The 114,678-nt window shown below is 57.8% G+C and carries 106 protein-coding genes (2 of these 106 running past the window's edge); 36 read left to right on the forward strand and 70 right to left on the reverse strand.

Annotated features, from left to right (window positions below):
- Together ACP4QI_RS20365 and fkpA are read right to left on the reverse strand one after the other, a co-directional pair.
- Positions 1-330, reverse strand: the 5' end (the start) of a protein-coding gene (locus tag ACP4QI_RS20365) for a helix-turn-helix transcriptional regulator (RefSeq protein ID WP_032614730.1). Its footprint begins 393 nt before the window's first position; 330 of the gene's 723 nt are visible here — the first part of the coding sequence; it begins with the start codon at positions 328-330; its stop codon lies beyond the left edge, outside the window.
- 164 nt (positions 331-494) lie between these two features.
- On the reverse strand, positions 495-1,313 hold the full coding sequence (gene fkpA, locus ACP4QI_RS20370; RefSeq protein ID WP_142487337.1) for an FKBP-type peptidyl-prolyl cis-trans isomerase: 819 nt from the start codon (positions 1,311-1,313) through the stop codon (positions 495-497).
- A gap of 236 nt (positions 1,314-1,549) precedes the next feature.
- On the opposite strand from fkpA, the gene ACP4QI_RS20375 reads away from it, so the two are divergent.
- Positions 1,550-1,768 (forward strand): protein SlyX, encoded by a 219-nt coding sequence (locus ACP4QI_RS20375; protein ID WP_106995168.1) that lies wholly within the window; start codon positions 1,550-1,552, stop codon positions 1,766-1,768.
- A gap of 45 nt (positions 1,769-1,813) precedes the next feature.
- Here the strand turns inward: ACP4QI_RS20375 and slyD are convergent, their stop codons facing one another.
- The 4 genes from slyD to kefG all read right to left on the reverse strand — a co-directional run bounded on the left by slyD (position 1,814) and on the right by kefG (position 5,067).
- Positions 1,814-2,404, reverse strand: coding sequence for a peptidylprolyl isomerase (gene slyD, locus ACP4QI_RS20380; protein ID WP_142487339.1), 591 nt, complete (start codon positions 2,402-2,404; stop codon positions 1,814-1,816).
- Between the two features lie 94 nt (positions 2,405-2,498).
- Positions 2,499-2,699: a YheV family putative zinc ribbon protein gene (locus tag ACP4QI_RS20385; protein WP_039031545.1), complete on the reverse strand. Its 201-nt coding sequence runs from the start codon at positions 2,697-2,699 to the stop codon at positions 2,499-2,501.
- Positions 2,700-2,710: 11 nt separating this feature from the next.
- Complete coding sequence (gene kefB, locus ACP4QI_RS20390) at positions 2,711-4,516, reverse strand: glutathione-regulated potassium-efflux system protein KefB (protein ID WP_426495852.1); 1,806 nt, start codon at positions 4,514-4,516, stop codon at positions 2,711-2,713.
- A complete protein-coding gene (gene kefG / locus ACP4QI_RS20395; RefSeq protein ID WP_426495889.1) occupies positions 4,516-5,067 on the reverse strand; it encodes a glutathione-regulated potassium-efflux system ancillary protein KefG in 552 nt (183 codons plus the stop codon). Before kefG ends, kefB begins: the two co-directional genes overlap by 1 nt.
- 124 nt (positions 5,068-5,191) lie before the next feature.
- Here kefG and ACP4QI_RS20400 point away from each other — a divergent pair, with 124 nt between their 5' ends.
- Both ACP4QI_RS20400 and ACP4QI_RS20405 read left to right on the forward strand, forming a co-directional pair.
- Positions 5,192-7,096 (forward strand): ABC transporter ATP-binding protein, encoded by a 1,905-nt coding sequence (locus ACP4QI_RS20400; RefSeq protein WP_426495853.1) that lies wholly within the window; start codon positions 5,192-5,194, stop codon positions 7,094-7,096.
- A gap of 15 nt (positions 7,097-7,111) precedes the next feature.
- Positions 7,112-8,050 carry a LysR family transcriptional regulator gene (locus ACP4QI_RS20405; protein WP_426495854.1) on the forward strand — a complete coding sequence of 313 codons (939 nt, stop codon included), beginning with the start codon at positions 7,112-7,114 and terminating at the stop codon, positions 8,048-8,050.
- On the opposite strand, the gene mdcH is transcribed toward ACP4QI_RS20405, so the two are convergent.
- The 8 genes from mdcH to mdcA form a co-directional block, all read right to left on the reverse strand.
- Positions 8,040-8,939 (reverse strand): malonate decarboxylase subunit epsilon, encoded by a 900-nt coding sequence (gene mdcH / locus ACP4QI_RS20410; protein WP_426495855.1) that lies wholly within the window; start codon positions 8,937-8,939, stop codon positions 8,040-8,042. The two genes, ACP4QI_RS20405 and mdcH, sit on opposite strands and share 11 nt — an antisense overlap.
- Positions 8,936-9,556 carry a malonate decarboxylase holo-ACP synthase gene (locus ACP4QI_RS20415; protein WP_156264767.1) on the reverse strand — a complete coding sequence of 207 codons (621 nt, stop codon included), beginning with the start codon at positions 9,554-9,556 and terminating at the stop codon, positions 8,936-8,938. The genes mdcH and ACP4QI_RS20415 overlap by 4 nt, the downstream gene beginning before the upstream one ends.
- Before the next feature lie 2 nt (positions 9,557-9,558).
- Entirely contained in the window at positions 9,559-10,518 is a 960-nt protein-coding gene (locus tag ACP4QI_RS20420; protein WP_285129075.1) for an AEC family transporter, read from the reverse strand.
- Between the two features lie 128 nt (positions 10,519-10,646).
- Positions 10,647-11,447: a biotin-independent malonate decarboxylase subunit gamma gene (gene mdcE / locus ACP4QI_RS20425; RefSeq protein ID WP_156264769.1), complete on the reverse strand. Its 801-nt coding sequence runs from the start codon at positions 11,445-11,447 to the stop codon at positions 10,647-10,649.
- Positions 11,447-12,280 carry a biotin-independent malonate decarboxylase subunit beta gene (locus tag ACP4QI_RS20430; RefSeq protein ID WP_142487348.1) on the reverse strand — a complete coding sequence of 278 codons (834 nt, stop codon included), beginning with the start codon at positions 12,278-12,280 and terminating at the stop codon, positions 11,447-11,449. Before ACP4QI_RS20430 ends, mdcE begins: the two co-directional genes overlap by 1 nt.
- Positions 12,273-12,572, reverse strand: a complete 300-nt coding sequence (gene mdcC / locus ACP4QI_RS20435) for a malonate decarboxylase acyl carrier protein (RefSeq protein WP_142487349.1) — start codon at positions 12,570-12,572, stop codon at positions 12,273-12,275. Before mdcC ends, ACP4QI_RS20430 begins: the two co-directional genes overlap by 8 nt.
- Positions 12,573-12,581: 9 nt before the next feature.
- Positions 12,582-13,439 (reverse strand): triphosphoribosyl-dephospho-CoA synthase, encoded by an 858-nt coding sequence (locus tag ACP4QI_RS20440; protein ID WP_426495856.1) that lies wholly within the window; start codon positions 13,437-13,439, stop codon positions 12,582-12,584.
- Positions 13,439-15,094, reverse strand: a complete 1,656-nt coding sequence (gene mdcA, locus ACP4QI_RS20445; RefSeq protein WP_285129073.1) for a malonate decarboxylase subunit alpha — start codon at positions 15,092-15,094, stop codon at positions 13,439-13,441. The genes ACP4QI_RS20440 and mdcA overlap by 1 nt, the downstream gene beginning before the upstream one ends.
- A gap of 227 nt (positions 15,095-15,321) precedes the next feature.
- Between mdcA and ACP4QI_RS20450 the strand changes: the two genes are divergently transcribed.
- The 3 genes from ACP4QI_RS20450 to ACP4QI_RS20460 are packed head-to-tail and all read left to right on the forward strand — an operon-like array spanning position 15,322 to position 17,459.
- On the forward strand, positions 15,322-16,344 hold the full coding sequence (locus ACP4QI_RS20450; RefSeq protein WP_156264772.1) for a hydrolase: 1,023 nt from the start codon (positions 15,322-15,324) through the stop codon (positions 16,342-16,344).
- Positions 16,341-16,559: a YheU family protein gene (locus ACP4QI_RS20455; protein ID WP_106995183.1), complete on the forward strand. Its 219-nt coding sequence runs from the start codon at positions 16,341-16,343 to the stop codon at positions 16,557-16,559. The genes ACP4QI_RS20450 and ACP4QI_RS20455 overlap by 4 nt, the downstream gene beginning before the upstream one ends.
- 30 nt (positions 16,560-16,589) lie before the next feature.
- Positions 16,590-17,459 (forward strand): phosphoribulokinase, encoded by an 870-nt coding sequence (locus tag ACP4QI_RS20460; protein WP_142487353.1) that lies wholly within the window; start codon positions 16,590-16,592, stop codon positions 17,457-17,459.
- An 89-nt stretch (positions 17,460-17,548) separates the two neighbouring features.
- Here ACP4QI_RS20460 and ACP4QI_RS20465 read toward each other — a convergent pair whose 3' ends face one another.
- Positions 17,549-17,953, reverse strand: a complete 405-nt coding sequence (locus ACP4QI_RS20465) for an OsmC family protein (RefSeq protein ID WP_142487354.1) — start codon at positions 17,951-17,953, stop codon at positions 17,549-17,551.
- Positions 17,954-18,262: 309 nt separating this feature from the next.
- On the opposite strand from ACP4QI_RS20465, the gene crp reads away from it, so the two are divergent.
- Both crp and ACP4QI_RS20475 read left to right on the forward strand, forming a co-directional pair.
- Entirely contained in the window at positions 18,263-18,895 is a 633-nt protein-coding gene (gene crp, locus ACP4QI_RS20470) for a cAMP-activated global transcriptional regulator CRP (protein ID WP_000242758.1), read from the forward strand.
- 56 nt (positions 18,896-18,951) lie between these two features.
- A complete protein-coding gene (locus ACP4QI_RS20475; RefSeq protein WP_426495857.1) occupies positions 18,952-21,039 on the forward strand; it encodes a YccS/YhfK family putative transporter in 2,088 nt (695 codons plus the stop codon).
- 76 nt (positions 21,040-21,115) lie between these two features.
- On the opposite strand, the gene argD is transcribed toward ACP4QI_RS20475, so the two are convergent.
- The 5 genes from argD to ppiA all read right to left on the reverse strand — a co-directional run bounded on the left by argD (position 21,116) and on the right by ppiA (position 24,458).
- Complete coding sequence (argD, locus tag ACP4QI_RS20480; RefSeq protein ID WP_426495858.1) at positions 21,116-22,336, reverse strand: bifunctional acetylornithine/succinyldiaminopimelate transaminase; 1,221 nt, start codon at positions 22,334-22,336, stop codon at positions 21,116-21,118.
- Between the two features lie 87 nt (positions 22,337-22,423).
- Complete coding sequence (gene pabA, locus ACP4QI_RS20485) at positions 22,424-22,987, reverse strand: aminodeoxychorismate synthase component 2 (protein ID WP_156264774.1); 564 nt, start codon at positions 22,985-22,987, stop codon at positions 22,424-22,426.
- Between the two features lie 30 nt (positions 22,988-23,017).
- Positions 23,018-23,620, reverse strand: coding sequence for a putative adenosine monophosphate-protein transferase Fic (locus ACP4QI_RS20490; RefSeq protein ID WP_285129069.1), 603 nt, complete (start codon positions 23,618-23,620; stop codon positions 23,018-23,020).
- Complete coding sequence (locus ACP4QI_RS20495; protein WP_142487359.1) at positions 23,610-23,777, reverse strand: YhfG family protein; 168 nt, start codon at positions 23,775-23,777, stop codon at positions 23,610-23,612. Before ACP4QI_RS20495 ends, ACP4QI_RS20490 begins: the two co-directional genes overlap by 11 nt.
- Before the next feature lie 108 nt (positions 23,778-23,885).
- A complete protein-coding gene (ppiA, locus tag ACP4QI_RS20500) occupies positions 23,886-24,458 on the reverse strand; it encodes a peptidylprolyl isomerase A (protein WP_142487360.1) in 573 nt (190 codons plus the stop codon).
- A gap of 278 nt (positions 24,459-24,736) precedes the next feature.
- Between ppiA and tsgA the strand changes: the two genes are divergently transcribed.
- Positions 24,737-25,921, forward strand: coding sequence for an MFS transporter TsgA (gene tsgA / locus ACP4QI_RS20505; RefSeq protein WP_142487361.1), 1,185 nt, complete (start codon positions 24,737-24,739; stop codon positions 25,919-25,921).
- Between the two features lie 4 nt (positions 25,922-25,925).
- Here tsgA and ACP4QI_RS20510 read toward each other — a convergent pair whose 3' ends face one another.
- On the reverse strand, positions 25,926-27,242 hold the full coding sequence (locus ACP4QI_RS20510) for a cytosine deaminase (protein WP_285129068.1): 1,317 nt from the start codon (positions 27,240-27,242) through the stop codon (positions 25,926-25,928).
- A gap of 240 nt (positions 27,243-27,482) precedes the next feature.
- Here ACP4QI_RS20510 and nirB point away from each other — a divergent pair, with 240 nt between their 5' ends.
- The 5 genes from nirB (at position 27,483) to ACP4QI_RS20535 (ending at position 33,008) form a co-directional block, all read left to right on the forward strand.
- Positions 27,483-30,026 (forward strand): nitrite reductase large subunit NirB, encoded by a 2,544-nt coding sequence (gene nirB, locus ACP4QI_RS20515; protein WP_156264776.1) that lies wholly within the window; start codon positions 27,483-27,485, stop codon positions 30,024-30,026.
- Positions 30,023-30,349: a nitrite reductase small subunit NirD gene (gene nirD / locus ACP4QI_RS20520; protein WP_039031530.1), complete on the forward strand. Its 327-nt coding sequence runs from the start codon at positions 30,023-30,025 to the stop codon at positions 30,347-30,349. The genes nirB and nirD overlap by 4 nt, the downstream gene beginning before the upstream one ends.
- A gap of 156 nt (positions 30,350-30,505) precedes the next feature.
- The gene (gene nirC, locus ACP4QI_RS20525) at positions 30,506-31,315 is read left to right on the forward strand and encodes a nitrite transporter NirC (RefSeq protein ID WP_285112700.1); all 810 of its coding nucleotides are present in this window, start codon (positions 30,506-30,508) and stop codon (positions 31,313-31,315) included.
- A gap of 14 nt (positions 31,316-31,329) precedes the next feature.
- Positions 31,330-32,703 carry a siroheme synthase CysG gene (gene cysG, locus ACP4QI_RS20530; protein ID WP_142487365.1) on the forward strand — a complete coding sequence of 458 codons (1,374 nt, stop codon included), beginning with the start codon at positions 31,330-31,332 and terminating at the stop codon, positions 32,701-32,703.
- Positions 32,704-32,837: 134 nt separating this feature from the next.
- Positions 32,838-33,008 carry a YhfL family protein gene (locus tag ACP4QI_RS20535; protein ID WP_032614785.1) on the forward strand — a complete coding sequence of 57 codons (171 nt, stop codon included), beginning with the start codon at positions 32,838-32,840 and terminating at the stop codon, positions 33,006-33,008.
- Positions 33,009-33,149: 141 nt separating this feature from the next.
- Here ACP4QI_RS20535 and trpS read toward each other — a convergent pair whose 3' ends face one another.
- From trpS to pilM, 12 genes are all read right to left on the reverse strand, one after another.
- Entirely contained in the window at positions 33,150-34,154 is a 1,005-nt protein-coding gene (trpS, locus tag ACP4QI_RS20540; protein ID WP_156264777.1) for a tryptophan--tRNA ligase, read from the reverse strand.
- Positions 34,147-34,908, reverse strand: coding sequence for a phosphoglycolate phosphatase (gene gph / locus ACP4QI_RS20545; RefSeq protein ID WP_285129067.1), 762 nt, complete (start codon positions 34,906-34,908; stop codon positions 34,147-34,149). The genes trpS and gph overlap by 8 nt, the downstream gene beginning before the upstream one ends.
- The gene (gene rpe / locus ACP4QI_RS20550; RefSeq protein WP_142487368.1) at positions 34,901-35,578 is read right to left on the reverse strand and encodes a ribulose-phosphate 3-epimerase; all 678 of its coding nucleotides are present in this window, start codon (positions 35,576-35,578) and stop codon (positions 34,901-34,903) included. The genes gph and rpe overlap by 8 nt, the downstream gene beginning before the upstream one ends.
- A gap of 41 nt (positions 35,579-35,619) precedes the next feature.
- Positions 35,620-36,432 (reverse strand): adenine-specific DNA-methyltransferase, encoded by an 813-nt coding sequence (gene dam, locus ACP4QI_RS20555; RefSeq protein WP_231313534.1) that lies wholly within the window; start codon positions 36,430-36,432, stop codon positions 35,620-35,622.
- Positions 36,433-36,499: 67 nt separating this feature from the next.
- Positions 36,500-37,786, reverse strand: a complete 1,287-nt coding sequence (damX, locus tag ACP4QI_RS20560) for a cell division protein DamX (RefSeq protein ID WP_285129066.1) — start codon at positions 37,784-37,786, stop codon at positions 36,500-36,502.
- 92 nt (positions 37,787-37,878) lie between these two features.
- A complete protein-coding gene (gene aroB / locus ACP4QI_RS20565; RefSeq protein ID WP_426495859.1) occupies positions 37,879-38,967 on the reverse strand; it encodes a 3-dehydroquinate synthase in 1,089 nt (362 codons plus the stop codon).
- A gap of 57 nt (positions 38,968-39,024) precedes the next feature.
- On the reverse strand, positions 39,025-39,546 hold the full coding sequence (gene aroK / locus ACP4QI_RS20570) for a shikimate kinase AroK (protein ID WP_010436374.1): 522 nt from the start codon (positions 39,544-39,546) through the stop codon (positions 39,025-39,027).
- Positions 39,547-39,842: 296 nt separating this feature from the next.
- Positions 39,843-41,078: a DNA uptake porin HofQ gene (gene hofQ / locus ACP4QI_RS20575; protein ID WP_285129065.1), complete on the reverse strand. Its 1,236-nt coding sequence runs from the start codon at positions 41,076-41,078 to the stop codon at positions 39,843-39,845.
- A complete protein-coding gene (locus ACP4QI_RS20580; RefSeq protein ID WP_426495860.1) occupies positions 40,993-41,388 on the reverse strand; it encodes a HofP DNA utilization family protein in 396 nt (131 codons plus the stop codon). The genes hofQ and ACP4QI_RS20580 overlap by 86 nt, the downstream gene beginning before the upstream one ends.
- Complete coding sequence (locus ACP4QI_RS20585; protein ID WP_156264779.1) at positions 41,378-41,839, reverse strand: HofO family protein; 462 nt, start codon at positions 41,837-41,839, stop codon at positions 41,378-41,380. Before ACP4QI_RS20585 ends, ACP4QI_RS20580 begins: the two co-directional genes overlap by 11 nt.
- Positions 41,823-42,362, reverse strand: coding sequence for a PilN domain-containing protein (locus ACP4QI_RS20590; protein WP_285129063.1), 540 nt, complete (start codon positions 42,360-42,362; stop codon positions 41,823-41,825). Before ACP4QI_RS20590 ends, ACP4QI_RS20585 begins: the two co-directional genes overlap by 17 nt.
- Positions 42,359-43,141, reverse strand: a complete 783-nt coding sequence (gene pilM / locus ACP4QI_RS20595; protein WP_156264780.1) for a pilus assembly protein PilM — start codon at positions 43,139-43,141, stop codon at positions 42,359-42,361. Before pilM ends, ACP4QI_RS20590 begins: the two co-directional genes overlap by 4 nt.
- Positions 43,142-43,261: 120 nt before the next feature.
- Between pilM and mrcA the strand changes: the two genes are divergently transcribed.
- Positions 43,262-45,814 carry a peptidoglycan glycosyltransferase/peptidoglycan DD-transpeptidase MrcA gene (mrcA, locus tag ACP4QI_RS20600; RefSeq protein WP_142487376.1) on the forward strand — a complete coding sequence of 851 codons (2,553 nt, stop codon included), beginning with the start codon at positions 43,262-43,264 and terminating at the stop codon, positions 45,812-45,814.
- Positions 45,815-45,855: 41 nt separating this feature from the next.
- Here mrcA and nudE read toward each other — a convergent pair whose 3' ends face one another.
- The gene (gene nudE, locus ACP4QI_RS20605; RefSeq protein ID WP_142487377.1) at positions 45,856-46,416 is read right to left on the reverse strand and encodes an ADP compounds hydrolase NudE; all 561 of its coding nucleotides are present in this window, start codon (positions 46,414-46,416) and stop codon (positions 45,856-45,858) included.
- Positions 46,417-46,742: 326 nt separating this feature from the next.
- Here nudE and ACP4QI_RS20610 point away from each other — a divergent pair, with 326 nt between their 5' ends.
- From ACP4QI_RS20610 to pckA, 5 genes are all read left to right on the forward strand, one after another.
- On the forward strand, positions 46,743-48,878 hold the full coding sequence (locus ACP4QI_RS20610) for an intracellular growth attenuator family protein (protein ID WP_426495861.1): 2,136 nt from the start codon (positions 46,743-46,745) through the stop codon (positions 48,876-48,878).
- 64 nt (positions 48,879-48,942) lie between these two features.
- The gene (gene yrfG / locus ACP4QI_RS20615) at positions 48,943-49,626 is read left to right on the forward strand and encodes a GMP/IMP nucleotidase (RefSeq protein WP_142487379.1); all 684 of its coding nucleotides are present in this window, start codon (positions 48,943-48,945) and stop codon (positions 49,624-49,626) included.
- Entirely contained in the window at positions 49,623-50,024 is a 402-nt protein-coding gene (hslR, locus tag ACP4QI_RS20620; protein WP_142487380.1) for a ribosome-associated heat shock protein Hsp15, read from the forward strand. The genes yrfG and hslR overlap by 4 nt, the downstream gene beginning before the upstream one ends.
- Before the next feature lie 23 nt (positions 50,025-50,047).
- On the forward strand, positions 50,048-50,926 hold the full coding sequence (gene hslO / locus ACP4QI_RS20625) for an Hsp33 family molecular chaperone HslO (protein ID WP_156264782.1): 879 nt from the start codon (positions 50,048-50,050) through the stop codon (positions 50,924-50,926).
- 380 nt (positions 50,927-51,306) lie between these two features.
- Entirely contained in the window at positions 51,307-52,926 is a 1,620-nt protein-coding gene (gene pckA / locus ACP4QI_RS20630) for a phosphoenolpyruvate carboxykinase (ATP) (RefSeq protein ID WP_142487382.1), read from the forward strand.
- Positions 52,927-52,964: 38 nt separating this feature from the next.
- Here pckA and envZ read toward each other — a convergent pair whose 3' ends face one another.
- Both envZ and ompR read right to left on the reverse strand, forming a co-directional pair.
- Positions 52,965-54,311 carry a two-component system sensor histidine kinase EnvZ gene (gene envZ / locus ACP4QI_RS20635; protein WP_142487383.1) on the reverse strand — a complete coding sequence of 449 codons (1,347 nt, stop codon included), beginning with the start codon at positions 54,309-54,311 and terminating at the stop codon, positions 52,965-52,967.
- Positions 54,308-55,027 carry an osmolarity response regulator transcription factor OmpR gene (gene ompR / locus ACP4QI_RS20640; protein WP_001157751.1) on the reverse strand — a complete coding sequence of 240 codons (720 nt, stop codon included), beginning with the start codon at positions 55,025-55,027 and terminating at the stop codon, positions 54,308-54,310. Before ompR ends, envZ begins: the two co-directional genes overlap by 4 nt.
- Positions 55,028-55,254: 227 nt before the next feature.
- Between ompR and greB the strand changes: the two genes are divergently transcribed.
- The 5 genes from greB (at position 55,255) to feoC (ending at position 61,325) form a co-directional block, all read left to right on the forward strand.
- On the forward strand, positions 55,255-55,728 hold the full coding sequence (greB, locus tag ACP4QI_RS20645; protein WP_231313526.1) for a transcription elongation factor GreB: 474 nt from the start codon (positions 55,255-55,257) through the stop codon (positions 55,726-55,728).
- A gap of 101 nt (positions 55,729-55,829) precedes the next feature.
- Positions 55,830-58,154, forward strand: coding sequence for a Tex family protein (locus ACP4QI_RS20650; protein WP_426495862.1), 2,325 nt, complete (start codon positions 55,830-55,832; stop codon positions 58,152-58,154).
- Positions 58,155-58,503: 349 nt separating this feature from the next.
- The gene (gene feoA, locus ACP4QI_RS20655) at positions 58,504-58,731 is read left to right on the forward strand and encodes a ferrous iron transporter A (RefSeq protein ID WP_426495863.1); all 228 of its coding nucleotides are present in this window, start codon (positions 58,504-58,506) and stop codon (positions 58,729-58,731) included.
- A 30-nt stretch (positions 58,732-58,761) separates the two neighbouring features.
- Positions 58,762-61,080: a Fe(2+) transporter permease subunit FeoB gene (feoB, locus tag ACP4QI_RS20660; protein ID WP_426495864.1), complete on the forward strand. Its 2,319-nt coding sequence runs from the start codon at positions 58,762-58,764 to the stop codon at positions 61,078-61,080.
- An 8-nt stretch (positions 61,081-61,088) separates the two neighbouring features.
- On the forward strand, positions 61,089-61,325 hold the full coding sequence (feoC, locus tag ACP4QI_RS20665; protein WP_142487388.1) for a [Fe-S]-dependent transcriptional repressor FeoC: 237 nt from the start codon (positions 61,089-61,091) through the stop codon (positions 61,323-61,325).
- A 40-nt stretch (positions 61,326-61,365) separates the two neighbouring features.
- On the opposite strand, the gene ACP4QI_RS20670 is transcribed toward feoC, so the two are convergent.
- Positions 61,366-61,635 (reverse strand): YdgH/BhsA/McbA-like domain containing protein, encoded by a 270-nt coding sequence (locus tag ACP4QI_RS20670; protein ID WP_106995218.1) that lies wholly within the window; start codon positions 61,633-61,635, stop codon positions 61,366-61,368.
- A 113-nt stretch (positions 61,636-61,748) separates the two neighbouring features.
- The gene (bioH, locus tag ACP4QI_RS20675; RefSeq protein ID WP_142487390.1) at positions 61,749-62,522 is read right to left on the reverse strand and encodes a pimeloyl-ACP methyl ester esterase BioH; all 774 of its coding nucleotides are present in this window, start codon (positions 62,520-62,522) and stop codon (positions 61,749-61,751) included.
- Between the two features lie 36 nt (positions 62,523-62,558).
- Here bioH and gntX point away from each other — a divergent pair, with 36 nt between their 5' ends.
- The 3 genes from gntX (at position 62,559) to gntT (ending at position 65,497) form a co-directional block, all read left to right on the forward strand.
- A complete protein-coding gene (gntX, locus tag ACP4QI_RS20680; RefSeq protein ID WP_426495865.1) occupies positions 62,559-63,242 on the forward strand; it encodes a DNA utilization protein GntX in 684 nt (227 codons plus the stop codon).
- Positions 63,243-63,300: 58 nt separating this feature from the next.
- Positions 63,301-63,876 (forward strand): Fe-S biogenesis protein NfuA, encoded by a 576-nt coding sequence (nfuA, locus tag ACP4QI_RS20685; protein WP_142487392.1) that lies wholly within the window; start codon positions 63,301-63,303, stop codon positions 63,874-63,876.
- A 304-nt stretch (positions 63,877-64,180) separates the two neighbouring features.
- A complete protein-coding gene (gntT, locus tag ACP4QI_RS20690) occupies positions 64,181-65,497 on the forward strand; it encodes a gluconate transporter (RefSeq protein ID WP_142487393.1) in 1,317 nt (438 codons plus the stop codon).
- Between the two features lie 79 nt (positions 65,498-65,576).
- On the opposite strand, the gene malQ is transcribed toward gntT, so the two are convergent.
- Together malQ and malP are read right to left on the reverse strand one after the other, a co-directional pair.
- On the reverse strand, positions 65,577-67,664 hold the full coding sequence (malQ, locus tag ACP4QI_RS20695; protein ID WP_426495866.1) for a 4-alpha-glucanotransferase: 2,088 nt from the start codon (positions 67,662-67,664) through the stop codon (positions 65,577-65,579).
- Between the two features lie 9 nt (positions 67,665-67,673).
- On the reverse strand, positions 67,674-70,067 hold the full coding sequence (gene malP, locus ACP4QI_RS20700) for a maltodextrin phosphorylase (RefSeq protein WP_426495867.1): 2,394 nt from the start codon (positions 70,065-70,067) through the stop codon (positions 67,674-67,676).
- A gap of 585 nt (positions 70,068-70,652) precedes the next feature.
- On the opposite strand from malP, the gene malT reads away from it, so the two are divergent.
- Entirely contained in the window at positions 70,653-73,358 is a 2,706-nt protein-coding gene (malT, locus tag ACP4QI_RS20705; RefSeq protein ID WP_142487398.1) for an HTH-type transcriptional regulator MalT, read from the forward strand.
- A gap of 180 nt (positions 73,359-73,538) precedes the next feature.
- Here the strand turns inward: malT and ACP4QI_RS20710 are convergent, their stop codons facing one another.
- The 3 genes from ACP4QI_RS20710 to glpE are packed head-to-tail and all read right to left on the reverse strand — an operon-like array spanning position 73,539 to position 75,520.
- Entirely contained in the window at positions 73,539-74,297 is a 759-nt protein-coding gene (locus ACP4QI_RS20710) for a DeoR/GlpR family transcriptional regulator (RefSeq protein WP_142487399.1), read from the reverse strand.
- A gap of 18 nt (positions 74,298-74,315) precedes the next feature.
- Positions 74,316-75,146 carry a rhomboid family intramembrane serine protease GlpG gene (glpG, locus tag ACP4QI_RS20715; RefSeq protein WP_426495868.1) on the reverse strand — a complete coding sequence of 277 codons (831 nt, stop codon included), beginning with the start codon at positions 75,144-75,146 and terminating at the stop codon, positions 74,316-74,318.
- A 44-nt stretch (positions 75,147-75,190) separates the two neighbouring features.
- On the reverse strand, positions 75,191-75,520 hold the full coding sequence (glpE, locus tag ACP4QI_RS20720; protein WP_032614862.1) for a thiosulfate sulfurtransferase GlpE: 330 nt from the start codon (positions 75,518-75,520) through the stop codon (positions 75,191-75,193).
- A 207-nt stretch (positions 75,521-75,727) separates the two neighbouring features.
- On the opposite strand from glpE, the gene glpD reads away from it, so the two are divergent.
- Positions 75,728-77,236, forward strand: a complete 1,509-nt coding sequence (gene glpD, locus ACP4QI_RS20725; RefSeq protein WP_426495869.1) for a glycerol-3-phosphate dehydrogenase — start codon at positions 75,728-75,730, stop codon at positions 77,234-77,236.
- Between the two features lie 90 nt (positions 77,237-77,326).
- Here the strand turns inward: glpD and glgP are convergent, their stop codons facing one another.
- The 6 genes from glgP to asd form a co-directional block, all read right to left on the reverse strand.
- A complete protein-coding gene (gene glgP / locus ACP4QI_RS20730) occupies positions 77,327-79,774 on the reverse strand; it encodes a glycogen phosphorylase (RefSeq protein WP_156264796.1) in 2,448 nt (815 codons plus the stop codon).
- Positions 79,775-79,793: 19 nt separating this feature from the next.
- Positions 79,794-81,227 carry a glycogen synthase GlgA gene (gene glgA / locus ACP4QI_RS20735; protein ID WP_142487403.1) on the reverse strand — a complete coding sequence of 478 codons (1,434 nt, stop codon included), beginning with the start codon at positions 81,225-81,227 and terminating at the stop codon, positions 79,794-79,796.
- Positions 81,227-82,522 carry a glucose-1-phosphate adenylyltransferase gene (glgC, locus tag ACP4QI_RS20740; RefSeq protein WP_142487404.1) on the reverse strand — a complete coding sequence of 432 codons (1,296 nt, stop codon included), beginning with the start codon at positions 82,520-82,522 and terminating at the stop codon, positions 81,227-81,229. Before glgC ends, glgA begins: the two co-directional genes overlap by 1 nt.
- A gap of 18 nt (positions 82,523-82,540) precedes the next feature.
- Entirely contained in the window at positions 82,541-84,517 is a 1,977-nt protein-coding gene (gene glgX / locus ACP4QI_RS20745; RefSeq protein ID WP_285129055.1) for a glycogen debranching protein GlgX, read from the reverse strand.
- A complete protein-coding gene (glgB, locus tag ACP4QI_RS20750) occupies positions 84,514-86,700 on the reverse strand; it encodes a 1,4-alpha-glucan branching enzyme (protein ID WP_142487406.1) in 2,187 nt (728 codons plus the stop codon). Before glgB ends, glgX begins: the two co-directional genes overlap by 4 nt.
- Before the next feature lie 249 nt (positions 86,701-86,949).
- Positions 86,950-88,053: an aspartate-semialdehyde dehydrogenase gene (gene asd, locus ACP4QI_RS20755; protein ID WP_142487407.1), complete on the reverse strand. Its 1,104-nt coding sequence runs from the start codon at positions 88,051-88,053 to the stop codon at positions 86,950-86,952.
- Between the two features lie 177 nt (positions 88,054-88,230).
- On the opposite strand from asd, the gene ACP4QI_RS20760 reads away from it, so the two are divergent.
- Complete coding sequence (locus ACP4QI_RS20760) at positions 88,231-88,824, forward strand: YhgN family NAAT transporter (RefSeq protein ID WP_032614883.1); 594 nt, start codon at positions 88,231-88,233, stop codon at positions 88,822-88,824.
- Between the two features lie 91 nt (positions 88,825-88,915).
- Here the strand turns inward: ACP4QI_RS20760 and gntU are convergent, their stop codons facing one another.
- From gntU to ACP4QI_RS20785, 5 genes are all read right to left on the reverse strand, one after another.
- Positions 88,916-90,256, reverse strand: a complete 1,341-nt coding sequence (gene gntU / locus ACP4QI_RS20765; protein ID WP_426495870.1) for a gluconate transporter — start codon at positions 90,254-90,256, stop codon at positions 88,916-88,918.
- Positions 90,257-90,259: 3 nt separating this feature from the next.
- Positions 90,260-90,787: a gluconokinase gene (gene gntK, locus ACP4QI_RS20770; RefSeq protein ID WP_142487409.1), complete on the reverse strand. Its 528-nt coding sequence runs from the start codon at positions 90,785-90,787 to the stop codon at positions 90,260-90,262.
- A gap of 126 nt (positions 90,788-90,913) precedes the next feature.
- Positions 90,914-91,909, reverse strand: a complete 996-nt coding sequence (gene gntR, locus ACP4QI_RS20775; protein ID WP_142487410.1) for a gluconate operon transcriptional repressor GntR — start codon at positions 91,907-91,909, stop codon at positions 90,914-90,916.
- A 99-nt stretch (positions 91,910-92,008) separates the two neighbouring features.
- The gene (locus ACP4QI_RS20780; RefSeq protein ID WP_142487411.1) at positions 92,009-92,704 is read right to left on the reverse strand and encodes a pirin family protein; all 696 of its coding nucleotides are present in this window, start codon (positions 92,702-92,704) and stop codon (positions 92,009-92,011) included.
- Positions 92,705-92,827: 123 nt separating this feature from the next.
- On the reverse strand, positions 92,828-93,865 hold the full coding sequence (locus ACP4QI_RS20785; RefSeq protein WP_426495871.1) for an oxidoreductase: 1,038 nt from the start codon (positions 93,863-93,865) through the stop codon (positions 92,828-92,830).
- 173 nt (positions 93,866-94,038) lie between these two features.
- Here ACP4QI_RS20785 and ACP4QI_RS20790 point away from each other — a divergent pair, with 173 nt between their 5' ends.
- Complete coding sequence (locus ACP4QI_RS20790; RefSeq protein WP_285126405.1) at positions 94,039-94,689, forward strand: bactofilin family protein; 651 nt, start codon at positions 94,039-94,041, stop codon at positions 94,687-94,689.
- A 218-nt stretch (positions 94,690-94,907) separates the two neighbouring features.
- Positions 94,908-95,396, forward strand: coding sequence for an N-acetyltransferase (yhhY, locus tag ACP4QI_RS20795; protein WP_426495872.1), 489 nt, complete (start codon positions 94,908-94,910; stop codon positions 95,394-95,396).
- Between the two features lie 77 nt (positions 95,397-95,473).
- On the opposite strand, the gene ggt is transcribed toward yhhY, so the two are convergent.
- Positions 95,474-97,219, reverse strand: a complete 1,746-nt coding sequence (gene ggt, locus ACP4QI_RS20800; RefSeq protein ID WP_185902394.1) for a gamma-glutamyltransferase — start codon at positions 97,217-97,219, stop codon at positions 95,474-95,476.
- Between the two features lie 122 nt (positions 97,220-97,341).
- Here ggt and ACP4QI_RS20805 point away from each other — a divergent pair, with 122 nt between their 5' ends.
- Positions 97,342-97,719, forward strand: coding sequence for a DUF2756 family protein (locus tag ACP4QI_RS20805; protein ID WP_106995241.1), 378 nt, complete (start codon positions 97,342-97,344; stop codon positions 97,717-97,719).
- Here the strand turns inward: ACP4QI_RS20805 and ugpQ are convergent.
- The 10 genes from ugpQ to livK form a co-directional block, all read right to left on the reverse strand.
- Positions 97,716-98,456, reverse strand: a complete 741-nt coding sequence (gene ugpQ, locus ACP4QI_RS20810; RefSeq protein WP_156264800.1) for a glycerophosphodiester phosphodiesterase — start codon at positions 98,454-98,456, stop codon at positions 97,716-97,718. The genes ACP4QI_RS20805 and ugpQ overlap by 4 nt on opposite strands.
- Positions 98,453-99,523, reverse strand: coding sequence for a sn-glycerol-3-phosphate import ATP-binding protein UgpC (locus ACP4QI_RS20815; RefSeq protein ID WP_142487416.1), 1,071 nt, complete (start codon positions 99,521-99,523; stop codon positions 98,453-98,455). The genes ugpQ and ACP4QI_RS20815 overlap by 4 nt, the downstream gene beginning before the upstream one ends.
- Position 99,524: 1 nt before the next feature.
- On the reverse strand, positions 99,525-100,370 hold the full coding sequence (gene ugpE / locus ACP4QI_RS20820) for a sn-glycerol-3-phosphate ABC transporter permease UgpE (protein WP_142487417.1): 846 nt from the start codon (positions 100,368-100,370) through the stop codon (positions 99,525-99,527).
- Positions 100,367-101,254, reverse strand: coding sequence for a sn-glycerol-3-phosphate ABC transporter permease UgpA (ugpA, locus tag ACP4QI_RS20825; RefSeq protein ID WP_142487418.1), 888 nt, complete (start codon positions 101,252-101,254; stop codon positions 100,367-100,369). Before ugpA ends, ugpE begins: the two co-directional genes overlap by 4 nt.
- Positions 101,255-101,354: 100 nt before the next feature.
- A complete protein-coding gene (gene ugpB, locus ACP4QI_RS20830; RefSeq protein ID WP_285129046.1) occupies positions 101,355-102,671 on the reverse strand; it encodes a sn-glycerol-3-phosphate ABC transporter substrate-binding protein UgpB in 1,317 nt (438 codons plus the stop codon).
- Between the two features lie 253 nt (positions 102,672-102,924).
- The gene (gene livF, locus ACP4QI_RS20835; protein ID WP_156264803.1) at positions 102,925-103,638 is read right to left on the reverse strand and encodes a high-affinity branched-chain amino acid ABC transporter ATP-binding protein LivF; all 714 of its coding nucleotides are present in this window, start codon (positions 103,636-103,638) and stop codon (positions 102,925-102,927) included.
- A gap of 1 nt (position 103,639) precedes the next feature.
- A complete protein-coding gene (livG, locus tag ACP4QI_RS20840; protein ID WP_142487422.1) occupies positions 103,640-104,407 on the reverse strand; it encodes a high-affinity branched-chain amino acid ABC transporter ATP-binding protein LivG in 768 nt (255 codons plus the stop codon).
- Positions 104,404-105,681: a high-affinity branched-chain amino acid ABC transporter permease LivM gene (locus ACP4QI_RS20845; protein ID WP_231313505.1), complete on the reverse strand. Its 1,278-nt coding sequence runs from the start codon at positions 105,679-105,681 to the stop codon at positions 104,404-104,406. The genes livG and ACP4QI_RS20845 overlap by 4 nt, the downstream gene beginning before the upstream one ends.
- Entirely contained in the window at positions 105,678-106,604 is a 927-nt protein-coding gene (gene livH, locus ACP4QI_RS20850; RefSeq protein ID WP_039032510.1) for a high-affinity branched-chain amino acid ABC transporter permease LivH, read from the reverse strand. Before livH ends, ACP4QI_RS20845 begins: the two co-directional genes overlap by 4 nt.
- A gap of 50 nt (positions 106,605-106,654) precedes the next feature.
- Entirely contained in the window at positions 106,655-107,764 is a 1,110-nt protein-coding gene (livK, locus tag ACP4QI_RS20855) for a high-affinity branched-chain amino acid ABC transporter substrate-binding protein LivK (RefSeq protein ID WP_142487424.1), read from the reverse strand.
- Between the two features lie 423 nt (positions 107,765-108,187).
- Here livK and panM point away from each other — a divergent pair, with 423 nt between their 5' ends.
- A complete protein-coding gene (panM, locus tag ACP4QI_RS20860; RefSeq protein ID WP_142487425.1) occupies positions 108,188-108,571 on the forward strand; it encodes an aspartate 1-decarboxylase autocleavage activator PanM in 384 nt (127 codons plus the stop codon).
- Positions 108,572-108,658: 87 nt separating this feature from the next.
- Here the strand turns inward: panM and ACP4QI_RS20865 are convergent, their stop codons facing one another.
- From ACP4QI_RS20865 to ftsY, 5 genes are all read right to left on the reverse strand, one after another.
- Positions 108,659-109,759: a branched-chain amino acid ABC transporter substrate-binding protein gene (locus ACP4QI_RS20865; RefSeq protein ID WP_142487426.1), complete on the reverse strand. Its 1,101-nt coding sequence runs from the start codon at positions 109,757-109,759 to the stop codon at positions 108,659-108,661.
- 297 nt (positions 109,760-110,056) lie between these two features.
- Entirely contained in the window at positions 110,057-110,914 is an 858-nt protein-coding gene (rpoH, locus tag ACP4QI_RS20870) for an RNA polymerase sigma factor RpoH (RefSeq protein WP_106995256.1), read from the reverse strand.
- A gap of 254 nt (positions 110,915-111,168) precedes the next feature.
- Positions 111,169-112,227, reverse strand: coding sequence for a permease-like cell division protein FtsX (ftsX, locus tag ACP4QI_RS20875; protein WP_156264806.1), 1,059 nt, complete (start codon positions 112,225-112,227; stop codon positions 111,169-111,171).
- Entirely contained in the window at positions 112,220-112,885 is a 666-nt protein-coding gene (ftsE, locus tag ACP4QI_RS20880) for a cell division ATP-binding protein FtsE (RefSeq protein WP_106995258.1), read from the reverse strand. The genes ftsX and ftsE overlap by 8 nt, the downstream gene beginning before the upstream one ends.
- Before the next feature lie 2 nt (positions 112,886-112,887).
- Positions 112,888-114,402, reverse strand: coding sequence for a signal recognition particle-docking protein FtsY (ftsY, locus tag ACP4QI_RS20885; RefSeq protein ID WP_426495873.1), 1,515 nt, complete (start codon positions 114,400-114,402; stop codon positions 112,888-112,890).
- Positions 114,403-114,538: 136 nt separating this feature from the next.
- On the opposite strand from ftsY, the gene rsmD reads away from it, so the two are divergent.
- Positions 114,539-114,678 carry the 5' end (the start) of a 16S rRNA (guanine(966)-N(2))-methyltransferase gene (gene rsmD, locus ACP4QI_RS20890; RefSeq protein WP_142487429.1) on the forward strand. It continues 463 nt past the right edge of the window, so 140 of the gene's 603 nt are visible here — the first part of the coding sequence; it begins with the start codon at positions 114,539-114,541; the stop codon falls past the right edge of the window.

Here is a 114,678-nt window from a genome sequence, read left to right on the forward strand (position 1 = left end):
CATCAGGACACCGCTCTTCGCGCGGGTGAAATAACATTTTGAGACGCTGCTGTCCGCGCCGGTCATGTCGTGCAGCATACGCAGTGCAAGGTCGGTGATTGGCGAGCCAATTTTACGGCCAGTATGCTCACCATTGGCAATGCGGATGGCAGAACATTTCAGATCTTGCAGGGAGTGCAATACGATTTCGCAGTGGGACCCAATGAGCATCGCTAACCCGTCCACTACCGCTTCGTAGGATTTCAGAATATCGAAATCGGTCTGATCGAAAGGACGTTGATCCAGCAGATCAAGTTCGCTGGTTTCGTTGGTTAAAAGCGACCTGGTCATGAAAAAAACACTCCTTTTCAGGAGCCTGTCGGTAGGTTTTCAGGGCAGGCTCATTATTTACACGGGCAACTAAATTAATACAGCGTAGGTAGCGCTTCCAGTGTTAATTATATCTGCACCATAATAAAAAAACCGCCGCTTCAGAGGCGGCGGTTGTTACCGATTTACTTCTTGGTGGCTTCAGCAGGCGCTTCTGACTTCGCGTCCGCCTTGGCATCCGCTTTTGGCGCTGGCTTGATATCCAGCAGCTCTACGTCAAATACCAGCGTGGAGTTAGCCGGGATACCCGGGACGCCAGTTTTGCCGTAGGCCAGATCCGGTGGAATGACCAGCTTGATTTTACCGCCTTTCTTGATGTTCTTCAGGCCTTCAGTCCAGCCAGGGATAACACCGTCCAGACGGAAGGAGAGCGGCTCACCACGGGTGTAAGAGTTATCGAACTCTTTACCGTCGGTCAGCGTACCTTTGTAGTTTACGACAACGGTATCGCTGTCTTTTGGTGCGTCGCCGGTACCTTCTTTCTCTACTTTATAGACCAGGCCAGTAGAAGAGGTTTTAGCGCCTTTCTCTTTAGCGAAAGCTTCACGGTAGGTTTTACCTTTCGTTTCGTTTTCAGCCGCGTCTTTCTCCATCTTCTCCTGCGCTGCGCCTTTCACGCGCGCTTCGAAAGCCTGCAGAGTTTGCTCGATTTCCTGGTCTGACAGTTTGCTCTTATCAGCAAACGCATCCTGAACACCGGCGATCAGCTGAGTCTGATCCAGTTTGATGCCCAGTTTTTCTTGCTCTTTCAGAGAGTTTTCCATGTAACGGCCCAGAGATGCGCCCAGCGCATAGGCTGACTTCTGGTCGTCATTTTTGAACGCCGCAGAACTGTCAGCAGCCGCAGCAGGCTTCGCCGCAGTATCGGCAGCGAAAGTCAGCGGCGCATGCAGAGCGACAGCCATCGTGGTCGCCAGCAGCGTTACTTTAAACAGTGATTTCATCCATTTCTCCAGGGCCGGGGACTCTCACCCCGTATTAAGCGTAAATGAGAAGCGTACTATAAAACGTTGAGGAACAAATCTACAGGTAGACACCCCTGATTAGCACCACATTTCAGACTATTTTTGTTTAAATTAGTTTCGCAGCAATGGGATGTTTACTGCGCGCGAGGATATTCTCGGGTAAAATTCGCCGCCGCCAGCCCCGGACGGGGTAAACGAGACCAACGAGGTGAATCATGCAGGATACAGATATGGAAGCACGACTGGCTGAGCTTGAAAGCCGCCTGGCTTTTCAGGAGATCACCATCGATGAGCTGAACCAGACCGTGACGGCCCACGAGCTGGAGATGGCAAAGCTGCGGGATCTGCTGCGTCTGTTAACCGAAAAAGTAAAAGCGTCGCAGTCATCGCACATTGCGTCGCAGTCGGAAGAGACGCCACCGCCCCATTATTGAGACGTAAAAAAAGCGGGATATTCCCGCTTTTTTTGAGCCTGAAGCTTAGTGGCAACCGCAGCCGCCATTACCGCAACCACCTTTACCGTGGTCGTGACCATGGTCGTGATCGTGGCCGTGGCCGCCGCAGCAACCGTCGTGACCATGATCGTGATCGTGGTCATGACCGTGCGCACCGTGAACGTGGCCGTGAGCCAGCTCTTCTTCAGTGGCTTCGCGGATTGCAACCACTTCAACGTTGAATTTGAGGTTCTGGCCAGCCAGCATGTGGTTGCCATCAACCACAACGTGGTCGTCTTCAACTTCAGTGATTTCTACTGGAACCGGACCCTGGTCAGTTTCAGCCAGGAAACGCATGCCAACCTGCAGTTCGTCAACGCCCATGAACACGTCTTTAGGAACGCGCTGCACCAGGTTGTCATCGTACTGACCGTAAGCGTCGTTTGCGCCTACAGCAACGTCAAATTTGTCGCCAACTTCGTGACCGTCCAGCGCGTTTTCCAGACCGGAAATCAGGGAACCGTGACCGTGCAGGTAGTCCAGCGGCGCACTCACCGGAGACTCATCAACCAACACACCGTCTTCTGTACGTACCTGATAGGCCAGGCTGACCACCAGGTCTTTTGCTACTTTCATGATATCTCCTGAGCGTGGGAAAATTGCTGGCGCAGATTGTAACGGAAATCTGCACCCGTGTACCCTTTAGCTTAAAAAAACTCAGGGCATATCGCTAGTCCGGATGAAAAATCCCGATTACTTGCTCTTCCTTGCGTACATGCTCGCGAGCCTCTTTGTCCGCTTCACGCATCTGGTGTCCGCACTTAACACACTCAACAATATCGATATTGTTCTCTCGCCACATGGCCAGGGAATCCTGCGCCTGGCAGGCCGGGCATTTCGCACCGGCGATAAAGCGTTTACGTACCGCCATTCTCTACCTCGTTATTCAAATTCATCCCAGCCGTCCAGCTGTCGACGCTCCTGCTGCATCTCGCGCTGGAAGATCTCTTCCAGCTCGCGGCGCGCTTCCCGTACCCGGGAAATTTGCACCGTATCGGTATGCACCGGCATCAACTCGCGCAGCATCATCATATCCAGACGGCGAAAGTGTAACTGCGCGCGCTGGGCCTGATGCGGATGCATACCCAGCGTCACGAGTGTTTTGCGCCCCAGCTCCAGCGCACTGGAAAAAGTCTCGCGGGTAAATTGCTTCACCCCGGCCTGGAGCAGTTCATGGGCCTCTACGCGCCCGCGGGCTCGCGCCAGGATATGCAGATGCGGAAAATGCTGCTGGCAGATCTGCACCAGCTTCATGGTGTCTTCCGGCTCGTTACAGGTGATGACGATCGACTCCGCCGCCTCTGCGCCAGCAGAGCGCAGCAGTTCGACCTGGGTGGCATCACCGTAATAGACCTTGTAACCGTACTTTCGCATCAGGTTAACCGCGCTGATATCGCGCTCCAGCACCGTGACGCGCTTTTTGTTGGCCATCAGCAGGCGGCCAATCACCTGACCAAAACGTCCGAAGCCCACCACAATCACCTGCGGTTTGTCATCGTCCACCCAGGGCGCTTCATGCTCATCGTCAGCAGCATTAATACGGCGCGACAGGCGTTTATCAATCAGCTTCATCAGCAGCGGCGTGGTCATCATCGACAGCGTGACGGTCACCAGCAGCAACGCCATCTGATCATGCTGAAACAATCTCTGGGACGATGCTGTGGAGAAGAGCACAAAAGCGAACTCTCCCCCCTGACTCAGCACCCCGGCGAGCTGCGCGCGCTCCGGGTGCCGCAGGCCATATACCCGCGCCAGCCCGTACAGTACCAGCATTTTAACGGCGATCAGCACCGCAACGCCCAGCACCACGGCGAGGATATGGGTATAAAGCACGCCCAGATTCAAGGCCATACCGACCGAGATAAAGAACAGCCCTAACAGCAGTCCTTTAAACGGATCGATGGCGATCTCCAGCTCGTGTCGGTACTCACTCTCCGCCAGCAGTACGCCGGCAATAAAGGTCCCCAGCGCCATCGACAGCCCCAGCGCATCCATAAACAGCGCCGAGCCTAACACCAGCAGCAGCGTGGCGGCGGTAAACACTTCCCGCACCCCGGACGCCGCAATAAAGCGGAACACCGGGCGCAGCAGATAGCGCCCGCCCACCAGCATGCCGCCGAAGGCCAGCACCTTCATGCCGATTTTCATCCAGTCGAAATGTTCGTCGCCTGAACCAGCCAGCAGCGGAACCAGGGCCAGTGCCGGGATTACCGCCAGATCCTGAAACAGCAGCACGGAGAAACCCAGTTGCCCCGCCTCATTACGGTTCATGCCCTTATCGCGCATCAGCTGCAGGGCCATCGCGGTGGAGGACATCGCCAGCCCGATCCCGCCCACTACCGCCGCCTGCCATGAGAAATGGTCCAGCATCAGCAACCCACCAAGGATCACCGCGCTACCGATCACCTGTGCGGCGCCCACGCCGAAGATGGAGCGCCGTAGCTGCCAGAGCTTCGCCGGGTTCAGCTCCAGGCCGATAATAAACATCAGAAAGACGACGCCCAGCTCCGAGAAGTGCAGGATTTCTTCCACATCACTGATAAATCCCAGCCCCCAGGGGCCAATGGCGATACCCGCCAGCAGATAGCCGAGCACCGCGCCAATACCCAGTCGCGCAGCCAGCGGCACCGCCACCACGGCGGCGAGCAGAAACAGCACTCCCGCCAGTAACAGATCGGAACCTTCCATCAGCGGCCTCCCGTCAGATTGGGTGCAGCCAGCCAGGCGCCGTAGGCTTTGGCATGGCTGGCCAGCTCATCCTGATGCTGCCGACGCGCCCAGTAGATAACGATCGGACTCAGCCAGTGCATGCGACACATGGCCGCCGTCAGCTCGAACGGGCGCAGGATATCGTTCATTGAGTAGCGGTTAAGCCCATCGTGGCGATACGCGCTCTCCGGCTCGCCGGTAGTAATGACGTTCCGCCAGTACTTTCCCGCCAGCTGGTTTCCTCCCGGGCCACTGGCAAAGCCGCGGCTCAGCACGCGGTCCAGCCACTCTTTCAGCAGCGCCGGACAGCTGTAGGTATAAAGCGGATGCTGGAACACGATGACGTCGTGCTGGCGCAGCAGCTCCTGCTCATGAGGGATGTCGATAAAAAAATCGGGGTAGTGCGCGTAGAGATCGTGCACCGTCACATTACTGAGCTGTAATGCCGGCTGGAGCAAAACCCGGTTGGCGACCGAGTCCTGCGACTCCGGATGGGCATACAGCAGCAGCACTTTTGCTGTCTGGGACATCATTCCTCTCCCGGGTCGTCATCACTGTTATTTTGGGCTACCATGGCACACCCACGCGGCGCGTGGCGGCACATTTAACCTGATTATAATGACAACTTAACATAGTCGGAACATACGGCGCTCTATGATTGTTTTCTCCTCATTACAAATTCGTCGCGGCGTACGCGTCCTGCTGGACAACGCTACAGCCACCATTAACCCGGGCCAGAAAGTGGGCCTGGTGGGCAAAAACGGCTGCGGTAAATCCACGTTACTGTCATTGCTGAAAAACGAGATCGGTGCCGACGGCGGTAACTTTACCTACCCTGGCAACTGGCAGCTGGCCTGGGTAAACCAGGAGACGCCTGCCCTGAGCGTACCGGCGATGGACTATGTTATTGACGGCGACCGGGAGTACCGCAAGCTGGAAGCCGAACTGCACGCCGCCAACGAACGTAACGACGGCCACGCGATTGCCACCGTCCACGGCAAACTCGACGCTATCGACGCCTGGACCATCCGCTCCCGCGCCTCCACGCTTCTGCACGGGCTGGGTTTCAGCAATGAACAGCTGGAACGTCCGGTCAGCGACTTCTCCGGTGGCTGGCGTATGCGTCTCAACCTGGCCCAGGCGCTGATCTGCCGCTCCGATCTGCTCCTGCTCGATGAACCGACTAACCACCTCGATCTCGATGCCGTTATCTGGCTGGAGAAGTGGCTGAAAAGCTATCAGGGCACTCTGATTCTGATTTCGCACGACCGTGACTTCCTCGACCCGGTGGTGGACAAAATTATTCATATCGAACAGGAATCGATGTTCGAATATACCGGCAACTACAGCTCCTTTGAGCGCCAGCGCGCGGTGCGTCTCTCCCAGCAGCAGGCGATGTACGAAAGCCAGCAGCAGCGGGTGGCGCATCTGCAGAGCTTTGTCGATCGCTTCAAGGCCAAGGCCTCCAAAGCCAAACAGGCCCAGAGCCGCATCAAGATGCTGGAACGGATGGAGATGATTGCCCCGGCACACGTCGACAACCCGTTCCACTTCAGCTTCCGCGCCCCGGAAAGCCTGCCCAATCCACTGCTGAAAATGGAAAAGGTCAGCGCCGGCTATGGTGACCGCATCATTCTCGACTCGATTAAGCTCAACCTGGTCCCGGGCTCCCGTATCGGTCTGCTCGGGCGCAACGGTGCCGGTAAATCGACCCTGATTAAGCTGCTGGCGGGCGAACTGGCCCCGGTCCGCGGGGATATCGGTCTGGCGAAGGGCATCAAGCTGGGCTATTTCGCCCAGCATCAGCTGGAATTTTTACGCGCGGATGAATCGCCGCTGCAGCACCTGGCGCGTCTGGCCCCGCAGGAGATGGAGCAGAAGCTGCGGGATTACCTGGGCGGCTTCGGCTTCCAGGGCGATAAAGTGACCGAGAAGACCGAGCGCTTCTCCGGCGGTGAAAAAGCCCGTCTGGTGCTGGCGCTTATCGTCTGGCAGCGCCCGAATCTGCTGCTGCTCGATGAACCGACTAACCACCTGGATCTGGACATGCGCCAGGCGCTGACCGAAGCGCTGATTGAGTTTGAAGGCGCGCTGGTTGTCGTTTCGCACGATCGTCACCTGATCCGCTCCACCACCGACGATCTCTACCTGGTACACGACAGTAAAGTTGAGCCTTTCGACGGCGATCTGGAGGATTATCAGCAGTGGCTGACGGACGTGCAGAAGCAGGAAAACCAGCCGGAAGAGACAGCGAAAGAGAACGCCAACAGCGCCCAGGCGCGTAAAGACCAGAAGCGCCGCGACGCGGAGCTGCGTACGCAAACCCAGCCGCTGCGTAAAGAGATCACCCGTCTGGAAAAAGAGATGGAGAAGCTCAACGCCACGCTTGCCACAGTTGAAGAGAAGCTGGGCGACAGCGGGCTGTATGACCAGACGCGCAAAGCAGAGCTGACCGAATGTCTGCAGGTGCAGGCCAAAACCAAATCCAGCCTTGAGGAGTGCGAGATGGCCTGGCTGGACGCACAGGAACAGCTCGAAGGGATGCTCCAGAGCGACTAACCCGGGAGAGGGGCAATGATACCGGACCTGACCAGCGAGATTACCTTCCGCAAACTTAGCATCTTCATGACCTTTATGGAGACGGGCAATATCGCCCGTGCCGCTGAGGTACTGAACCTCAGCGGGGTCAGCGTCCATCGTGCCCTGCACACCCTGGAAGAGAACGTCCGCTGCCCGCTGTTCACCCACAAAGGCCGGAATCTGATCGCCCTGCCCGCCGCCTGGACGCTGCTGGAGTACTGCCAGGAGGTGATGCAGGTGATGGAGCGCGGGCTGGAAGAGGCACGTAAAACGGCTGGCATCGGCCAGGGCCGTCTGCGGGTGGGGACGCTCTACTCTCTGACGCTCGAAACGGTGCCGCAGTTGATTATGGGCATGAAGCTGCGTCGCCCGGATCTGGAGATGGATCTCACCATGGGATCCAACGACACCCTGCTGCATATGCTGGATGAAGGCTCGCTCGATGCCATTCTCATCTCAATCTCAGAAAGCGAAATTGACCGTAACAACCTCGAAGTGCTGCCCCTGTTCCACGATGATATTTGTCTTGCCGCCCCGGCCTCGGCGCAGCTCAATACCGACGAGCTGGCAGATCTACGCGACTATAAGGACCAGAAGTTTGTTGCTCTGGCTGAGGGCTTCGCCACCTACGCGGGCTTCCAGGAGGCGTTTCATATCGCCGGTTTCGAGCCGGAGATCGTCACCCGGGTAAACGATATTTTTTCGATGCTGAGTCTGGTGCAGGCGGGGGTGGGCTTTACGCTGATGCCGGGCAGGATGAAAAAGGTGTATGAAAACTCGGTACAGCTGTTAAAGCTGGCCCCGCCTTATCAAATGCAGCAGCTGATCGCCATCGTCTTTGCCCGCAACCGCGAGCAGGATCCGAGCCTGCGGGCGCTGGCGGCGGAAGGCCGCATGTACGCCCGCCGCCTTGAGCAGAACGCTACGCCTTAAGACGCCGTGCGAGATGCACCGCGACGTCGATGCCGCTGCGCTCCAGAGAGACAGACTCCCCGTCCCAGGCCGCCTGACGCGTCAGACAGGTGAGCACACCGCCGGGTGGCATCTCAATCGCCAGCCGCGCTTCACGCTCGTTAGCGGCAATCACCGCCTCCTGCCAGCGCACCGTCCGGGCCATGTTCATGGCCAGGTCATCAGCTATTTTCTCAGGCTGCCAGAGCACGCGCCCGGTGCTGCCGCTCAGATAAGCGCAGCAGGGACGGGAGAGCGTGACCCGGCTGAAGGCCGCGACCAGTTTTTGCGCCGGTTCAGCCAGCAGTTCGCAGTGCGAAGGGACGCTTACCGTCAGACGGCGGGCTTTATTGGCCCCTTTCGCCAGTGCGCGCGCCGCCACTTCCGCCATGCCATCATCGGCACCGGCGATCACAATCTGCGTCTCGGCATTCAGGTTGGCAATATAGGTGCCGGTGCCTTCCATCAGGGTTTCGACCTGCGCAAGGGTTAACCCCATAATCGCCGTCAGGCCGTAGCCCTGCGGATAAGCCTGCTCCATCAGATCGCCACGCAGGGCCACCAGCTTCAGGGCATCAGCAAAATCGAGCGACCCGGAGATGACCGCCGCAGGGTATGCGCCGATAGAGAGGCCGCTGACGATATCCGGCGCCACGCCGCGACGTGCCAGCTCACGCGCCCAGGCGACGCCCGCGATCAACAGCGCCAGCTGTACCGCGCGGGTGTGCTGTAGCGCCGCCGGGGAGTCCAGCGCGTCCACTTCACTGGCACCCAGCACTTCACGCGCCTGAGCCAGCTCGGTTCCCGGCAGGTTTTGCAGCATACCGGGATGCTGCGTCCCCTGACCTGGAAAGGTAAACAGGATCTTCATTGTTCCTCCCATGCCCAGGGGTTCGCCGTCAGGCGCGGCCCCCGGTCGGTTTTCAGCAACGTTTTTCCATCACGTAGCCATTCGTTGAGCGCAAAGCCGCCCAGCGGCGTCTCGACCTGGGTATCGGCCCGGCAGAGCGCCCCCTCAAGCTGTGACTGCCAGCTGAGTAACACCGTACGCGAAAGCGGCTGCGGCGCGCGGATCAGCAGATCGAGATCGCTGTCGGCGTGGATCACCGCAATGCCGGTTGCAAGCGCATAGCCGGTGCTGCCGGTGATGCCCCATGTCCAGGGCCACGAGGTGCGGGAAAGCTGTACCGCCACCTGAACCGGTGGCTGAGTGATAAAGGGCGAGCGCAGCAGACTCTCTTCTGCGCTCAGCTGTTCGGGGGAGACGATACGGGCAATCTGGTGGGGGTTAACCCAGCCCGCCGCGCGCTGATCGCGCTTAAGGCCACGTACCCCGACCGGTATACGCCCGTTACCATCAACATCACGCCGCACCACTACCGGCAGCCCGGTATGCCAGGCCGTATCCACCCAGGACTCGTGGATATCCTCCAGCGCATCACGTGTGGTCAACCAGATTAAGTCGTGCGGGCGTAATGTTGTGGTCATGATTACATTCCTGAAGTCAGCGAGATAAACAGCGGCAGCGACAGGATACACAGGACGGAGCTTAACAGCAGCACGGCTTCCGCATCCGGCGACTGTACGCCAAAGCGGTTACCAAACACCACGCCGAAGAAACCGGCAGACAGGGCAATCATCAGGATCGCGGTGATGGCCACTGAACCGTGCAGACCGAATACCAGCACGATGCCCCAGGCAATCGCTGGCTGAATCAGCAGCTTGGTGATGGTCGCGCTAATCACCATGGTGTTGATCTGCAGCTTACGGGCCGACAGGATCACGCCGGTCAGGAACAGCGCTGCCGCAGTTGCTGCCAGGCCGAGCGGTTTAATCGCTGCCAGCACCAGGTCCGGCATTTTGATGCCAATCGCGGACAAAATCACACCCAGCAGCGGGCCCATCACGATTGGTTTCTTAATTGAGCGCCACATCAGAACCGGCAGCATCGCCAGGGTAGAACCGCCGTTTGCGCCTTCCGCACGCGCTTTCTCGCGTTCCAGAATCAGCAGACAGAACGGCGTCATCAGCACGGAGCCACAGGCAATGGAAACCGCCACGGAGAGTGAAGTTGCAGAACCTTCGCCCAACACGCTGCCCAGAATCGGCAGGCCCAGCGCCGCATAGTTCGGCAGCGCCACGGTCAGGGTCAGCACGGCGGCATCCTGCGGTGACTTTTTGAAAACTTTGGTGGCGAGGAAGTAGATGGCCGCATAGGTTATCCACATCGCCAGGGTCAGGACCAGGATCAGCGGCGACTGGGCAATGATACCTGTCCAGGGCGTTTGCACCGTGGCGCTGAACAGCGCGGCGGGCAATGCAAAATCCATCACGAAGATATTAAGCAGAGACACATTTTTGTTATCCACCATTTTGGCTTTACCGGCCCAGAAGCCGAGCAGCATGATGACAAAAATGGGTGCAAGGGCATGAACAATCACATAAGTCATAAATCACCTGTAAAAAAAGAAGTTTAAGCACTGACGCGATGGTTATTATTTTCAGGATGCAGGTTCCCTCGTGGGCGCAACGGGTGCGCCCACGGGGCGTGCATCTGGCAGGTCTTTTCTTTTTGGTGTTACCAGCTGGCTCGCATACGTTCGCGTACGAGAGCCGAGCTGTGGCGATTGTCGGCACCCAGACGGCTCTTCAGCGTCGGATCCCGGCGAGCGTCATCAATGGCCTGTTGTAAGGTGGTTTTAACCAGCGCCAGATCGAGAGATGAAGGTGCGTCCGGATTGCTGATATCCAGCAGGTTTTCCAGCAGCCCCAGGGTGGCGTAGTTACTGATGTCATACGCCATTGGCGGGATGGTTGCCGCCAGTTTTTCCAGTGCCTCTACGGTACGCAGCGTGATGCGCGCGGCAGACTCTTTCCCCATCGCGTGGATTAATACGCCCTGGTCGTTGAAGGCTATCAGCCGGTTGGCCTGATAGCCGTGGGCCAGAAACGCCCCGGACATCGCTTTCCCGACGATAAGGCCAATCACCGGATGGCCCGCCAGACGCGCGTTAGCATAGGCCGCCGCAGCACCGGCCAGCGCCTGGTGAATACCAAATCCCTCTTCGCGACGGCCATAAGCCTGGCTCGGTACGTCGATCACCGCCACAATCGGGCGTTTAACCGCTTTGTCAGCATCGGCCGCGACGGTTTCACTCACCACTTTGGCCAGGGTCCAGCCTTCCAGCAGACCGACTTCGCCTCGTGCCGCACGTGGATAGTGGTTGTTGGCATCCGGTACCACCGCAACAAAGCGCACCGCTTCGCCATTCAGCTCGCCGTCCGCCGCCTGAACCGACGGGCAGAGCCCCTCCAGACGTTTGGCATTCGGCGCAAGGGTTTCCAGCCAGAGCTCACCACGGCTAATTGAAGTACTCATCATTTCACCTCCCGGGCAAAGAGCGCGTGAATCTGTTCAGTATCCGCCTGTTTGCGGGTATCGAAGTTGGTCAGGCGTTCGAGATACCAGTCGTAATTGTCGGTGCGGTGTTTTGCCGGCACGCCTTTCGCAATCGCGTCGTTCATCGCCGCTTTCACCGCGTTGACGCCATCGCCCACCAGCGCATCCACCAGCCCGCTTTGATAGCGAATCTCGCCCCCGGTCATGCTCCAGATAAACGGACGGTCGCGGGAGTCATACTCTTCAATGCCCGCTTCCTGCTCGATAACCTGCGGGCCATTGAGGCCGAGACGCGCTTCGCGGGTCACAATCAGATAGCTGCACAGCGCGGCCGCAATGGACATCCCGCCGAAGCAGCCGACGGTACCGGCGACAATGCCGATGACCGGGGTATAGCGGCGCAGATCGACAATCGCGGCGTGGATATCGGCAATCGCCGCGAGGCCGAGATTCGCCTCCTGCAAACGTACGCCGCCGGTTTCAAGGCTTAATACCGCCTGGGTTGGAATGCCGTTACGGTTATCTTCCGCCGCCAGCTCCAGCGCAGCCGCCATTTTTGCACCGGACACTTCGCCCATGCTGCCGCCCTGGAACGCGCCTTCAATTGCCACGACTACCGCGGGTTTGCCGTTGATGGTGCCTTTCGCCACCACCATGCCATCATCGGCCTGCGGCACAATGCCCTGCGGCCCCAGCCACGGAGAGATAATCCCTTCAAACGGATCCAGCAGTTCGCGATAGCTGCCCTCGTCGAGCAGGGCCTGCGCACGCTGGCGCGCTTTTAATTCGATAAAGCTGCTGTCATCACGCATGGCTCACCCCCTCAAAGACCTGTTCGATACGAATGCGTGCCACGCCCGGCGTGGCGCCAAAGTCGTGGATGGTCAGTTTGCCCGCTGGCAGGCTGCTGACGGTTTGCAGTCTGTTGAACAGCGCATCCCAACGGTTACGGCTGTTATCGACCGAGGTGGTGATCTCGATGGTTAATGACTGGCCCTGGTCGGCGGTAAATAACACCTCCATATCCCCGGAGCCAACAACGCCTGCCAGCGCTTTGCCGTTCAGGTTACGGCTGGCGGGCAGAGTTAATGTAATTTTTTCCATAACATCCTCTTAATTCGCTAAATAAGGCGTCTCTATGCGGTCAAGGAACAGCGTGGCGGCAAGCAGGTCGGCCGCGCCGCCCGGAGAGGCATTGAGCAAGAGCATCTTTTTATCTAATACGGCGAGCGCGCGTTGCCCCTCTGGCTGTGCGGTGCCGCCGGCGGCTAATACCGCCCTGGCCCCGTCCTGCATGGTGTCTAACCCCTCCATACCGGCGCGGGAGAGCACGCAGGTATCGGTTAACGAGGTCATGATCGCCATCAGCGCATCGAGCCGGGCATGGGCTTCGGTACCGCCGTTAAGCCGGCTCAGGCGAAGCTGAGGCAACGCTCGCTGCATAATGTGCGGAAATGCCTGCTGCGCCTCTTCGCGCGCGCCCGGCACCCGATAACGGTGAGTGGCGCGCAGTCCTTTACTGAACACTTTCGGCGCGGCGTCATCCGGCAGTTTCGCCAGCTGCGCGGCGGTGTCGGCTATCGTCCGGGCTGGCGCATTGCCACCGAGCATCGCCACGGCGCTGACTAACAAGCCCAGCGCCCAGATAGCGCCCCGGTGGGTATTCACCCCGCCGGTGGCGGCCATCATCTGCTGCTCGCCTTCGCGCCCCAGCCGCCCCACGGTCTGCCGTAGCGCGATATCGACCGGACGCTGCCAGCTTTGCAGCGCCAGCGCCTGAAACGTGGGGGTCAGGCTATGCGCCGAACGCTCCATCAGCGCGAGCGATAAATCGTGGTGCGCGCCGTTCCCCCGGCTGTCCACCAGACCGGGTTTCGGGCTGAGTCGCGCTTCGTCAATCAGACACTGCGTGGCGGTTTGCGCCAGCCATTCGGCACCGCCTTCAACCTGGATCCGGGGCAGAAGTTTCATTACCAGCTCCGGAATTTCGCAGGTGGGTTGTACAGACCGCCCGACCATTCAACCAGGTCAGACACGCTGCCAGCCGCCAGCAGAGAGCGGGTGGCGTCGGTGCGGCGAATGCCCATATCTTCCGGGTAGAGCACTTTGCCACTCTGGCGCAGTTCGGCGACGCGTTTGGCGTCCACACCCAGGCCGATGTCGGTAATACCCGCGACGGCTGCGACCATGGCACGACGTTCCTCAAGATCTTTGGCCCGGTAGAGGTAAGCAATCCCCTCTTCCGTCAGCACGTGGGTGACGTCATCGCCGTAGATCATGACCGGGGCCAGCGGCATACCGGAGGCTTTCGCCACCTCGACAGCATCGAGTTTTTCGACGAAGGTCGGTTTCACGCCCGCCTGGAAGGTTTCCACCATCTGCACCACCAGCTTTTTACCGCGCTGCATTGGGTCAGGTTCGGTGATCATGTTCAGCCATGCCGGGGTGGCATGACGACGACCGTGCGGGTCGTGTCCCATGTTGGGCGCGCCGCCGAAGCCGGAAAGACGGCCGCGGGTCACGGTAGAGGAGTTGGCATAGCCATCAACCTGCAGCGTGGAGCCGATAAACATATCCACCGCGTACTGCCCTGCCAGCTGGCAGAAGGCGCGGTTGGAGCGCATGGAGCCGTCGGCGCCGGTAAAGAAGATGTCAGGGCGGGCACGAATGTACTCTTCCATTCCCAGCTCACCGCCGAAGCAGTGCACGCTCTCCACCCAGCCGCTTTCAATAGCCGGGATCAGCGTTGGATGCGGGTTCAGCGTCCAGTGCTTACAGATTTTGCCTTTCAGGCCGAGCTGCTCGCCGTAGGTCGGCAGCAGGAGCTCAATAGCGGCGGTGTTGAAGCCGATACCGTGGTTCAGGGACTGAACCTGGTGTTCCGCATAGATGCCTTTGATGGCCATCATCGCCATCAGAATGTGTTCCTGTTTGATCAGGCGCGGGTCACGGGTGAACAGCGGTTCGATAAAGAACGGCTTGTCTGCCACCACCACGAAATCAATCCAGGAGCCGGGGATATCCACACGCGGCAGATCGCACTCGTCGTCCACCAGCTCGTTCACCTGAGCGATGACGATGCCGTCGTGGAAGGCGGCGGCTTCGACCAGCGCCGGGGTATCCTCGGTACTGGCACCGGTATAAAGGTTACCTTTACGGTCGGCTTTAAAACCGGCAATCAGCGCCACGTTCGGCGAGAGATCGACATACAGGCGGGAGTAGAGTTCGATGTAGGTGTGGATGGCACCGATCTCCAGCTGCCCGTCTTCCAGCAGCTGCGAAATACGCAGGCTTTGGGTACCTGAGAAAGAGAAGTCGAGTTTGCGGGCGATGCCCTTCTCAAAAATATCCAGGTGCTCGCTACGGCCGACGCTCGGCATAATCATATGCAGATCGTGAACAATTTGCGGGTTCACTTCGGCCAGCGAGCGGGAGAGGAAGTCTGCCTGTTTTTGGTTATTCCCTTCCAGTACGACTTTGTCGCCTGGGGCGATCAGTTTTTCCAGCATGGCGACAAGGTCGCCTGTTGGCAGTACCTTGCCCTGCACCGGGACGGAAGCCAGGCGGCGCGCTTTTTCAGTGCGACGCGTGTTCCAGTTCCGGGCTGGCGTTTGCCCTGATAACATTGTTAACCTCCTGATTCAGCACATCTTTAGGTTTGCTTAACGTTGAGTTAAGTGTGCACCCTGGTGATAAAGTCATCAATTAAGCGCGCAGGGGAATCATTAGCCTGAGAGTAATAATCAAGGTAAATATTTGTGATCGGGATCAGTTCATGTTTCGGAAAACCAGGCTAAACGGGGTACAATTCGGAAGGTATCGTAAATAACAGACAATAATTAGCATCACCTTTATGGCCCAAATCATTCCATCAGACTTCAACATTGCACCCGACGAGAGCGCAGAATTTGTCCCCATGCGGGGCGTGGCTAATCGCCATCTGCAGACCATGCTGCCGCGCCTCATCCGTCGTAAAGTGCTTTTCACCCCCGTCTGGCAGCGCCTTGACCTGCCGGATGATGACTTCGTTGATTTAGCATGGAGTGAAGATCCGCTTCAGGCCCGGCACAAACCCCGGCTGGTGGTCTTTCATGGCCTCGAGGGCAGCCTGCACAGCCCCTATGCCCACGGCCTGATTCAGGCAGCGAAAGCGCGCGGCTGGCTGGGGGTAGTGATGCACTTCAGGGGATGCAGCGGCGAACCCAATCGCCAGAAACGCATCTATCACTCCGGCGAAACAGAAGATGGCACCTGGTTCCTGCGCTGGTTGGCAGAGACCCACGGCCCGGCCCCCACGGCGGCGGTGGGCTATTCGCTGGGCGGAAACATGCTCGCCTGCCTGCTGGCAAAAGAGGGCGACAATATTCCTCTGGACGCCGCCGCCATCGTCTCTGCTCCGTTCATGCTGGAACACTGCAGCTATCATATGGATAAGGGCTTTTCGCGCGTTTATCAGCGTTATCTGCTTAACTTGCTCAAAGCTAATGCGGCACGCAAACTGAAGGCATACCCGGATACGCTGCCGGTCAGTCTGCGACAGCTGAAAAAAGTGCGTCGCCTGCGCGAATTTGACGATCTGATCACCGCCAAAATTCACGGTTTTGCCGATGCTATTGACTACTATCGCCAGTGCAGCGCCATGCCGTTGCTCAGCAACATCACGAAACCTGTGCTGATTATTCATGCTAAAGACGATCCCTTTATGGATCATCACTCGATACCCGCGCAGGAATTTTTGCCCGCTAACGTGCAATATCAGCTGACCGAACACGGCGGACACGTGGGTTTTGTCGGCGGCACGCTGCGTCGCCCGACGATGTGGCTGGAAACGCGTATCCCGGACTGGCTGACCACATACCTGGAACCGATAAGATGATTATTCCCTGGCAAGATCTGGCTCCCGAAACGCTGGATAATCTGATTGAAAGCTTTGTGTTACGCGAAGGCACCGATTATGGTGAACAGGAGCTTTCGCTTGAGCAGAAGGTCGCCGACGTCAGGCGCCAGCTGCAAAGCGGTGAGGTGCTGGTCGTATGGTCCGAGCTGCACGAAACCGTCAACATCATGCCTCGCAATCAATTTCGCGGTTAACCGCGACATCTTTCCATTCAGGGAGTTGCTATGTCCGCCAGACATCCGGTTATTGCCGTTACAGGGTCGAGTGGTGCGGGTACCACCACCACCAGCCTCGCCTTTCGTAAGATCTTCTCGCAGCTGCATCTGCGCGCCGCGGAAGTGGAAGGCGACAGTTTTCACCGCTTTACCCGCCCTGAAATGGATATGGCGATCCGCAAGGCCCGCGATCTCGGCAAACACATCAGCTACTTTGGCCCGGATGCCAACGACTTTGGCCTGCTGGAGCAAACCTTCGCTGAATACGGGCGAAGCGGCACCGGTCAGGCGCGCAAATACCTGCACACCTATGACGAAGCGGTCCCCTGGAACCAGGTGCCGGGCACGTTCACACCCTGGCAGCCGCTGCCGGAACCCACCGACGTGCTGTTTTATGAAGGCCTGCATGGCGGGGTGGTCACGCCGCAACACGACGTGGCGCGCCATGTCGATCTGCTGGTGGGCGTGGTGCCGATTGTTAACCTGGAGTGGATCCAGAAGCTGACGCGGGATACCAGCGAGCGCGGCCATTCCCGCGAAGCGGTGATGGACTCCGTGGTGCGCTCAATGGAAGATTACATTAACTTCCTGACGCCACAGTTTTCCCGCACCCACATTAACTTCCAGCGCGTTCCGACCGTAGACACCTCGAACCCCTTTGCCGCCAAGGCTATCCCGTCCCTGGACGAGAGCTTCGTGGTGATCCATTTCCGCAATCTGGACAATATCGATTACCCCTGGCTGCTGGCGATGCTACAGGGTTCGTTTATTTCGCATATCAATACGCTGGTGGTTCCGGGCGGGAAGATGGGGCTGGCGATGGAGTTAATCATGATGCCGCTGGTGCAGCGGTTGATGGAAGGCAAAAAAATCGATTGAAGCCTTGTTGCCCGGTGGCGCTACGCTTACCGGGCCTACGGGCTCTGTAGGCCGGGCAAACGAAGTGCCGCCCGGCGTTTTAGCAAGGCTTACGCCTCGATCACTTCATACGAGTGGGTAATATTTACCGCTTTCTCCAGCATCAGCGCCACGGAGCAATACTTCTCCGCAGAAAGATCGACCGCGCGGGATACCGCCGCGTCTTTCAGCGCTTTGCCGGTGACCACGAAGTGAAGGTTGATATGGGTGAACAGGCGCGGCGCCTCTTCACGACGCTCTGAGGTCAGTTTCACTTCACAGTCGGTCACATCGTGACGCCCTTTTTGCAGGATCGACACCACGTCGATCGCGCTGCATCCTCCTGCCGCCATCAGGACCACTTCCATCGGGCTTGGCGCTTTATCGCCGGAGTTACCGTCCATCAAAATCTGGTGCCCGGAAGCCGACTCACCGAGGAACGTTAGCCCTTCAACCCATTTCACACGTGCTTGCATTTTTATTAACTCCAGGATTGCATTTTTCCTGACAGATTACGCGCCAGTAACAATTCTGACAACGGAAGTCGACCTGCATCAAGCTGAAGCGAGACACCAGGAGACACGCGGCAAAAGCTATGCTAAAACAGTCGAGATGCTACAGTAATACATTGACGTTACACATGTATGCAGAGGACATCACACATTACAGGCTGCTAATTATTGTGCCAGCCAGACCCCAGGCAGGGGGAAGAATTCGATTGCAACCCCAGAGTACAGGTACATAGCCAGACTCTGGAGACAGCTTATAACAGAGGATAACAGCGCATGGTGCTTGGCAAACCGCAAACAGACCCGACTCTCGAATGGTTCTTGTCTCATTGCCATATTCATAAGTACCCATCGAAGAGCACGCTGATTCACCAGGGTGAAAAAGCGGAAACGTTGTACTACATCGTCAAAGGCTCAGTGGCAGTGCTGATCAAAGATGAAGAAGGCAAAGAGATGATCCTCTCTTACCTGAATCAGGGAGACTTTATCGGCGAACTGGGCCTGTTTGAAGAAGGTCAGGAGCGTAGCGCCTGGGTTCGTGCAAAAACGGCCTGTGAAGTGGCTGAGATCTCTTATAAGAAATTCCGCCAGCTGATCCAGGTGAATCCGGATATCCTGATGCGCCTCTCTTCGCAGATGGCTCGCCGTCTGCAGGTCACGTCCGAGAAAGTGGGTAACCTCGCCTTCCTCGACGTAACAGGCCGCATCGCCCAGACTCTGCTGAACCTGGCGAAACAGCCAGACGCCATGACCCACCCGGACGGTATGCAAATTAAAATTACCCGTCAGGAAATTGGTCAGATCGTCGGATGTTCTCGCGAGACAGTGGGTCGTATCCTGAAAATGCTGGAAGATCAAAACCTCATTTCTGCCCACGGTAAAACCATCGTGGTTTACGGAACGCGTTAATTCCGCTAAAACGGCGTGGCATCGCACGATGACACGCCGTTTTTGTCTCTATCCCCATGTGGCGCAGGCTCATTTATCACCCGGAAGTTAACTACGCACTGCGGCAAACCCTGGTGTTGTGTCTCCCCGTGGCTGTGGGTTTGATCCTCGGTCATCTGCAACAAGGTCTGCTTTTTTCCCTCGTTCCTGCCTGCTGCAATATTGCTGGCCTGGACACACCCCATAAACGCTTTTTTAAACGTCTGACGATTGGCGGCTGCCTGTTTGCGGGCTGTAGCCTGGCCGTACAGCTATTGCTGGCGCGGGATATTCCGCTGCCCCTCATTCTGACCGCGCTGGCGATGACGCTGGGGGTCACGGCGGAGATCAGCGCCCTGCATGCCCGACTGCTGCCCGCCTCGCTGATCGCGGCGATCTTTACTCTCAGCCTGGCGGGAAACATGCCGGTCTGGGAGCCGCTGCTGCTCTATATCCTGGGCACCCTCTGGTACGGACTGTTTAACTGGTTCTGGTTCTGGATGTGGCGCGAACAGCCGCTGCGTGAGTCGTTGAGCATGCTCTATCGGCAGCTGGCGGAATATTGCGAAGCCAAATATACCCTGCTGACGCAGCACACCGACCCTGAAAAATCGTTGCCGCCGCTGCTGGCCCGCCAGCAGAAGGTGGTGGATCTGATCAGCCTCTGTTACCAACAGCTGCATATGCTGGCGGCCAACAGGAATCATGAATACAAACGCCTGCTGCGCACCTTCCTGGTGGGGCTGGATCTACAGGAGCACATCTCCGTCAGTCTGCATCACCCGAAGGAGGTGCAGAAGCTGGTGGAGCGCAGTCACGCTGAAGCGGTGATCCGCTGGAACGCGCAGACCGTTGCGGCACGCCTGCGGGTGCTGGCAGACGACATTCTCTATCATCGCTACCCCACCCGTTTCACCATGGACAAGCAGCTCGGCGCGCTGGAGAAAATCGCCCATCAGCACCCGGACAACCCGGTAGGTCAGTTCTGCGCCTGGCACTTCAGCCGTATTGCCCGCGTGCTGCGCACGCAGCGTCCGCTCTACCCGCGCGACCTGATGGCCGACAAACAGAAACGCCTGCCGCTGATCCCGGCCCTGAGAAGCTATCTGTCCCTGAAGTCTGCCGCCTTGCGTAACGCGGCGCGCATCAGCGTGATGCTGAGTATCGCCAGCCTGATGGGCGTGGCGCTGCACCTGCCGAAACCCTACTGGATCTTAATGACAGTGCTGCTGGTGACGCAAAACGGCTATAGCGCGACGCGGGTGCGTATTCTCCACCGGGCGGCCGGCACGCTGGCGGGGCTGATTATTGCCGGCGTGACCCTGCACTTCCACGTCCCGGAAGGCTACACCCTTGCCGGGATGTTGATGGTGACGCTGGTAAGCTACCTGATCATTCGCAAGAGCTACGGCTGGGCGACGGTGGGCTTTACGGTCACGGCGGTGTACACCCTGCAGCTGCTGACCCTGAACGGCGAGCAGTTTATTGTCGCCCGGCTGGCCGATACCCTGATTGGCTGCCTGATCGCCTTCGGGGGGATGGTCTGGCTATGGCCGCAGTGGCAGAGCGGGCTTCTGCGGCAGAATGCCCACGACGCGCTGGAAGCGGATCAGGAGGCTATCCGCCTGATCCTCAGCGACGATCCGCAGCCGACGCCGCTGGCGTGGCAACGCATGAAGGTCAATCAGGCGCACAACGCGCTGTTCAACTCTCTGAACCAGGCGATGCAGGAGCCGGGCTTCAATTCGGCGTATCTGGCGGACATGAAGCTGTGGGTGACGCACAGCCAGTTTATCGTCGAGCATATCAACGCGATGACGACCCTGGCGCGGGAGCATACGATGCTGACGCCAGACCTGGCGCAGCGATATCTGCAGTCGTGTGAAATTGCGCTTCAGCGCTGCCAGCAGCGTCTGGAGTATGACGCGCCGGGCGAAAGCGGGGACAGCAATATTCTGGAAGCGCCAGAGACCCTGACGCAAGGCCCCATGAGTACGCTGGAGCAGCATCTGCAGCGCACCATTGGGCATCTGAACACCATGCACACCATTTCGTCGGTGGCATGGCGTCAACGCCCGCATCATGGGATCTGGTTGATTCGACGGCTGAAGCGGACGCCGTACTAAATGCCGGGTGGCGCTGCGCTTACCCGGCCTACAAAACCGTAGGCCCGTGCAAGCGTAGCGCCGCCGGGCAACACAGCTACTTCTGAACCACCCGCTTCACCGCGGCGGCAAAGCGGTTCATCCCTTCATCAATATCCTCGCTCTCCACCAGCAGCGACGGCGCAAAGCGCATCACGTCCGGCCCGGCGTTGAGGACCATTGCCCCTTCACCGGCGGCAGCGTAGAGGAAATCGCGCGCCCGGCCTTTGTACTGCGGCTTCAACTCGGCGCCAATCAACAGCCCCATGCCGCGGATATCGCTGAAGACATCGTATTGGGCATCGATCTGCTGGAGGTGCTTCACAAACTGCTCGCGCTTCGTGTTGACGCCGCTCAGCACCTCCGGGGTGTTGATGATATCGAACGCTGCCCCAGCCACGGCACACGCCAGCGGGTTACCGCCGTAGGTGGAGCCGTGAGAACCCACGTGGAACGCCGAAGCGATATCCTGGGTGGTCAGCACCGCACTGACCGGGAAACCGCCGCCGAGCGCTTTGGCGCTGGTGAGGATATCTGGCGTCACGCCGTAGTGCATGTAAGCAAACAGATCCCCGGTACGGCCCATGCCGCTCTGCACCTCATCAAACACCAGCAGGGCCTGGTGCTGGTCGCACAACTCGCGCAGCCCCTGCAGGAATTCCGGGGTCGCCGCCATTACGCCGCCCTCGCCCTGAATCGGCTCCACCACCACCGCGCAGGTGTGATCGTCCATCACCGCTTTCACCGCATGCAGATCGTTAAACGGGACGTGAATAATGTCGGCCGGTTTCGGGCCAAAGCCATCAGAATATTTTGGCTGTCCGCCCACGGTCACGGTAAACAGCGACCGGCCATGGAAGGCGTTGTGGAAGGCGATGATTTTGGTTTTGAACGGGCTGTGGCGGGTGGAAGCGTAGTAGCGCGCCAGCTTAAAGGCCGTTTCGTTGGCTTCGGTGCCGGAATTCATAAACAGCACGCGCTCGGCAAAGGTAGCGTCGATAATTTTACGCCCCAGACGCAGCGCCGGTTCGTTGGTAAAGACATTGCTGGTGTGCCACAGGGTTTCGCCCTGCGTTTTGAGCGCCTCGACCAGCGCCGGGTGACAGTGGCCTAACGCCGTCACCGCAATGCCACCCGCAAAATCAATGTACTCTTTACCCTGCTGATCCCAGACGCGGCTGCCTTTCCCCTTCACCGGGATAAACTCAGCCGGTGCATAAATTGGCAGGATAACTTCATCGAATGTTGCGCGCGTAATTGCAGATTGTTCAGTTGCCATGTAACCCCACCCTTTTTTAAGCAAGAAGCAGAAGTGAAAATATAATCACGAAATATGCTTAAAAAATCACTTTATGGCAACTAAAAATCAACGATGCAGAAAATTAGCCAGCAGCTGGTGGCCCTGTTCGCTAAGAATACTTTCCGGATGGAACTGCACCCCTTCCAGATCCCATTCCCGGTGGCGGATACCCATAATCTCCCGGGTCTCGCTCCAGGCGGTAACTTCAAAGCAGTCGGGTAAGGTGGGCGGGTCAATAACCAGGGAGTGATAGCGGGTCACGGTAAGAGGATTATTGAGGCCAGAGAAGACCCCCGTACCGGTGTGGGTGACGGGAGAGGTTTTGCCGTGCATCACTTTAGCGGCACGAACAATGGTCGCGCCAAAAACCTGACCGATGGCCTGATGCCCTAGGCAGACGCCGAGGATCGGCAATTTACCGGCATAGTGCTCGATCGCCGCCAGCGAGATACCGGACTCATCCGGCGTGCAGGGGCCGGGAGAGATAACGATTTTCTGCGGGTTCAGCGCAGCGACATCTTCCAGAGAGAGCACGTCGTTGCGCCGGACCACCACCTCCGCCCCCAGCTCGCAAAAATACTGGTACAGGTTCCAGGTGAAGGAATCGTAGTTATCAATCAGCAGAATCATGGCGGCTCCCGAAAAAATGGCCGCCCTATTCTACTCAGTTTCCCGGGCTTCGCTTACCACTTTGCTGAAGATTGTGTTCAGCGCGCTCAGATCGCCCATCGCACCGCTCTGGTTGGCCTGCGCCCACTCTTCCGGGTCGATACCGCGCCAGTCGAGCTGGAAACCGGCATGGATCGCCAGCTGTTCAAAGAAGATGCGCTGAACAATCCCGTTTCCGATGCGGAAAGGATGCAGAACGTTGATTTCGCAGTAGTAGTGGCTGAGGCGGTTAATAAAATCCGCTTTCTCAAGCCCGACGAGATACCCCTCCTCCTCCAGATCCTGCATCAGGGCATTGCCCTCTTTTTCGATATAGGCAAAGTGGCAGAACCGGGTGTCGCCCTGGTAAATATCCATTTCACGAATATCTCCCGCCCAGTCAAAAATATCCTGGTAGAGATGGTGGTGGATGGCGCACAGGTGCGGCAGACCGCGCAACAGCGGCCCCAGGCTCAGGGTTGCCGCACGTAGCGCGGTGAATTCATACGCCGCTTGCGCCAGACGCTCAGCCTGACGAATGCCCAACCGGTTACGCATCACATTCAGTTCCGGATAGAGATAAGGATCGCGATCGTTGCCGTATTTATCGCTCATGCTGCCTCCCTAACGCTTCAAGACGGATCTGCGCCTCATCTGCGCTGAGGGTAACTAACGGGCTGTCGACCCCCTCAAGGCGGCGACTGGCCTGAAAATTCGCGTTTCGCTGTTGTTCCCAGAGACGGGATTTTTGCTTTTCAGTGAGCTTTTTCACCTGTTACCTCCCTGATTGTGCTCGTGTTGCCACAAGTATAAGCAGCAAACTGCGGTTTCGCAGGAAGGTAAAGGCAACGCGGGCAATGCCTGCCCGCGCCAGCAGGGATTAAGGCAGGACTTTCGCAGAGAGGATAACTATCGGTTTTGTCGGCACATTCTGGTAAGGGCCGACGTCGTGCGTCTGTACCTGAGAAATTTTGTCGGCCACGTCCATGCCTTTCACAACTTTACCAAAGACCGCATAACCAAAATCACGCTGGCCGTGGTCGAGGAAGGCGTTATCCGCCACGTTGAGGAAGAACTGGCTGGTGGCGCTGTCTTTATCGGCGGTACGCGCCATTGAGATGGTGCCGCGGCTGTTGCGCAGGCCGTTATCCGCTTCATTCTTGATTGGCGGGTTCGGCTGTTTCTGCTGCATCTGTTCGTTGAAGCCGCCGCCCTGGAGCATAAAGCCCGGGATCACGCGGTGGAAGGTGGTGCCGTTATAAAAACCGCTGTTCACATAATCGAGGAAGTTTTTCACAGAAACAGGGGCTTTCTGACTGTTCAGTTCCAGCTCAATGTTACCGGCAGAGGTGGTCAACAGAACGTGCGGGTCTCCTTTGGCTGCCAGCGCAGCAGGAGAGAGGGCTGAGAGAGCAAGTACAGCCGCGACAGCCGCCAGGGTTGATTTGAGCATGAGAATTCCTTAACAAAGCGCAGTAAAGAAAGCGAATGGCTTGATTCTAAAGAGCAGTATGAATCCAGGCCAGCCATTTACCTAATTTTACGCATTTGAAACAGATGTAACCGTCGGGCAAACTGGCACCAGGGTCATTAACGTGATCTAAATCACACTGAAAACTGCAATTTTCGTTTAATTAATCATAAAAGATTTAATTAGATCACATTCGCGCTTAAAATCTGGCCGCTCGCAGCGCCGTCAACGCGCTTTACATTTCTATTCACAGGCCAGTCATGACTAACAGCAATCGTATCAAGCTCACATGGATCAGCTTCTTCTCCTACGCCCTTACCGGTGCGTTGGTGATCGTCACCGGGATGGTGATGGGAAATATCGCAGACTATTTCAACCTGCCCGTTTCCAGCATGAGTAACACCTTCACCTTCCTGAACGCCGGGATCCTGATCTCCATCTTCCTGAACGCCTGGCTGATGGAAATCGTCCCCCTGAAGACACAGCTGCGTTTCGGCTTTGTGCTGATGGTGCTTGCCGTCGCCGGCCTGATGCTCAGCCACAGCATCGCCCTGTTCTCCGCCGCCATGTTTGTGCTCGGGCTGGTGAGCGGGATCACCATGTCCATCGGGACATTTCTCATTACCCACATGTATGAAGGCCGCCAGCGCGGCGCGCGTCTGCTGTTTACCGACTCCTTCTTCAGCATGGCAGGGATGATCTTCCCGATGGTAGCCGCAGCGCTGCTGGCACGCAGCATTGAGTGGTACTGGGTTTATGCCTGCATTGGCCTGGTCTACGTGGCGATTTTTGTCCTGACCTTCGGCTGTGATTTCCCGGTTCTCGGTAAAAAAGCCCAGACCACCAGCGAGCCGGTGGTGAAAGAGAAGTGGGGTGTCGGCGTGCTGTTCCTCGCCGTTGCCGCCCTGTGCTACATCCTCGGCCAGCTGGGCTTTATCTCCTGGGTGCCGGAGTATGCCAAAGGGCTGGGAATGAGCCTGAACGATGCTGGTCAGCTGGTGAGTGATTTCTGGATGTCGTACATGTTCGGCATGTGGGCATTCAGCTTTATCCTGCGCTTCTTCGATCTGCAGCGGATCCTCACCGTGCTGGCGGGTGCCGCCACCGTGCTGATGTACCTGTTTATCAACGGTTCGCCGGAACATATGCCGTGGTTTATCCTGACGCTTGGCTTCTTCTCCAGCGCCATTTACACCTCGATCATTACCCTGGGCTCCCTGCAGACCAAAGTAGCCTCGCCAAAACTGGTTAACTTCGTGCTCACCTGCGGCACCATCGGCACCATGCTGACCTTCGTGGTCACTGGCCCGATTGTGGCGCACAGCGGCCCGCTGGCAGCGTTACACACCGCTAACGGCCTCTATGCCGTGGTGTTCGTGATGTGCCTGGTGCTGGGCTTTGTGACCCGCCACCGCCAGCACAACACAGCGGCAGCGTCTCACTGATCCCTTACGCCCCTTTGCTTTCTGCAGAGGGGCAGTTTCTGGTAAAGCACACCTCTTCTCCCCCACGATCCGTCTGTATCCACGTCTGTGCCAGCTGCGTGGTGGCTATCACCCGCCCCTGACGAATCGACCAGCGTACCGGCACCTGACAACGCACCGCATCAAAACCCGTCTCCGCAGGCAGGATCACCAGATTCGCCGGGTTCCCCGGTTCAATACCGTAATCGGTCAGGCCAAAGGTACGCGCGCTGTTGTGGGTGATCAGGTCAAGACCGCGGTCGATCTGCTGATAGCCCATCATCTGGCAGACGTGCAGCCCCATATGCAGGACCTGCAGCATATTGCCGGTGCCCAGCGGATACCAGGGGTCAAACACGTCATCATGACCGAAGCAGACGTTAATCCCCGCCTCCAGCAGCTCCTTCACGCGGGTGATACCCCGCCGTTTCGGATAGTCGTCAAAGCGCCCCTGCAGATGGATATTCACCAGCGGATTGGCCACAAAGTTAATCCCGGAGAGCTTCAGCAGACGAAACAGCCGTGAAGTATAAGCCCCGTTGTAAGAGTGCATCGCGGTGGTATGGCTGGCGGTGACGCGCGAACCAATCCCGGCCTCGTACGCCAGCGTTGCTACCGTTTCGACAAATCGCGACTGCTCGTCGTCGATTTCATCGCAGTGAATATCCAGCGGCCGGTCGTACTTCTTCGCCAGTTCAAAGGCGAGATGCAACGACTGCACGCCGTACTCGCGGGTGAACTCAAAGTGCGGAATGGCGCCTACCACGTCGGCCCCCAGCTTTAACGCTTCCTCAAGCAGGGCGGCGCCGTTGGGGTAAGAGAGGATCCCCTCCTGCGGGAAGGCGACAATTTGCAGCTCGATCCACGGGGCCACCTCCTGCTTCACCTCCAGCATCGCCTTCAGGGCGGTGAGGGTCGGGTCGGAGACGTCCACATGGGTACGCACAAACTGGATGCCGTTGGCGATCTGCCATCTCAGGGTCTTCCACGCCCGGGTTTTGACATCCTCATGGCTGAGCAGCGCCTTGCGCTCTGCCCAGCGCTCGATGCCCTCAAACAGCGTGCCGGACTGGTTCCAGTTCGGCTCACCCGCGGTCTGGGTGGTATCAAGATGAATATGCGGCTCGATAAACGGCGGCAGGGCCAGCCCACCGCGCGCGTTTAACACTTCATAGCTCTCGCTCTGTCCCTCGCCCGTCGGGGTGATTTTGCCAAAACGACCGTTCTCAATAGCCAGTTGCCATAACCCGTCCCGACCCGGTAATCGGACGTTCTGGATAAGCCAAAGCGGTGCTGTAGACATCATATTCTCCCGAAAAAGAGGGCTGAAATTTAGAGGTAACGAAAATTAAAGATTAGGCCCCTAATTTGTACACAAAATCGGCTATCACGAAAAGCCTGCTAATTCCGCTACTTAGAAAAAACCTGACAAATCAGCCATCTACTCACTAAGGAGTAGTTGAAGGCGTATTTGATTTGCATCAATAAGTGGCTTTGCTGAATCGTTAAGGTAGGCAGTAATAGAAAAGAAATCGAGGCAAAAATGAGCAAAGTCAGACTCGCGATTATCGGTAACGGCATGGTCGGTCACCGCTTTATTGAGGATCTTCTTGATAAAGCCGATGCCGCCCAGTTCGACATTACCGTGTTCTGTGAAGAACCCCGTAAGGCGTACGACCGCGTGCACCTCTCCTCCTATTTCTCTCACCACACCGCCGAAGAGCTCTCTCTGGTACGCGAAGGTTTTTACGAGAAACATGGCGTGAAGGTACTGGTGGGCGAACGCGCTATTACCATCAACCGTCAGGAAAAAGTGATTCATTCCAGTGCGGGACGCACGGTTTTTTACGACAAACTGATCATGGCGACTGGCTCTTACCCGTGGATCCCACCGATCAAAGGGTCAGAAACTCAGGATTGCTTCGTCTATCGCACCATTGAAGATCTCAACGCTATTGAATCCTGCGCCCGCCGCAGCAAACGCGGCGCGGTAGTCGGCGGCGGCCTGCTCGGCCTCGAAGCCGCTGGCGCGCTGAAAAACTTAGGCGTTGAAACCCACGTCATCGAATTTGCCCCGATGCTGATGGCAGAGCAGCTCGACCACATGGGTGGCGATCAGCTCAAACGCAAAATTGAGAGCATGGGTGTGAAAGTTCACACCAGCAAAAATACCAAAGAGATCGTGCAGGAAGGCACCGAGGCGCGTAAAACCATGCGCTTTGCTGACGGCAGCGAGCTGGAAGTCGACTTCATCGTCTTCTCCACCGGTATTCGCCCGCGCGACAAGCTGGCTACGCAGTGCGGCCTGGCGGTTGCCCAGCGCGGCGGCATTATGATCAACGCCACCTGCCAGACCTCCGATCCGGATATCTACGCCATTGGCGAGTGCGCCAGCTGGGAAAATCACGTCTACGGTCTGGTTGCCCCTGGCTACAAAATGGCGCAGGTCGCCGTTGACCATATCCTCGGCAATGAAAACGCCTTCGAAGGCGCAGACATGAGCGCCAAGCTGAAACTGCTGGGCGTTGACGTGGGCGGTATCGGCGATGCGCACGGCCGCACGCCAAACTCCCGCAGCTACGTCTACCTCGATGAAAGCAAAGAAGTTTATAAACGTCTTATCGTCAGCCCGGATAACAAAACCCTGCTCGGTGCGGTGCTGGTGGGTGATACCAGCGATTTTGGCAACCTGCTGCAGCTGGTGCTGAACGCCATCGAACTGCCGGAAAACCCGGACGCGCTGATCCTGCCTGCCCACGCTGGCAGCGGTAAGCCTTCGATTGGTGTCGATAAACTGCCGGACAGCGCGCAGATTTGCTCCTGCTTCGATGTCACCAAAGGCATGCTGATTTCCGCCATCAACAAAGGTTGCCACACCGTGGCGGCGCTGAAGGCCGAAACCAAAGCCGGTACCGGCTGCGGCGGCTGTATCCCGCTGGTCACTCAGGTGCTCAACGCCGAGCTGGCGAAACAGGGTATCGAAGTAAACAACAACCTGTGCGAGCACTTCGCTTACTCTCGCCAGGAGCTGTACCACCTGATCCGCGTTGAAGGCATCAAATCCTTCGACGAGCTGCTGCAGAAACATGGCCAGGGTTATGGGTGTGAAGTCTGTAAACCGACCGTCGGTTCTCTGCTGGCTTCCTGCTGGAATGAGTATGTGCTCAAGCCGCAGCACACCCCGCTGCAGGACACCAATGACAACTTCCTGGCGAACATCCAGAAAGACGGTACCTACTCCGTCATCCCACGCTCTGCCGGCGGTGAAATTACCCCGGAAGGCCTGGTGGCAGTGGGCCGCATCGCCCGCGAGTTTAATCTGTACACCAAAATTACCGGTTCCCAGCGTATCGGCCTGTTCGGTGCGCAGAAAGACGACCTGCCGGAAATCTGGCGTCAGCTGATTGAAGCAGGTTTCGAAACCGGCCATGCCTATGCCAAAGCGCTGCGTATGGCGAAAACCTGCGTGGGCAGCACCTGGTGCCGCTACGGCGTGGGCGACAGCGTCGGCTTCGGCGTCGAGCTGGAAAACCGCTACAAAGGCATCCGTACCCCGCACAAAATGAAGTTCGGCGTCTCCGGCTGTACCCGTGAATGTGCCGAAGCGCAGGGTAAAGACGTGGGTATCATCGCCACTGAGAAAGGCTGGAACCTGTACGTCTGCGGTAACGGCGGGATGAAACCGCGTCATGCGGATCTGCTGGCGGCGGATATCGATCGTGAAACGCTGATCAAGTATCTCGACCGCTTCATGATGTTCTACATCCGTACCGCGGATAAACTGACCCGTACCGCACCGTGGCTGGATAACCTGGAAGGCGGCATCGACTACCTGAAATCCGTCATTATCGACGACAAACTTGGCCTGAACGCGACGCTGGAAGAAGAGATGGCGCGCCTGCGTGACGCCGTGATTTGTGAATGGACTGAAACCGTCAACACCCCGGCGGCGCAGGTTCGCTTCAAACACTTTATCAACAGCACCCAGCGCGACCCGAGCGTGCAGGTGGTGCCAGAGCGCGAGCAGCATCGCCCGGCGACACCTTATGAACGCATTCCGGTCATGCTGGTGGAGGAAAACGTATGAGTCAGTGGGTCAACATCTGCAAAATCGACGAGATCCTGCCTGCCACCGGCGTGTGCGCGCTGTTAGGTCATGAGCAGGTTGCCATTTTCCGTCCACGCCACGACGAACAGGTCTTTGCCATCAGCAATATCGACCCGTTCTTCGAGGCCAGCGTGCTCTCCCGCGGGATCATCGCTGAACACCAGGGCGAGCTATGGGTTGCCAGCCCGCTGAAAAAGCAGCGTTTCCGCCTGAGCGACGGTCACTGCATGGAAGATGAGAGCCACTCCGTGAAGCACTATGACGTCCGCGTCAAAGACGGCAAGGTACAGCTGAGAGGCTGATTAATACGGGGATGCAACGCCCCCGTTATTTGTTTTTGATTTTGTAGGCCCGGCAAGCGCAGCGCCGCCGGGCAATTGCCGGATGGCGAAGCAAGCTTCTTATCCGGCCTACGATTTACTTTTTAGCTTTTCTTTTTCATTACTCAGGATAATCAAATGTTTACAGACACTATTAATAAGTGTGCGGCTAACGCTGCGCGAATTGCACGCCTCAGTAAAAACAGTCCTCTCGGATTCTGGGTCAGCTCCGCCATGGCGGGTGCCTATGTCGGACTGGGAATTATTTTAATTTTCACCCTCGGCAATCTGCTCGATCCCTCCGTGCGTCCGCTGGTGATGGGTGCCACCTTTGGTATCGCCCTGACTCTGGTGATCATCGCCGGTTCTGAACTGTTCACCGGTCATACCATGTTCCTGACCCTGGGCGTAAAAGCGGGCACTATCACTCAGGGCCAGATGTGGGCGATCCTGCCGCAAACCTGGCTCGGCAACCTGGTCGGCTCCGTGTTTGTCGCCCTGCTCTACAGCTGGGGCGGCGGTAGCCTCCTGCCGGTCGATACCAGCCTCGTGCACACCGTCGCGCTGGCAAAAACCTCCGCACCGGCGATGGTGCTGTTCTTCAAAGGCGCGCTCTGTAACTGGCTGGTGTGTCTTGCTATCTGGATGGCAATCCGTACTGAAGGCGCCGCGAAATTCATCGCCATCTGGTGGTGTCTGCTGGCCTTTATCGCTTCCGGCTACGAACACTCTGTTGCCAACATGACGCTGTTTGCCCTCTCCTGGTTCGGTCACCACAGCGAAGCCTATACCCTGTCTGGTATCGGCCATAACCTGTTGTGGGTAACGCTTGGCAATACTCTTTCTGGGGTTGTATTTATGGGTTGGGGTTACTGGTATGCTACCCCTAAAGCGGAGCGTCCGACTCCGGCTACCATCGCAACCGTTCAGGCGAAAGCCAACCAGTAAGAAGAGGTAATGTCGTGGATCACCTGCCAATATTCTGTCAATTACGCAATCGCGACTGCCTGCTCGTGGGGGGTGGCGATGTGGCTGAACGCAAAGCCCGCCTGCTGCTGGAGGCAGGTGCCCGGCTCACCGTCAACGCCCTTGCCTTCGCCCCACAATTTACCGTGTGGGCGCAGGAAGGGATGCTCACCCTCGTCGAGGGTGAGTTCAACGAATCACTGCTTGATACCTGCTGGCTGACCATTGCCGCCACCGACGACGATGCGGTTAACCAGCGCGTCAGCGACGCCTGTGAAGCGCGGCGGATCTTCTGCAACGTGGTGGATGCGCCGAAAGAAGCGAGCTTTATCATGCCGTCGATTATCGACCGCTCGCCGCTGATGGTCGCTGTCTCCTCCGGCGGGACGTCGCCAGTGCTGGCGCGCCTGCTGCGCGAAAAGCTGGAAGCGATCCTGCCGCAGCATCTCGGCCAGGTGGCCCACTATGCCGGGCAATTGCGCTCGCGCGTGAAAAAGCAGTTCGCCACCGTGGGTGAACGCCGCCGCTTCTGGGAAAAATTCTTTGTGAACGACCGGCTGGCGCAGTCGCTGGCGAACCAGGATCGGAAAGCCGTGGATGAAACCACAGAGCAGCTGATCAATGCCCCGCTCGATCACCGGGGCGAAGTGGTGCTGGTGGGCGCGGGTCCAGGGGATGCCGGCCTGCTGACCCTGAAAGGGCTACAGCAGATCCAGCAGGCGGATATCGTGGTTTATGACCGTCTGGTCTCCGACGACATCATGAACCTGGTGCGTCGCGATGCGGATCGGGTGTTTGTTGGCAAACGTGCCGGATATCACTGCGTACCTCAGGAAGAGATTAACCAGATCCTGCTGCGTGAAGCGCAGAAGGGTAAACGCGTGGTGCGTCTGAAAGGCGGGGATCCCTTTATCTTCGGACGCGGCGGCGAGGAGCTGGAAACCCTCTGTGAAGCGGGTATTCCGTTCTCGGTGGTACCGGGTATTACCGCCGCCTCAGGCTGCTCTGCCTATTCGGGCATTCCACTAACTCACCGTGACTACGCCCAAAGCGTGCGTCTGGTTACCGGCCACCTGAAAACCGGCAGCGAGCTGGACTGGCATAACCTGGCCGCAGAGAAACAGACCCTGGTGTTCTATATGGGCCTGAACCAGGCGGCGACCATTCAGGCTAAGCTACTCGAACATGGTATGGATGCAGCAATGCCGGTGGCGCTGGTGGAGAACGGCACGTCGATCAAACAGCGTGTGGTCAGTGGCGTGTTGACCCAGCTGGGCGACCTGGCGCAGCAGGTTGAAAGCCCGGCGCTGATTGTCGTAGGCCGTGTGGTGGCGCTGCGCGACAAGCTCAACTGGTTTTCAAACCATTAAGTCAGACTGAACATATTCCCCGCGAAATGAGTAGTCCTGTTATGGACTACTCCTCGCTTACCGCTGTCGATAACATACCTTCCGCGAAAGCACATTTTCTATATATTCCCTCATGTTACAGACAAGGAAGCGTTATGTTCAAACTGGCAAAGATTGCCCTGGTTGCAGGCATCTTAACTACCCTGACGGCGTGCACCGGCCACGTGCAAAACACCAAAAATAACTGCAGCTACGACTACCTGCTGCACCCGGCGATCTCCATCTCCAAGATCATCGGCGGCTGCGGCCCGGCGGCAAATCAGTAGCTCTTTTTCAGGCATAAAAAAACCGGGGGATTCCCCGGTTTTTTTATTAGTGCGGCTGTCTCGCCGGGTGGCGCTTACGCTTACCCGGCCTATAAGTTCGCGTAGGCCGGGTAAGGCGCAGCCGCCACCCGGCAAAAAAACTTAAGGTTTAGCCACAAACCCAATCGCTTCATACACCGCTTTCAGGGTCACAGAAGCGCGTGCGCTGGCTTTCTCGGCGCCGTCTTTCATCACCTTCTGCAGGAAGGCTTCGTCGTTGCGGAACTGGTGGTAGCGCGCCTGCAGTTCGGTCAGCATGCCGGAGACCGCATCCGCCACTTCACCTTTCAGATGGCCATACATTTTGCCTTCGAAGTGCTGCTCCAGCTCTGGAATGCTCTGGCCAGTCACGGCAGAGAGAATATCCAGCAGGTTAGAGACACCCGCTTTGTTCTGCACGTCGTAACGCACCACAGGCGGCTCGTCAGAGTCGGTGACTGCACGCTTGAGCTTCTTCACCACCGCTTTCGGATCTTCCAGCAGACCAATCACGTTGTTGCGGTTATCGTCCGACTTGGACATCTTCCTGGTCGGCTCCAGCAGGGACATCACGCGGGCACCAGACTTCGGAATGAACGGCTCAGGCACCTTGAAGACGTCGCCATAAATCGCGTTGAAACGCTGGGCAATGTCGCGGCTCAGCTCCAGGTGCTGCTTCTGATCTTCACCCACCGGCACCTGGTTGGTCTGATACAGCAGAATGTCAGCCGCCATCAGTACCGGATAGTCAAACAGACCGGCGTTGATGTTTTCAGCGTAACGGGAAGATTTATCCTTGAACTGGGTCATGCGGCTCAGTTCACCGAAATAGGTGTAGCAATTCAGGGCCCAGCCCAGCTGCGCGTGTTCGGGGACGTGAGACTGAACGAAGATGGTGCTTTTCTCAGGATCGATACCGCAGGCCAGATACAGCGCAAGGGTGTCGAGCGTCGCTTTACGCAACTGCTGCGGATCCTGGCGCACGGTAATGGCATGCTGGTCAACGATGCAGTAGATACAGTGATAGTCATCCTGCATGTTCACCCACTGACGCAGCGCACCCATATAGTTGCCAATGGTCAGTTCACCTGAGGGCTGTGCGCCACTAAATACGATGGGCTTAGTCATTTTTCAATTCCTGATTTTCACTGTGCGAAAGCCCGAGAACGGGCAGTAAATCTTTGAAGTGGTCGAAGACGAAATCCGGCTCACTCAACGTAATGGATTCACCGTAGTTATAGCCATAGGTCAGGCCAACGGACGGGCAACCTGCGGCCCTGGCCGCCAGAATATCATTGCGCGAATCCCCTACAAAGAGCAGCGCGTCCGGTGTTAAGGATAATTTTCCTGCCACCAGCAGCAACGGTTCGGGATGCGGCTTCTTATTCTGCACGTCATCGCCACCGACAATCACCGAGAAGTATTTTGCGATATCCAGCGCTTCCAGCAGCGGTGCAACAAAGGCGGTTGGTTTGTTGGTCACCAGCCCCAGCGGCATGCCTTCTGCATGCAGCGCGCTCAGCGTACCGGCCACATCCGGGAACAGGAAGCTGCCCTCTTCTACCGTCTCTTCATAGAAACGGTTGAACAGCTTACGCAGGAGGCGAATCTGCTCTTCCTGCGGAATATCCGCGTGATCGACGCCAGGTTTGCCCTGCGCCGCACGCTGAATGGCGCGCTCCTGACGGGCCCAGGTCAGCGCGCGCTTCATCAGCACGTCTGCCCCGTTACCAATCCACGTTATCACGCGATCTTCGCCCGCCACCGGCAGTTCCAGCGCATACAGCGCCTGGTCAACCGCCGCGGTTAAGCCTGGCGCGCTGTCCACCAGCGTGCCGTCGAGGTCAAACGCAACGCCCCGAATTGCCTGCAAATTATTCATGACTTACCTTCGCCAGTTCACTGCGCATTTCATCAATGACTTTTTTGTAGTCCGGCTGATCGAAAATCGCCGAACCGGCCACGAACATATCTGCGCCCGCCGCGGCGATTTCGCCAATATTGCTTACCTTCACGCCGCCGTCCACTTCGAGACGGATATCAAAGCCTGATTCGTCGATGCGACGACGCACTTCACGCAGCTTATCCAGAGTATGTGGGATGAAAGACTGCCCGCCGAAGCCGGGGTTGACGGACATCAGCAGAATCACGTCCAGCTTGTCCATCACGTAATCGAGATAGCTCAACGGGGTGGCCGGGTTAAATACCAGGCCCGCCTTACAGCCGTGCTCTTTGATCAGCTGCAGGGTGCGGTCAACGTGTTCGGAGGCTTCAGGATGGAAGGTGATGATGCTGGCACCCGCGGCGGCAAAATCCGGCACGATGCGGTCGACCGGCTTCACCATCAGGTGCACGTCAATAGGGGCGGTCACGCCGTAGTTGCGCAGTGCCTTGAGGACCATCGGGCCGATGGTCAGGTTAGGCACGTAGTGGTTATCCATAACGTCGAAATGAACGACATCCGCACCGGCAGCCAGGGCTTTCGCGGTATCTTCGCCCAGCCGGGCAAAATCAGCCGAAAGAATTGAGGGTGCAATCAAATACTGTTTCATCCGCATCTCCTTGAACTTTGTTTAACGGCGGGCGAAACGGCTCAGGGTAGATAGAGAGCCAGCAGTTCGTCCACCTTTTTACGTGTACCGCCGTTGCTGCTGATGCTGCGCCGGACTTTGACCTGAAAATGCTCTGCGGCTTTGTACCATTCGCGCGTATCAGGCGTGTCGTGATTCGAAATTAACACCGGAATTCTTTTGCTGACCAGCTTTTCCGCCATTTCTGCCAGCCGCGCCTGCTCGGCAGGGCTGAAGCTGTTAGTGTGGTAGGCGGTAAAGTTCGCCGTTGCCGACAGAGGGGCGTACGGTGGATCACAGTAGACTACCGAGTTACCGTCAGCACGGTCCATACACTCTTCATACGAGAGGCAGTGGAACTCCGCATTCTGCGCTTTTTCAGCAAAGTGATACAGCTCAGCCTCAGGGAAATAGGGGCGCTTGTAGCGACCGAAAGGCACGTTGAATTGACCACGCAGATTATACCGGCACAGGCCGTTGTAGCCATGGCGGTTGAGGTAGAGGAACAGCAGCGCCCGACGGAACTTATCCTGACACTGATTAAACTCAGCGCGGAGCAGGTAGTAAACGTCCGGGTTGTTGTTCTCTGGGGTAAATAGCTTGCGCGCCTCATCAACGTACTCGTCGGTACGCAGCTTTACGATGTTATAGAGGTCGATAAGGTCGCTGTTGATATCCGCCAGGATATAACGGGAGTAGTCGGTATTGAGGAATACCGAGCCCGCGCCCACAAAGGGTTCGACAAGACACTCGCCCGCAGGCAGGCGTTGTTTAATATCATCGAGCAGGGGGTATTTCCCCCCTGCCCATTTCAGAAAAGCGCGATTTTTTTTCATGCTGACTAACTGATTACACCTTCTCCGGCTGTGGAGAAAGCTCCGACAGCATCCTGCGCTTCACAGATTACTTCAAATCGGACTGAACCTGACGGATCGGCTTCGCCCACGGGTTTTTCGCCTGAACATCAGCCGGCAGTGTTGCGACCGCGCGTTTTGCTTCATCTTTCGAAGCATACACGCCGCTCACCAGCACATACCATGGCTGACCGTTACGGGTAGTCTCATAGACAACGAAGTTTTTCAGGTTCGACTTTTTCGCCCAGCTGTTGAGGTTGTCATAGCTGGAAGAACTGCTCAACTGCAGCGTGTAGTTGCTGGATGAGGCAGACTTCAGTGAACTTACATTCCCTGTCGTTTTACCGGTGCTGGCAGTGGCCGCTGGTGCTGCCGCCGCTGGCGCAGAGGCTGTCGCCGTCGGGGCTGGCGTTGCGGTCGCTTTCGGTGCCGTCGCTGTCGTAGTAGGGGCTTTCGCCGGTGCGCTGGTCACGGTTTCGCTACGCTTCGACTGGGCAGTCGCTTTCGGTTCTTCCGCTTTCGCAACAGGCTGCGGCTTCACTTCGCGCTTCGGCTCAATCACCGTCTGCTTACGTTCCTGATGCTGGGCAGGCTTAGTCTGACGTGGCGCACTCTCTGTCGCCGCCGTCTGCTGTTGCCCTGTCGCACCACGAATTGGCGCCACGGTCGCAGGCTCGGTCGGCAGCGTGGAGTTGACCACCACGTTGTTGACCTGCTGCTGGTTCTGCGGCTGCGTCAGTGCATTGTTCAGATCGCCCTGCACTTCAACACGCTGCTGGCCTGCCGGGGTTGCCGGTGTCTGACCCTGCGTTGGCGTGGACGCGACCGGCGGCAGAGAGATCTCCTGCTGGGTATTGCCGGCAGTCTGCTCGGCGGAAGTGGTACCCGGCGCAGGCTGGGTGCCGTTGGCCTGATCGGCCGCATTGCCGGACAGATCGACACTCTTCTCAGCAGAGGCGGTCTGATCGGCCGGATTGCTCGACGGGGCTTTGAGTGCAGAGCCGACGCCGATAATCAGCAGCAGCAGGACCAGCACGCCCAGCCCCATCATAATGTACTGGCGGGAAGCGGGCTTCGCCGGCGCGGCTTTACGCTTACGCGGGCGGCGCTCTACGGGCACTTCATCCACTGAATCATCTTCAGACTCAAAATCTTCTTCTTCACGCTCGTCGCGGGCAGCACGGCCACGCGAAGGACGAGGGTCATCGTTTTCGAGATCGACCTCGTCAAAGTTAATTTGCGGCTCGTTATCACGTTCTGAAGATTGGCGAGTACGACCAGTACGACGATCGCTGGGATCGGGTTTCAGCTCGTCTTCTGGTTTGAATTCATCCATTTAACACCCCACTAAAAGGCTTATGCCTACGACTTTGCACATCACCTGAAGCAAAATGGCTACGTTTTACCGCAGCCGGACCTTTCTAATAGTTACGCCTGCTGGCAATCAGCAATAGCGCCAAGAACCACATCGTGCGGCACACCGCCACGCACTACACTCTTACCTATTGCAAGCGGGAGCACCAGACGCATCTCGCCTGCTAATACTTTTTTATCACGCATCATATGCGGCAGGTAGGCCTGCGCCGACATTTCACGCGGCCCCGTAACCGGTAACCCGGCACGCTCAAGCAGCGTGATAATGCGCTGCGTATCCGCCTTGCTGAACTGACCCAGACGCTCCGAGGTGCGCGCGGCCATCACCATCCCCGCCGCAACGGCCTCGCCATGCAGCCAGTTACCGTAGCCCATTTCGGCTTCGATAGCATGACCGTAGGTGTGCCCAAGATTCAGTAAAGCACGTAAGCCTGTTTCGCGCTCGTCTGCGGCCACGACTTCTGCTTTCAGCTCACAGCAGCGGCGAATACAATACGCCATCGCCTGACCATCCAGGCGCAGTAAGGCATCCATATTCTCTTCCAGCCAGCTAAAGAATGCGCCGTCCAGAATAATGCCGTACTTGATCACTTCCGCCAGACCTGAAGCCAGCTCACGCTGAGGCAGCGTTTGCAGACAGTCGAGATCCACCACCACCGAAGCGGGCTGGTAGAACGCGCCAATCATGTTTTTGCCAAGCGGGTGGTTAACGGCCGTTTTGCCGCCAACAGATGAGTCGACCTGCGACAACAGCGTGGTAGGAATCTGAATAAAACGGACGCCGCGCTGATAGCTTGCCGCAGCAAACCCCGTAAGATCGCCAACAACACCGCCGCCTAATGCCAGCAGTGTGGTATCGCGACCATGCGGTTTTTGCAGTAATGCGGTAAAGACGGTATCCAGTACCGTCAGGCTTTTATACTGCTCGCCATCAGGCAGAATCACACTGTCGACCTTTACGCCAGCCTGTTCAAGGCGCTGACGCACGTTGTCGAGATAAAGCGGAGCCAGAGTCTCATTGGTGACCAGCATTGCCTGATCACCCGCTTTCAGTGGTAAGAAGGAAGCTGGGTCGTTAAACAAACCAGCCGCGATAGTGATAGGGTAACTCCGTTCACCGAGAGTGACTGTAATCCTCTCCATAGCGCGACATCCACCTTAAATGCTTTTACCCGCAGGCGAGTGTATATAAAGCCAGAATCAGTTGCTTTCCAGCATATGAATAATCTGGTTTGCGACCACTTTAGCGCTCTGGTCGTCTGTGCGAATGGTGACGTCGGCAATCTCTTCGTACAGCGGATTGCGTTCACCAGCAAGGGCTTCCAGAACTTCGCGTGGAGGCGTCTCAACCTGCAGCAACGGGCGTTTTTTATCACGCTGCGTACGCGCCAGTTGTTTCTCGATGGTCGTTTCAAGATAGACCACGACACCGCGGGCGGAGAGACGGTTGCGAGTTTCGCGAGATTTTACAGAGCCGCCGCCAGTTGCCAGCACAATGCCCTGTTTTTCCGTAAGTTCATTAATGACTTTTTCTTCACGGTCACGGAAACCCTCTTCGCCTTCTACATCGAAGACCCAGCCCACATCAGCTCCGGTTCGTTTCTCAATCTCTTGATCAGAATCGTAAAATTCCATATTGAGTTGTTGAGCTAACTGGCGCCCAATAGTGCTTTTGCCGGCACCCATAGGCCCAACCAGAAAGATATTGCGTTTCTCTGCCATTTTTTCGGTACTACTAAGACTATTCGTTAATGGTAAACCCGCTTCACCGATATCGGGCGTAGCAGGACATGAACTGAAACCTCATATGCGATAGAGCGAGAGTCAGACTAAAAATTATCTCAATACTCCGGCTTGTTTGGCAACAGATTAAATCATCAGGCTTGCCGCTTAAGTTATTAAGGAGTGTGATTGAGTAAGCTGATTCTCAAATCGGTACTCCTTGTATGCTAATTCATGCCCCACGTCAAACATCTGCAACAAACAGAATGCAAAATCACGCGGGGCATCGCGGGACATTATGGCGTCGCAACCAGACGAGGGGTGATAAAAACCACTAACTCCCTGCGTTCGTTGTCTTTCCCCTGATGGCGAAAAAGTTTCCCTAGTAAGGGAATACGGCTCAAGCCTGGCACACTTTCGCTGCCGGTTTTATGCCTCTGGGAAAAAATTCCGCCTAAGGCCAGCGTTTCACCGCTTTTGACCTCTACCTGAGTTTCAATCTCCTGCTTATCTATTGCCATCGTTTCGCCGTCGGCCTGCTGCAAAACCTGGCCCGGGGCGTTCTCGCTGATGCGCAGCTTCAGGCGCACGCGCCCGTTGGCCAGTACCACCGGCGTCACCTCCATCCCCAGCACCGCCTCTTTAAACTCAACCGAGGTCGCGCCGCTCTCGCCGCTGGAGACCTGATAGGGGATCTCGCTGCCCTGCTTAATGCTGGCGGGCTGCATGTGTGAGGCCAGCAGGCGAGGGCTGGCGATAATGTCGACCTGCTGTTTTTGTTCCAAGGCGGAAAGTTCGAGATCCAGTAACCGGCCATTAATCCGCCCGATATTGAATCCCACCTGGGTGGTGGCGTTGGTAACGGCCAGATCGCTGCTGAGCATCGTCAGCTGCCCTGGCTTACCGTCCTGCTGCCCCTGGGCCAGATTCCACTTCACCCCCAGCTCACGCAGGCTTTTTTCACTCATGCTAACGATGTGCGCGGCCAGTTCTACCTGAGCCACAGGAAGATCCATCTGCGCCACCCAGTGTTGTAATGCCTCCAGCGCAGCCCGGTTGTCGCGCACCAGCAGGCGATTGGTGCGCTTGTCTACCGCCAGGCTGCCTTTCGGGCTGAGGAGCTTTTCGGCAGCTGACTGCAAATCCCCGGCATCAGCATAGGAGAGGGGGTAACTGCGCGCCTCCAGCGGCGCGCTGAGCTGCCGCTTTGTTCGCTCGGCCTCTTTTTTGGCCTGCTGTTGCTGCTGCCAGGCGGCGGTGTGGATATAAAAAATGCCCGCCTGCTGGCGCATCACCAGCCCGGCACCGGTGACCACCGTCTGTATCGCCTGCAGCCAGGGGACCTCCTGCAGACGCAGAGAGACATTGCCGCTGACGTCCGGGGAGATAATCATGTTGCGGTTCTCCTGCTCCGCCAGCGCCTGCAGAAGCTGGGCCACCGGCACCTCATCCACCACCAGGCTCACCGGCGCTGGCCCCGCGGCCAGCGCCTGACTGCCTGTCAGCAGTAATCCCACGATCCCTGTTTTCATCCTGTTTGGTTCCTTGTCGTTGCCATCGCCACTGCGAGGGCTCACACGCCCCGGGCATATCGATGACCAGTTCCTTTTCGTCCAACGCCCTCACCTTCCCGCCTTGCGCCAGCGTGTCGCCGCGACGAAGGCGCAGCCAGCGCGACTTTTCATCTCTGACGATCGCCACCGGCACCGGACCCAGCACCACCCCGGCATAGCGCCACTGCCGCAGCGCGGCGTCCGGGCAGCGTGAGACCGGGGCCTGAAAAGGATCGCGCATGCCGAGAAGCAGCGGCAGTAATAGCAGCACTCTGCACTTAACCCGCATCCTGGCGCTCCAGCTGCATCACTATCTGTAACCGGTTCTGCTCTGGCTGAATGCTAAAGCGCCCCACCGCCATATCTCGCCGGGCGAGAGTGGCAAACAGCGAGGGGATCTGCGCCCAGGTCGCCTTAATCACCAGTTCTCCTCCTGCTCCCCTGGGCTGCCAGCGAACCATCCGCAGCTCATCGGTATCAAACGCCAGCGGTGAAAAAGGCAGTGCCGCCACGGAAGGTTGCGCGTTGTCAGGGGGGGAGAGCTTACGCACCGCGGTCCACAGCCGGGAATGGGTCTCTGCGTTCCGCACCAGCCTGGCCTCCTGCGTCGCTATCTGCCGATCCTGCATTCGCCACTGCCATCCGGTGACGCCAGCCAGGAGTAACGCTGAACTGATGCCCCAGCACAGGCAGCGCCCGCGCGGCGTCATGGCATACCAGCTGTCAGGATGGATCCGCATCAGCACGCTCCTTGCGGGTCAACGTCCAGCTGAACAGCCAGCGCCCCAGGGCGTCCTGTCGCATCTCGCCCGGTGCTCCGGGGGTAAAGCCCGGCACCTGGCGGAGCGCCGTCTCCAGCCCGGCAAGGGCGGGCAGCGTGGCGGCATAGCCGGTCAGCGAGAGGGTCGACTGCTGAAAGTGCAGCTGCGCCAGCCATGCCTGCTCCGGCAGGAGGCGGGATAAGGCGATCAATGCCGGTTGCCAGGCTTCCGTTTTCGCTTTTTGCAGCGCCCACCGCTGCTGTTGCTGATGCCGGGCCTGTAAAGCCGTCCACTGCTTTTGCCGCTGCTCCAGCCCCTGACGCAGCGCCAGATCGCTGGCATGCCGCAGCGCGCTGGCGCGTGTTACCAGAGGATCGCAGGCCCGACTGGCTGCGCAGAGCATCAGCGTCACCAGCAACGAACCGGTAAACATCAGCCCCCAGTAGCGCAGGCAGCGACGCTGTTGCCGCTGGCGCCACGGCAGAAGATTGGCCGTCCTCATCGCGAGTGTTCTCCGGTCGCCAGCGCCAGCGCGACGCTGAAATCCGCCCCATTTTCAGGCAGCGGCGGCTGCGTGCGGGATAACGCGCACCAGGGGTCAAAACTGCCTGCACCACAGCAGGCGATCTCGTCGACCCTGAGTGCCAGCAGAGCAGCCAGCCGATCGACGTCAGGAGCCTCCGCCAGCCCGCGCCTGCCCCACTGGTGACGCATCGCCCATAGCCACTGATCCCGGTCGCGCCAGGCGACGCACTGGGCCGGAGCTTGCACAAAGGGCAACAGGTGGGCCAGCGCTCCGGCGTCGGGCGTGATCGCGGCCAGCCGCAGACGCAGCACCTGGGCCAGTTCGAGCAGCGTCGCAATCTCCTTATTCTGTGCCGCCGTTACGTGATAAGCCTGGCTGAAGGTATCCTCCGCATAGTCAAACCGCAGGGCGTCGGGGGGCATCTCCAGCTCACGGCTTATCGCCGAGGCGATCCAGGCGGTCCGTTCGCTGTCGCGCAGGGTCATCGAAGGGCGCGGTAGCGTGCGCTGTAGAGTGCGGGCGGCCGGAAAGGCGAGAAAGATTCGATGTTGATGAGGTAGCATCTGGCGCCACTCGCGCAGTGCCGCAGCCAGTTGTTCGGGCTGAAGAATTTGCCCGTCGCGGATAATGTCCGCCGCCAGGGGGAGCTGCCACCAGCGGCGCAATCCCCACCCCGACTTTTCGCGTACCAGCGCGACGGCCAGAACCTTATCCTGTTGAATATGAACGCCTGTATGCCATGTTTTAAACGCCATGTTTCACGATCTCCTTATCGTCCCGGGGGATAACGGCTATATCAATGCTACAGGCTTGCCTTTATACTACCGCGCGATTGTTTAGAAACTGCCCAGTTCAAACTAAATGGGAAATCTCCAGTGAAGTTCGTAAAGTATTTATTGATCCTTGCAGTCTGTTGCATTCTGCTTGGAGCAGGCTCGATTTTTGGTTTGTACAAATATATTGAGCCGCAACTGCCTGATGTCGCTACGCTTCGTGATGTACGACTCCAGATCCCGATGCAGGTGTACAGCACGGACGGCGAGCTTATCGCCCAGTACGGTGAAAAGCGCCGTATCCCGCTGACCCTGAATCAGATCCCACCCGTCATGGTGAAAGCCTTTATTGCCACCGAGGACAGCCGTTTTTATGAGCACCATGGCGTCGATCCGGTGGGGATTTTCCGTGCCGCAAGCGTGGCGTTGTTCTCCGGCCATGCCTCTCAGGGTGCGAGTACTATCACCCAGCAGCTGGCGCGTAACTTCTTCCTGAGTCCTGAAAAAACGCTGATGCGTAAGATCAAGGAAGTGTTCCTGGCAATCCGTATTGAGCAGATGCTGAATAAAGATGAGATCCTCGAGCTCTACCTCAACAAGATCTATCTCGGCTACCGTGCCTACGGCGTGGGCGCGGCGGCGCAGGTCTATTTTGGCAAATCCATTGACCAGTTAACCCTGAGTGAAATGGCCACCATCGCCGGTCTGCCGAAGGCCCCCTCCACCTTCAACCCGCTCTACTCGCTGGATCGCGCTACCGCCCGCCGCAACGTGGTGCTGTCGCGTATGCTGAGCGAAGGCTATATCAGCCAGACCCAGTACGATCAGGCCCGCAGCGACGTGATTGACGCCAACTACCATGCGCCGGAAATTGCGTTCTCCGCGCCGTACCTCAGCGAGATGGTGCGTCAGGAGATGGTCTCCCGCTACGGCGAGCAGGCCTACGAAGATGGCTACCGCGTCTACACCACCATCAGCCGCAACGTCCAGCAGGGCGCGCAGCAGGCGGTGCGTAATAACGTGATTGATTACGACATGCGCCACGGCTACCGCGGCCCGTCAAACGTGCTGTGGAAGGTAGGTGAATCCGCCTGGGACAGTAAAAAGATCGCCGACACCCTGAAACCGCTCCCGGGCTACGGGCCGTTTGTTGCGGCTGTCGTGACCCAGGCCAGTCCGCAGGAAGCCACCGCGATGCTCGCGGACGGCACCTCGGTGTCGCTGCGCATGGAGGGCGTCCGCTGGGCGCGTCCGTATCGTTCTGATACGCAACAGGGCGCGACCCCGCGCAAAGTGACCGATGCGGTACAGGTGGGTCAGCAGATTTGGGTCCGTCAGGTTAACGACGCCTGGTGGCTGGGGCAGATCCCGGACGTTAACTCCGCGCTGGTCTCTATCGATCCGCATAACGGCGCGGTGCTGGCGCTGGTCGGCGGCTTCGATTTCAACCAGAGTAAATTTAACCGTGCCACCCAGGCGCTGCGTCAGGTCGGTTCCAATATCAAACCGTTCCTCTACACCGCGGCAATGGATAAAGGCCTGACCCTCGCCAGCATCCTCAATGACGTGCCCATCTCCCGCTGGGATGCCGGGGCCGGTTCCGACTGGCGACCGAAGAACTCACCGGCCGAGTACGCCGGGCCGATTCGTCTGCGTCAGGGTCTGGGACAGTCTAAGAACGTGGTAATGGTTCGCGCCATGCGCGCCATGGGGGTCGATTATGCGGCGGAGTATCTGCAACGCTTTGGCTTCCCGGCACAGAATATTGTGCATACCGAGTCGCTGGCGCTGGGCTCTGCCTCCTTTACCCCGCTGCAGGTTGCGCGCGGTTATGCGGTAATGGCGAACGGCGGCTTCCTGGTCGATCCGTTCTTCATCAGCAAAATCGAGAACGATCAGGGCGGTGTCCTGTTCGAAGCGAAACCGAAAATCGCCTGCGCAGAGTGTGACATTCCGGTGATTTATGGCGATACCCCTAAATCAGAATCCCTGAACAACCAGGATATGGAAGATGTCGCCATTTCTCAGGCGCAGCAAAACGCGGCAGTGCCAATGCCGCAGCTCGAGCAGGCAAACCAGGCGCTGGTTGCGCAGACCGGTGCTCAGGAGTACGCCCCGCACGTGATTAACACACCGCTGGCGTTCCTGATCAAAAGCGCCTTGAACAGCAATATCTTTGGCGAGCCAGGCTGGCAGGGTACGGGCTGGCGTGCCGGTCGCGATCTGCAGCGCAAGGATATCGGCGGCAAAACCGGGACCACCAACAGCTCGAAAGATGCCTGGTTCTCGGGTTATGGTCCAGGCGCGGTGACCTCGGTGTGGATCGGCTTTGACGATCACCGCCGTGATTTAGGTCGTACCACGGCCTCCGGGGCGATCAAGGATCAAATTTCCGGTTACGAAGGCGGGGCCAAAAGCGCTCAGCCCGCGTGGGATGCCTTTATGAAGATGCTGCTGGACGGCGTGCCAGAGCAGCCATTAACGCCACCGCCAGGCGTGGTGACGGTCAATATCGATCGCTACAGCGGTCAGCTGTCCAATGGCGGCAGCAGCCGGGAAGAGTATTTCATCGAAGGCACGCAGCCAACGCATCAGGCGGTGCATGAGGTGGGTACAACGCTGATTGACAACGGCGAGACACAAGAACTGTTCTAAACGTCTGCCCCCTTTCCCGTTGGGAGAGGGGGATCCTTCGGCTACAGCCTTCCCTGCCCTTTCAGCCACTCCCGCACCAGGAACAGCGCACTCACGTTCCGGGCTTCGTTAAAGTCGGGCTCTTCCAGCAGATCCATCAGATGCGCCAGCGGCCAGCGCACCTGCGGCAGCGGCTCGGGTTCATCCCCTTCCAGCGATTCCGGATAGAGATCTTCCGCCAGCACGATATTCATTTTGCTGGAAAAATAGGAGGGAGCCATGCTGAGCTTTTTCAGGAAGGTTAACTCCTTCGCACCAAACCCAACCTCTTCTTTCAGCTCGCGGTTCGCGGCTTCAAAAACCGATTCACCGGGATCGATCAACCCTTTGGAGAAGCCAAGTTCGTATGACTCGGTCCCCACCGCATATTCGCGGATCAGGATCAGATGCTCGTCAACAATGGGCACAATCATGACGGCTTCGCGCGTGGAGGGACGCATACGCTCGTAGACGCGGCGCACGCCGTTACTGAACTCCAGGTCCACACTTTCAACATTAAACAGACGCGATTTCGCGACGGTCTCAACATTCAGGATGGTGGGCTTTTGTAAAGGTTTGCTCATTTTGACGGGTCTTTGCTGAGTGAACTGGCGTCATTGTGCGATACGCCGCACGGTTTCGGCAATGTCAATCGCGCTTTATTTACATTTATGTAACCTGTGCAGATTCATTCCTTATTTCAGGTCAAAAGTCAAGAGCTTGAAATTATTCCAGGAATTTGCTGATATCCCGTCAGGGTTAGCTTTGCTATTATCAGCGATCACTGGGATGCGCTTCATATTGCTCAAGTTCAACACCTTACATGCCGATAGCCAACCACAGACACGCGTTCACTGTTAAATAAGGTGCTACTGACTACACCTGTAAGAAAAAGTAAGATGGGGAAAGCATGAGCACCATTGTAATTGTCATCGCTGCTATGCTGGCCTGCGCATTCATTGCAGGGTGGTTGTACAGGCGTCGGGCACAGCGTCGATATCGCTTGCCGTATCTCAATGCCTTTGCCGGGGCGAACACCCGCAAGCTCACCGCTGAAGAACGCAGCGCGATTGAGCAATATCTCGAGTCCTTTAACCGCATCCAGCAGACGCCAGCGACAGGCGCCAGCGCCGCGCCGGTCTCGTTAAGCCTCAATGCCCAGAGCAACACCGTGCTCTGCGTGACGCGCTCCATTACCCGCTACGGTATTACCACTGACGACCCCAATAAATGGCGTTACTACCTCGACTCGGCTGAGGTGCATCTGCCGCCGTTCTGGGAACAGTACATTAATGATGAAAACAGCGTTGAGCTGATCCACACCGACTCCATCCCGCTGGTGATCGCCCTCAATGGTCACTCCATCGCGGAGTATGTCCAGGAAGCGCCCCACTTTGCGCTGGAGCATGTCAGTTCAACCCAGGCGTCGATTCGTGGCGAAGAGACCGAGCAGATTGAGCTGCTGAATATTCGTCAGGAAACCCACGAAGAGTACGCCCTGAGCCGCCCGGATGGCATTCGGGAAGCGCTGCTGATTGTCGCCGCGTTCCTGCTCTTCTTCTTCTGCCTGATGAGCCCTGATGTTTTTGCTCCCTGGCTTGCCGGGGGCGGCGTGCTGCTACTGGCGGCGGGACTCTGGGGATTATTCGCCCCGCCTGCCAAAAATGCGCTGCGTGAGATCCACTGCCTGCGCGGCACGCCAAAACGCTGGGGCCTGTTTGGCGAAAACGATCAGGATCACGTCAACAATATCTCGCTGGGCATTATCGATCTGATCTATCCCCGCCACTGGCAGCCGTGGCTGGCCCAGGATTTAGGGCAAAAAACCGATATTGATATCTATCTGGACCGGCACGTCGTACGCCAGGGCCGCTATCTATCCCTGCATGATGAGGTCAAAAATTTCCCGCTGCAGCACTGGCTGCGCAGCACGGTGATTGCCGGTGGCGCCGGGCTGGTGCTGGCGATGCTGGTTTTCCTCGTCCCGCTGGATATGCCGATCAAATTTATCCTGTCGTGGATTAAAGGCGCCCAGACCATTGAAGCCACCAGCGTCGGGGAGCTCGAAAGTGCAGGTGTACGTATTGGCGATACGCTGCGCCTGAAGGGTACCGGGATGTGTAATATCCATGCTCCTGGAACCTGGAACGCCCGCCAGAGCTCACCCTTTACACCGTTTGACTGCTCGCAGGTGATCTGGAATGACGCGGCGCCCCTGCCGCTGCCGGAATCCGATATCGTCAACAAAGCCACGGCGTTGACCCAGGCCCTGACGAGCCAGCTGCATCCCAAACCGGAAGATAATTCACGCGTCAGCCCGGCATTACGCTCCGCTATTCAGAAGTCCGGCATGATCCTGCTGGATGACTTTGGCGATATCGTCCTGAAAACTCAGGAGCTGTGTGCAGAGCAGGACGAGTGCGTCAGGCTGAAAAATGCGCTGGTTAACCTCGGCAACAGCAAAGACTGGGAGGCGCTGGTGAAACGTGCCGATGGCGGCCGTCTCGATGGCGTCAACGTGCTGCTGCGTCCGGTCAGCGCAGAGTCGCTGGAAAATCTGGTCGCCACCTCTACCGCGCCGTTCGTCATGCGCGAAACCTCACGTGCTGCCCAGGCACTTAACAGCCCTGCCCCCGGCGGCTTTGTGATCGTCAGCGACGAAGGCAGCGAGCTGGTCGATCAGCCTTACCCATCGGTAGCGCTGTATGATTACCCGGCCCAGCAGCAGTGGGGCGAGTTCCAGCGCCTGGCGCAGATGCTGATGCGTACGCCGTTCAGCGCCGAAGGGATTGTGACCGGCCTCTTTACCGATGCCAACGGTACCCGCCATGTCGAGCTGCACAGCATGCCGGACAGCGCCGGGTTATGGCGCTATATCGCTACCTCGCTGCTGATGCTGACGATGGTGGTCTGCATGCTCTGGAACGCCTTTATGGCGCTGCGCCGCTATCAGCGCTCGCGCACCCGCCTGGCCGATATTCAGCAATACTACGAAAATTGCCTCAACCCGAAGCTTATCCCCGCGCCTGAGAGCCTGATCGGATAACGCTCCCGCGCGACAGGATATGCTACCCTGTCGCGCACGTTTCTTCTGGCTGGAGTATTCCCCCATGCATTTTGATATCGCCTGGCAGGACGTCGATACCGTCCTGCTGGATATGGACGGCACGTTGCTCGATCTCGCGTTTGATAATCACTTCTGGCAAAAACTGGTGCCGGAGACCTACGGCGAGCAGCAGGGGATCTCCCCGGCAGAAGCGCAGGAATTCATACGCCAGCAATATACCGCCGTACAACATACGCTAAACTGGTACTGCCTGGACTACTGGAGCGAACGCCTCGGTCTGGATATTTGCGCGATGACTACCGCTCAGGGCCCGCACGCCGTGCTGCGTGAAGATACCGTTCCTTTTCTTGATGCATTGAAAGCGAGCGGCAAGCGGCGCATCCTGCTGACCAACGCGCATCCGCATAATCTGGCGGTGAAGCTGGAACATACCGGTCTGGCCTCACACCTTGATTTATTACTTTCCACCCACACATTTGGTTATCCGAAAGAGGATCAGCGATTGTGGCAGGCGGTGGCAGAAGAGACCGGCCTGCAACCAGAGAGAACGTTGTTCATTGATGACAGCGAACCGATTCTGGATGCGGCGGCAACCTTTGGCATTCGTTATTGCCTTGGCGTGACCAATCCTGATTCTGGCCTGGCTGAAAAAAGCTATCTGCGGCATCCGGGGCTGAACGACTATCGCCGGATGATCCCCTCACTCACCGTGAAGGAGAAGCCATGAAAGAGAAGCCCTCCGAAGGGGTAAGACTGGACAAATGGCTGTGGGCTGCCCGCTTTTATAAAACGCGCGCCCTCGCCCGGGAAATGATTGAAGGCGGCAAAGTGCATTACAACGGGCAGCGCAGCAAACCGAGCAAGCTCGTGGAGCTGAACGCCACCCTGACCCTGCGTCAGGGCAACGACGAACGGACAGTGATCGTGAAAAACGTCACCGAACAGCGTCGCCCGGCAACGGAAGCCAGCACCCTGTATGAAGAGACGGCCGAGAGCGTTGAAAAGCGAGAGAAGATGGCGCAGGCACGTAAGCTGAATGCCCTGACCATGCCGCATCCCGACAGGCGACCGGACAAGAAAGAACGTCGCGATCTGATTAAATTTAAAAATGGCGAGAATGAGTGATTCTTGCTGAACGAGAGATGACTATGGCCCAACACGACCAATTACACCGCTATCTGTTTGAACAATTTGCCGTTCGCGGCGAGCTGGTGACGGTATCCGAAACCTGGAAACAGATCCTGGAAAACCACAACTACCCACTGCCGGTGAAAACCATGCTGGGCGAGCTGCTGGTTGCCACCAGCCTGCTGACCGCAACCCTAAAATTCGCCGGTGATATCACCGTGCAGCTGCAGGGCGATGGCCCGATGAGCCTGGCGGTGATCAACGGCAACAACCAGCAGCAGATGCGCGGCGTGGCGCGCGTACAGGGCGAAATCCCGGAAGGTGCAGACCTGAAAACGCTGGTCGGCAACGGCTACCTGGTGATCACCATCTCTCCGGAAGAGGGTGAACGCTATCAGGGCGTGGTCGGTCTGGAAGGCGATACGCTTGCCGCCTGCCTGGAAGATTACTTCATGCGTTCCGAACAGCTGCCAACCCGCCTGTTCATCCGTACCGGTGAAGTGGATGGCCAGCCTGCAGCCGGCGGTATGCTGCTCCAGGTTCTGCCTGCGCAGGATGCTCAGACCAATGATTTCGAGCATCTGGCAACGCTGACCGAAACCATCAAAGCCGAAGAGCTGCTCACCCTGCCAGCGAACGAAGTGCTGTGGCGCCTGTACCACGAAGAAGAGGTGACGCTGTACGATCCGCAGGACGTCGAGTTCAAATGCACCTGTTCCCGTGAACGCTGCGCGGGCGCGCTGAAAACCCTGCCGGATGAAGAGATCGACAGCATCATGGCGGAAGAGGGCGAGATCGACATGCACTGCGACTACTGCGGTTCGCATTACGTCTTCAATTCGATGGACATTGCCGAGATCCGCAATAACGCCTCCCCGGCCGATCCTCAGCTGCACTAAGTTGTCCCGTTAACTGCCCTCTCACGTGGGGGCAGTTGACCTTTCCTTCCGCTCGGCTACCCTTTCATTTCATTCACTATTTCCCCTCACCTGCTGAATCGTTATCAGTGATGAAAGACTTTCGTAACTTTCTTTCATGTATGCGCTTACACTCACATTCTCGCAGTTAAATTTACCAGCAATTAACCTTTTCAGAACATTTTCACCAACCAAAAAGTGATTCCTGCCATAATCTGCTCCGCGAAGTGACAGGAGTCACAGCGTTTTCCGTCATAAAGGGTTTTTGTCCAGATACGCAAATCTATGAGCCCGGTCGCGGTTAACATTCGAGGAAAAACCCTACAATTTCAGGCAGTATATATTGGCTAAGGAGCAGTGATATGCGTGTTAATGGTTTAACCCCGCAAGATCTCAAGGCTTATGGTATCAACGACGCTCACGATATCGTCTACAACCCCGATTACGATACGCTGTACCAGGAAGAGCTCAATCCAGCACTGGAAGGATACGAACGCGGTATATTGACGACCACCGGCGCTATCGCTGTCGATACCGGTATCTTTACCGGCCGTTCGCCGAAAGATAAGTACATTGTCCGTGACGACACCACCCGCGACACCCTGTGGTGGTCAGATAATGGCAAAGGGAAGAACGACAACAAAGCGATCTCCCCTGAAACCTGGCAGCAGCTGAAATCCCTCGTTACCCAACAACTCTCCGGCAAGCGTCTGTTCATCATCGATGCTTACTGCGGCGCTAACGCCGACACCCGCCTTTCCGTCCGCTTTATCACCGAAGTCGCCTGGCAGGCGCATTTCGTGAAGAACATGTTCATTCGCCCCACCGATGAAGAGCTGCGGAGCTTCGAACCTGACTTTGTGGTGATGAACGGCGCGAAGTGCACCAACCCGAACTGGAAAGAGCAGGGGCTGAACTCGGAGAACTTTGTCGCCTTTAACCTGACCGAGCGTATCCAGCTGATCGGCGGGACCTGGTACGGCGGCGAAATGAAGAAAGGGATGTTCTCGGTAATGAACTACCTGCTGCCGTTACAGGGCATTGCCTCCATGCACTGCTCGGCGAACGTTGGCGAGAAAGGCGACGTGGCGGTGTTCTTCGGCCTGTCCGGCACCGGTAAAACCACCCTCTCCACCGATCCGAAACGCCGCCTGATTGGCGACGACGAACACGGCTGGGATGATGACGGCGTGTTCAACTTCGAAGGCGGCTGCTACGCCAAGACCATTCGTCTGTCAGCAGAAGCGGAGCCGGATATCTACCAGGCCATCCGTCGCGATGCGCTGCTGGAGAACGTAACGGTGCGTGCCGACGGCACGGTCGATTTTGACGATGCGTCGAAAACCGAGAACACCCGCGTCAGCTACCCTATCTACCACATCGATAACATCGTTAAGCCGGTGTCGAAAGCAGGCCATGCGACCAAGGTGATCTTCCTCACCGCCGACGCGTTTGGCGTGCTGCCGCCGGTTTCACGCCTGACCGCCAGCCAGACCCAGTATCACTTCCTCTCCGGTTTTACCGCCAAGCTGGCCGGTACCGAGCGTGGCGTGACTGAGCCGACCCCGACCTTCTCCGCCTGCTTCGGCGCGGCCTTCCTGTCGCTGCACCCGACGCAGTACGCCGAAGTGCTGGTGAAACGCATGCAGGCTTCTGGCGCCCAGGCGTATCTGGTCAACACCGGCTGGAACGGTACCGGCAAGCGTATCTCAATCAAAGATACCCGCGCTATTATCGACGCCATTCTGAACGGTTCGCTCGATGATGCGGAAACCTTCACCCTGCCGATGTTTGATCTGGCGATCCCGACCGAACTGCCGGGCGTGGACAGCCGTATCCTCGATCCACGCAATACCTACGCTTCACCGGAGCAGTGGCAGGAAAAAGCCACCACCCTGGCGAAACTGTTCGTGGAAAACTTCGAGAAGTACACCGATACGCCGGCAGGTGCGGCGCTGGTGAGTGCGGGGCCTAAGCTGTAGAGGCTGTGCCGGGTGGCGCTGCGCCACCCGGCGTATTTTTAACTCTCTTTCACCTGTCCACGGGTAAACGGAACCGGCAGCCACGCGCGGATACTTAATCCGCCCCGCTCGCTGGTACCAATCTCCAACAGACCGTTATGGTTATCCACGATACGCTGCACAATCGCCAGGCCTAAACCGGTGCCGCTGGTGCTGCGCGCGCTGTCTCCGCGCACAAACGGCTGGAACAGGTGTTTACGCTGCTCCGGCTTGATGCCCGGACCATCATCTTCAACCTGGAACCAGGCGCGGTTCAGTTCAGAGCCGCTGCTGACCTTGATCCAGCCGTTGCCGTAGCGGGCGGCGTTAACCACCATATTCGCCACTGCACGCTTGATGGAGAGTGGGTGCATGCGCACGGTGATATCGCCCGGCTGCAGGTCGGTTTCAATCTCACGCTCGTAACCGCTTTCGGCCGCCACCACTTCGCCCAGCACCGCGTTCAGCTCTGCGATCTCCATCGGCATCTCCTGCCCGGTGCGCAGGTAGTCGATGAACTGTTCGATAATGGCGTTGCACTCTTCGATGTCCTTGTTGATGGACTCCGCCAGGTAGCCATCCTCCTCGCCCATCATTTCAGTGGCGAGGCGAATACGCGTCAGCGGAGTGCGCAGGTCATGGCTGACCCCGGCCATCAGCAGGGTACGATCGTCGGCCAGCTGTTTAACGCCAGCCGCCATATGGTTGAAGGCGCGGGTCACCGACCGCACTTCCGACGCGCCATACTCGCGCAGCGGAGGCGGGATAATGCCTTTACCGACCTGGAGCGCCGCGTGCTCCAGGTCGACCAGCGGTCGGTTCTGGATACGAATAAACAGCCAGGCGCCGCCTATCGCCAGCAGCATGATCGCCAGGGTGTAACGGAACAGCGGCGAGAAGTCGCCCTGATGGATTTCGGTCAGCGGCACGCGCACCCAGATGTTGGGTGACAGCCAGGTTTTCAGCCAGACTACCGGGGAGCTTTTGTTGACCTCAACGCGCACTTCCGTCGGGCCGCCCAGCTGCTGCGCCATCTGCTGGCTGAGGAATTCGTAGTGTTGCGCCCAGCGCAGGCCTGCGTCTTCCGCCGCTTCGTTGGAATAGAGCGATATCCCCAGCTCACGGTAGATTTCACGGCGAAACGCCGGTGGCACCACCAGCTGCGTGCCATCTTCCAGCTGCAGTTTATCGGTCATCAGCATACGCACTTCGTAGGCCAGGACCTTATTAAACTGCTGGAGGCTCGGCAGGATCGCAAAGTTCAGCACCACCAGGTAGGTCGTCACCAGGCTGACAAACAGCAGGGTGACGATCAGTAACAGGGTGCGGGCAAACGAGCTACGCGGCGAGAAACGCATTCGCCTCATGCTTTAGAGCCGTCCGGGACAAACACGTAGCCCAGACCCCAGACGGTCTGGATATAGCGCGGATGCGCCGGATCCTCTTCCACCATGCGACGCAGGCGGGAGATCTGCACGTCGATGGAACGCTCCATCGCGGAATATTCGCGGCCACGCGCCAGGTTCATCAGCTTATCGCGGGAGAGCGGCTCACGCGGGTGGCTGACTAAGGCTTTCAGTACCGCAAACTCGCCGCTGGTCAGCGGCATAGGCTCGTCTTCACGGAACATCTCGCGGGTACCGAGGTTCAGCTTGAACTTACCGAAGGCGATCACTGCCTCTTCCTGCGACGGCGCACCAGGCAGTTCGTTCGCCTGACGACGCAGTACGGCGCGAATACGCGCCAGCAGTTCACGCGGGTTAAACGGTTTTGGAATGTAGTCGTCGGCGCCAATTTCCAGGCCCACGATACGGTCAACCTCTTCCCCTTTCGCCGTCACCATAATGATCGGCATCGGGTTGCTTTGGCTACGCAGACGACGGCAGATGGAGAGGCCATCTTCGCCAGGCAGCATCAGATCCAGCACCATCAGGTGGAAGGATTCGCGGGTCAACAGGCGATCCATCTGTTCGGCGTTGGCAACGCTACGAACCTGGAAGCCCTGCTCGGTCAGATAACGCTCGAGCAGTGCGCGTAGGCGCATGTCGTCATCCACCACCAGAATCTTATAATTCTCTTGCATTGTCAGTACTCCCAAAGGTTCGGATAATCTTGAACAGCGTATTCTAAAAAAGTGGGCGTTCACGACCAGCTAATTCTGGTATAAATTCTAGTCGAAATTGTTACAAAGCATATTTAACAGGAGCTTATCTGCACATTTCATCACATAACTCATTATTAATCCTGTCTGTTAAGCTAAGTGATACGTAATGTGCGCAAGGTATGCAACCTAAGTCGTAAGGCCAGAGAATGAAAACGCCCCTGATCACCCGCGAAGGGTATGAAAATCTGAAGAAAGAGATGGACACGCTGTGGCGGGAAGAGCGCCCGGAGGTGACCAAAAAAGTGACCTGGGCCGCGAGCCTCGGTGACCGCAGTGAAAACGCCGACTACCAGTACAACAAGAAACGGCTGCGCGAAATCGACCGCCGGGTGCGATATCTGACCAAATGCCTTGAGAACCTGAAAATCGTCGATTACTCCCCGCAGCAGGAGGGCAAAGTCTTTTTCGGCGCGTGGGTGGAGATCGAAAACGACGACGGCGATCTTAAGCGCTTTCGGATTGTCGGCTACGATGAAATTTTTGGTCGTAAGGATTACATCTCCATCGACTCGCCCATGGCCAGAGCGCTGCTGAAAAAAGAGGTCGGCGATCTGGCCGTCGTGCACACTCCGGCCGGGGAAGCGACCTGGTATGTGAACGCCATCGACTATGTGAAATAACCCGCCGGAACAATCCGAGAGCCTGGCGCGGCGACTGGCATTTTGCCGTGCCAGTCCGTATAACTATCCCCTGATTTTTCGACCCACAAGATGAAATAGCCATGATGAAAGATTCGCTCTGCCGCATTATTGCGGGTGAACTTCAGGCAAGGGCTGAACAGGTAGAAGCTGCCGTTCGCCTGCTTGATGAAGGGAACACCGTGCCGTTTATCGCACGTTATCGTAAGGAAGTGACTGGCGGTCTGGATGATACGCAGCTGCGTAACCTGGAAACCCGCCTTGGCTATCTGCGTGAACTGGAAGACAGGCGTCAGGCGATCCTGAAATCCATCGGTGAACAGGGCAAGCTGACCGACGAGCTGGCCAAAGCCATCAACGGCACCCTGAATAAGACTGAACTCGAAGACCTCTATCTGCCGTACAAACAAAAACGCCGCACCCGCGGGCAGATCGCTATTGAAGCCGGTCTGGAGCCGCTGGCGGATCTGCTGTGGACGACGCCGTCCCACGACCCGGAAACCGAAGCCGCGAAGTTTATCGATGCCGATAAAGGCGTGGCCGACACTAAAGCCGCCCTCGATGGCGCACGCTACATTTTGATGGAGCGCTTTGCCGAAGACGCCGCCCTGCTGGCTAAAGTGCGTGATTACCTGTGGAAGAACGCCCATATCGTCTCCACCGTGGTGAACGGCAAAGAGGAAGAAGGGGCGAAATTCCGCGACTACTTCGATCATCATGAACCGATTTCCTCCACCCCTTCTCACCGCGCCCTGGCAATGTTCCGCGGCCGCAATGAAGGCGTGCTGCAACTCTCACTGAATGCCGACCCGCAGTTTGACGAGCCGCCGAAAGAGAGCCACGGCGAGCAGATCATCACCGACCATCTTGGCCTGCGCCTGAACAACGCTCCGGCGGACAGCTGGCGCAAAGGGGTGGTGAGCTGGACCTGGCGTATCAAGGTGCTGATGCATCTCGAAACCGAACTGATGGGCACCGTGCGCGAACGCGCCGAAGACGAAGCGATTAACGTCTTTGCCCGTAACCTGCACGATCTGCTGATGGCCGCCCCGGCAGGCCTGCGCGCGACCATGGGTCTCGATCCGGGCCTGCGTACCGGCGTGAAGGTGGCGGTAGTGGATGGCACAGGCAAACTGGTTGCCACCGACACCATTTATCCGCACACCGGCCAGGCAGCCAAAGCTGCGGTCGCCGTGGCGGCGCTGTGCGAGAAGCACAACGTGGAGCTGGTGGCGATCGGCAACGGCACCGCCTCGCGCGAAACCGAGCGCTTCTTCCTCGATCTGCAAAAGCAGTTCCCGAAAGTGACGGCGCAAAAAGTGATTGTCAGCGAAGCGGGCGCGTCGGTGTACTCGGCGTCCGAGCTGGCCGCGCAGGAGTTCCCGGATCTGGACGTCTCCCTGCGCGGTGCGGTCTCTATCGCCCGCCGCCTGCAGGATCCGCTGGCTGAGCTGGTGAAGATCGACCCGAAATCCATCGGCGTGGGCCAGTACCAGCACGACGTCAGCCAGACGCAGCTGGCGCGCAAGCTGGATGCGGTGGTGGAAGACTGCGTGAACGCCGTCGGCGTTGATCTGAACACCGCCTCCGTCGCCCTGCTGACCCGCGTGGCGGGGTTAACCCGGATGATGGCGCAGAATATCGTCGCCTGGCGTGATGAGAACGGTCAGTTCCAGAACCGCCAACAGCTGCTGAAGGTGAGCCGTCTGGGGCCGAAAGCGTTCGAGCAGTGCGCGGGCTTCCTGCGTATCAACCACGGCGACAACCCGCTGGATGCCTCCACCGTTCACCCGGAAGCCTATCCGGTTGTCGAGCGCATTCTGGCTGCCACCCAGCAGGCGCTGAAAGTGCTGATGGGCAACAGCAGCGAATTGCGTCATCTGAAAGCGGTGGATTTCACCGATGAGAAGTTCGGCGTGCCGACGGTGTCCGACATCATCAAAGAGCTGGAGAAGCCGGGCCGCGACCCGCGTCCGGAGTTCAAAACCGCGCAGTTCGCCGAAGGCGTCGAGACCATGAACGACCTGCTGCCGGGCATGGTGCTGGAAGGTGCAGTCACCAACGTCACCAACTTTGGTGCCTTTGTCGATATTGGCGTGCATCAGGATGGCCTGGTCCATATCTCCTCTCTTGCCGATAAATTCGTGGAAGATCCGCATACCGTGGTGAAAGCCGGCGACATCGTGAAGGTGAAGGTGCTGGAGGTGGATCTGCAGCGCAAGCGTATCGCCCTGACCATGCGTCTGGACGAGCAGCCTGGCGAGACCAACGCCCGTCGTGGCGGCGGCAACAGCGATGCGCGCCAGCAGCAGCGTCCAGCGGCGAAACCGCGCGGGCGTGAAGCACAGCCATCCGGCAACAGCGCGATGATGGATGCGCTGGCGGCGGCGATGGGTAAAAAGCGCTAACATAGGCAGTGCCCGGTGGCGCTTCGCTTACCGGGCCTACGGTTTGTAGGCCGGGCAAACGCAGTGCCGCCCGGCAAACAGACCGCAAAAATTAAAATAAAAAAACTCTCTTATTTCTTATAAATATGGAACCGATTGCATATCCGTATTTAAACCAATAATTATCACTCCGTTAACAATAAATCTTTTTATCGCTTACCATCATTGCCCGAAAATATTGAGCAAGGTCAATCAGCCCGCAAATTAATAGCCGTATCTACATTCCGTCACATATTTAATATTGATGAGAGAAACCATTCTCATTACCATTGTGCCTGTTGATTATTTAACCGTCCGTTAAGTAGGCACTATGCAATTCACTCCAGCCAGCGCGTGGAAAATTACCGGCTTCACCCGCGAAATAAGCCCGGCCTATCGGCAGAAACTGCTCTCATTAGGGATGCTACCCGGCTCCTCTTTCCTGGTGGTGCGCGTTGCCCCGCTGGGCGATCCGGTGCATATCGAAACCCGACGTGTGAATCTGGTTCTGCGTAAGAAAGATCTCGCCTTAATAGAAGTTGAAGCCCTGTCTCAATAACACGCCAGCTCCCGCAGCGAGTCGAATAGAATGAAAAAATTAACCATTGGCTTAATTGGCAATCCGAATTCCGGCAAAACCACCTTATTTAACCAGCTTACCGGCGCGCGTCAGCGGGTCGGTAACTGGGCGGGTGTGACGGTCGAACGTAAAGAGGGCCAGTTCGCCACCACCGATAATCAGGTCACCCTCGTCGATCTGCCCGGCACTTACTCATTAACCACCATCTCCTCCCAGACCTCGCTGGATGAGCAGATCGCCTGCCACTACATTCTCAGCGGCGACGCCGACCTGCTGATCAACGTGGTGGATGCCTCGAACCTAGAGCGCAACCTCTACCTGACGTTACAGCTGCTGGAGCTGGGCATCCCCTGCGTGGTGGCGCTGAACATGCTCGATATTGCGGAAAAGCAGCAGATCCGCATCGACGTCGACGCCCTCTCCGCCCGTCTGGGCTGCCCGGTGGTGCCGCTGGTCTCCACCCGCGCCCGCGGGATCGACGCCCTTAAGCTGGCCATTGACCGCCACACCCGCAATGCCGACGTGGAGCTGGTGCATTACGCCCAGCCGCTGCTGCGGGAAGCCGGGATCCTCGCCCAGGAGATGGCGCACAGCATGCCGTTCAAACAGCGTCACTGGCTCGGCCTGCAGATGCTGGAAGGCGATATCTACAGCCGCGCCTATGCCGGTGATGCCGCGCAATATCTGGATGTCTCCCTCGCACGGTTGAACGATGAGCTGGACGACCCGGCCCTGCACATTGCCGATGCGCGCTATCAGAGCATCAATGCCATTTGCGACGTGGTGAGCAACGCCCTCACCGCCGAACCAAGCCGCTTTACCCGGGCGATGGACACCCTGATCCTCAACCGTTTTCTCGGCCTGCCGGTCTTCCTGCTGGTGATGTACGTGATGTTCCTGCTGGCCATTAACATCGGCGGCGCGCTACAGCCGCTGTTTGATGTCGGCTCGGTGGCCATCTTCATTCACGGCATTCAGTGGCTGGGTTACACCCTGCACCTGCCGGAATGGCTGACCATTTTCCTCGCCCAGGGGCTGGGCGGCGGGATCAACACCGTGCTGCCGCTGGTGCCGCAGATCGGCATGATGTATCTGTTTCTCTCGTTCCTTGAGGACTCCGGTTATATGGCCCGTGCGGCCTTTGTGATGGATCGCCTGATGCAGGCGCTCGGCCTGCCCGGCAAATCCTTTGTACCGCTGATTGTCGGCTTCGGCTGCAACGTGCCGTCGGTGATGGGTGCCCGCACTCTGGATGCGCCTCGCGAACGGCTGATGACCATCATGATGGCGCCGTTTATGTCCTGCGGCGCACGGCTGGCGATCTTCGCGGTGTTTGCCGCGGCCTTCTTCGGCCAGGAGGGGGCGCTGGCGGTCTTCTCGCTGTATGTGCTCGGCATCGTGATGGCGATCCTCACCGGCCTGATGCTCAAACACACCATCATGCGTGGCGAGGCGTCGCCGTTCGTGATGGAGCTGCCGGTCTATCACGTTCCGCACCTGAAAAGCCTGCTGATCCAGACCTGGCAGCGGCTGAAAGGTTTTGTCCTGCGGGCGGGTAAAGTGATTGTGGTAGTCAGTATTTTCCTCAGCGCGCTGAACAGCTTCTCACTCAGCGGCAAGGCGGTAGACAACATTAACGACTCGGCGCTGGCCTCCGTCAGCCGCGTCATCACCCCGCTGTTTAAACCGATTGGCGTACATGAAGACAACTGGCAGGCCACCGTCGGGCTGTTCACCGGCGCGATGGCGAAAGAGGTGGTGGTCGGCACGCTGAACACCCTCTACACCGCAGAGAATATTCAGGAAGAGGCGTTTAACCCGGCGGCGTTTCACCTCGGGGACGAACTGTTCAGCGCCGTGGATGAAACCTGGCAGAGCCTGAAAGAGACCTTCAGCCTGAGCGTGCTGGCGAACCCGATTGAAGCCAGCAAAGGCGACGGGGAGATGGCGACCGGGGCGATGGGCGTGATGAGCGAGAAGTTTGGCAGCGCCTCGGCGGCCTACAGCTACCTGATCTTCGTCCTGCTCTACATCCCGTGCATCTCGGTGATGGGGGCGATTGCCCGCGAATCGAGCCGCGGCTGGATGGGCTTCTCCGTCCTGTGGGGGCTGAATATCGCTTACTCGCTGGCAACGGTGTACTACCAGACGGTCAATTTCAGCCAGCATCCGCACTACAGCCTGGTCTGTATCCTGGCGGTGGTGCTGTTTAACGTGGTGGTGATGGGCCTGTTACGCCGGGCGCGCAGCCGCGTGGACGTTAACCTGCTGGCGAAAGGCAGAACCGCAGCGGCCTGCTGTGACAGCCCGGCCAGCGACTGTCACTAGGAGGCGGCATGGCATCGTTAATTGAGGTTCGTGATTTACTGGCGCTACAGGGGAGAATGGAAGCCACCCAGCTCAGCCAGATCCTGCGCATGCCGCAGGCGATGATCGAGGCCATGCTGGAGCGTCTGGAGGCGATGGGGAAAGCGCAGCGCATCCAGGAGGATCCCGACGGCTGCTTATCCGGCAGCTGTAAAAGCTGTCCTGAAGGAAAAGCCTGCCTCAGGGAGTGGTGGGCGCTGCGTTAATCGTTAATAAAGCCGGGCAACTCTGCCCGGCTTTATGTGTTTATTTGTAGACGTCTGCGGTCGCGCGGATGTCTTTCTGATCTTTGTTGGCGCTGGTGACGACATAGTACTTACCGCCCAGCTCATCTGCTTTCTTGGAAAGCTCTTTTCTCGCATCCATTGGCGCGGTGGTATCAGATGTAGAGATATCGCCAACCTTCGTCAAATTCATCTCTTTCACTTTATCTTTCTGGATCTCTTCTGCCGCCATAACGCCAAAAGAGAGTGAACCAATAACCAGAGAAGCAACAATACCTGTAACAAGTTTCATAGCCATGACTCCCAAAGAGGATTGTAGTTTTGATTATCGAAGGCGGGATACCCGCAACGATATATTGAGTATTGTTGCGGTATGTCACTTTTTCCAGCGGGAATGAAAAATAATCAGTTTAAACGCTGACTTAAGGCAATCAGCGCCGCGCAAAACTCGGCGGAGTGAGAGATAAAGGGCGCATGCGCCGCTTTGGCGACAATCAGGGCTTCGCTCTGCGGCCATTGCTCATCCAGCAGCGGCACGATCTTACGCGGGACCAGCCCGTCGAGGTAACCATAAATACGCAGATGCGGCAGCGTCAGCGACGCCAGCGGCGCGCGCAGATCGGCCGTTTTCAGGATCTCCAGCCCGCCATTCAGCACTTCCACCTCCGGCATTGGCAACGCCAGCACCGTGGTTTTCAGCGTCCGGGCGTCCTGGCGTGCGGTTTCGGTGCCCATGGTCTGTAGCGCAAGAAAACGCTCCACCGTGCGCTGGAAATCGTTGCTCAGCTGCTGCTGGAAACCGGCCAGCACCTCGGGTTTGATTCCCGGCCACTCCGCCTGGGCGCTAAAACACGGGGAGGAGGCGACGGTCACCAGGGCCTGAACTCGCTCAGGATGCGTCAGGGCTATCTGGCTCGCCACCAGCCCGCCCAGGCTCCAGCCCAGCCAGATCGCCTTATCCGGGGCCTGCGCCAGCACCTGCTCCGCCATGTCGGCAAGAGGCATTGCGCCGAAATCACGGCTGCGGCCAAAGCCCGGCAGATCCACCAGGTGCAGCGTGAATTGCGAGGCCAGTTCCTCGCTGATGCAACGCCATACTTCGGCATTCAGCCCCCATCCGTGCAGCAGCACAAGATGGCAATTTCCTGTCCCGACGGTCTGCCACCAAAGGTTATTCATCGATTACTGTTCTCTTTTTTCACAAGGAGGTTGTCTATGCTAACAGTGCCCGGCTTGTGCTGGCTATGCCGGATGCCGCTTGCGCTCAGCCACTGGGGCGTCTGTTCCGTGTGCGAAAAGGGGCTGGCAGGGCGGACAGGTGTTTGTCCGCAGTGCGGTTTACCGGCCATTCATCCCCACCTGCCCTGCGGCCGCTGCCTGCGCAGACCGCCGCCCTGGCAGGCGCTGGTGGCGGTGAGCGGCTATACGCCGCCGCTGAGCCAGCTGGTGCATCAGCTGAAGTTTTCCCGCCGCAGTCAGCTGGCAAAACCGCTGGCGAGGCTGTTACTGCTGGCGCTGCTGCGCGCCAGGCGCAGCCGGGGGTTGCCGGACGTTGATATGCTGGTCTGCGTACCGCTCTGGTCACGGCGTCACTGGCGGCGCGGGTTTAACCAGAGCGACCTGCTCTGTCGCCTGCTGGCCCGCTGGCTGAGCTGCTGCTATGTTCCCGATGCCATTCGCCGCAACCGCGCTACCCCGGCCCAGCATCAGCTCAGCGCCAGATTGCGTAAACGCAACCTGCAGCACGCTTTTACTCTTGAATTACCGGTCGTCGGGCGCCATATCGCTGTGGTGGATGATGTCGTGACCACAGGCGCTACCGTCGCGGAACTCTCCCGCCTGCTTTTGCGAAGCGGCGCGGCTTCGGTTCAGGTATGGTGTCTGTGTCGAACCTTGTAGCGCCCTCAGGTTGGGCGTATTATACCCAGGTATTTTAGTCAACTATTAGGCCAATGCTATGATCCGTATTTCCGATGCTGCACAAGCGCACTTTGCCAAACTGCTGGCAAATCAGGAAGAAGGGACCCAGATCCGCGTGTTCGTGATCAACCCGGGCACCCCGAATGCAGAATGCGGCGTCTCTTATTGCCCACCGGATGCTGTGGAAGCAACTGACACTGCCCTGAAATTTGAGCAACTCACTGCCTATGTCGATGAGCTGAGCTCCCCGTATCTGGAAGATGCGGAAATTGATTTTGTGACCGACCAACTGGGTTCCCAGTTAACCCTGAAAGCACCCAACGCCAAAATGCGTAAAGTGACCGATGACGCCCCGCTGATGGAGCGCGTTGAGTACCTGCTGCAGTCCCAGATTAACCCGCAGCTGGCAGGCCACGGTGGCCGCGTCACTCTGATGGAGATCACCGAAGACGGTCTGGCCATTCTGCAGTTTGGCGGCGGCTGTAACGGTTGTTCCATGGTCGACGTGACCCTGAAAGAGGGGATCGAGAAGCAGCTGCTGAACGAGTTCCCGGAGCTGAAAGGCGTGCGCGATCTCACCGAACACCAGCGCGGCGAACACTCCTACTATTAAGTTGCCGTTATCTGTTGCCCGGTGACGCGTAGCGATCCGGGCCTCTCCCCCTTCTCCCCTGCTTCAGAACATGACCTGCGTCTCAGATTTCACATTTTGACCGCCAGGGTCATTCTCAATCCGCACATGTTACCCGTATCATTCTCGCGGGCACTCAAACACCTTCACGCCGACCGACTAAGCTTAATGATTTAGAAGGCAGCCTGTCTTTGTGCCAGGAAGTACGCTGTTCCCAGTTGGGGCAACATTAATATGTCGTTGAAACAATGACGTTACCCATAACAATTTTAAAGGCCAGATAATCATGCCATTAGTCATCGTCGCTATCGGTGTAGTCCTGTTACTGCTCCTGATGATCCGTTTCAAAATGAACGGCTTCATTGCCCTTGTACTGGTGGCCCTTGCTGTCGGCCTGATGCAAGGGATGCCGCTGGTAAAAGTTATCAGCTCCATTAAAGCCGGTGTGGGCGGTACGCTCGGTAGCCTCGCGCTGATCATGGGCTTCGGCGCTATGCTCGGCAAAATGCTGGCTGACTGCGGTGGCGCACAGCGCATCGCGACCACGCTGATTGCAAAGTTCGGCAAAAATAATATTCAGTGGGCAGTGGTCTTAACCGGCTTCACCGTCGGTTTTGCACTGTTCTACGAAGTGGGCTTCGTGCTGATGCTGCCGCTGGTGTTCACCATCGCCGCTTCTGCCAGCATCCCGCTGCTGTACGTGGGTGTGCCAATGGCCGCTGCGCTGTCCGTGACCCACGGCTTCCTGCCGCCGCACCCGGGCCCAACCGCTATCGCCACCATCTTCCATGCGGACATGGGTAAAACCCTGCTGTTCGGTACCATTCTGGCGATCCCGACCGTTATCCTCGCAGGGCCGGTGTTTGCGCGTTGCCTGAAAGGCATCGATAAGCCGATCCCGGAAGGTCTGTACAGCGCGAAAACCTTTACCGAAGAAGAGATGCCGAGCTTTGGCGTCAGCGTCTGGACCTCTCTGGTACCGGTAGTGCTGATGGCCCTGCGCGCCGTCTGTGAAATGGTGCTGCCGAAAGGCCATCCGGTTCTCGGCGTGGCGGAGTTCCTCGGTGACCCGGTGATGGCGACGCTGATTGCGGTCCTGATTGCGCTGTTCACCTTTGGTCTGAACCGTGGCCGCTCCATGGATCAGATTAACGATACCCTGAGCTCGTCGATCAAAATCATCGCCATGATGCTGCTGATCATCGGTGGCGGCGGTGCGTTCAAGCAGGTTCTGGTTGATAGCGGCGTGGACAAATACATCGCCTCCATGATGCATGACACCAACATCTCTCCAATCCTGATGGCGTGGTCTATCGCGGCGGTGCTGCGTATTGCCCTGGGTTCTGCGACCGTTGCGGCCATTACCGCGGGCGGTATCGTTGCCCCTCTGATTGCCACCACCGGCGTCAGCCCAGAACTGATGGTTATCGCGGTGGGTTCCGGTAGCGTGATTTTCTCTCACGTGAACGATCCGGGCTTCTGGCTGTTCAAAGAGTACTTCAACCTGACCATCGGTGAGACCATCAAGTCCTGGTCGATGCTGGAAACCATCATCTCCGTCTGCGGGCTGATCGGGTGTCTGCTGCTGGGTGCGGTGGTTTGATGTAACGGTGCCGGGTGGCGGCTACGCCTTACCCGGCCTACAGGGTCAATAAAAAACCCGCCATCTGGCGGGTTTTTTATCACTTCTTCTTCGCAGCCGCTTTGCGCCGCTTATCCAAATCCTTAATCAGCTTGTTCACCCCGTCATCGGCAAACATCGCTTCAAGTGACGTAGACAGCTTGCGACGCCAGTTCTTGTACTGATAGCTGGTGCCCGGGATGTTGACCGGCTCCGCCATATCAATCCAGTCTTCCGGCTGCAGCCCCAGCAGGGCGCTGTTGCTGTCGGCAATGTAGCGCTGCAATCCGCGGTTGAGCGTCGGGGTCATCGACATCAGCGATGCCTTGCGCCCGGTGCGCTTCGGCAGGCAGCCGTGCGCGTGCAACGCATCCAGCAGCCCCTGCTTCGACAGCTCGCGATCCTGATACAGCCCACGCAGCATCACTTCGTCAGGGTAGAGGCCCAGCGTTTTGCCCAGGGTAAGGTCGCCGCTGTCCCACCAGCCACGAAGCGTAGGAAGGTCATGCGTCGTCGCGACTGCCATTGATTGTTCTGGATACGCCTCCGGCGCGCGGAAGTTCTTCTCAAGGTCGTTTTCAAAATAGAGCACTTTATAAGAGTAAACGCCGCTGTCACGCAGCTTGCTGACGATTTCAACCGGCACGGTGCCGAGATCTTCCCCGATCACCATGCAGTTATGGCGCTTGCTCTCCAGCGCAAGGATGGAGAGCAGATCGTCGACCGGATAATGCACGTAGGCCCCGTGGTCGGCGGTTTCACCGTAGGGGATCCACCACAGACGCAGGACCGACATCACGTGGTCGATACGCAGCGCGCCGCAGTTCTGCATGTTGGCGCGCAGCAGTTCGATAAAGGGCTCATAGGCGCGGGCCGCAATCACGTGCGGATCCATCGGCGGCAGGCCCCAGTTCTGACCCAGCGGGCCAAGAATATCCGGTGGCGCACCGACAGAGGCTTTCAGGCAGTAGAGCTCGCGATCGCACCAGGTCTCTGCCCCGCCCTCGGCCACGCCGACCGCCAGGTCACGGTACAGGCCAATCGGCATATCGTAGCCCTGGCTCTCCTGCCAGCAGGCGGCAAATTGGGTGTACGCCAGCCACTGCAGCCAGAGGTAGAAATCGACCTCATCGGTATGCTCTTCGCAAAACGCTTTCACCGCCGGGGAATCAACGGACTGGTACTGCTCAGGCCACACCGGCCAGCCCCAGCGCATTTCGTCCTCTTTCACCTGATACGCGTGCAGCGCATCGAACGCCGCCTGCCAGTACAGGCTCTCCCCTTCGCGGGCAACAAACGCCCGGAAGGCCACCATCTGTTCGTCGTCACGCCGGGCAAAGCCTTTCCACGCCATGCGCAGTGCGGCCATCTTCAGCGCGGTGACCGAAGCATAATCGACCCACTCGGCATCGCGGGCGCGTTGCAGCGCCTGCCGGGTGGTCTCCATCTTCCACCAGGCCTGCGCCTCGTCACTGTTGCGAAAATCCTCCACGGCGTTAACGTCGATGTAAATCACGTTCAGCCAGCGGCGGGATGACGGGCTGTACGGGCTGGCGCTCTCCGGATTCGCCGGATAGAGCGCATGGATCGGATTGAGGCCGATGAAGGCCCCGCCGCGCTTGCCGACGTCGGCCAGCATCTTCTGCAGATCGCCGAAGTCGCCAATGCCCCAGTTAGCCTTCGAGCGCAGCGTGTATAACTGCACGCAGGCGCCCCACAGTTTCTTGCCCTCTTTCAGCGCCTGCGGCTCGTAGCAGCGTTTTGGCGCGACGATCACCCGGCAGTGCCAGCGATGGGCATCCTGAGTCAGCGTCAGGGTGTGGTAACCCTCCGGCAGTTTTGCCGGCAGGTTGAGATTTTTGCCGCCCGTGGCGTGGCCTTTGTGCTGATGCCCCTCTTCGGTGGTCAGCAGCCAGCTAAAGTCGCCGCTGCCTTCAATCATCAGCGGCATCTTTTTGCCCGCGGTATAGACCATCACGTTCGGGACGGCGGTGACCGCCGCTTTCGCGACGGGTTTGGCTTTGTGCATAGCATCCAGCAAACGCCTCTTGGTCTCAGCACCAATAGACTGCGGTTTACCATGAGCATTGATATAGCTGGGGCTGATCCCCGCCGCCAGGGCGGCATTATCGAGACGTTTACTTTCCATCGCGCTTCCTTAGCGTTTTGCCTGCCAGATACGGGCCTGGTAGTCGCGGATTGAACGGTCAGAACTGAACATGCCGCAGCGCGCGGTATTCAGAATGCACGCCCGGGTCCAGGCTTCCTGGTCGCGATACAGGACATCGACCTGCTTCTGGGCCTCAACGTAGCCCGCAAAGTCAGCCATCAGCAGGTACGGATCGCCGCCCTGTTTGCCGATGCTGTGCAGCATCTGGTCGAACGCATGCTTGTCGCCGTCGCTGTATTTGCCGCTCTCCAGCTCCTTCAGCACCGCATCCAGCAGTTTGTCTTTTTTACGCCATTTCACCGGGTCGTAACCTTTGGCTTTGATGGCTTTCACCTCTTCCACAGTATGGCCGAAGATAAAGATGTTCTCGTCGCCCACCTGCTCGGCGATCTCAACGTTAGCGCCGTCCAGCGTACCGACGGTTAGCGCGCCGTTCAGGGCCAGCTTCATGTTGCCGGTGCCGGAGGCCTCTTTGCCCGCGGTAGAAATCTGCTCAGAGACGTCCGCCGCCGGGATCAGCAGCTCCGCCGCCGAGACGCAGTAATCCGGCAGGAAGACCACCTTCAGCTTGTCGCCCACCTTCGGATCGTTGTTCACCGCGTCGGCCACTTTATTAATAGCGAAGATGATGTTTTTCGCCAGGTAGTAGCCCGGCGCCGCTTTCGCACCGAACAGGAACACGCGCGGCACGCGGTCGGCCTGCGGGTTCTCGCGGATCTCTTTGTACAGCGCCAGAATGTGCAGCAGGTTCAGGTGCTGACGCTTGTACTCGTGCAGACGTTTAATCTGGATATCAAAAATCGCGTTCGGGCTGATCTCAATCCCGGTACGGGTTTTGACGAACGCCGCCAGACGCACCTTGTTGTCCAGCTTAATGTTGCGGTACGTCTCGCGGAACGCCGCATCGTCGGCATACTTCTCCAGGTTGATCAGCTGGTCGAGATCGTTAGCCCACTCTTTATCCAGCGAGGCGTCCAGCAGCGCGGCCAGTTTTGGGTTGCACTGTTTGATCCAGCGACGCGGTGTGATGCCGTTGGTGACGTTGTGGAACTTGTTCGGCCACAGCTGGTGATATTCCGGGAACAGATCTTTCACCACCAGGTCAGAGTGCAGCGCGGCCACGCCGTTCACCGCAAAGCCGCTGACCACGCACAGGTTAGCCATACGCACCTGCTTGTCGAACACCACCGCCAGCTTCGCCCATACTGCTTTGTCGCCCGGCCAGGTTTTATCCACCAGTTTCTTAAAGCGGTTGTTGATCTCGTTGATCAGCTGCATATGGCGCGGCAGCAGGGTTTTAATCAGCTTCTCGTCCCAGCACTCCAGCGCCTCTGGCATCAGGGTGTGGTTGGTGTAGGCGAAGGTCTTACTGGTGATCGCCCAGGCGTCGTCCCAGCTCAGCTGATGTTCGTCGATCAGCACGCGCAGCAGTTCCGGAATGGCAATGGTCGGGTGAGTATCGTTCAGCTGGATCACTTCGTAATCCGCCAGCTCCGCCAGCTTGCGGCCCGCCAGGTGGTGGCGACGCAAGATGTCGGCCACGGAACAGGCGCACTGGAAGTACTGCTGCATCAGGCGCAGCTTTTTGCCCGCCAGATGGTTGTCGTTCGGGTAGAGGACTTTGGTCAGCTTGTCGGCGTCGATGCCCTGCTGCTCAGCACGCAGGAAGTCGCCGTCGTTGAATTTGGTCAGGTTGAACGGGTGAGCGTGGGTCGCCTGCCACAGGCGCAGCGGCTGTGCCACGCCGTTACGGTAGCCCAGCACCGGCAGATCCCAGGCCTGGCCGGTAATGGTAAAGCCCGGTTCCCACTGGCCCGCTTTTGTCACTTTACCGCCAATGCCAACCTGCACGTCCAGCGCTTCGTTGTGGCGGAACCACGGGTAGCTGCCGCGATGCCAGTCGTCCGGGGCTTCCATCTGCTGGCCGCCCGCAAAGGACTGGCGGAACAGGCCATACTGATAGTTCAGACCGTAGCCGGTCGCCGACTGGCCTACCGTCGCCATCGAGTCGAGGAAGCAGGCCGCCAGACGACCCAGACCGCCGTTGCCCAGCGCCGGATCGATCTCCTCTTCCAGCAGGTCGGTCAGGTGGATGTTATGGGTGTTCAGTACATCGCTGACCTCCTGATACCAGCCGAGGTTCAGCAGGTTGTTGCCGGTCAGACGGCCAATCAGGAATTCCATAGAGATATAGTTAACGTGGCGCTGGCCTTCGACGGGCTTCACCGCGGGTTGGGCACTCAGCAGCTCGGCGAGCGCTCCGCTGACGGCCTGCCACCACTGGCGGGAGGTCATGTCTTCGGCGGCGTTTAAACCAAAACGCTGCCACTGACGCGTCAGGGCAGCCTGGAATTGAGCTTTGTTGAAAGTAGGCTGTGACATAGGGAATCTGCATCCTGTAGAGAGAAAATGAGGCGTTGGTGCTAGTGTGCCTGGCTCCTCATGCCTCTTCCTCCTCCTGGCGGGGATTAGACAGGGAGGAGTAGCGGGGATGAGCGCTAAAGTGTGATCGCGGCCACCTTCTGCGGCGAAAGTGTGGGGCATTCAGGCCGCGATTTCCGGGAAGGGAGTCAAAAAAATGAAATGCGGTTTCGCCTGAAATATAGGCATGCGGAAATAATTACTTACCCGACGTAATATTGCTCAGAATTTACTGCATCGCAGAATGTTATTTCACCCCCGTAACCTTCCCGGAACTTTATTAACTTTTCACCGCCTTTACGCTTCTATATTCCTTTTTATGCTTAACCTCCTGGAAACACGCCACGCCAGTATCCATGCGCTTTCGAGGCCCATCGGAAAAGTTCCCTCCCCCATCGATATATTTTTGTGACCGAGTGCAAATTAAGGGACATAAAACCCGGACATAACTTGCAATAAAAGGGTTTCTGACCGACCTTATAAGGATTAATTACGAAGCGCAAAAAAAATCAAAAATCTCGATTTCCACACAGTGAAGTGAAAACTATGTTGATTCCGTCCAAATTAAGTCGCCCGGTTCGTCTTGACCATACTGTGGTCCGCGAACGCTTGCTGGCGAAACTTTCCGGCGCGAACAATTTTCGACTGGCGCTGGTAACGAGCCCTGCCGGCTACGGCAAAACCACGCTCATTTCACAGTGGGCTTCCGGTAAGACCGATCTCGGCTGGTACTCCCTTGATGAGGGCGACAACCAGCAGGAGCGTTTTGCCAGCTATTTGATCGCCGCCATTCAGCAGGCGACCAACGGACACTGTGTGACCAGCGAAGTGATGGTGCAAAAGCGTCAGTACGCCAGCCTCTCTTCCCTGTTTTCCCAACTGTTTATCGAGCTGGCCGAATGGCACCGCCCGCTCTACCTGGTCATTGATGACTACCATCTGATCACCAATCCGGTTATCCATGAGTCGATGCGCTTTTTCCTGCGCCACCAGCCGGAAAACCTGACCCTGGTGATCCTGTCGCGTAACCTGCCGCAGCTGGGCATTGCCAACCTGCGCGTGCGCGATCAGCTGCTGGAAGTGGGCAGCCAACAGCTCTCCTTTACCCATCAGGAAGCGAAGCAGTTCTTTGACTGTCGCCTGAAATCCCCAATCGAAGTGGCCGAAAGCAGCCGCCTGTGCGACGACGTGGCAGGCTGGGCCACCGCCCTGCAGCTGATTGCCCTGTCGGCCCGACATAACAACAGCTCGACGCAGCAATCCGCCCGTCGTCTGTCGGGGATCAATGCCAGCCACCTCTCCGATTACCTGGTGGATGAAGTGCTCGACAGCGTCGATCAATCCACCCGTCAGTTCCTGCTGAAAAGCTCCCTGCTGCGCTCGATGAACGATGCGCTGATCGTGCGCGTCACCGGCGAAGACAACGGCCAGATGCGCCTGGAGGAGATAGAACGTCAGGGCTTGTTCCTGCAGCGCATGGACGACTCCGGGGAGTGGTTCAGCTACCACCCGCTGTTTGGCAGCTTCCTGCGCCAGCGCTGTCAGTGGGAGCTGGCAACCGAATTACCGGAAATCCACCGCGCCGCCGCCGAAAGCTGGATGGCGCAGGGTTTCCCGAGCGAGGCCATTCACCACGCCCTGGCGGCGGGCGATGCCCATATGCTGCGCGATATTCTGCTCAACCATGCCTGGAGCCTGTTTAACCACAGCGAGCTGGCCCTGCTGGAGGAGTCGCTCCGCGCCCTGCCGTGGGAGAGCCTGCTGGAGAATCCGCGTCTGGTGCTGCTGCAGGCCTGGCTGATGCAGAGCCAGCACCGCTACAGCGAAGTGAATACCCTGCTGGCCCGCGCCGAGCAGGAGATGAAAGGCGAGATGGACGCCGCCCTGCACGGCGAATTCAACGCCCTGCGCGCGCAGGTGGCCATCAACGACGGCAACCCGGAAGAGGCCCAGCGCCTGGCCCTGGGGGCGCTGGAGGAGCTGCCGCTGGCGAACTTCTACAGCCGCATCGTCGCCACCTCGGTGCACGGCGAAGTACTGCACTGTAAAGGCGATCTCACCCGCTCCCTGTCGCTGATGCAGCAGACGGAGCAGATGGCGCGCCGCCATGACGTCTGGCACTACGCCCTGTGGAGCCTGATCCAGCAGAGCGAAATTTTGTTTGCCCAGGGCTTCCTGCAGGCCGCCTGGGAGACCCAGGAGAAAGCCTTCACCCTGATCCGCGATCAGCACCTGGAACAGCTGCCGATGCACGAGTTCCTGCTGCGCATCCGCGCCCAGCTGCTGTGGGCATGGGCCCGCCTGGACGAAGCCGAAAGCACCGCCCGTCATGGGGTCGACGTGCTCTCCACCTATCAGCCGCAGCAGCAGTTGCAGTGTCTGGGCCTGCTGGTGCAGTGTTCGCTGGCACGCGGCGATCTGGATAACGCCCGTAACCACCTTAACCGTCTGGAGAACCTGCTCGGCAACGGTCAGTATCACAGCGACTGGGTATCCAACGCCGATAAGGTGCGGGTGATTTACTGGCAGATGACCGGCGACAAGAAATCGGCGGCCAACTGGCTGCGCCAGACGCCGAAGCCGGAGTTTGCTAATAACCACTTCCTGCAGAGCCAGTGGCGCAATATTGCCCGGGCGCAGATCCTGTTAGGCGAATTTGAACCGGCCGAAATGGTGCTGGAAGAGTTAAATGAAAATGCCCGCAGCCTGCGACTGATGAGCGATCTCAACCGCAACCTGCTGCTGCAGAACCAGCTTTACTGGCAGGCCGGTCGCAAGAATGACGCCCAGCGCGTGCTGCTGGAAGCATTGCAGCTGGCGAACCGCACCGGGTTTATCAGCCACTTTGTGATTGAAGGCGAGACCATGGCGCAGCAGCTGCGCCAGTTGATTCAGTTGAATACTCTGCCGGAGCTGGACCAGCATCGCGCCCAGCGCATCCTGCGGGAGATTAACCAGCATCACCGCCACAAGTTCGCGCATTTCGATGAGACTTTCGTGGAGCGTCTGCTGACCCATCCGGAAGTGCCGGAACTGATCCGCACCAGCCCGCTGACCCAGCGTGAGTGGCAGGTGCTGGGGCTGATCTACTCAGGTTACAGCAACGAGCAGATCGCCGGCGAGCTGGCCGTGGCGGCCACCACCATCAAAACGCATATCCGGAATCTGTATCAGAAGCTGGGTGTCGCCCACCGCCAGGACGCGGTGCTGCATGCGCAGCAGCTGTTGAAGATGATGGGATACGGGGTGTAATTCATTGCCCGGCGGCGCTACGCTTGCACGGGCCTACGGTTTTGTTGCCATTCATTGCCCGGCGGCGCTACGCTTGCATGGACCTACGGTTTTGTTGCCATTCATTGCCCGGCGGCGCTACGCTTGCCGGGCCTACGGTTTTGTAGGCCGGGTAAGGCGAAGCCGCCACCCGGCACAAACTCAGCACAGTTCTAACTGCAAGTTATTATCTTTAATGACCTTCAACACACCCGCTGGCGGCATCACGTCGGTGTAAACCGCGTTCACCATGCTGATACTGCCCATATTCACCATCGCGTTACGGCCAAACTTGGAGTGATCCACTACCAGCATCACGTGGCGCGAGTTCTCGATAATCGCCCGCTTGGTGCGTACTTCGTGATAATCAAACTCCAGCAATGAGCCATCGGTATCGATCCCGCTGATGCCGAGGATGCCGAAGTCGAGGCGGAACTGGGAGATAAAGTCGAGGGTCGCTTCGCCAATAATGCCGCCGTCACGGCTGCGCAGCTCGCCGCCCGCCAGGATGATGCGAAAATCCTCTTTCTGCATCAGGGTGGTGGCCACGTTGAGGTTGTTGGTGACGACCCGCAGGTTCTCATGGTTCAGCAGGGCGTGGGCCACCGCTTCCGGCGTGGTGCCGATGTCGATAAACAGCGTCGCGCCATTGGGGATCTGGCTCGCCACCTTGCGGGCAATACGCTCTTTCTCAGAGGTCTGCGTCGCCTTGCGATCGTGCCAGGAGGTATTCACCGAGCTGGACGGCAGCGCCGCGCCCCCGTGATGGCGCAGGATACGGTTCTGATCGGCCAGATCGTTGAGGTCACGACGAATGGTCTGCGGGCTGACGGCAAACTGCTCCACCAGCTCTTCGGTGCTGACGTATCCCTGCTTTTTCACCAGTTCAATAATGGCGTCATGACGTTGTGTTTGTTTCATCAGAGTTCCCTGCCAGAATTATGTTCGTTTTCGCGCATTTAGCGTATCGGCAAACGCCATCGCCAGCCCGACTGCCAGCCCGGCCATGTGTGCGCCGTTGGCAATCGCCATGCCAAACAGATCAAACCATCCGGCAATAATCCAGATTAACGCAAAGGCCATTAAACCGCGCTGCAGGTAGATGCCGCTCGCGGGATCGCGCTCGCCGCGCAGCCAGACATAGCCCATCAGCGCGTAAACTACGCCAGAGAGGCCGCCAAACCATGGGCCGCCAAACTTATGCTGGATAAAGCCGCTGAGCAGCGCGCTGATAAGGGTAAGCACGATGAGCTTGCCGCTGCCGAGCCGTGTCTCCACCGCCCCGCCGAGATACCACCACCACAGCAGGTTAAAGAGGATATGCAGCACCGAGAAGTGCATCAGCGCGTGGGTGAAGTAGCGCCAGAACTCGAACTCAACGGAGGCATCATACGGCCAGGCCAGCATCAGCAGGATCTGCTGATCGCCCACCACGCTCATCAGAATGAAGACCAGAATACAGGCCGCCATTAAGACCAGGGTGAACGGCCCCGCGCGTTCACGCACGGTCGCCAGAAAAGGAAAACGCTGGTAGTGCAGCCCGCTGCCGGTATGGCCGGACTGCCAGCTTGCCGCCAGATAGCGCGCATCGCCGGGATTCTTCAGAAAACGCGCCAGCTCGGCGTTGACCCGGGAGGCCTGGCTCTCATCCGCCAGCCAGACGTCGGTCTGGGTATGTTGTTGAATGGTGAGGATAACACCCTGCGTCGCCATGTAATCGACAAACGCCTGGGCGACGCGCGGGTTGGTAAAAGAGGTAATCATCAGCATCGGCGGCAGTCGCTTATTCCACACAAAAGGGGACAGTATATACCCTAAATGCCGGCGTGCTCGACTTCTGCCGGGAAATGACGGTGCCATGCATCGAATCCGCCGTCCACGCTGTAGACCGCTTCAAAGCCCTGCTGCAGCAGGTATTGCGCCGCGCCTTTGCTGCTGTTGCCGTGATAGCACATCACCATCACCGGCGTTTCAAAATCGTTATCGCGCATAAATTCGCTCAGGGAGGCGTTGGTCAGATGAAACGCGCCCGGCGTGTGGCCCATCGCGAAACTTTGCGGATCGCGAATGTCCACCAGCACCGCCAGTCCCTGGTGCATCTTCTGGTGGGCTTCTTCTACGTTAATACATTCAAATTGTTCCATGGTGCTCTCTGTTGTTTGTGCAGGTGCAGTGCGGCCTGATGCCCTCACTATCTTATCGGCTAGTGTACGTCCTGGCGGCGGGTAAACGCCATTATGTTAGCTGTATCACTCAAATTTGTTTTTTTGATGTTACTAAAATCCATTTCCTTTGCTAGTATGAGCGATATCGAACATTTTTGAGCTTTAACGAAAGTGCGTGAGGAAACAATGGAAACCAAAGATCTGATTGTTATCGGTGGCGGAATCAACGGAGCGGGCATTGCGGCGGACGCTGCCGGGCGCGGATTATCTGTCCTGATGCTGGAAGCGCAGGATCTCGCCTGCGCTACCTCCTCCGCCAGCTCTAAGCTGATCCACGGTGGCCTGCGTTATCTGGAGCACTACGAGTTCCGCCTGGTCAGTGAGGCGCTGGCCGAGCGTGAAGTGCTGCTGAAAATGGCCCCCCATATCGCGACTCCGATGCGTTTTCGTCTGCCGCACCGCCCGCATCTGCGTCCGGCCTGGATGATCCGCATTGGCCTGTTTATGTACGATCACCTGGGCAAACGCACCAGCCTGCCCGCTTCTGCCGGTGTGCGTTTTGGCTCAGATTCGGTGCTGAAGCCTGAAATCGTGCGCGGATTCGAATATTCCGACTGCTGGGTGGATGATGCCCGCCTGGTGCTCGCCAACGCGCAAATGGTTGAACGCAAAGGCGGCGAGGTGAAAACCCGTACCCGTGCCATTTCCGCCCGCCGGGAAAAAGGGCTGTGGATCGTCGAGGCCGAAGATATTGATACCGGCGAGCGTTTCAGCTGGCAGGCCCGCGGTCTGGTGAACGCCACCGGCCCGTGGGTGAAGCAGTTCTTCGACGAGGGGATGCAGCTGCCGTCGCCGTATGGCATCCGTCTGATTAAAGGCAGCCACATCGTGGTGCCGCGGGTACATACCCAGAAGCAGGCCTATATTCTGCAAAACGAAGACAAGCGTATCGTGTTTGTGATCCCATGGATGGATGAGTTCTCTATCATCGGTACTACCGACGTGGAGTACAAAGGCGATCCGAAAAGCGTCGCTATCGACGAAAGCGAAATCAGCTATCTGCTGAAGGTGTATAACGCGCACTTCAGGAAATCGCTGGCGCGTGACGATGTGGTCTGGAGCTACTCCGGGGTGCGTCCGCTGTGCGATGACGAGTCTGACTCACCGCAGGCCATCACCCGCGACTACACCCTCGATATTCACGATGACCACGGCAAGGCGCCGCTGCTGTCGGTGTTTGGCGGTAAGCTCACCACCTATCGCAAGCTGGCAGAGCATGCGATGGAAAAACTGGCCCCGTTCTATCAGGGTATCGGCCCGGCGTGGACTAAAGGCGCAGTGCTGCCGGGCGGTGATATCGGCGGCAACCGCGATGACTACGCGGCGAAATTGCGCCGTCGCTATCCGTTTATCAGCGAATCCATGGCCCGCCACTTTGCCCGCACCTACGGCAGCAACAGTGAGCTGATCCTGAGGGACGCGAAGGATCTCAGCGATCTGGGCGAACATTTTGGTCACGAGTTCTACGAGGCGGAATTACGTTATTTAGCCGACCACGAGTGGGTACGCCGCGCGGACGATGCGCTGTGGCGTCGCACCAAAGAGGGGATGTGGCTGAATGCGGAGCAGCAGTCCCGCGTGGCGCTGTGGCTGGCCGAGCGGACGGGAAAGCGTGAGTTATCGCTGGCGTCCTGAGAGTAATGCCCGGTGGCGCTAACGCTTACCGGGCCTACAAAAGACACAGGATCGTAGGCCGGGTAAGGCGGAGCCGCCACCCGGCATTTTTTACAACTTCACCGGATCAATATGCCAGATGGTCTCAGCATACTCTTTGATGGTGCGATCGGATGAGAAGTAGCCCATGTTGGCGATGTTGTGCATCGCTTTGGTGGTCCACTCTTCCGGCTTGCGGTACAGCTCGTCGACCCTGTCCTGACAATCCACATAGCTGCGGTAGTCTGCCAGCACCTGGTAGTGATCCCCGAAGTTGATCAGCGAATCCACCAGGTCGCGATAGCGGCCAGGCTCGTCCGGGTTAAAGACCCCGGTGGCGATCTGGGTCAGCACCTGACGCAGCTCTTCATCCTTCTCGTAATAATCACGCGGCGAGTAGCCTTTGGCACGCAGGGCCTCAACCTCTTCCGTGGTGTTACCGAAGATGAAGATATTCTCTTCGCCCACGTGCTCCAGCATCTCGACATTTGCGCCATCCAGCGTGCCGATGGTCAGCGCGCCGTTAAGAGCAAACTTCATGTTACTGGTGCCGGAAGCTTCGGTGCCCGCGGTGGAGATCTGCTCGGAGAGATCGGCGGCCGGGATAATCAGCTGGGCCAGGCTCACGCTGTAGTTAGGGATAAAGACGACCTTCAGCTTGTCGCCAATCTGCGGATCGTTGTTGATCACCTTCGCCACGTCGTTGATCAGGTGAATGATGTGCTTCGCCATGTAGTAGGCCGAGGCCGCTTTACCGGCAAAGATATTCACACGCGGCACCCAGTCGGCATCGGGATCGGCCTTGATGCGGTTGTAGCGGGTGATCACGTGCAGCACGTTCATCAGCTGACGCTTGTACTCGTGGATACGTTTGATCTGCACGTCGAACAGCGCTTTCGGGTTGGCCACCACGTTGAGATGCAGCGCCATCCACACCGCCAGCCGCTTTTTATTCAGCAGCTTGGCATCACGCACCGCTTTATTCACCGTCGGGAAATCGGCGTGCTGTTCCAGCTCGCTTAGCTGGCTTAAGTCGGTACGCCAGTTGCGGCCGATGTTCTCGTCGAGCACGTCGGAGAGCGGCTGGTTCGCCAGTGCCAGCCAGCGGCGCGGCGTTACCCCGTTGGTCACGTTGCAGAAACGCATCGGGAAGATCTTCGCGAAGTCGGCAAACAGCGACTGCACCATCAGGTTGGAGTGCAGCTCCGACACGCCGTTGACCTTGTGACTGATCACCACCGCCAGCCACGCCATGCGCACCCGGCGGCCATTGGATTCATCAATGATCGAGGTACGGCTCAGCAGGCCGGTGTCGTGCGGGTACTGCTCCTGCAAGGTTTTCAGGAAGAAGTCGTTGATCTCAAAAATGATCTGCAGGTGGCGCGGCAGGATTTTGCCGAGCATATCCACCGGCCAGGTTTCCAGCGCTTCGCTCATCAACGTGTGGTTAGTGTAGGAGAAGACCTGGCAGGTCACCTCGAACGCCTCTTCCCAGCTGAACTTATGTTCGTCGATCAGCAGGCGCATCAGCTCCGGGATCGACAGCACCGGGTGGGTGTCGTTGAGGTGGATGGCGGTTTTTTCCGCCAGGTTGGCGTAAGTTTTATGCAGCTGGTAGTGGCGGCTCAGGATGTCCTGAATGGTCGCTGAGACCAGGAAGTACTCCTGACGCAGACGCAGCTCGCGCCCGGAATAGGTGGAGTCATCCGGGTACAGCACACGGGAGACGTTCTCGGAGTGGTTTTTGTCTTCCACCGCCGCGAAGTAGTCGCCCTGATTGAATTTACCGAGGTTAATCGCGCTACTGGCCTGGGCATTCCACAGGCGCAGCGTGTTGGTCGCGTCGGTGTCGTAGCCCGGGATGATCTGGTCGTAGGCCACGGCCAGGATCTCTTCGGTTTCGACCCAGCGGCTCTTTTTGCCTTCCTGCTGGATACGGCCGCCAAAGCGGACTTTATAGCGGGTGTTGTGACGCTTGAACTCCCACGGGTTGCCGTACTCCAGCCAGTAGTCCGGGGACTCTTTCTGCCGGCCATCGACGATGTTCTGTTTGAACATGCCGTAATCGTAGCGGATACCGTAGCCGCGTCCCGGCAGGGCGAGGGTTGCCAGCGAGTCGAGGAAACAGGCCGCCAGACGACCGAGACCGCCGTTGCCTAAGCCGGGGTCGTTCTCTTCGTCAATCAGCTCTTCTAAATCTAACCCCATCTCTTCCAGTGCGGTCTTTACGTCGTCATAGATACCCAGCGACAACAGCGCATTGGAGAGGGTGCGGCCAATCAGAAACTCCATCGACAGATAATAAACCTGACGGGTCTCCTGTGAAAGCTGGGCGCGGTTAGAGCGCAGCCAGCGTTCAACCAGCCGGTCGCGCACGGCAAACAGGGTGGCGTTAAGCCATTCGTGTTTGTTGGCAATCACCGGATCTTTGCCGATGGTGAACATCAGCTTGTAAGCGATTGAGTGCTTTAACGCCTCAATGCTTACCGTGGGAGACGCATAGGAAAAAGGTGCATTCATATCTTTGATTCCAGCATTGTTACATCAAGCGTTGATAAAGATCGCGGTAGGACTGCGCCGCAACTTGCCAGCTAAAATCCATGGCCATCGCCTGGCGCTGAACAAAACGCCACAAAGAGGGACGGGACCACAACACGAAGGCACGCCGAATCGCGCGTAACAGCGACCAGGCATTACTGTCCTCAAAGACAAATCCGCTGGCGATTCCGTCTGCCAGGTTCTCCAGCGAGGTGTCGGATACGGTATCCGCCAGCCCGCCGGTACGACGCACCAGAGGCAGCGTGCCGTACTTCAGGCCATACAGCTGGGTTAAGCCACAGGGCTCAAAACGACTCGGGACCAGGATAACGTCGGCGCCCGCCATGATGCGGTGCGAAAACGCTTCGTGATAGCCGATCTGCACGCCCACCTGACCCGGATGCTCGGCCGCGGCCGCGAGGAAGCCCTCCTGCAATACCGGATCGCCGGCACCCAGCAGCGCCAGCTGTCCGCCCTGCTCCAGTAGGCCCGGCAGCGCCTCGAGCACCAGATCGAGCCCTTTCTGGCTGGTCAGACGGCTCACTACCGCAAACAGCGGCACCTTTTCGTTGACCTTCAGCCCCATGGCGATCTGTAGCTGACGTTTGTTCTCGGCCTTATCTTCCACCGAATCGCGGTTGTAGCGCGCGGTCAGCAGCAGGTCCGACTCCGGACTCCAGATTTTTTCATCCACGCCGTTGAGAATGCCCGACAGACGTCCTTCGCGCTGGCGTTGCGCGAGCAGCCCCTCCATGCCGTAGCCAAACTGCGGCTCGGTGATCTCCCGCGCGTAGGTCGGACTCACGGCGGTGATGTGATCGGCGTAATACAGCCCGGCCTTAAGGAATGAAATCTGCCCGTTAAACTCCAGCCCATGGATATTAAAGAACGACCATGGCAGATCGATGTCATCCATATGTTTGGCTAAATACATCCCCTGATAGGCCAGGTTATGCACGGTAAAGACCGACTTCGCCGGATGGCCACGCGCCGCCAGATACGCCGGAGCCAGCCCGGCGTGCCAGTCGTGGGCGTGCACTACGTCCGGGCGCCAGAACGGATCCAGCCCGGAGGCCATCTCCGCCCCGACCCAGCCGAGCAGCGCAAAACGCAGCACGTTATCGGTATAGGCAAATAAGTTGGTGTCATGGTACGGGCTCCCTGGGCGGTCATACAGATGCGGGGCATCAATCAGGTAAATGCCCACACCGTTGTAATGACCAAACAGTAATGTGATGCGCCCGGCAAAGGTATCGCGGCGGCTGACGATCTGGGCGTCAGGGATGCCGCGACGAATATCGGGAAAAGCGGGTAACAGCACGCGAGTATCGACCCCACCGGCAATTTGCGCCGCCGGTAGCGCCCCAATCACATCCGCCAACCCGCCGGTTTTCAGCAACGGGAACATCTCAGAACAAACGTGTAAAACCTGCATCATCGCTCCTGTTTGATCTGCAGTTTACGCAGCATTTCACGCGTAACCAGCACGATGCCTTCTTCTGAGCGGTAGAAACGGCGCGCGTCCTCTTCCGCGTTTTCTCCAATTACCATGCCTTCCGGAATGACGCAGGCACGGTCGATAACGCAACGACGCAGGCGGCACGAGCGGCCAACCCAGACGTCGGGTAACAATACTGACGAATCAATGTTGCAGAAGGAGTTCACCCGCACGCGCGGGAACAGCACCGACTGCACCACCACCGAGCCGGAAATAATGCACCCGCCGGAGACCAGCGAATTCAGCGTCATGCCGTGGCTGCCCGAGCGGTCCTGCACAAATTTCGCCGGCGGCAGGGATTCCATATGGGTACGGATCGGCCAGTTGTGGTCGTACATATCCAGTTCCGGGGTCACCGAGGCCAGATCGAGGTTCGCCTTCCAGTACGCTTCCAGGGTGCCGACATCGCGCCAGTAAGGTTCTGAATTAGGATCGGACTGTACGCAGGACAGTGGGAACGGATGTGCATAGGCCATGCCAGATTTGGTGATTTTCGGAATGATATCTTTGCCGAAGTCGTGGCTGGATTTCTCATCCTTGTCGTCCTCTTCCAGCAGCTGATAAAGGTAATCAGCATCAAAGACATAGATCCCCATACTGGCCAGCGCTTTGGTGTCGTCCCCCGGCATGGATGGCGGGTTCGCCGGTTTTTCAACGAAATCGATCACTTTGTCGTTTTCATCCACCGCCATCACGCCAAACGCCGTCGCCTCGGCAACGGGCACCGGCATACAAGCCACGGTGCAGCGTGCCCCTTTTTCGACGTGGTCGATGAGCATGCGCGAGTAGTCCTGCTTGTAGATGTGGTCCCCGGCGAGGATCACCACGTACTCGGCATCGTAGCGACGAATAATATCGAGGTTTTGCGTCACCGCATCAGCGGTACCGCGATACCAGTTTTCGCCATGCACGCGCTGCTGGGCAGGTAACAGGTCGACAAACTCGTTCATCTCCTCACTGAAGAACGACCAGCCGCGCTGAATATGCTGCACCAGCGTGTGTGACTGGTACTGGGTGATCACGCCAATACGGCGAATGCCTGAATTCAGGCAGTTTGACAGGGCAAAATCGATAATACGGAATTTACCGCCGAAGTGGACGGCGGGCTTGGCGCGCTTAATCGTTAAATCTTTTAATCGGGTACCGCGGCCGCCAGCAAGAATCAGGGCAACAGACTTCAATGGCAGCTGACGCGCCAACATTAGAGGGTCGTTCTTATCTAACCTAACCATGATCAACTCCTTTTATTATCATCTCTGGAATACACATACACCGTGCGCAGGCCCATGCCAGGCAGTCATAACGACCGGATTATCCTCTCCGGCAAATGGGGGGATGGCCCGCCACTCCCCTTCGGGTAAAACAATTTCTGCGACCTCATCTGTGGCGTTAAGCGTGATAAGCCAGCTATCCGAAAGCAGGATTTGCAGGCACGGCACGCCGCTTTGCCACTCACGCGCTTCCAACGGTTGCGCCTCTTTATTCAGCCAGCACACATTGCCATCGCCCTCTTCCCACCACTGATTCAGGGTGAGCGCCGGGATCTGCTGACGCAGATGGATCAGCGCAGCGGTAAAGTCGGCTAATCCACTGTTGGCCTGTTGCCAGTCCAGCCAGGTTAACGGGTTATCCTGGCAATACGCATTGTTGTTACCGTGCTGGCTGTGGCCATGTTCATCGCCTGCCAGCAACATCGGCGTTCCTTGCGACAAAAGCAGCGTGGTGAGCAGCGCGTGCACGCTGGCGCGGCGCCGCTCAATCACATTCAGATTGCCACTTAATCCTTCGATACCATGGTTAAAACTGTGGTTATTGAAGGTGCCATCACGATTTTCTTCGCCATTGGCTTCATTGTGTTTCTGATTGAAACAAACGCAGTCACGCAGGGTGAACCCGTCGTGCGCGGTGACCAGGTTGATCGACGCGGAGGGCAGTCGCCCGTTGCGCTTGAACAGATCGCTTGAAGCTGCGAAACGCCCGGCAAACTGGCCGAGTGACAGATCGCGCGCCAGCCAGAAGCGGCGCGCGGTATCACGATAGTGGTCGTTCCACTCGGCAAACGGCGGCGGGAAATTCCCCACCTGGTAGCCGCCCGGGCCGATATCCCAGGGCTCCGCGATCAGCTTCACGCCCGAGAGCAGCGGGCAGTTCTTAATTGCCTCAAACAGCGGCGCCTGCGGGCTGTATTCCGGCGTGCGTCCAATCACTGACGCCAGGTCAAAACGAAAGCCGTCGATATGGAAGGTTTCCACCCAATACTTCAGGCATTCATACGCGTACTGCACCACCGCCGGATGGCTGAGATTGAGGGTGTTACCGCAACCGGTCCAGTTGTGGTAATCGCCATCCTCTCTTAACCAATAATAGCTAGGGTTATCAATTCCGCGCAGGGAGAACGTCGGGCCTTCCAGATCCAGCTCGGCACTGTGGTTGAGCACGATATCCAGAATGACCTCAATACCCGCTTCGTGTAGCGCCTTCACCGCATCACGAAACTCATCCCGGGCCCGCTCGGGATGCGAGGCATAGCGCGGGTCGAGGGCAAACATCGCCATCGGGTTATAGCCCCAGTAGTTGCTGAGACCGAGGCGCTGCAGTCGCGGCTCGGAGGCAAAATGGGCTACCGGTAATAATTCCAGGGCGGTGATCCCGAGATGCTTAAAATAAGCAATCATCACCGGGTGACCGAGCGCCCGGTAGGTGCCGCGGATCGCCTCCGGAATGCCAGGGTGCAGATACGTCAGCCCTTTCACGTGGGCTTCATAGATGACCGTCTTGCCCCAGGGCGTATTGGGGGCGGCGTCCTCTTCCCAGTCGTAGCGATCGTCGCTGACCACCACGCTGCGGGGCGCCACCGCGGCACTGTCCCGGTGATCGGCGGTCACTTTGCCGCTGTGCAGCAGAACATCGTCCTTCAGCGTGCCTTCAACCTGATACGCACAAGGGTCGAGCAGCAGCTTGGCCGGGTTAAAGAACAGCCCTTTGGCCGGATCCCAGGGACCATGCACCCGGAAACCATAATGGGTGCCTGGCCGGGCATGCTCGAGGTAGCCATGCCAGATATCGCCGCTGCGGCCCACCAGATCGTAACGATGTTCAATGCCCTTCTCGTCAAACACGCAGAGTTCAACCCGATCCGCATTGGCGGAAAAGAGGGCGAAGTTCACCCCTTTGCCATCGTAGCGTGCGCCGAGCGGCGCCGGGTTACCTGCAGCGAGCTGCGTCATTCCCCCTCCCGCACCAGCCAGATCGTGGACAGCGGCGGCAGAGTGAGGCTCAGGGACTGTGGTCGACCATGGCTCTCCTGCTCATCGCTCTGCACCAGCCCGCCATTGCCCGCGTTGCTGCCGTGGTAATGCATGGAGTCGGTGTTCAGCACCTCACGCCATTTGCCCGGCTGATTGATGCCGAAACGGTAGTGATGACGCGTGACCGGGGTGAAGTTACTGGCAACGATGATTTCGTTACCCACTTTGTCACGACGGACAAAGATCAGCACCGAGCGCTCGTTGTCATCCACCACCAGCCACTCGAAGCCGTAATCATCAAAGTCCAGCTCGTGCAGCGCTTTGTGGTGCCGATAGGTATGGTTGAGGTCGCGCACCAGGCGCTGAACGCCGTGATGCCAGTTGTCGCCCCCTTCCAGCAGGTTCCAGTCGAGACTGGTATCGTGGTTCCACTCCCGGCCCTGGGCGAACTCGTTGCCCATAAACAGCAGTTTTTTGCCCGGGAAGGCGAACATCCAGCCGTAGTAGGCGCGCAGGTTGGCAAACTTCTGCCAGGCATCGCCCGGCATACGGTCGAGAATCGATTTTTTGCCGTGGACCACTTCGTCGTGGGAGAGCGGCAGGACAAAGTTTTCGGTGCTGTTGTAGAGCATGCCGAAGGTCAGCTTGTTGTGGTGATACTGGCGATGCACCGGATCCAGCTTCATGTAGTCCAGGGTGTCGTGCATCCAGCCGAGGTTCCACTTGAACCAGAAGCCGAGGCCGCCCATCGAAGGTGGACGAGAAACGCCCGGGAAGTCCGTGGACTCTTCCGCCATCGTCACCGCACCCGGTGTTTGCTCCCCAAGAATACGGTTGGTGTTACGCAGGAACTCAATGGCTTCCAGGTTTTCACGACCGCCGAACTCGTTCGGGATCCACTCTCCCTCTTTGCGGCTGTAGTCGCGGTAGATCATCGAGGCGACGGCGTCCACGCGCAGGGCATCAATGCCGAAACGCTCGATCCAGTAAAGCGCGTTGCCCACCAGATAGTTGGTCACTTCCCGACGACCGTAGTTGTAGATCAGGGTATTCCAGTCCTGGTGATAGCCTTCGCGCGGATCGCTGTGCTCATACAGGCTGGTGCCGTCGAACTCCGCCAGACCAAAGTCATCGGACGGGAAGTGGCCCGGCACCCAGTCGAGGATCACGTTCAGCCCGGCGGCGTGTGCGGCGTTGATAAAGTAGCGGAAGTCGTCGCGGGTGCCGAAACGGCGAGTTGGGGCATACATGCCGGTCGGCTGATAACCCCAGCTGCCGTCGAACGGGTGTTCATTAATGGGCAGCAGCTCCAGATGGGTAAAGCCCATCCATTTCACATACGGGATCAGCTGGTCGGCCAGCTCCCGGTAGCTGAGCCAGAAGTTGTTATCGGTATGACGACGCCAGGAGCCAAGATGGACTTCATAAATGGAGATCGGCATATCGAACTGGTTGGCCCGGATGCGTTCTTCGCTCTGGGCGACTTTCTCCGGCAGACCGCAAATGAGCGATGCGGTTTCCGGGCGCATTTGCGCTTCGAAGGCATAGGGATCGGCTTTGATGCGCAGATTGCCGTGCGCATCGATCAGCTCGTACTTGTACAGCTGGCCGTTTTGCGCGCCGGGGATAAACAGCTCCCAGATGCCGGTCTCGCCACGCAGGCGCATCGGATGGCGACGGCCATCCCAGTAGTTGAACTGCCCCACCACCGACACGCGCCGGGCATTCGGAGCCCAGACGGTAAAGCGGGTGCCGGTCACGCCGTCCATGGTGTCAGAATGGGCGCCGAGCGTCTCATAGGGACGCAGGTGCGTCCCTTCAGACAGCAGCCAGGCGTCCATCTCCTGCAGCAGCGGACCGAAGCGATAGGGATCGTCGATCAGGTTCTGCTGACCATGCCAGATGACGGCGAGCTGATAACGGAAGACGTTTTTACGGCGGGCCATCACGCCAGCGAAGAAGCCGCGTGAATCGATACATTCGAGTTTACCGACCTTGCGCCCGGTTTTGGGTTCGATGACCCACACCTCCGTCGCGTCAGGTAACAGTGCACGGACTTCCAGTCCAGCTTCAGTGCGGTGCATGCCAAGTACAGAAAATGGATCCGCAAAGTGACCCGCAATAAGCGCATTAATCACGTCTCTATCAATACGAACGGACATGGTATTCATCCTGTTTTTTTAGTTGCCGCCCCTTTCGCGCACCGGGTACGACCTTAATGTGACCTGGATGGAACAGCACCTTGTGCATCCTCTCTGTTCCATCCAACCTCCAGGCGGAATATGTGACATCCCGCATAAAGCATAGCCAACGCTTTATATGACTCCCGAAAAATAATGAATCATTTGCGTTTTCGTCCTTTAGTACGCAAAAAAAGGGGTGATAAATCACCCCTAAGTATTAAGTATTTATTACGCCAGCTGGCGTAGCATCCTGCGCAGCGGCTCTGCGGCACCCCACAGAAGCTGATCGCCGACGGTAAAGGCGGACAGGTATTCCGGGCCCATATTTAGTTTACGCAGGCGTCCTACAGGGGTAGATAATGTGCCGGTGACCGCAGCCGGGGTCAGCTCACGCATGGTGATATCGCGGTCATTAGGGATGACTTTTGCCCACTGATTGTGCGAAGCGAGCAATTCCTCCACAGTTTGTATGGATACATCTTTTTTCATTTTAATTGTGAATGCCTGGCTGTGGCAGCGCAGCGCGCCGATGCGCACGCACAGGCCATCAACCGGGATCGCGGAGGCAGTACGCAGGATTTTGTTAGTCTCCGCCTGGCCTTTCCACTCTTCGCGGGTCTGGCCGTTATCCAGCTGTTTGTCGATCCACGGGATCAGGCCACCGGCCAGCGGTACGCCGAAGTTATCTACCGGCAGCTCGCCGCTGCGGGTCAGCTGAGTGACTTTACGCTCGATATCGAGAATAGCGGACGCCGGGTTTGCCAGCTCTTGTGCAACGCTGTGGTGCAGCTGGCCCATCTGGGTCAGCAGCTCGCGCATATGGCGCGCGCCGCCGCCGGAGGCCGCCTGGTAGGTCGCCACAGAGACCCACTCCACCAGATCCTGGGCAAACAGACCGCCCAGCGACATCAGCATCAGGCTGACCGTACAGTTACCGCCCACGAAGGTTTTGACGCCTTTATTCAGGCCATCGGTGATGACGTCCTGGTTAACCGGGTCAAGAATGATGATCGCGTCGTCTTTCATGCGCAGCGAAGAGGCCGCGTCAATCCAGTAGCCCTGCCAGCCGCTTTCACGAAGCTTTGGATAAATTTCGTTGGTATAATCGCCGCCCTGGCAGGTGACAATAATGTCCAGCGCCTTCAACGCTTCCAGATCGTAAGCATCCTGCAACGTGCCTGTGGTACCCCCAAAGGACGGTGCAGCCTGGCCGAGCTGGGAAGTGGAGAAGAAGACCGGGCGGATAGCGTCGAAATCGCGCTCTTCAACCATGCGTTGCATGAGTACAGAGCCGACCATACCGCGCCAGCCGATAAAACCAACGTTTTTCATAGCATTTTTTTCCTGCAGAGGGTGTGTGCTGTTTATGCAAGCCAGTATTGAACTGGGATATGCTTCACATTACAAAATGCTGCCAAAGTCGCAAGCGAAATTAATCGATGATTGCCCGGCTATCAGAAAAAGAGCTAATCATCCGAGAAACCATACAAGTATCAGGGATAACCTACGATGAGTGAAATCATTTCCGCAGCTGTTTTATTGATCCTAATTATGGATCCACTCGGAAACCTGCCGATCTTCATGTCGGTGCTGAAGCACACCGAGCCGAAGCGCCGTCGGGCCATCATGATCCGCGAGCTGCTCATCGCCCTGCTGGTGATGTTTATCTTCCTGTTTGCCGGCGAGAAAATCCTCGCATTCCTGAATTTGCGCGCTGAAACGGTCTCCATCTCCGGCGGGATTATTCTGTTCCTGATTGCCATCAAAATGATTTTCCCGAGCAGCGAAGGCAGCAGTAGCGGCCTGCCTGCGGGTGAAGAGCCATTTATTGTGCCGCTGGCCATTCCTCTGGTCGCCGGGCCGACCATTCTGGCAACTCTGATGCTGCTGTCGCATCAGTATCCGAATCAGATGAGCCATCTGGTGATTGCCCTGCTGATAGCCTGGGGCGGGACCTTCATCATCCTGCTGCAGTCATCGCTGTTTTTACGCCTGCTGGGCGAGAAAGGGGTCAATGCGCTGGAGCGGCTGATGGGGTTAATTCTGGTGATGATGGCGACGCAGATGTTCCTGGATGGGATCAGGGCGTGGATGAAGGGGTGAGGATGTAAAAAAGCCGGGTGGCGCTTGCGCTTACCCGGCCTACGGTCTGGTTTTGTAGGCCCGGCAAGCAACGCGCCGCCGGGCACTGCCGCTAGCTCAACAGCGTAAACGCAATCATCCCGACAATCGCCCCGGTGGTGCCGAGGATAGTTTCCATCATCGTCCAGGTTTTCAGGGTTTGCGCTTCGGTCGCGCCGGTAAATTTACCGAACAGCCAGAAGCCCGCATCGTTAACGTGTGACACCACAATCGACCCACCCGCGATACAGATAGACAGCGCTGCCATCTGCGCACCGGAGTAGTTCAGCTGCTCAATCACCGGCATCACCAGGCCCACTGCCGTTAAGCAGGCTACGGTGGCGGAGCCCTGAATAATACGTACAGCCGCAGCCAGCACGAAACAGGTCACCGCAATCGGCAGGCCCATCCCGGTCAGCGCTTCGCCCAGAGCCGGGCCGACGCCGGAATCCACCAGCACCTGCTTGAACACGCCGCCCGCACCAATAACCAGCAGGATAATACCCGCAGGCTGCAGCGCAGCACCGCAGATCTCCATCACCCGGTCTTTCGCCATGCCCTGACGCATCGCCAGGCCGTAAATCGCCACCAGACAGGCCACCAGGATCGCGGTGAACGGATGGCCGATAAACTCAAACCACTCATAAGCGCTTGAACCGACCGGAACAAAGCGCGCGGCAATGGTTTTCAGCCCCACCAGTACCAGCGGCAGCAGGATCAGCGACAGGCTGAAGCCGAACGACGGCATTTTGCCCTCGCCCAGGTGCGGCTCGGTGACGTCGCCCGGGATGTGCAGCTCAACGTAACGGCTGATGAAGTTGCCCCACAGCGGACCGGCAATCAGCATGCCCGGGATCGCGGCGCAAAGGCCAATCAGGATCATCCAGCCGAAGTCAGCGTGCATCTGCGAGGCCAGCAGCATCGGCGCAGGCCCCGGCAGCAGAAATGCCGCCGCCGCTGCCACACCGGCAAACAGAGGGATCACCAGCTTCACCAGGTTAGTGCCGGTATGGCGCGCCATGGAGAAGGCCACGCTAATCAGCAGCACGACGGCCACCTCAAAGAACAGCGGCAGCGCGCAGATCAGACCGGCCAGACCAATCGCGTAGTGCGCCCGGCTGTGGCCGAAAGATTTCAGCATTTTGACGGCGATCTGATCGACCGCGCCGGTTTCATGCAGGATTTTGCCAAACATCGCGCCAAGCGCGACCACAATCGCCAGGAAGCCTAGCGTGCCTCCCATCCCTTTTTCCATGGTCGCGGCGATTTTGTCGAGCGGCATTCCGGAAAAGAGACCTGCACCAATGGATACCACCATCAAAGCAACGAAGGCGTGCATACGGGCCTTCATTACCAAAAACAGCAGCAACAGCACGGAGCCGACTGCTGTTAAAACAAGCGTTAACGTACTCAAAACTTACTGCCTTTTGTTAATGACCTCAATGGTGCTTGCGACAACACCGTCCAGCGGCTGATCGATATCCACGACCAGCACATCACTTTCATCCACGCCCGGCTCCTGCAGGGTTTCGAACTGCGTTACCAGCATCTGGGTTTTGAAGAAGTGCCCTTTACGCGCTTTCAGGCGGGTTTCAATCACGTCGAAATCGCCCTTCAGGTAGATAAAGGAGAGATTGGCGTTACCTTCACGCAGCTGGTCGCGGTAGGTCTTTTTCAGCGCGGAGCAGACAATCAGCGACACTTTATTGGTGCGCTGCATGGCAAAGGCAGCATCGTTCAGCGCCTGTAACCACGGCTTACGATCGTCGTCGTTCAGCGGCTCGCCAGAGGCCATTTTGTTGATATTGCTGCGCGGATGGAGAAAGTCACCATCAAGAAACGCGGCATGAATTTGATGCGCCACTTCGCTGGCAACGGCGGATTTACCGCTACCGGAAACGCCCATCAGGACATAAACGTGGTGATCTGGATTTGTGGTGCTCAAAGTATGTCCCTCAGTCGATTGTTACGGGTAACAGTTATCGGTAACATTGTCCTGCCGGGGCTGACGAGAAGCAATATCCAAACGTGTGCGAAGTGAATAAGTGTGAGCTAGTTCAAACTTGTCACCCTAAATAGATCCACCTGGTGACAGCGTGAAACCTAAATCTAACATTTTAGGCGTCACCGTTTCGCCACGAATGCGCGCCAGCAGGCGTTCCGCACCGATACGGCCCATGCGCTCACGCGGGGTCAGGACGCTTGCCAGACGCGGCTCCATGACCTGACCGATGTCGTGACCGTGGAAACCGGCAATCGCCATATCACCCGGGATCTTCAGCCCCAGACGCTGGCATTCAAAGGCGGCGCCGACCGCGAGGTCATCGTTGGTACAGAAGATGCCATCAAGCTGCGGATACTCGCGACGGGCCTGGCGCATCAGCTCAATGCCGGAGGTGTAGGAAGAAGACTGCTCTACCATCACGCTGTAGGGCGTTAAGCTCGCGTCGAGCATCGCCTGCTCGTATCCCTTCTGTTTGATGATAGTACGTTCATCCAGACGTGCGCCAAGATAGGCGACATGACGATGACCGCGGGCGATGATTGCTGCCGTCATCTGGCGGGCGGCTTCAAAGTTATCGAACCCGACGGCGATATCAAGACAGGGCGACTGGCTGTCCATCAGCTCGACCACCGGAATACCCGCCACTTCGATCATCTTCAGCGTGCGCGCGGTGTGGGTGCGTTCGGTCAGGATCAGGCCGTCAATGTTCCAGGAGAGCATCGACTCCAGACGTTCTTCTTCCAGTTCCGGTTTGTACCCATAGTGAGCGAGCATGGTCTGATAGCCAAAGGCGTCGGTGACGCTTTCGATGCCGCGGAGCACTTCCGCGAAGACCTGGTTGGTTAAGGAGGGGAGCAGGACGCCTACCGCACGGCTGGTCGCATTGGAGAGAATATCGGGAGCGCGGTTGGGGATATAACCCAGTTCATCGAGAGCAGCGGCAATCTTGCCACGTAACGCCACGGAAACCTGTTCCGGATTACGTAAGAAACGGCTGACCGTCATTTTAGTCACACCGACGCGATCGGCTACATCCTGAAGTACGGGTCTTTTCTTTTTCATCGTCCTGAGAGAAACCGGTAGTGATAGATTCCCTCAGTTTATCACGGACAAAGACCAACCTTCCCTGCCATTAGGGAAGGCTGGACAATTATTTACTCTTTAGACTGGCGGCAGGTCGAACAGCAGAATTTCAGCGGCGCTGTCGGCATGGACGGAGATCGCCTGCTCATCCCAGATGGCCAGACCATCGCTGGTGGTCGCTTTGGTGCCGTTGATGGTCACCTCGCCTTTTACCACCTGGATCCACACTTTGCGGTTCGCGGCGATCTGGTGCACGGACTGCTCGTCTTTCGCCAGCGCCCAGCGGTACAGCTCCATATCCTGATGCACTTTCAGCGAGCCGTCACGGGCATCCGGAGACAGAACCAGCTGTTTCCCCTGCTCGGCGTCAAAGCGACGCTGCTCGTAGCGCGGGGTGATGCCTTTGGCTTCCGGAATGATCCAGATCTGGTACAGACGCAGGCGGTCGGTTTTGCTTGGGTTGTATTCGGAGTGACGCACCCCGGTACCCGCACTCATAATCTGGAACTCACCCGCAGGAACCTGCTCTTTGTTACCCATGCTGTCCTGGTGCTCAACTGCGCCGTCCAGAACGTAGGTCAGGATTTCCATGTCTTTGTGCGGGTGGGTACCAAAGCCCTGGCCGGCATCGATCACGTCATCGTTAATCACTCGCAGTGCCGAGAAACCCATAAAGTTCGGGTCATAATAATCGGCAAACGAGAAGCTGTGCCATGAGTCCAGCCAACCATGATTTGCGTGACCGCGGTCGTTTGCTTTGCGTAAGAAGATCATTGTTTTTACCCTCAGTTCGTTTCGATGGAGTAAGTGTGGACGCAATCGACCCGGGATCATAGAGGGTGAAAATTGACTCCTCTATTCAAAATATCTGAACAAGAACAGAGGAGTCTTTCAGGCTTATCTGGAAAGGGTTACCGTGGCAGGTGAGGCCTGTTCAAAGGCCCGTTCAAGGATTTCCAGATTGGTCATCACTTCAATTTCCTTGACGTAATTAGGGGTACCTTTTGTCAGCGTCTCATACAGCGCATCGTAGACCTGCCCGTAGTCGCCGGTGCCCGGTTTGATCTCCTCTTTCACCGTTACGCCCACGTCGTTGACGTACTCCAGCACGCCCACGGACTCATCCGCCGCAAACCCCGGCTCGCCCGGCATGATGTTGGCCTTCAGGCTGGTCTCCTGCTGGTCGATGCCGTACTTGATAAACGAGCCTTTGGTGCCATGGACGATAAATTTCGGGTAGTCGATCTTCACCAGATAGCTGGTTTTGACGATCGCTTTCAGATCGCCATAGAACAGCTGGGCTTCGAAGGTATCGTCCGGGTTGGCTTTATTGCGCAGGCTGCGGATGTCGTAGGCCACATGGTCCGGACGGCCGAACAGGGAGATGATCTGGTCCATGGTGTGGACGCCGAGGCCATAGAAGGAGCCATCCTGCGGCAGGCCGGGTTTGGTCTCCGCCACCGGACGGTAGTAATCGAAGTGGCTTTCTACTTCGACGATTTCGCCCAGCTTACCGCTCTCAATCGCCTGTCTGGCGGTCAGGAAGCAGGTGTCAAAGCGACGGTTCTGATACGGGCTCACGGTCAGCCCTTTACTGCGAGCCAGCGCGAACAGCTCTTTCGCTTCGGCCATCGTCGGGGTGAAGGGTTTTTCCACCAGCACGTTTTTACCGGCTTCCAGGGCGCGTTTCGCGTACTCAAAGTGGCTGTCGGCGTGGGTGCAGACAATCACCAGCTTAACCTCGGGGTCGTTCAGGACCTCATCGAGATCGCTGGTGAAATGAATATGGGCGTACTGCGGGGACTGCTCTTCCGGTTTCGGGTGGCGGCGGAAGATGTGCGCCACATGCCAGCTGGCTTTACGGGTGAGAACATACGGAAGGTGATAGCGGGTGGTGCTTTTGCCAAATCCAATAAATGCGCAGTGTAGTGTCATAGTGGTTTTCCTGGCTTAGGTCTCTGCTTTCAACCATAGCGCAACCTGGCGGCGAAATATATTTCTATAACGAATCCTAAAATGGCGGTCGGAACCTTGATCCTGGCCGGAATTAACAGGATAAGGGGACGGCCAAAACCCCATGCTCGCGAAAGGAGTCGCGCTCATTTTCTATGGAAAGAAAATATCTCGCGTTAAATAGCGCACTTCTCTTCTGGCTGCTCGCGCTGGTGTCCTGGTGCTCAGGCGCCCTCTTCCTGACGTGGCTGTTCGCTGCATTGTCCTTACTGAGCTTTGGCACCTCCCTTCTACTTAATCAGGTCAAGATCATGTTTAAAAAGAGCAAAACCACCGAGACTGGAAAGCCAGACATCGCCCTTCCACCGGTGCCCGTCAGCGAAAAAGAGCCCACCGTTACGGAGAAACACGGCACCACGGTTATCGCCAGCGATGTGCGCTTTGAAGGTAATATCGTTTCCGGCGGGCACGTCTACGTTCACGGGACGCTTATCGGCAATATCGATTCCAGTGAGAGCCTGATAAAGATTATGCGTGGGGGCCAGGTGGAGGGGAACGTTACCTGTCGGGAGCTGATCGTGGATGGCAAGATCGTCGGCCAGTGCAGCAGCGATGTGATTGAGATCTGCGAGCATGGTCAGGTCACGGGCACCCTTGGCTATCGCACTCTGGCGGTTAAAAAAGGCGGTCAGTTTTCCGGCCAGGCTGAGCTTTTGCCGGCTGTCGCAGAAAAGAACAACGTGGTGGGTCTGATGAAAGAGAGCACCCCCGACCCGCTCGATCTCGTGCAGCTGCAAAAGCTTTAGGGCAAAAAAAAGCCAGCTGGAAGCTGGCTAAAATAATACTGGAAGCAATGTGAGCAATGTCGTGCTTTCAGGTTCCCGTGTCGGTTCTCCTGAATGCAGAGCAATAATAATCATTCTCATTCGCACTTGTCCACTCCTTTTTTGCAAAAAATGCTTGTTGACTCACATTTCAAACTCATGGATGTTGAAAAGGAACCTAACTGACTGAGGAAGAAGGAATGAGTGAGATAGTGATACGCCACGTTGAAGCCGCCGATGCCGAAGCTTTACGCCTGCTGAATGCCCATCCGGGGGTTTATCACGACACTCTACAGCTTCCTCATCCATCGATGGACATGTGGAAGGAACGCGTGGCCGCAAAACCGGGCAGGCGCCATCTGGTAGCCTGCCTGGACGGACAGGTTATCGGGCATCTGGTGCTGGACGTGATGGAAAATCCACGCCGCAGCCATGTCGCGACGTTCGGAATCGGAGTTTCAGCCGAGGTGCAAGGCCGCGGCGCGGGCAGCGCGTTGATGCGGGAGATGATCAACCTGTGCGACAACTGGCTGCGCATCGAGCGCATCGAGCTGACGGTGTTTGTCGACAATCCCTCTGCCATCGCCCTGTATCGTAAATACGGCTTTGTGGTGGAAGGCACCGGGAAGAAGTTCGCCCTGCGTAACGGCGAGTATGTGGATGCGCACTTTATGGCGCGCATCAGGTAAGCATTGCCGGGTGGCGGCTTCGCCTTACCCGGCCTACGGTTATGGATACCTCTCCCCATTGGGGAGAGGGAAAAGGTTTAATACCCCGCCGTCAAATCATCTACTGAACGCGGATCCGATGCCCCATACAGCGCGCCATCCGGCCCGACCATAATGCTCTGGGTGCTGCCCATCGCCTCTTTCACCACCACTTTTTGCCCGCGCTGCTCCAGCAGTTTCAGGGTGTCCGGACTAAAGCCCTTCTCCACCCGTAGCTCATCCGGCAGCCACTGGTGATGGAAGCGCGGCGCGTTGGTGGCCTCTGCCACGTTCATCCCGTAATCGATGCTGTTGACCACCATCTGCAGCACGGTGGTGATAATGCGGCTGCCGCCTGGGCTGCCGGTCACCAGCCAGGTTTTGCCATCTTTCACCACGATGGTCGGTGACATCGACGACAGCGGACGCTTCTTCGGCCCGACGGCGTTGGCATCCCCGCCCACCAGCCCGTAGACGTTCGGCACGCCCGGTTTGGCGGAGAAGTCGTCCATCTCGTTGTTGAGCAGAATACCGCTGTTACCTGCCACGATCCCGGTACCAAAGGTGGTGTTGAGCGTATAGGTCACCGCCACCGCGTTACCGTCTTTATCCACCACCGAGAAGTGGGTGGTCTGGTTGCTCTCGTACGGCGCCAGTTTGCCCGGGCGGATCTCGCTAGAGGGTTTGGCTTTGTTGATATCGATCTGGTCAGCCAGGGTTTTGGCATAGGCTTTATTGGTCAGCGCCTGCCACGGCACCTTGACGAAATCCGGGTCACCCAGATACTCCGAGCGGTCAGCGTAGGCATATTTTTCCGCCTCGGCCATCACCTGCATGGTATCGGCACTGCCGAAACCAAACTTATGCAGATCGAAGTTCTCGAGGATGTTGAGGATCTGCACGATGTGGATCCCGCCGGAAGACGGCGGCGGCATGGAGTAGACCTGATACCCGCGATAGTCCCCGCTAATCGGCGTGCGCTCCACGGCTTTGTACTCCGCGAGATCGGCTTTGGTGATCAGCCCGCCGTTCTTGCTCATCTCTTCGGCAATCTGGTCGGCAATGACCCCTTTATAGAAGGCGTCCGGGCCGTTCTCGGCAATCATCTCCAGACTTTTGGCGAGGTTGGTCTGCACCAGCTTGTCACCCTTCTTCAGCGGCTCGCCCTCCTTCCAGAAGATCGCTTTGCTGCTCTCATGGTTAGGGAGCACTTCACTGCCGTAGGTTTTCAGATCGTCGGCCAGGGCGTCGTTGACCTCAAAACCGTCGCGCGCCAGCTTGATGGCCGGCTGGACCACTTTGTTCAGCGGCAGGGTGCCGTACTTATCCAGCGCCAGCGAGAAGCCCGCAACCGTACCCGGTGTGCCGGTCGCCAGATGGGAGGTGAGGGATTTTTTACTGTCGGCGTTGCCCTGCTCGTCGAGGAACATGTCGCGCGTGGCCTGGGAGGGGGCCATTTCACGGAAGTCGATCGCCGTGGTCACGCCATCTTTGGTACGCAGCATCATAAAACCGCCGCCGCCGAGGTTACCCGCCTGCGGGTGCGTCACTGCCAGCGCATAGCCGACCGCCACCGCCGCATCCACCGCATTACCGCCCTGTTTGAGGATATCCACCCCTACCTGGGTGGCGAGGGCATCCACCGAAGAGACCATCCCCTTCTGCGCCCGCACGGGATGGAACACATCTTCTTCCACGCCGTAGGAGACCGGGGGCGCGGCAGGCGGATTCGCTGCCACGCAAAACGTACCGCCTGCCGTCAGGGCAGCAATCGCTACCCAGCGTAAAAACGTTGGTTTCATCATTGTTATTCTCCAGGTACAGGGACTCATGCTCCCGCTTAAGCCTGGTTCATAACTCTTAAAAAATCATCGTAGTGCAGGATCGGAGGTAAACTTAAAGGAGGCCTCAGAAGGAGGGAGTAACAATGAAACGACTGATTCTTGTTGCGGCGTTACTGCCGTTTGCCGTGCTCGCGCAGCCCATCAACACCCTGAACAACCCCAACCAGCCGGGCTATCAAAACCCCAGCCAGCAGCGGATGCAAAATCAGATGATGATCCAGCAGCAGCAACAGACAGGGATGCTCAATCAGCAGCTGCAGACGCAGACCCGCGTCCAGCAGCAGCATCTGCAAACGCAGATGAACAACAACACCCTGCGGGTTCAGCAGAGCCAGCCGGGCGTGCAGGTTCTGCCTAACACCAGCGGCGGGATGCTCAGCGGCGTAGAGTCTTCGGGCGGTGTGCAGCAGCAACATATGCTGCCGCAGCAGCAGAACGGCTCTATGCTGAATAACCCTTAGGGCTGGAAGTCCGGGCCTATCAGGGCTATCGCATCGGTACAGATACAATCCACGCCCCAACGCAGCAGCTCCGCTGCCCGCTGGGGCTGGTTGACGGTATAGACCAGGATATGCAGGCCAGCGGCCTTAATTGCCTTCACCCGCGCCTCATCCAGCAGACGATGGTTGAGATGAAGCGACACGCAGCCCAGCCGGGTGGTTAGCTCGCGCCAGTCTTCACGCCACTCATCCAGCAGTAAACCACGCGGCAGCTCGGGTGCTGCTACCTGCGCCGCTTCCAGGGCGTCGATCTCAAAGGATGACAGTAGCGGTGCGGTCATGCCTTCCCACAGCTCACGTGCCGCCAGCGCAATCACTTTGCCGGTGAGCGGTCCCGTGCCGGTGGTCGGCTTGATTTCGATATTGGCCATCATCCTTAGCTTCCGGCAGCGGTCGGCCACTTCAGCCAGCAGCGGCAAAGGCTCGCCTTTGAACTCCCCGCTGAACCAGCTTCCGGCATCCACCTTCAGCAGATCGCGCCACGGCAGTTCACCCGCCACGCCCCAGCCGTTGCTGGTGCGCTCGAGGTTGTCATCGTGCAGAAGGAAGATCTCCCCGTCCTGCGACAGTTTGGCGTCGAATTCGATCATGGTGTGGCCGTAGCGCGCACCGACGTCAATCGCCGCCAGGGTGTTCTCCGGTGCCAGTTTACCGCCGCCACGGTGGGCGACGATGTGGGGATAAGGCCAGTAACTCATACACGTTGTCCTGTTTCGCCATCGAATAAATGCAGATGATTTTCCGGCAGATGCAACCACAGCGTGCTGCCCGCTTTCGGGCGCTCCTGATGCGACATACGCACCACCAGCTTCTGCTCGCCCCAGCGTCCGTGCGCCAGGTTATCGGCACCCAGCATCTCGAGGGTATCCATTACCAGCGGCACCCCGCCTTCCGACTGGGAGCTTAGCGCAATATGTTCCGGGCGGATACCCAGCGTCATTTTGCGTCCGGCATAGCCGCGATAGAACCAGTTGATCGGCAGCGCCATGCCGCTCTCCAGTTCAAAATGGGTCCCCGCGGCGCTGATGCGCCCCTCCAGCAGGTTCATTGCCGGGCTACCGATAAAGCTCGCCACAAAGCGGCTGGCGGGCTTTTCATACACCTCCACCGGGGTGCCAATCTGCTCGGCAATGCCTTTGTTCATCACCATCACCCGCTGGGCGAGGGTCATGGCTTCCACCTGATCGTGGGTGACGTAGAGTGAAGTCGTTTTCAGGCGACGGTGCAGGTGCTGCAGCTCGAGGCGCATCTGCACGCGCAGTTTGGCATCGAGATTAGAGAGCGGTTCATCGAACAGGAACACCGCCGGATCGCGCACGATGGCGCGGCCCATCGCCACGCGCTGACGCTGGCCACCGGAGAGCTCGCGCGGGCGGCGCTTCAGCAGACCATCCAGCTCCAGAATGCGCGCCGCCTCTTTGACGCGCTCGTCGATATGGCTTTTGCCCATGCCGCGGATTTTCAGCCCCCAGGCCATGTTCTCCTCCACGCTCATGTGCGGATAGAGGGCGTAGTTCTGGAACACCATCGCAATCCCGCGGTCTTTCGGCTCCATCTCGGTGACGCGCTGGCGGTCAATCCAGATATCCCCGGACGTTACGCGCTCCAGCCCCGCCACCATCCGCAGCAGGGTGGATTTGCCGCAGCCGGACGGGCCGACCATCACGATAAATTCCCCGTCCGCCACGTCGAGCGTTAACGGCTGAATGACCTGGGTTTTGCCATCCCAGCTTTTGGTGACTGCCTGTAATTTTAAACCTGCCATTTTATTTCTCGCTATCGACCAGGCCGCGGACAAACGCACGCTGCATGGCTAAAACAATGACTACGGGAGGGATAAGGGTGAGCAGCATCGCCGCCATCACCTGGTTCCAGAGGGTGGTGCCTTCGCCGGTTGAAATCATCCCTTTGATGCCCGCCACGGCGGTGCCGAGATTGACGTCCTGGACAATCAGCAGCGGCCACAGATACTGGTTCCAGCCGTAGATAAAGGTGATAACAAACAGCGCCGCGAGGTTGGTTTTCGACAGCGGCAGCACGATGTCGCGGAAAAAGCGCATCGGCGAGGCACCGTCGATACGCGCCGCCTCAATCAGCTCGTCCGGCAGGGTCATAAAGAACTGACGGAACAGGAAAGTGGCGGTGGCCGAGGCCATCAGCGGCAGGGTTAACCCCGCATAGCTGTCGAGCATCCCGAGGTTGGCGATCACCTCCACCGTCGGGAAGATACGCACCTCCACAGGCAGCATCAGGGTGATAAAGATCATCCAGAAGAACAGGTTGCGCAGCGGAAAGCGGAACCAGACGATGGCAAACGCCGACAGCATCGACACCGTGATTTTGCCCACCGTGATGCCGAACGCCATGATGAAGCTGTTGAGCATCATCAGCCAGAACGGGGCGCTGTTAACGCCGACGCCCTGGGTCCAGATGGTCGCCATGTTCTCAAAGAGATGCCCGCCCGGGACCAGCGTCATCGGGGTTTCAAAGATGGCGTTGCGATCCAGCGTGGCGGCGACGAAGGCCACGTACAGCGGGAACAGGATGACGATGATGCCCAAAATCAGCATGGTATGGCTGAAAATCGTCAGCCCGCGACGGTTCTCAATCATTGGTAGCGCACCTTACTTTCGACATAGCGGAACTGCACCACCGTGAGGATGATGACGAGGAACATCAGCACCACCGACTGGGCGGCAGAGGCCGAGAGATCCAGACCGGCAAAACCTTCGCGATAGATCTTGTAGATAAGCGTGGTGGTGGCCTGTACCGGGCCGCCGGCGGTGGCGGCGTCGATCACCGGGAAGGTGTCGAAGAAGGCGTAGACCAGGTTGACCACCAGCAGGAAGAAACTCACCGGGGCGATCAGCGGCAGCGCCAGCCTGAAGAAGCGGCGGACCGGGCCTGCGCCGTCAATCGCCGCGGCTTCTACCAGCGAGCGCGGAATGGACTGCAGCGCGGCAAAGAAGAACAGGAAGTTGTAGCTGATCTGCTTCCACACCGAGGCGAAGACCACCAGGAACATCGCCTGACCGCTATTCTGGGCATGGTTCCAGTCATAGCCGAACTCGCCAAGGAAATGGGTGATCAGTCCGCGCCCCGGGTTAAACAGGAAGATCCACAGCACGGCGGCGACCGCCGGCGCTACGGCATAGGGCAGCAGCATCAGGGTTTGATACAGACGGCTGCCGCGCACCACGTAATCCACCAGCGCGGCGAAAAACAGCGAGGCGAGAAGACCGCTGACGGTGACCAGGGTGCTGAATTTGATCGTCGTCCAGAAGGCATCGAGATAGTAGCTGTCGTGCCACAGGGCGGCGAAGTTATCCAGGCCGACGAACTGGCTGGAGAGCCCGAACGGATCGACGCTCTGTACCGAGTACCACAGCGCTTCGCCCGCAGGCCAGATAAAGAAGATGACGGTGATGACCAGTTGCGGCGCGACCAGCAGGTACGGCAGCCAACGGGAACGGAACACCGGACGGGAAGATGACATGGGGATTGAGTTCCTGAACAGCGCCGGATGGCGCTACGCTTATCCGGCCTACAGGTTCGCGTAGGCCGGGTAAGGCGAAGCCGCCACCCGGCATTTCACATTACGATTTGGTCGACTGCTCAAAGCGGCGCAGCAGTTGGTTGCCACGCTCTACTGCAGCATCCAGTGCCTGCTGTGGGGATTTCTTACCGGTCCACACGCTCTCCAGCTCTTCATCCACGATGGTACGGATTTGCGGCATGTTGCCCAGGCGCAGGCCTTTGGTGTACGGCAACGGTGGCTTGTTCAGCATCTGGCGCGTGGCGATGTCTGCGCCCGGGTTTTTGTCGTAGAAGCCCTGCTCGCGGGTCAGGTCATACGCGGCTTTGGTGATCGGCAGATAGCCGGTCTTCTGGTGCCATTCGGCTGCGTTTTCCGGTTTTGCCAGGAAGTCGAGGAACTCCGCTACGCCCTTATAGGTGTCCTTGTCTTTACCCTGCATCACCCACAGGCTGGCCCCGCCGATGATGGCGTTCTGCGGCGCGCCTTTCGAGTCGGCATCGTACGGCATCATGCCCACGCCGTAGTTGAATTTGGCGTAGTGGCGGATATCCGCCAGCGAGCCGGAAGAGGCGGTGGTAATCGCGCAATCGCCGCTGTAGAACTTCTCGGTAGATTCGTCTTTACGCCCGAAGTAGCTGAAATCGCCCTTCTTGTTCAGCTCCTGCAACAGAGCGATATGCTTCACCTGCTCCGGCTTGTTGAATTCCAGTACCGCATTGGTGCCGTTGAAACCGTTGTTCTCAGTGGCGACCGGCTGGCCATGCCAGGCGCTGAAGTTCTCGATCTGGATCCAGCCCTGCCAGCCGCTGGCGTAGCCGCACTTCATCCCCGCCGCTTTCAGCTTCGCGGTGTACTCGGCCAGATCCTGCCAGGTTTTTGGCGGCTGCTCAGGATCTAAACCGGCTTTTTTGAAGGCGTCTTTGTTGTAGTACAGCACCGGGGTGGAGCTGTTAAACGGCTGAGAGAGCAGATGGCCGGATTTGGAATCGGTGTAGTAACCGGAGACGGTCGGCACGAATTGGGATTCGTCGAAGTTGATGCCCGCGTCCTTAAACACTTCATAGACCGGCTTGATGGCTTTAGAGGCCATCATAGTGGCGGTGCCAACTTCGTAAACCTGTAACAGCGCCGGGGCGTTGCCGGTACGGAATGCGGCGATACCCGCGCTCAGGCTCTGCTCGTAGTTGCCTTTGTACACCGGCACAATTTTGTAATCCGGATGGGTGTCGTTGAAACGTTGCGCCAGGGAGTCAACTTCTTTACCCAACTCCCCTTCCATGGAATGCCAGAACGGAATAGTGGTGACGGCCATTGCGTTAGTCGCAAAAACCAGACCCATTGCCAGACCCAAAGCTGTGTGTCGTAACGATGTCATTGTCATCTCTCTTATTGTGCCGGATGCGCGATATCACGCGTTTTGTGCTCGCGAGGTAACATGACATGCTCGAATTACAGAAAAATAACCGTTTGTTTACAGAGATATGACAGCAGGAGGTCAGAGGGATGATGGAAATATGAAGGGGATGTGCGGCAAAAAAAGCCAGGTGGCGGCTTCGCCTTACCCGGCCTACGTATGGCACGCTGTTGTAGGCCCGGTAAGCGTAGCGCCGCCGGGCAACACAGACGGCTCAACCGCCTAAATACGCACTCCGCACCGCTTCGTTCGCCAGCAGCGCGTCACCGGTGTCTTCCAGCACCACGCGGCCATTCTCCAGCACGTAGCCGCGATCCGCGAGCTTCAGCGCCTGGTTGGCGTTCTGCTCCACGAGGAAGATGGTCATCCCTTCGCTACGCAGCTGTTCGATGGTGTCGAAGATCTGCTGGATGATGATCGGCGCCAGCCCGAGCGAAGGTTCGTCGAGCAGCAGCAGACGCGGCTGGCTCATCAGCGCGCGGCCGATAGCCAGCATCTGCTGTTCCCCGCCGGACATGGTGCCTGCCCGCTGAATACGGCGCTCAAACAGGCGCGGGAAGAGATCGTAGACGCGCTTGATGCGGGTCTGGAACTGCTCGCGCTCGGCAAAGAAGCCGCCCATCGCCAGGTTCTCTTCTACCGTCATACGCGAGAAGACGCGACGCCCTTCCGGGACTATCGCCACCGCTTCGCGCATGATTTTCGCCGTCTGCCAGTCGGTAATGTCTTTACCATCAAAGACGATACGTCCGCTGGTGGCGCGCGGATCGCCGCACAGGGTACCGAGCAGCGTGGTTTTCCCCGCGCCGTTAGCCCCGATCAGGGTGACGATTTCACCCTGATTGATGTGCAGGCTGACGTCGTGCAGGGCCTGGATCTTGCCGTAATGCGCATTGACCTTGTCGAACGTTAACATCGCTTTTTCCATCTTATGCCTCACCAAGGTATGCGCGGATCACGTCCGGGTTGTTGCGAATCTCTTCCGGCGTACCGTTCGCCAGCGGCGTGCCCTGGTTCACCACGTAGATGCGGTCAGAAATGCCCATCACCAGTTTCATATCATGCTCAATCAGCAGGATGGTGGTGTCGTGATGGTCACGCAGTTCGACGATCAGCTCGTCCAGCTCTTTGGTCTCTTTCGGGTTCAGCCCCGCCGCCGGTTCGTCGAGCATCAGGATCTCCGGCTGCGTTACCATGCAGCGGATAATCTCCAGACGACGCTGATCGCCGTAGGCCAGGTTGCTGGCCTGACGGTTGGCGTGCTGCAGCAGGCCGATACGGTCGAGCCAGGTGGCGGCGCGATCCAATGCTTCGTCCTGCGCCCGGCGAAACGCCGGGGTTTTCAGCAGGCCGGCGAAGAGCCCGGTTTTCAACTGCTGATGCTGCGCCACCAGCAGGTTCTCAATTACCGTCATCTCGCGGAACAGACGCACGTGCTGGAAGGTACGCACCACGCCCATGCGGGCAATCTGCTGGCCCGGTAAGCCTTCGAGGTGCTGATCGCGCAGCATGATGGTACCGCCCGTCGGCTTGTAGAAACCGGTCAGACAGTTAAAGACCGTGGTTTTACCGGCACCGTTCGGGCCGATCAGGGAGACAATCTCTTTCTGGTGCAGATCCAGCGAGACGTTGTTGACCGCCAGCAGGCCGCCAAAACGCATCATCAGGCCGTTAACGGATAATAATGGCTGACTCATGCCTGCTCTCCTTTCGCTTGCCCGTTTTTCAGTTTCAGCTGTGGACGGGTCATCGGCAGCAAGCCCTGCGGACGCCAGATCATCATCAGTACCATCAAACCACCCAGCATCAGCATGCTGTATTCGTTAAAGTCACGCATCAGCTCACGGGAGACCACCAGCAGGACAGCCGCGAGAATCACCGCGAACTGCGAGCCCATCCCGCCGAGCACTACAATCGCCAGCACGAAAGCTGACTCCGCAAAGGTGAAGGATTCCGGGCTGACAAAGCCCTGACGCGCGGCAAACAGGGTTCCGGCGAAACCGGCAAACGCGGCGCTGATGGTAAAGGCGGTCAGCTTGATGCGGGTCGGGTTCAGGCCCAGGGAGCGACAGGCGATCTCATCTTCACGCAGCGCTTCCCACGCACGGCCCAGCGGCATGCGCAGCAGACGGTTAATCACGAACAGGGTGATGACCACCAGCAGCAGCGCCACCAGATAGAGCCAGATCACGCGGTCGGACGGGTCGTACTTGATACCAAAGAAGTTGCTGAAGGTGTCCCAGCCGCCTTCACGCGCGGAACGGCTGAACTCCAGGCCGAAGAAGGTCGGTTTCGGGATCTGGCTGATACCGTTCGGGCCGCCGGTCACTTCGGTATTGTTGAGCAGCAGGATACGGACGATTTCACCGAAGCCTAAGGTCACAATCGCCAGATAGTCGCCGCGCAGACGCAGCACCGGGAAACCAAGCAGGAAACCGGCGGCAGCAGAGACCAGCCCCGCCAGCGGCAGACAGGTCCAGAAGCCGAGACCGTAATAGTGGTTCAGCAGGGCGAAGGTGTAAGCGCCGATGGCGTAGAAGCCGCCGTAGCCCAGCACCAGCAGGCCGGACAGGCCCACCACCACGTTCAGACCGAGGCCGAGGATCACGTAAATCATGGTCAGGGTGGCGATATCCACCGTGCCACGGGAGACCACGAACGGCCAGGCCACGGCAGCCACCAGCAGCGCCACCAGGAACAGCTTCTGTTTGACGGTCGAGCCGTCAATCGCTGGCAGGACAAACTTCGGCCCGGAGACGCTTTTCAGTGTCTTCTGGAACACCGGACGCAGCAGCTGGAAGAAGAAGACCACCGCGGTGCCGACAAAGACCCACTGCCAGCGGATATCCGACGCGGAATCCACTACCAGCTTAGTGCCGCTCAGCTCCAGCTGAACGCCCATAAAGACGGCCGCCAGGATAAAGAACATCGCCGCTGAGAGCAGCGCCATGGCAAAATGCATCGGTTTCATACTTTCTCTACCTCCGGACGACCCAGAATACCGGTAGGCATGACCAGCAGAACCAGAATCAGCAGGGCAAACGACACCACGTCTTTATATTCGGTACTCAGGTACGCAGAGGAGAGCGCTTCGGCCACGCCGAGGATCAGGCCGCCGATCATGGCACCTGGAATACTGCCGATCCCGCCCAGCACCGCTGCGGTAAAGGCTTTCATCCCGGCCATAAAGCCGATGTACGGGTTGATTACGCCGTAGAACTGACCGAGGAGCACGCCAGCCACCGCCGCCATCGCCGCACCAATCACGAAGGTCAGGGCAATCACGCGGTCGGTGTTGATACCCAGCAGGCTCGCCATCTTCAGGTCTTCCGCGCAGGCGCGACAGGCGCGGCCCATGCGGGAGTAGCGGATGAAAAGGGTCAGCGCCAGCATGGCGAGGAAGGTGACAATCCAGATCACCAGCTGCATGGTGGTGATCGACGCCGAGAAGTTCTCGCTGGCCCCGACAATCCACTGGCCGTTGAACAGGCTTGGCAGCGCCACGTCGCGTGAGCCTTCGGTCAGGCTGACGTAGTTTTGCAGGAAGATGGACATCCCGATGGCGGAGATCAGCGCGATCAGGCGCTTGGAGCTGCGCACGGGCCGGTAGGCCACGCGTTCGATGCTCCAGCCGTAGGCACTCGCAATTACAATCGCGCCGACAAACCCGGCAGCCACCAGCAGCCAGCTGCTGTCGATGCCCATCATCATCAGCGCGGCGATAATCATAAAGGAGACATAGCTGCCGATCATGTACACCTCGCCGTGGGCGAAGTTGATCATGCCGATAATGCCGTACACCATCGTATAGCCGATGGCGATCAGTGCATAGGTGCTTCCCAGCGTGACGCCGTTAAACATCTGCTGCAAAAAATAGAGAAACTGCTCGGACATAAGATAACCTTTCTATTCCCGCCCGGTCCTGCCGGGCGGTGGGATAATGATTATTTGGCGACCGAGGATGAACCGTCGGCGTGCCACTTAAAGACACCAAACTCAAATCCCTTCAGATCGCCTTTCTCGTCCCAGTTCAGCGGCCCAATCACGGTGTCAGCCCCGTGTGCTTTTAAATCTTTAATCAGATCCTGCGGTTCTTTGCTGCCGGTACGATCCATGGCGGTCGCCAGAGACTGCACGGCGGCATAGGTGATCCACACGTATGGACCACTCGCGTCTTTCTTCTCCGCTTTCAGGGCATCGACGATAGCAGCGTTGGCCGGATCCTGGTCATAGCGTTTTGGCATTGTCACCAGCATGCCTTCGCCCGCGTCGCCCGCGATGTTCGACAGCGAGGCGTTACCCACCCCTTCCGGGCCCATAAACTGGGTTTTCAGGCCGACAGCACGGGCCTGGCGCAGCATCTGGCCCATTTCCGGGTAGTAGCCGCCGTAGTAAACGAAGTCGATGTTCTCTTTCTGCAGACGCGCCAGCAGCGCCGAGAAGTCTTTCTCGCCCGCAGTGATGCCGTCGAAGAAGACGACGTTCGCGCCGCCTTTTTTCAGGCCGTCCTGCACCGAGCGAGCCAGCCCTTCACCGTACTGCTGCTTATCGTGAATGATAGCGATGCGCTGCGGCTTGACGGTTTCGATGATGTATTTCGCCGCGGTGGGTCCCTGGGAGGAGTCAAGACCGGCGGTACGCATGATGTACTGATAGCCGCGCTGGGTCAGTTCAGGGTTAGTAGCGCCCGGCGTGATCATCAGGATGCCTTCGTCTTCATAGATGTCGGACGCAGGCTGGGTAGAGGACGAGCAGAGATGGCCAATCACATACTGAATGCCATCGTTAACAATTTTGTTGGCGACGGCGACGGCTTGTTTCGGGTCACAGGCATCGTCATATTCCACGCCGACCAGTTTGTCACCCTTAATGCCGCCTTTGGCGTTGATGTCCTTAATGGCCTGGCGCGCGCCGTTGAACTCCATATCGCCCCACTGGGCAACAGGGCCGGATAACGCCCCTACCACGGCAACTTTAATATCTTCCGCCATAGCTGACTGCGAAATCGCCAGTGCAACCATCCCCGCGACTAATGTTTTCGCGTTCATTCTCATCCAGGAATCCCCATTCGTGACGTGATGTATATATTTTGTTTTATTATGGTTAAAAAGCATTCTGTACTTTTATTAAACAACGCAACTTTTGCTATTGCCTTTAATGGTTTAGCGCAGTTTTTTGCCTAAAACCAGACTAAAATCTCTATATTTCAGGCTATTAAGCAAAGATAATATTCTGAAATCAGGCAGAGATAAACAAATAAAAGCGCGAGTTGCAGCATAAAATAACGGTACAAAGCGCCGAATAAAACGCTGCCTTTTAGGTTAAAATTCTGCTTATTTTTCGATCCCTGCGTTTTAAGACTACGCAACGTAACGCTAAAAAAGTAATCAGCTGGGGAATGGGTTTAAAAAGTGGAAGCGTCTGACAGAATAAATTGAGACACTGCCAGCACTCTTTTTGATTTGGACAAGCGGCTAATGAAACTGACCATCCACCGTCTGGAGAAATTTAGCGACCAGGATCATATCGACCTCAACAAGATCTGGCCGGAATATTCTCCCTCCTCGCTCACCGTTGATGAAACACACCGTATTTATGCTGCGCGCTTTAACGAGCGGCTGTTAGGGGCGGTGCGGGTAACGCTGAGCGGTACGCAAGGAGCGCTGGACTCCCTGCGCGTGCGGGAGGTCACCCGCCGTCGCGGCGTGGGGCAATATTTGATTGAAGAAGTGATGCGCGATAACCCGAGCGTGGCCTCGTGGTGGATGGCGGATGTCGGCGTGGAAGACAGGGGCGTGATGGCAGCCTTTATGCAGGCCCTGGGGTTTACGGCGCAAAGCAACGGGTGGGAAAAGCATTAAAAAAATGCCCGGTGGCGCTACGCTTACCGGGCCTACGACGTGCTATATGTAGGCCGGGTAAGGCGAAGCCGCCACCCGGCGCTAACATCACTTAGCGTCGGTTGCTGTACCATTGGCATGCCAGTCAAACACGCCGAACTCAAAGCCTTTCAGATCGCCCTTCTCATCCCATGACAGCGGCCCCATCACGGTCTCAACGGAGTTCGCTTTCAGCCAGGTGGCGATGTCAGCCGGTTCCGCAGACTGATTCAGGCCCGCCTGCAGAGTTTGCAGCGCAGCGTAGGTGGTCCAGACGAACGCGCCGCTTGGATCCTGTTTCTTAGCTTTGATCGCGTCTACGATCGGTTTGTTGGCTGGAACCTGGTCGTAATTCTTCGGTTTGGTGACCAGCAGGCCTTCAGCCGATTCACCGGCGATGTTAGACAGGGAGACGTTCGCCACCCCTTCCGGGCCCATGAACTGCGTTTTCAGACCGGCAGCACGCGCCTGACGCAGGAGCTGGCCCATCTCCGGGTGGTAACCACCGTAGTAGACGAAATCGATGTTCTCTTTCTTCAGACGCGCCACCATGGTAGAGAAATCTTTCTCACCGGCGGTAATACCGTCGAAGAACACCACGTTGGCATTGGATTTTTTCAGGTTGTCTTGCACGGAACGCGCCAGGCCTTCACCGTACTGCTGCTTGTCATGGACAATGGCGATACGCTGCGGCTTCACTTTATCGACAATATATTTCGCGGCGGTTGGGCCCTGGTCAGAGTCCAGACCGGTAGTACGCATCACCATCTTGTAGCCACGGGCGGTCAGTTCCGGCGCGGTGGCGGCAGGAGTGATCATCAGAATGCCTTCGTCTTCGTAGATGTCAGACGCAGGCTGCGTGGAGGAGGAGCACAGGTGGCCGATCACGTATTTGATGCCGTCGTTGACCACTTTGTTGGCGACTGCAACCGCTTGTTTCGGGTCACAGGCATCATCATATTTTACGATCTGCAGCTTTTCGCCTTTGATACCGCCCTTGGCATTAATGTCGGCAACCGCCTGCTCTGCACCGGTGAACTCCTGATCGCCGTACTGCGCTACCGGACCGGACATGGCGCCAACCACGGCCACTTTGATATCCGCCTGAGCCATGGTGCTGAATGCCAACGCGATACATCCTGCCAGTAAGGCTTTACCCTTCATATTCATCCTGAGAATCCCCATTGTGATGGTTATTGTGTTTGTTGTGATGTTGTTTTATGGCGCTTTATTTCGATTATGCGTCTGCTGTACGCGCCTTTTCAGCATACTCTGCTAAAACATACCCCATTTTTATCTATTTGGAATAGCTATTTTGAAATGTATATAAGGTAAGCGAGGCTTTAACGAGTCAGCGCACAACAGTTCGATAAGTGTTTGCGAGGAGAAGGGAATTCGCGAGAAGAGGCGCTAAAAAAACAAAACCCCCGAATCTGCATTCGAGGGTTATCGGGGACTTCGCGAAAATTACGCTTCGATAGCGGCGCGAAGTTTTTTCATGGCGTTTTTCTCAAGCTGACGCACACGTTCAGCGGAGACACCGTAGCGATCGGCCAGCTCCTGCAGGGTGGACTTGTTGTCTTCGTCCAGCCAGCGGGCACGGATAATATCCTGGCTACGCTCGTCGAGACCTTCCATTGCAAAGGTCAGCTTGTTGGCGGCCTGCTCTTCCCAGTTGTCGTCTTCAATGCCGTCGGCAAAGTTGGACGATTTATCCTGCAGATACAGGACCGGGGCCATCGGCTGGCTGTCTGACGCATCGTCGTCAGAGGACATATCAAAGGTCATGTCCTGCGCGGCCATACGGGATTCCATCTCGCGCACGTCTTTGCTGGAAACACCCAGCTCGCGGGCAACCATTTCTACTTCATCCTGGTTAAACCAGCCCAGACGCTGCTTGGTTTTACGCAGGTTAAAGAACAGTTTACGCTGTGCTTTAGTGGTCGCGACCTTCACGATACGCCAGTTACGCAGCACGTATTCGTGGATTTCCGCTTTGATCCAGTGCACGGCGAAGGAGACCAGACGCACACCCACTTCCGGGTTGAAGCGACGCACCGCCTTCATCAGGCCGATGTTGCCTTCCTGGATCAGGTCAGCCTGCGGCAGGCCGTAGCCCGCGTAGTTACGAGCAACGTGAACAACAAAGCGCAGGTGAGACAGGATCAGCGTCTTAGCTGCTTCCAGATCGCCCTGGTAATGCAGCTTTTCAGCAAGCTCCTTTTCTTCCTCGGCCGTTAACATCGGCCAGGTGTTCGCAGCCCGGATATATGATTCCAGGTTACCAACAGGGGCTAAAGCTAAAGTTTGCATTTCTTTGGTCATTCATTCCTCTCAATCGATTCTTTCTGGCGGCGGTTTGTCCCCATCAGGCAACGAACATGCCAGAATTAATGAGCAACGAGAATATCATTCACTCTTTTATCAGACAGTGATTTTATCCACAAGTTCCGAGTGAAACTGTGAATAAATTACGCACAAAATGTGACATGGGGATGATTATGCGGGGTAAGAGACAACAGGGGCTCTTTCCCTGCACGGTGATTCTCAATGCAGGGAAAGATTATACCAGAGATTTTTTAGTCAGGGGTAAAGTGACGTAAATGTTGCACAGTCGCTAACCATGCTGCGATCCAGCCGATCATCGAGCACACCAGCAGCAGCAACAGGCACTCATCGAATGCTAAGCCACTGATATTAAACTTAGTTCCGAAAACCTGCGCCACGTCGGTGACCGCTGCGGAAAGACGCATCACCAAAATTTCTGACAAAATCAGTGAAAGAAATGCGCCGGAAAAACCGAGCAGTGCGCCGCCATACAGGAACGGGCGCAGGATAAAACCGTCGGTTGCGCCGATCAGCTTTTGCACGTTGATGGTATCGCGACGGGCGAAGATGCTCAGACGGACGCTGTTGCCGATAACGAGGAACACCGCCGCGACCATCAGCACGCCGATCATTGCCGCCACGCGCCCGACAAGGCCGGTCAGCGCCGTCAGACGGGCAAACCAGCTGTCATCCATCCGCACTTCATCGATGCCGTTGATGCGGGAGACGCGATCGCGCAGGGTGTTCAGCGACTCGGTGCCCTGGAAGTCCAGTTTCGGGATCACCACCGCCACTGCGGGCAGGGGGTTCTCCTCCAGCATATCCAGCGCGCCGCCAAAGCCGGACCAGTTGCGGAACTCGCCCAGCGCCTCATCCCGCGACAGGTAGTTTACCTTCTCAACGCCCTGCTCCGCCTGCAGCTGCCCCACCACCTGCGCCGCCGCGTTATCGTCGAGCGCTTTGTCGAGATAAACGGTAATCTGCGGGGAGGGATAGTACTGCGACGCCGCCTGGTTAACGTTTTTGTAGACCATGTAGCAGACGCTGGGCAGGGTCAGGGAGATGGCGATCACCATCACCGTCAGGAAGGTGGCCAGCGGTTTGCTTTTCAGATCCTGCAGCGCACCCTGGAAGGCGTACCGCACCTGCTCGTTAAAGACGTTGGACTTGCGCGAGTTGGGTTTTGGCGCGGCTTTGCTGCGCTTCGGCGCATTGCGGTTGCCATCGCCCGGGCCGCCCGCCGATTTACGAAAACGGTCAAGCTTGCTGCCAAACTGCCGCATCTGGTTTATTGCGTCACGCTTATTCACCGAGGCCTCCGTGCAAATGACCGTCGCTCAGCGTCAGCATGCGGTACGAACGACGGGAGATAAGCCCCATGTCGTGCGTCGCCATCAGTACTGTCACCCCAACGCGGTTAAACTCCTCAAACAGACGCAGGATCCCTTCGGAAAGGGCGTCGTCCAGGTTACCGGTAGGTTCATCCGCCAGCAGCACCGCCGGTTTGTTCACCACCGCGCGGGCAATGCCGACGCGCTGCTGTTCACCGCCGGAGAGCTGGATCGGGAAGTTCTTCGCTTTGTCCAGCAGCCCGACCTTATCCAGCGCCGCCGACACGCGACGACGAATGTCATCCCCGCTGGCGCCCGCAATAATCAGCGGGATTGCCACGTTGTCGAATACCGTGCGGTCCATCAGCAGATGGTGATCCTGGAAAATCATGCCGATCTGCCGACGCAGAAACGGCACTTCACGGTTTTTCAGACGACTAATGTCGTGGCCGCTAAACCAGATTTTCCCGGCGCTGGGCCGCTCGATCCCGCAGATAAGCTTGAGCAGGGTACTTTTCCCTGCGCCGGAGTGGCCGGTCAGAAATGCCATCTCGCCCGGCTGCAGGTGAAAGTTAATCCCCTGCAGCGCTTGTCTCCCACCGAGATAGGCCTTGCTGACGTGTTCAAAGCGAATCATTGTTAATCCTCTCGGGCAAAAAGTGCCTCAATAAAGTCGCCCGATTTAAACGGACGTAAATCTTCGATACGTTCGCCAACACCGATGTAGCGGATAGGAATACCAAACTGATCGGCCACCGAGAAGATCACCCCGCCTTTCGCGGTGCCATCCAGCTTGGTCAGCGTGATCCCGGTCAATCCTACCGCTTCGTGGAACAGCTTCGCCTGACTGATGGCGTTCTGCCCGGTGCTGGCATCAATAGTCAGCATAATTTCATGCGGTGCATCTTCGTCCAGCTTTTTCATTACCCGGACGATCTTCTTCAGCTCTTCCATCAGGTGCGATTTGTTCTGCAAACGCCCTGCGGTATCGGCAATCAGCACATCCACATTACGCGCTTTGGCCGCCTGAATAGCGTCAAAGATCACGGAGGCGGAATCCGCCCCGGTGTGCTGGGCAATCACCGGAATGTTGTTGCGCTGGCCCCACACCTGCAGCTGCTCTACGGCGGCGGCACGGAAGGTATCGCCCGCGGCCAGCATCACCGATTTGCCCTGCTGTTCGAACTGACGCGCCAGCTTGCCGATAGTGGTAGTTTTACCCACGCCGTTAACGCCGACCATCAGAATAACAAATGGCATTTTGCCTTCAATATTAAGCGGTTCGTCAACTTTTGCGAGGATTTCACCCATCTCTTCTTTCAGCAGGCCGTACAGCGCCTCGGCGTCACGCAGCTGTTTACGGCTGGCGCTCTCCGTCAGACTGTTGATGATTTTACGGGTGGTTTCCACACCAACGTCGGCAATCAGCAGCTGTTCTTCCAGCTCTTCAAAGAGATCATCGTCGATTTTCTTACCGCGGAACAGACTGATAAATCCGGAACCGAGGTTCTCTTTGGTTTTGATCAGGCTGCGTTTCAGGCGCGCGAAGAAACCTTCTTTGGTTGGTTTTTCCTGCTCCTGGGCAAGCTCTTCAACCGGCTCTTCCTCTTCGGCTACCGGGACGACAAGCACCGCTTCTTCAGCGGCTGCGGCCGCCAGCGCCTGAGCTTCGAGCTCTTCATCGCTAATGGGCTCTTCAACGTCGGTCTCTGGCAGGTACTCTTCCGGGATCGCTTCCTCAATTTCATCGAGGATCTCTTCCGGCAGCGGTAATTCTTCATGCTCAACCGCCTGCGGAGGTTCCACCTCAGCGACCGGCTCGACACTCTCTTCCACAGGCTCTGACGCAACGGCCACTGGCTCTGGCTCAACGATCACAGGCTCTGGCTCAACCGGCTGTGGTTTTTCGCTCTCCTGGACCTGCTCTGTGACCTCAACCACCTCTTCAGCGAAGGCTTCAGTCTCTTGCTGGCTGTGGGTGCGCGCTTCTGCTTCTACGTCAGCGATGGTCTCAACAGGGGTTTCAGGCTGCGGCTGTTCAACAGCGGCAGGCTGTTCGGCGATCTGTTGTTCTTCGTTCTGCTGCTCGGTTTCCTGCTCTTTTTGACCAAAGCCCAGCCAGGAAAAGAAGCCACGTTTTTTCTCTTTTGCCATCTGCGACTACACCCCTCGCGGTTAATTACTGGCGCTATATACATGGAAGCTAAAAAAATGATGAAATAGTTTATCACTTAACTTAACGCACATCACCGCCTGCAAGCGCAGGCCGTCGGTGTTCCCGAGCAAAGATATGAAGAAACCCAACCGTGCCGCAGCGGGCCAGATACGCATTATCGGCGGCCAGTGGCGAGGCCGTAAACTGCCGGTACCGGATAGCCCCGGTCTGCGCCCAACCACCGACCGCGTTCGCGAGACGCTGTTTAACTGGCT

The organism is Leclercia sp. TB492 (assembly GCF_049974505.2).
Taxonomy (GTDB): domain Bacteria; phylum Pseudomonadota; class Gammaproteobacteria; order Enterobacterales; family Enterobacteriaceae; genus Enterobacter; species Enterobacter adecarboxylatus_C.

Excerpts from the sequence above, each read along its gene's own strand:
- glgC (WP_142487404.1), bottom strand. The coding sequence starts at position 82,522 with ATGGTTAGGTTAGATAAGAACGACCCTCTAATGTTGGCGCGTCAGCTG.
- ftsY (WP_426495873.1), bottom strand. The coding sequence starts at position 114,402 with ATGGCAAAAGAGAAAAAACGTGGCTTCTTTTCCTGGCTGGGCTTTGGT.
- ACP4QI_RS20490 (WP_285129069.1), bottom strand. The coding sequence starts at position 23,620 with ATGAGCGATAAATACGGCAACGATCGCGATCCTTATCTCTATCCGGAA.
- slyD (WP_142487339.1), bottom strand. The coding sequence starts at position 2,404 with ATGAAAGTAGCAAAAGACCTGGTGGTCAGCCTGGCCTATCAGGTACGT.
- nirC (WP_285112700.1), top strand. The coding sequence starts at position 30,506 with ATGTTTACAGACACTATTAATAAGTGTGCGGCTAACGCTGCGCGAATT.
- pilM (WP_156264780.1), bottom strand. The coding sequence starts at position 43,141 with ATGGCGTTTAAAACATGGCATACAGGCGTTCATATTCAACAGGATAAG.
- glpD (WP_426495869.1), top strand. The coding sequence starts at position 75,728 with ATGGAAACCAAAGATCTGATTGTTATCGGTGGCGGAATCAACGGAGCG.
- ACP4QI_RS20610 (WP_426495861.1), top strand. The coding sequence starts at position 46,743 with ATGAGCACCATTGTAATTGTCATCGCTGCTATGCTGGCCTGCGCATTC.
- ugpE (WP_142487417.1), bottom strand. The coding sequence starts at position 100,370 with ATGATTGAGAACCGTCGCGGGCTGACGATTTTCAGCCATACCATGCTG.
- yhhY (WP_426495872.1), top strand. The coding sequence starts at position 94,908 with ATGAGTGAGATAGTGATACGCCACGTTGAAGCCGCCGATGCCGAAGCT.
- glgP (WP_156264796.1), bottom strand. The coding sequence starts at position 79,774 with ATGAATGCACCTTTTTCCTATGCGTCTCCCACGGTAAGCATTGAGGCG.
- pabA (WP_156264774.1), bottom strand. The coding sequence starts at position 22,987 with ATGATTCTGCTGATTGATAACTACGATTCCTTCACCTGGAACCTGTAC.
- aroK (WP_010436374.1), bottom strand. The coding sequence starts at position 39,546 with ATGGCAGAGAAACGCAATATCTTTCTGGTTGGGCCTATGGGTGCCGGC.
- crp (WP_000242758.1), top strand. The coding sequence starts at position 18,263 with ATGGTGCTTGGCAAACCGCAAACAGACCCGACTCTCGAATGGTTCTTG.
- nfuA (WP_142487392.1), top strand. The coding sequence starts at position 63,301 with ATGATCCGTATTTCCGATGCTGCACAAGCGCACTTTGCCAAACTGCTG.
- ftsE (WP_106995258.1), bottom strand. The coding sequence starts at position 112,885 with ATGATTCGCTTTGAACACGTCAGCAAGGCCTATCTCGGTGGGAGACAA.
- ACP4QI_RS20455 (WP_106995183.1), top strand. The coding sequence starts at position 16,341 with ATGATTATTCCCTGGCAAGATCTGGCTCCCGAAACGCTGGATAATCTG.
- dam (WP_231313534.1), bottom strand. The coding sequence starts at position 36,432 with ATGAAAAAAAATCGCGCTTTTCTGAAATGGGCAGGGGGGAAATACCCC.
- panM (WP_142487425.1), top strand. The coding sequence starts at position 108,188 with ATGAAACTGACCATCCACCGTCTGGAGAAATTTAGCGACCAGGATCAT.
- glpE (WP_032614862.1), bottom strand. The coding sequence starts at position 75,520 with ATGGAACAATTTGAATGTATTAACGTAGAAGAAGCCCACCAGAAGATG.
- kefG (WP_426495889.1), bottom strand. The coding sequence starts at position 5,067 with ATGTCCCAGACAGCAAAAGTGCTGCTGCTGTATGCCCATCCGGAGTCG.
- mdcH (WP_426495855.1), bottom strand. The coding sequence starts at position 8,939 with ATGAAGATCCTGTTTACCTTTCCAGGTCAGGGGACGCAGCATCCCGGT.
- ACP4QI_RS20405 (WP_426495854.1), top strand. The coding sequence starts at position 7,112 with ATGATACCGGACCTGACCAGCGAGATTACCTTCCGCAAACTTAGCATC.
- tsgA (WP_142487361.1), top strand. The coding sequence starts at position 24,737 with ATGACTAACAGCAATCGTATCAAGCTCACATGGATCAGCTTCTTCTCC.
- ACP4QI_RS20430 (WP_142487348.1), bottom strand. The coding sequence starts at position 12,280 with ATGCGTGATGACAGCAGCTTTATCGAATTAAAAGCGCGCCAGCGTGCG.
- ACP4QI_RS20805 (WP_106995241.1), top strand. The coding sequence starts at position 97,342 with ATGAAACGACTGATTCTTGTTGCGGCGTTACTGCCGTTTGCCGTGCTC.
- ACP4QI_RS20375 (WP_106995168.1), top strand. The coding sequence starts at position 1,550 with ATGCAGGATACAGATATGGAAGCACGACTGGCTGAGCTTGAAAGCCGC.
- rpoH (WP_106995256.1), bottom strand. The coding sequence starts at position 110,914 with ATGACCAAAGAAATGCAAACTTTAGCTTTAGCCCCTGTTGGTAACCTG.
- bioH (WP_142487390.1), bottom strand. The coding sequence starts at position 62,522 with ATGAATAACCTTTGGTGGCAGACCGTCGGGACAGGAAATTGCCATCTT.
- ACP4QI_RS20450 (WP_156264772.1), top strand. The coding sequence starts at position 15,322 with ATGGCCCAAATCATTCCATCAGACTTCAACATTGCACCCGACGAGAGC.
- ugpB (WP_285129046.1), bottom strand. The coding sequence starts at position 102,671 with ATGACATCGTTACGACACACAGCTTTGGGTCTGGCAATGGGTCTGGTT.
- ACP4QI_RS20465 (WP_142487354.1), bottom strand. The coding sequence starts at position 17,953 with ATGCAAGCACGTGTGAAATGGGTTGAAGGGCTAACGTTCCTCGGTGAG.
- argD (WP_426495858.1), bottom strand. The coding sequence starts at position 22,336 with ATGGCAACTGAACAATCTGCAATTACGCGCGCAACATTCGATGAAGTT.
- glgX (WP_285129055.1), bottom strand. The coding sequence starts at position 84,517 with ATGACGCAGCTCGCTGCAGGTAACCCGGCGCCGCTCGGCGCACGCTAC.
- ACP4QI_RS20710 (WP_142487399.1), bottom strand. The coding sequence starts at position 74,297 with ATGAAACAAACACAACGTCATGACGCCATTATTGAACTGGTGAAAAAG.
- feoC (WP_142487388.1), top strand. The coding sequence starts at position 61,089 with ATGGCATCGTTAATTGAGGTTCGTGATTTACTGGCGCTACAGGGGAGA.
- mdcE (WP_156264769.1), bottom strand. The coding sequence starts at position 11,447 with ATGAGTACTTCAATTAGCCGTGGTGAGCTCTGGCTGGAAACCCTTGCG.
- ACP4QI_RS20580 (WP_426495860.1), bottom strand. The coding sequence starts at position 41,388 with ATGCGGGTTAAGTGCAGAGTGCTGCTATTACTGCCGCTGCTTCTCGGC.
- envZ (WP_142487383.1), bottom strand. The coding sequence starts at position 54,311 with ATGAGGCGAATGCGTTTCTCGCCGCGTAGCTCGTTTGCCCGCACCCTG.
- gntX (WP_426495865.1), top strand. The coding sequence starts at position 62,559 with ATGCTAACAGTGCCCGGCTTGTGCTGGCTATGCCGGATGCCGCTTGCG.
- ggt (WP_185902394.1), bottom strand. The coding sequence starts at position 97,219 with ATGATGAAACCAACGTTTTTACGCTGGGTAGCGATTGCTGCCCTGACG.
- greB (WP_231313526.1), top strand. The coding sequence starts at position 55,255 with ATGAAAACGCCCCTGATCACCCGCGAAGGGTATGAAAATCTGAAGAAA.
- feoB (WP_426495864.1), top strand. The coding sequence starts at position 58,762 with ATGAAAAAATTAACCATTGGCTTAATTGGCAATCCGAATTCCGGCAAA.
- ompR (WP_001157751.1), bottom strand. The coding sequence starts at position 55,027 with ATGCAAGAGAATTATAAGATTCTGGTGGTGGATGACGACATGCGCCTA.
- ACP4QI_RS20670 (WP_106995218.1), bottom strand. The coding sequence starts at position 61,635 with ATGAAACTTGTTACAGGTATTGTTGCTTCTCTGGTTATTGGTTCACTC.
- hslR (WP_142487380.1), top strand. The coding sequence starts at position 49,623 with ATGAAAGAGAAGCCCTCCGAAGGGGTAAGACTGGACAAATGGCTGTGG.
- ACP4QI_RS20650 (WP_426495862.1), top strand. The coding sequence starts at position 55,830 with ATGATGAAAGATTCGCTCTGCCGCATTATTGCGGGTGAACTTCAGGCA.
- trpS (WP_156264777.1), bottom strand. The coding sequence starts at position 34,154 with ATGACTAAGCCCATCGTATTTAGTGGCGCACAGCCCTCAGGTGAACTG.
- malT (WP_142487398.1), top strand. The coding sequence starts at position 70,653 with ATGTTGATTCCGTCCAAATTAAGTCGCCCGGTTCGTCTTGACCATACT.
- ACP4QI_RS20785 (WP_426495871.1), bottom strand. The coding sequence starts at position 93,865 with ATGACACTACACTGCGCATTTATTGGATTTGGCAAAAGCACCACCCGC.
- gntT (WP_142487393.1), top strand. The coding sequence starts at position 64,181 with ATGCCATTAGTCATCGTCGCTATCGGTGTAGTCCTGTTACTGCTCCTG.
- ACP4QI_RS20440 (WP_426495856.1), bottom strand. The coding sequence starts at position 13,439 with ATGAAACTTCTGCCCCGGATCCAGGTTGAAGGCGGTGCCGAATGGCTG.
- malP (WP_426495867.1), bottom strand. The coding sequence starts at position 70,067 with ATGTCACAGCCTACTTTCAACAAAGCTCAATTCCAGGCTGCCCTGACG.
- ppiA (WP_142487360.1), bottom strand. The coding sequence starts at position 24,458 with ATGCTCAAATCAACCCTGGCGGCTGTCGCGGCTGTACTTGCTCTCTCA.
- ACP4QI_RS20420 (WP_285129075.1), bottom strand. The coding sequence starts at position 10,518 with ATGACTTATGTGATTGTTCATGCCCTTGCACCCATTTTTGTCATCATG.
- gph (WP_285129067.1), bottom strand. The coding sequence starts at position 34,908 with ATGAATAATTTGCAGGCAATTCGGGGCGTTGCGTTTGACCTCGACGGC.
- hslO (WP_156264782.1), top strand. The coding sequence starts at position 50,048 with ATGGCCCAACACGACCAATTACACCGCTATCTGTTTGAACAATTTGCC.
- nirB (WP_156264776.1), top strand. The coding sequence starts at position 27,483 with ATGAGCAAAGTCAGACTCGCGATTATCGGTAACGGCATGGTCGGTCAC.
- glpG (WP_426495868.1), bottom strand. The coding sequence starts at position 75,146 with ATGCTGATGATTACCTCTTTTACCAACCCGCGCGTCGCCCAGGCGTTT.
- ACP4QI_RS20385 (WP_039031545.1), bottom strand. The coding sequence starts at position 2,699 with ATGGCGGTACGTAAACGCTTTATCGCCGGTGCGAAATGCCCGGCCTGC.
- ACP4QI_RS20590 (WP_285129063.1), bottom strand. The coding sequence starts at position 42,362 with ATGAGGACGGCCAATCTTCTGCCGTGGCGCCAGCGGCAACAGCGTCGC.
- ACP4QI_RS20460 (WP_142487353.1), top strand. The coding sequence starts at position 16,590 with ATGTCCGCCAGACATCCGGTTATTGCCGTTACAGGGTCGAGTGGTGCG.
- ACP4QI_RS20790 (WP_285126405.1), top strand. The coding sequence starts at position 94,039 with ATGGAAAGAAAATATCTCGCGTTAAATAGCGCACTTCTCTTCTGGCTG.
- nudE (WP_142487377.1), bottom strand. The coding sequence starts at position 46,416 with ATGAGCAAACCTTTACAAAAGCCCACCATCCTGAATGTTGAGACCGTC.
- mdcC (WP_142487349.1), bottom strand. The coding sequence starts at position 12,572 with ATGGAAAAAATTACATTAACTCTGCCCGCCAGCCGTAACCTGAACGGC.
- ACP4QI_RS20510 (WP_285129068.1), bottom strand. The coding sequence starts at position 27,242 with ATGTCTACAGCACCGCTTTGGCTTATCCAGAACGTCCGATTACCGGGT.
- ACP4QI_RS20760 (WP_032614883.1), top strand. The coding sequence starts at position 88,231 with ATGAGTGAAATCATTTCCGCAGCTGTTTTATTGATCCTAATTATGGAT.
- asd (WP_142487407.1), bottom strand. The coding sequence starts at position 88,053 with ATGAAAAACGTTGGTTTTATCGGCTGGCGCGGTATGGTCGGCTCTGTA.
- ACP4QI_RS20780 (WP_142487411.1), bottom strand. The coding sequence starts at position 92,704 with ATGATCTTCTTACGCAAAGCAAACGACCGCGGTCACGCAAATCATGGT.
- ACP4QI_RS20415 (WP_156264767.1), bottom strand. The coding sequence starts at position 9,556 with ATGACCACAACATTACGCCCGCACGACTTAATCTGGTTGACCACACGT.
- fkpA (WP_142487337.1), bottom strand. The coding sequence starts at position 1,313 with ATGAAATCACTGTTTAAAGTAACGCTGCTGGCGACCACGATGGCTGTC.
- glgA (WP_142487403.1), bottom strand. The coding sequence starts at position 81,227 with ATGCAGGTTTTACACGTTTGTTCTGAGATGTTCCCGTTGCTGAAAACC.
- livF (WP_156264803.1), bottom strand. The coding sequence starts at position 103,638 with ATGGAAAAAGCGATGTTAACGTTCGACAAGGTCAATGCGCATTACGGC.
- ugpQ (WP_156264800.1), bottom strand. The coding sequence starts at position 98,456 with ATGAGTTACTGGCCTTATCCCCACATCGTCGCCCACCGTGGCGGCGGT.
- ACP4QI_RS20815 (WP_142487416.1), bottom strand. The coding sequence starts at position 99,523 with ATGGCAGGTTTAAAATTACAGGCAGTCACCAAAAGCTGGGATGGCAAA.
- feoA (WP_426495863.1), top strand. The coding sequence starts at position 58,504 with ATGCAATTCACTCCAGCCAGCGCGTGGAAAATTACCGGCTTCACCCGC.
- ACP4QI_RS20400 (WP_426495853.1), top strand. The coding sequence starts at position 5,192 with ATGATTGTTTTCTCCTCATTACAAATTCGTCGCGGCGTACGCGTCCTG.
- pckA (WP_142487382.1), top strand. The coding sequence starts at position 51,307 with ATGCGTGTTAATGGTTTAACCCCGCAAGATCTCAAGGCTTATGGTATC.
- kefB (WP_426495852.1), bottom strand. The coding sequence starts at position 4,516 with ATGGAAGGTTCCGATCTGTTACTGGCGGGAGTGCTGTTTCTGCTCGCC.
- nirD (WP_039031530.1), top strand. The coding sequence starts at position 30,023 with ATGAGTCAGTGGGTCAACATCTGCAAAATCGACGAGATCCTGCCTGCC.
- ACP4QI_RS20475 (WP_426495857.1), top strand. The coding sequence starts at position 18,952 with ATGTGGCGCAGGCTCATTTATCACCCGGAAGTTAACTACGCACTGCGG.
- hofQ (WP_285129065.1), bottom strand. The coding sequence starts at position 41,078 with ATGAAAACAGGGATCGTGGGATTACTGCTGACAGGCAGTCAGGCGCTG.
- glgB (WP_142487406.1), bottom strand. The coding sequence starts at position 86,700 with ATGTCCGTTCGTATTGATAGAGACGTGATTAATGCGCTTATTGCGGGT.
- damX (WP_285129066.1), bottom strand. The coding sequence starts at position 37,786 with ATGGATGAATTCAAACCAGAAGACGAGCTGAAACCCGATCCCAGCGAT.
- livK (WP_142487424.1), bottom strand. The coding sequence starts at position 107,764 with ATGAGAATGAACGCGAAAACATTAGTCGCGGGGATGGTTGCACTGGCG.
- aroB (WP_426495859.1), bottom strand. The coding sequence starts at position 38,967 with ATGGAGAGGATTACAGTCACTCTCGGTGAACGGAGTTACCCTATCACT.
- livG (WP_142487422.1), bottom strand. The coding sequence starts at position 104,407 with ATGAGTCAGCCATTATTATCCGTTAACGGCCTGATGATGCGTTTTGGC.
- gntR (WP_142487410.1), bottom strand. The coding sequence starts at position 91,909 with ATGAAAAAGAAAAGACCCGTACTTCAGGATGTAGCCGATCGCGTCGGT.
- rpe (WP_142487368.1), bottom strand. The coding sequence starts at position 35,578 with ATGAAACAGTATTTGATTGCACCCTCAATTCTTTCGGCTGATTTTGCC.
- ACP4QI_RS20865 (WP_142487426.1), bottom strand. The coding sequence starts at position 109,759 with ATGAATATGAAGGGTAAAGCCTTACTGGCAGGATGTATCGCGTTGGCA.
- mdcA (WP_285129073.1), bottom strand. The coding sequence starts at position 15,094 with ATGTTATCAGGGCAAACGCCAGCCCGGAACTGGAACACGCGTCGCACT.
- malQ (WP_426495866.1), bottom strand. The coding sequence starts at position 67,664 with ATGGAAAGTAAACGTCTCGATAATGCCGCCCTGGCGGCGGGGATCAGC.
- yrfG (WP_142487379.1), top strand. The coding sequence starts at position 48,943 with ATGCATTTTGATATCGCCTGGCAGGACGTCGATACCGTCCTGCTGGAT.
- ACP4QI_RS20845 (WP_231313505.1), bottom strand. The coding sequence starts at position 105,681 with ATGAAACCGATGCATTTTGCCATGGCGCTGCTCTCAGCGGCGATGTTC.
- ugpA (WP_142487418.1), bottom strand. The coding sequence starts at position 101,254 with ATGTCATCTTCCCGTCCGGTGTTCCGTTCCCGTTGGCTGCCGTACCTG.
- livH (WP_039032510.1), bottom strand. The coding sequence starts at position 106,604 with ATGTCCGAGCAGTTTCTCTATTTTTTGCAGCAGATGTTTAACGGCGTC.
- ACP4QI_RS20535 (WP_032614785.1), top strand. The coding sequence starts at position 32,838 with ATGTTCAAACTGGCAAAGATTGCCCTGGTTGCAGGCATCTTAACTACC.
- ACP4QI_RS20585 (WP_156264779.1), bottom strand. The coding sequence starts at position 41,839 with ATGCGGATCCATCCTGACAGCTGGTATGCCATGACGCCGCGCGGGCGC.